This window comes from Afifella marina DSM 2698 (genome assembly GCF_900102695.1).
Taxonomy (GTDB): domain Bacteria; phylum Pseudomonadota; class Alphaproteobacteria; order Rhizobiales; family Afifellaceae; genus Afifella; species Afifella marina.
Window position 1 is genome coordinate 57,672 of sequence record NZ_FMVW01000008.1, and the last position, 110,613, is coordinate 168,284.

The following is a 110,613-nucleotide window of genomic DNA, read 5'->3' on the forward strand; positions in this document are numbered from 1 at the left end:
TCGCGTCGCTCTATTTCGGCCAATCCAATGACGTGTATTTCAAGGTCGGGCTGCTGACGACCATCGGCCTCGCGGCGAAGAACGCCATTCTGATCGTCGAATTCGCGCTGGAGTGGCAGAAACAGGGCAAAGACCTGGTGGAAGCGACACTCGAAGCGTGTCGGCAGAGATTGCGGCCGATCCTGATGACGTCGCTCGCCTTCATCCTCGGCGTTCTGCCGCTCGCCATTGCCGATGGCGCCGGGTCCGGCAGTCAGAATGCCGTCGGCATCGGCGTCATGGGCGGCATGATCGCTTCGACGACCCTGGGCGTGTTTTTTGCACCTCTCTTATTCGTTGCGGTGCGTCGTCTGTTCTCCAAGCGACGCAATTCGCAGGCTTCCTCAGCCGACACCATCCCCGCCCCAGCTTCACAGGCTTAGGCGGACAAGAAAGACCGATCGCCAGGCATGACAAAGATGATCGCTCACCCCATCGCGACACGGACTTCGTACCGTCGAGGCAGACGTACCACCGCGGCCATGCTTCTGACCCTGCCGTGGCTCGCCGGCTGCATGGTGGGGCCGGACTATCAGAAGCCTCTGATGGCACTCCCCGCCAGCTGGAGCCAAAACGGCGCCACGCAACCGAATCGCCCGCCGGAACTTGCGCAATGGTGGAGCCGTCTCAACGATCCTTTGCTCGATTCCCTCATCGACGAAGCCGTCGCAGGCAATCTCGATGTCGCCTCGGCGAAGGCGCGGATCCGCGAGGCGCGGGCAAGCTACCGCCAGAGCACCGGCGCGCTCCTCCCCTCCACCGATGGATCCGGCTCCAGCCAACGTTCCAAAAGCGGAGGCGCAAGCACGGGGGGCTCGAACACAGCATGGGGCTATAAGGCCGGCTTCGATGCGACCTGGGAGCTCGATCTCTTCGGCGGCAATCGCCGTACGGCGGAAGCCGCCCGCTACGGCGTCGACGTCGCAGAAGAAGACCTGCGCAACACGCTTTTGACATTGATCGGCGATGTCGCATCCAACTACGTCAATCTGCGCGGCTACCAGGCACGAATCGCGCTTGCCCAGCGCACTGCATCGTCGCAGCGCGAGACCGCGGACATCACCCGCAACAAGTTCGAAGCGGGCGCGGCTTCCTCCCTTGATGTGGCCAATGCCACGGGTCAGGCGGCCAGCACGGAGGCGACGATTCCATCGCTGCGCACCTCCTACGCCGAAGCGCTGCACCGGCTCGGCGTCTTGACCGGTCAGGCACCGAGCGCACTTGAGACCAGGCTCAAGAAGAGCAAGCCTATTCCGCGGCCGAAGCTGCCGATCCCGACAGGCATTCCGGCGGAAATTCTGAACACGCGCCCCGATGTGCGCATGGCTGAACGGCAGCTCGCCCAATACACGGCGCGAGTCGGGGCGGCCGAGGCCGATCGATTCCCGAGCGTCAGTCTCCTCGGCAACATCGCCACGTCTGGCGCTCAGATCGGCGATCTTGCAGATCATTCCTCGATCGCCTGGTCGTTCGGTCCCAGCCTCAGTGTTCCGCTTTTCCATGGCGGCCAGCTTGCCGCTGCGGCGGATGTCGCACGGGCTCAGCGTGACCAGTATTTCATTGCGTACAAATCGTCCGTGCTCAACGCGCTGGAGGAAGTTGAAAACGCCATCGTCGGGCTCTCCCAGGAACGCATCCGCTACGGCAAGCTTGCCACATCCACACAGGCATACCGGCAGGCGGCCGACCTTGCCCGAACGCTCTATAAGAGCGGTTCATCGAGCTTCCTCGACGTGCTCGACGCGGAGCGCTCTCTTTACTCCGCCGAGGATGCGTTGCTCGCGAGCCGCGTGGAAATCACGCAGGATTATATCGCCCTGCAAAAGGCGCTGGGTGGCGGCTGGGACGGACGGGTGCGGATCGACGAGCCAGAGATCGTCGACCGGCCGAAGACCAGGCCGGTCGTCTTCGTGCAGCATTAGAGCACAAAGATCAGCAACGTGATGGCGGCCCGCAAGCGCAAGCGCTCCAAGCTCATCTGGCTCCTTGTCGCCCTCCTCCTGATCGGTGGAGCGGGCTACTGGGTGAAGGACAATTATTTCACCGAAGAGCCGCCTGAGATCATGACGTCGCCGGTCACCCGCGGCGACATCGAGAAGACGGTCCTCGCCACGGGCATTCTCAAGCCGGCGAAACTGGTCGCCGTGGGCGCGCAGGTTTCGGGCCGCGTCACATCTCTCGACGTCGGCGTGGGCGACAGCGTCAAGGAAGGCGATCTCATCGCAGAGATCGATTCCGAAACGCAGGAGAACGATCTGCGCACCGCAGAGGCGTCGCTTGCCAACGTTCGCGCTCAAAAGGAGGAGAAGCAGGCGACGCTCGTTCAGGCCGAGCAGGCTCTCGCGCGGCAGACGCGCATGATCAACCAGAATGCGGTTTCCCGTGCCGATTACGAAGAAGCGGAAGCAACCGTAAAAGTGACCAAAGCGCAGATCTCTGCGCTCGACGCCCAGATCGCCGAGGCAGAGGTGGCCGTCGAAACGGCGAAGGTCGACCTCGGCTATACGAAAATCACCGCTCCGATGGACGGGACGGTGCTTTGGGTGGTGACGCAGGAGGGCCAGACGGTGAATGCCATCCAGTCGGCCCCGACGATCGTCATTCTCGGACAGCTCGACACGATGACCGTGCGCGCGGAAATCTCCGAAGTCGATGTCGTAGACGTCAAACCCGGCCAGCCCGTCTATTTCACTGTGCTCGGAAATCCCGACCGTCGCTACGAATCGACCCTCTCGTTCATCGAGCCCGCACCGGAATCGATCACCAGCGACAGCATGGTGGCCTCATCGTCCTCGAGCTCGAGTTCCGCCTCCGAGAAGGCGATCTATTACAACGGCATCTTCGAGGTGCCGAACCAGGATCGCGAACTGCGCACCTACATGACGGCGGAAGTCCACATCGTGCTCGGCCAAGCCCATGATGTCTTGACCTTGCCTTCGGCCGCACTCGGCAGCAAAGACGCCGACGGGAAATACTCCGTCAATGTGCTGGAGCCAGACGGCAACGTCGCCGAGCGCAAGGTGGAGATCGGCCTCAACGACAAAATCCGGGCGGAGGTTGTCTCCGGTCTTTCGGAAGGCGATCGTGTCGTCATGGGTCAGCCGGGCAGCTCCGAAAGCGGTCGACGGCGCGGGCGCCGGGGACCGATGGGGTTCTAGGCGTTGGCCACACCTCTCATCACGCTCGAAAAGCTCCGTCGGGAATTCCCCGCGGGAGAGGACACGATCGCCGTCCTCAAGGATATCGACCTCACGATCGACGCCGGAGAAATGGTTGCGATCGTCGGCGCATCCGGCTCCGGAAAATCGACGCTGATGAATATTCTCGGCTGTCTCGACCGTGCGACATCCGGAAGTTACAGGATTTCCGCGCAGGAGACGTCGGCGCTCGAACCCGACCAGCTCGCAGCGCTTCGGCGCGAGCATTTCGGCTTCATCTTCCAGCGCTATCATCTGCTTTCGGAACTGACGGCCCTCGGTAACGTCGAAATCCCGGCGATCTACGCCGGTCAGCCGCCGGCAGATCGCGAAGAGCGGGCCGAAGAGCTTTTGGCGCGGCTTGGCATGGCGGACCGGCTGGAGCACCGGCCCGGCCAGCTCTCAGGAGGCCAGCAGCAGCGCGTCTCCATCGCCCGCGCGCTGATGAACGGCGCGCAGGTGATCCTCGCCGACGAGCCGACCGGAGCCCTCGATAAGCATTCCGGCGAAGAGGTCCTGAAAATCCTCGAAGAGCTCAACCGTGAAGGCAAGACCGTCATTCTGGTGACGCACGACATGAACGTCGCGGCGCGCGCCGAGCGGATCATCGAAATCAGCGATGGCGAGATCATTTCCGACACCCGCAGCACGAAGGCGGACGGACAGAAGATTGCCGGAGAGATCGCTCAGGACCAGCGGCGCGGGCGTGTGCGCGCCGCGGTCGACCGTTTCGGTGAAGCGTTTCGGATGGCCCTCCTCTCCATGCGCGCGCACAAGCTCAGAACCTTCCTGACGATGCTCGGCATCATTATCGGCATCGCGTCCGTCGTCTGTGTCGTGGCGCTCGGCGCAGGATCGCGGCAGCAGGTCCTCTCCCAGATCTCCAGCCTCGGCACCAACACGCTGGAGGTCTTTCCCGGCAAGGACTTCGGCGACGTGCGCTCGGGCAAGATCACGACGCTCGTCGTCTCCGACGCGGATGCCCTCGCCGGCCAACCCTATGTGGCTGCTGTCACGCCGACGGTCTCCACAAGCGCCAACGTGCGCTTCGGCTCGACAGAAGCGAGCGCGCTCGTCAACGGCGTCGGCGCTCAGTATTTCGAGGCCCGGGGCACGACGCTCGCCGCCGGCAGCTTCTTCAATCAGGAGAGCGTGAGGCGGCTGGAGAAGGACGTCGTCATCGACGACAATACGCGGCAATCCCTCTTCGCTGACTTCGACGGCAGTCCTGTCGGCCAGGTCATCCTGGTCGGCAAGGTGCCCTGTCGCATCGTCGGGGTTGCAGGCGCTCAACAAAGCGGTTTCGGCGCCAGCAGCAACCTCAACCTCTATCTGCCTTATACGACGGTGCAGGCGCGTTTCCTGGGCGACCAGTCGCTCAGGAGCATCACAGTGCGCGTCGCCGACGATACGTCCACCGATACCGCCGAACAGGCCGTGACGGAGCTCCTCACCCGGCGTCACGGATCGAAGGATTTCTTCATTCTCAATACGGACGACATCCGTCAGACGATCACCGCCACGACGGAGACCTTGACCGTCCTGATCGCCTCCATCGCCCTCATTTCGCTGATCGTGGGCGGCATCGGCGTCATGAACATCATGCTCGTTTCAGTGTCTGAGCGCATCAACGAGATCGGCGTACGTATGGCTGTCGGTGCCCGCCAGAGTGACATCCTGCAGCAATTCCTGATCGAGGGCGTGCTCGTCTGCCTGATCGGCGGCGTGCTCGGCATCGCCTTGGCGCTCGGCTTCGGCGCCCTTTTCGATGCGCTCGGATCGAGCTTCAAGCTCATCTACTCGCCCGTCTCGATCGTCGCGGCGTTTCTCTGCTCAAGCCTCATCGGCATCGTCTTCGGCTATCTGCCGGCACGCAATGCCTCCAGGCTCGATCCGGTCGCCGCACTCGCCCGGGATTGACGCCGACCACGGCAAACCGCGCCGGCGACAATCAGAAGCAAGATCCAATTACGCCGCAAAGGCCGGGTCGAGGACCGTCCGCAGAACCTTCTTGTCCAAAGATTCGTAGCCGAAATAGTTGATGATGTCGTAGAGCTCGGCCCGGCTCTGCATGTCCTTCACCGTGCCGGCCGCGGTGCCCGTGGTCTTCAGTTCGGTGAAGAATTTCTCCATCGCATGCGCACAGATGCGCAGGCTCGAAACCGGCCAGATCGCCATCGCATAGCCCATCTCGGAAAACTCCCCGGCCGACGTCTGCGGCGTGCGGCCGAACTCCGTCATATTGGCAAGGAGCGGCACCTTGATGGCCGAAGCGAACTGGCGGAACTGTTCTTCGCCTTCGAGCGCCTCGGGGAAAATCGCATCGGCACCCGCCTCGATATAAAGGCGTGCACGCTCGATCGCGGCCTCGACGCCTTCGCTTGCGGCCGCGTCGGTGCGGGCAATGATCTTGAGGTCGCGCCGCGCGCGGGCGGCGGCGGCCACCTTCTGCGCCATATCCTCGGCGGAAACGAGCTGCTTGCCGTTCAGATGGCCGCATTTCTTCGGCATCACCTGGTCTTCGAGCTGGACGGCCGCCACACCCACATCCTCAAGCTCGCGAATGAGGCGCATGGCGTTCAAAGCCTCACCATAGCCCGTGTCGCCGTCGACGATGAGGGGAAGCCTCGTCACGCGGATGATTGCACGCGCCCGCCCAACAAGCTCTTCCATGGTGAGGAGGCCGAGATCCGGCAGGCCGAGAGACGCTGTAAGGGCCGCGCCGGACAGATACAGCGCTTCGAAACCCGCCTTGCGTGCGACAAGCGCGGCCATCGGGTCATGGGCACCCGCAATCTGCAGGAATTCGCCGGAGGCCCATTTTTCGGCAAGCGATGCGCCAAGGCCGCGCGGAAGCGGCTCTTCCAACCATACGGGTTTGTTCGGTGTCTCGTTCATGGGCACTCCTTGATTGTTGTCCGCTTGGGGAATTCACGATGGGTTGGGGATGCAGACCGCGCCTTCCATGAGGCGGCGCTGAGTCCGAAGGACGTGTGCGGCTTCGATAACCGGGGCGCCGGCATTGTCGCCGTTCACTTTCACGCCGACGGTCACGATGCCGCTCGGCGTGCCGAGCCGAAGCCGGCTCACATCTGTCTCCGGCTCGAGCAGCGACCGCACGACGCTGCCCTCGACCGCGGCCGCACTCGCCAAAGCGAGCGAGCAGGTGATGGGAACGGCACGGTGCGGCTGACCGGCGGAAATCATACGCACGAGAATGTCGAAGTCGCCGGGCGCGAGAGCGGAACCAGACAGATCGGCGAAGGCGGCCGGAGCGGCGACGAAGCCGATCTTCGGAATGGCGATGGTCTTTGCCGCCTCGTCGACATTTGACGCAATGCCCATGGCAACGGATGCCTGCCGGCGAAGATGCTCGATCTCCTCCAGCCCATCGCCCGCCGCATCGAGGGCGTCCGGCATGATCGTCGGGTCGATGCCGAGCGCCATCGCGGGAAGGAAACAAGTCGGGATCGCCGCATCGATGAGGCTCGCTTCGACCACACGGCCGTCGCGCTTGGTAAGTCGGGTGAGCGCCTTGCCCGCTGGCAGAAGGCCGTTGCCGCGCGTCCCGGCAGGATGCAGGAATTCCAGGCGCACCGGCGCCCCGCTCCCGGCCACGCCGGGCAAAACGGCATCGCCCTCGACCGCTGCCTCACCGCCGGCCATCCGGAAGACGGAGCGAATGATCTTGCCGGTGTTGGTGTTGTGAATTGAGACCGTCGCTTCGCCATCACGCGGCGCGGACACCATCTTCTCGTCGGCAGCAAAAGGGCCGACGGCGGAGCTCATATTGCCGCAATTGCCGCTGAAATCGACCTCATCGGTTTTCACCGAAACCTGGGCGAACGTGTAGTCGACATCCGCATCGGTGCGCGACGAAGGGCCGATGACGCAAATCTTGCTCAGGGAAGAAATGCCACCGCCGAGGCCATCGAGCTGCCTCCCGTTCGGATCGGGGCTGCCGAGCATCTTGCGAAAAAGCGACGGCCACAATGCGCGGTCCTGAGGCAGATCCTGCTCCTTCAACATGATCGCCTTCGAGGTGCCGCCGCGCATGAATACCGCCGGAATGCGCTGCTGGGTCATCGTTCCTCCTCTTGAGAGAGTTCACCGGCAAGTGAGGTCCAGCTCGCGCGGATGTGTCGGCGCATCAAAAGTCCGGCGAGTTCGCCGTCGCCGGCCGCGATCGCTTCCTGGATTCGCTCGTGTTCGATCAGCGCCTCGCGGCCCCGACCCTGCACGCGGCCATGGCGGCGACGCAGAAGGGAAAGCTGCGGATAAAGCTCCGAATCGAGAAGCCGCAGGATGAGCGGATTTCCTGAAAGCCTTGCGATGACGATGTGAAAATCCGCATCGCCACCGCTTTGGAAGTAAGCGCCCACCGGATGGGCGGCGATCTCGCCTGCGTGCTGCTTCAAAAGCGCACCGAGATCCCGTGCCTCCTCCGGCGTCGCCCTGAGTGCCGCAAGCCTCGCGGCTTCAGCCTCCAGCGCTTCACGCAGCTCATAAAGGACACGGGCGTCAGCGAGAGAGAGTTCGCGCACGCGCGCGCCGACATTGGGAGTGAAACTGACGAGCCCGGCATCTGCCAGAAGCCGCAGCGCCTCGCGGACCGGCCCGCGGCTCACCTCGAAGCGACGCGCCAGAGCCACTTCGCCAAGGCGCTCTCCAGGAACCAGACGTCCGGCCAGGATATCGGCCCGCAGGCGTTCGAGAATGGCGGCAGAGGAATCGCCGTGCCTGACTGAAATTGTCGACAATCTTCCTCCCCCAACACTAGCGGCGTTTTCTGCCCAATGACGAGACAGATTCAATTTACGGCCACAAACCTCTGTTTTGCCTCACTTAGAAGAATAGTTCGCCTCTGACAAGCGCCCCCTGTCGACCCGGACAGCACGGTCACCTTTCCCATATTGTTGACATTCTCGTCAGGCGGTGCAAATTCCGCGAAGACAACAAAAGCGGGAGGACGATTATGAAACTCACCAGACGCTCCGCATTGGCCGGCCTCGTCGCCGGCATGACTTTGCTCGGAACATCGATCTCGGCACAGGCGCAGGACGACTGGCCGAACCAGCAGATCACCTTCGTGGTGGCGCTCGGACCGGGCGGCTCGGCCGACCGCACCGCACGCATGCTGGCGCAGAAGATGCAAGATGAACTCGGCGTGCCGATCCGCGTGGTCAACCAGAAGGGTGGTGGCGGCCATGTGGGCCACACCTACTTCCTCAACATGCCCGACGATGGCAGCTTCTTCCTGGCGACCTCGATCCACCCCTACATCAGCAACGCCATCCTGCAGAAAGACGCCGACTACACGCTCGACGACTTCGCCTTCATCAACGGCCAGTGGACGGATATCGATCTCTTCGCGCTCAACAAGGATCTCCCCTACAAGACGCTCGACGAGTTCGCCGCCGCCATCAAGGAAGAGCCGGGCAAGCATTCGATCAGCGTCGTTCCCGGTTCCACGGGCTACATCAACGCGCTCCTGATGCTCGAAGGCTACGGCCTGTCGGAGGATGACGTGAACATCGTCACCTACGAATCGGGTTCAGCAGCCCGGACCGCCGCAGCCGGCGGGCAGGTCGACATGACGGTGCTCGGCGCCGACGGTTCGCTGTCGATCGCGGAATATATCCGCCCCCTCGCCGTTGCCTCCGAGAAGCGCCTGCCGGATTGGGACGCGCCGACCTTGAACGAAGCGCTCTCGGACGAAGGCGTGACCGTGCCGCCGCTCGTCGGCTCGATGCGCGGCCTCGCGGCCCATGCGACCTTCAAGGAAAAATACCCGGAGCGCTTTCAGCGCATGACGGATGCCTACGAGGCGGCTCTTGAAGACCCGGAATTCGTCGAAAGCCTCAAGAAGCAGGGCATCGGCGCGGAATGGCTCGGCCCGGAAAAGACCACCGAGATCATCAAGTCCAACTTCGAGATCCTGAAGCGTTTTAACGACGTAGCGGGCTAACCTCCCGCCTGGAGAGGGCTTTTGCCCTCTCCCCCACCCTTCCGGCAAAAATCTTTCCCGAGGTCTGTCGCAGATCATGCCGCTGCGTATCGCGCCCACTCATCTCGTCTTTCTGGTCCTCGGATCGATCACCGCGATCTATCTCAACTGGAGCGCCATTTCCGCATCGACGAGGCTTTACAATCTCATCGTCGTGGTGCCCGTCGGGATCGCTCTCCTGGTGCTTGCCGCACTCATTCTCGGCAAGAGCCTGCTGCGGCCCCACGATCCGGAAAGACTGGAAAAGACACCGCTCCGCGAGACCCTCGGAGATGTCGTACTGCTTGCCTGTTTCGGTGTCTTCTGCGTGGCGCTGACCAAGGTCGGCTTCGATCTCGCCACGTTCTTCTTCGTGTGGATCGGGGTGCATCTCAGCGGTGAAAAGCGCCTGTGGGCGCCCCCGCTCTATGCGGCCGTCTTCACAGCGCTCCTGGTGGAAAGCTTCGGCTCGCTCTTCCCCTTCCCCATGCCTCTGGCGGTCCTTTCATGATCGACGGCCTCGCACTTTCCCAGTCGCTCGACCTCCTTTTCAGCGGTTACGGCCCCTGGCTCTATGTGTTGCCAGGCCTTCTCATCGGCCTTGTCTTCGGCGCCATCCCCGGCCTGCAGATCTCCATGGCGATGGCCGTGTTCCTGCCCCTCACCTGGAACATGGATTTCCTCCAGGCGATGCTGTTCCTGACGTCGATCTTCACCGGCGGCGCCTATGGTGGCGGCGTCACCGCGATCTTGATGAACATCCCCGGTTCATCGTCGAGTGTCGCGACCGCCTTCGACGGCTATCCGATGGCGCGGCAGGGCCGGCATAACGAAGCGCTGGGTCTCGGTCTGGGCGCCTCCGTCGTCGGCGCTTTTGTGGGCTATGTCCTGCTGTTTCTCCTGATCGAGCCGCTGACCGTCGTTGTGTTGAAGCTCGGTCCGCTTGAAATGGTGATGGTGGTGTTCTGGGGTCTCACCCTCATCGCCACGCTCAACGACAGCACCATGGCGAAGGGCCTTTATGCGGGCCTTCTCGGTCTGCTTCTGAGCCAGATCGGCATGTCGACGACCGGCACGATGCGCACGACCATCGGCAATCCCTACCTCATCGACGGCATCCCGGTCGTCCCGGCGATGATCGGTATGTTCGCCGCCTCCGAGCTTCTCCGGCTGCGCGGCAATTCCTACCTCGTCGACGCCAAGGGCCTGCGCACGATTTCGCTCTCGGCGCTCCTCAAAGGCTTCCTCAAGACGTTTCGCTATCCGAAGACCTTGATCCGCGGCAGCCTGATCGGCGCCCTGATCGGGGCGGTGCCGGGCGTCGGCTCTTCGGTCGCAAACCTCGTCGCCTATGGCGAAGTGCGGCGCAGCTCCGATCATCCGGAAAAATTCGGCAAGGGCGAGCCTGAGGGCGTCGTCGCGGCCGAATCATCGAACTCATCCTCCGAAGGCGGATCGATGACGGCGCTTCTGGCGCTTGGCGTGCCGGGCGGTGCTGCAACGGCCGTCCTTCTTGCGGCCTTCTCCTTCCACAATCTCGTGGGCGGCCCGTCCTTCATCCGCGACAACCGGGACGTCGTCTACTCCATCATCATCGGCAATATGGGCCAGGTAATCCTGCTTGCGATCGTCGGCATCCTGTCGCTGCGCGTGCTCGGAATGGTGGTGCGCGTGCCGCTCAGCTATCTCGTGCCCTCCGTTCTCGCCTTGTGCGCCTGGGGCGGGTTCGGTATCACCGGCACCGTCGCCGGTCCCGTGACGGTCGCCGTCTTTGCCGGGCTCGGCTGGATGATGCGCCGGCATTCCTATCCCGTCGCAGCGACGGTCATCGGCCTGCTCCTTGGCCGCATGACAGAGGGTGAGATGGTGCGTACATTGCAGATCTCGGGCGGCAACCCGCTCGCCTATCTCGCCGAGCGGCCGATCGCGATCTTGTTCCTCATCCTGCTTCTGCTTTCCGCGGTGGTGCTACCCCTGTGGCGCCGTCATCGCGAAAATCGGCAAAGCGCGGAGGAAGCGACCGCAGGCTCGTCTTGAGCCAGAAGATATCCGGCCGAGCATCAACCCTTCTCATCGGTCTTGCCACACTCGCCGCCGGCCTCACCGGCGGCCTCACCTTCACGGCGCTGTCGATCCCACTGCCATGGGTGCTCGGGAGTTTTTCGGCAACCGGTCTCCTGTCGCTTTTCGGCGTCCGGCTCGCCCTGCCGGGTTCCTGGCGTGGCTACGCCATGGTCATCGTGGGCACGATGCTGGGCGCCGGCTTCGATCCAGAAACGGTGAAGGCGATCCCCGGCTGGTGGCCGAGCCTCGTGATCATGATCTTGTTGTCGATCGCGTTCTTCTTCTTCGCCTTTCTGGTTCTGCGGACATGGGCGAAGATGACGCCCGCAACCGCCTTTCTGGCGGCCATGCCGGGCGGTCTGTCGGTCGTCAGCGTCATTGCCGAAACCTATGGAGCGGATCCCCGCCGGGTCGTGCTCTGCCACTCCGCCAGGCTCGTCGCCCTTCTGGTGACGATGCCGATCCTCATCCACCTTCTCGGCGATTACGATCTCGCCGGAGCCTCACGCCCGGGCAGCCTGCCACCAATCGACGGGCCGCCCCTCGATCTTCTGCTGCTTCTCGGCTGTGCGATCGCCGGCTATTTCCTCGGACGGGTGATGAAAGTGCCTTCGGGCCTCCTGCTCATCCCGCTCATCCTGTCTGCGTTCGTCCACAGCCTCGGCGTCGTCGAGGCGCATGTGCCGGTGCAGATCTCGATCGTCGCCCAGATCATTATCGGCGCGAATGTCGGCGTCCGCTTCGTCGGCTATCGGCTTCGAGACATTTTGAGCGACGGCTGGATGTCGGCGATCATCGGCCTGGTGCTGTCCTTCAGCACCTTCCTCGCCGCACTTGCCGCCTCGGAAGTCACCGGGATCGATGCGGCGCCGCTGCTTCTCTCGTTCCTACCGGGCGGAGCCCCGGAGATGGGGGTGGTCGCGGTCGCCCTTCACATCGCGCCGGCGATGGTGGCCTGTCATCATCTCGTCCGTGTCGCAATCATGGTGGCGCTGATCCCGCTCGGTCTCAAACACCTCGCAAAACCCGGCAAGTCTGACTGAGGCGCTCAGGAGGCCGTCTTCTGGCGGCCGATCCGTTCCGCACTTTCCTTCAAGGCCACCAGCACCGTCTCGCGGCGCGCGTCATCAAAGCGCGTGATCAACCCGGAGATGGCGAGCGCGCCGCGCAAATTGCCGTCGGGACTGAAGACCGGGACGGCAATTGCAGCGATATCGGAATCGCGTTCGCCCAAAGAGATCGCATGCCCCACCCGGCGGATCTCTCTGTAGCGCGGATCCTCCTCGGTCCAGGCAAGAAGAAGATGGGACGCCGCCCCCGCCGTCAACGGCATGCGTGCGCCCTCCACGATGTGATGGCGGATCGCCCGGTCCGGCTCATGACGGTAGAGGCAGACACGGCTATCGCCATCGCGGACATAGAAGGATGCCGTCTCACCGATCGTCTCGGCCAGGCGGCGCAGCTCCGGGCGGATGAGGTCTGCGGCGGTGAAATTCTGCCGGTAGCGTGCCCCAAGCCGCCACACCGTCGCGCCGAGCCGATAGCGACCATCAGGCTGGCGCACGATGTAGCCGTAACGCTCCAGCGACACGCAGAGCCGCAGGATCGTGCTCTTGTAGAAGCCCGTGCGGCGGGCGAGCTCCGCCAATGTGAGCGTCAACTCTCCCTCATCGAAGCAGGCCAGGATGCGGAAGGCGCGCTCGACCGCCTCCACGCCACGCTGGCCTGCATCGTCAGAAACACCGTTTTCAGCCGCCACCGCGATTGTCTTCCCCACTTGCCGCTATACAATCGTTCTGCTACGTTGAATATACGTTCTACCTAACAGAACGCAAGAACAATGAAGAACGATCCGGAGGACAACGGCCCGACTTGCGGAATTGATTCCGCACGTTCCGCTATCCCTCTGATCGAAAAGGAGACGCCATGCTCCGGCCCCTCGCCGGTATCCGCATTCTCGACCTGACGAACGTCCTCGCAGGCCCTTTCTGCTGCCATCAGCTCGTGCATTTCGGTGCGGAGGTGATCAAGGTCGAGGCGACGGGGCGCGGTGACCTTGCGCGCCAACTCGGGGCCGATCCCGAGCTCAATGCCCGCAACATGGGCATCTCTTTTCTGGCGCAGAACGCCGGCAAGAAGTCTGTCACGGTCAACCTCAAGGACGAGCGCGGCAAAGCCATTTTCCGCCGCCTGGTGGAAAGCGCAGATGTGCTCGTCGAGAACTTTCGCCCCGGCGTGATGGAGCGGCTGGGCGTCGGCTACGAGGCGCTGAAGGACGTCAACCCACAGCTTATCTACTGCGCCATCTCCGGCTTCGGGCAAAGCGGCCCCTGGATCGGACGCCCCGCCTACGACCAGATCATCCAAGGCGCGTCCGGCGTCATGTCGATCACCGGCGACAATGATTCAGGCCCGTTGCGCGTCGGCTACCCGATCGCCGACACGATCGGCGGATTGACCGCAGCCTTTGCAATCGCCGCGGCCCTCAATGCCGAAGAGCGCGGCGCGTTTCTCGATGTTTCCATGCTCGAAGCGACGATCGCCACCATGGGCTGGGTCGTCTCGAATTATCTGATCGGCGGCGTCGAGCCTTCGCCGAAGGGCAACGAGAACATGACGTCTGCCCCCTCCGGCTCGTTCCAGGCGCAGGATGGGCTCCTCAACATCGCGGCCAACAAGGACGAGCAGTGGCAGCTCCTGGCGCACCATCTTGGACGCGGGGACCTGCTTCAGGATCCGGATTTCGCCACCCGTGAGAAGCGCAAGGAGAACCGCGTCCGTCTCAAGGCTGAGCTCGAAACGGCACTGACACGACGCCCCGCGCGCGACTGGGTGCGCGAATTGAACGAGATCGGCGTCCCGGCGGGTGCCGTGATGAGCGTGCCGGACATCCTGGCGCATCCGCAGATCGCCGAAAGAGGAATGCTCGGGACTTTCCAGAACGTCCCAGGCGTCGGCCGCGACATCACCGTCATCCGCACCGGTATCAAAATGAGCGGCGAGGCGCCGAGCGTCGACGCGCCCCCGCCGCAACTCGGCGAGCACAACCAGGAAGTCTATGGCGCTCTCGGCCTGCCGGCGAGCGAGATCGAGACGCTTCAGAAGGAAGGTGCGATATGAGCGACGTGTCCGATTGGTGGCGCACCTCCATCATCGAGATGGAGCCGGGCAAGATCAGTTTCCGCGGCTACCCGGTCCAGGACCTCATCGGCCAGGTGAGTTTTCCCGAGATGATCTGGCTCATGACCCGCGGCGAACTGCCGGGCCATGACGAGGCGGCCCTATTTGAGGCGGCATTGGTGGCGGCCGTCGATCATGGGCCGCAAGCTCCTTCGATCGCGGCGGCTCGCATGGCCGTCACCTGTGGCCTGCCCTTGAATGGCGCCATGGCGTCCGCGGTCAATTTCCTCGACGACGTGCATGGCGGCGCAGGCGAACAGGCCGTAGAGCTCTATCATCAGATCGACGACGCCGGCGGGCCGGAGAAGACGGCGGAAATCCTCGATCGCTGGCAGGCGGAACGCAGCCGTTTCGTGCCCGGCTTCGGCCACCGCTTTCACAAGCCGGTCGATCCCCGCGCGCCCCGCCTTCTTGGGCTTGTCGACGAGGCAGCCGCGGCCGGGACCGTTTCCGGACGCTTTGCGAAGATCGGTCGTGCAATTGAAAAAACACTGACGGAGGCGAAGAGCAAGCCGGTCCCGATGAACATCGATGGGGCAACCGCCGTCATCTATGCCGAGCTTGGCTTTCCCGCGCCACTTGCCAGAGGCCTGTTCTGCCTGTCACGTTCCGTCGGCATTCTCTCCCACGCCTGGGAGCAGATGTGTCAGGGCGGCCGCAATAAGGGCCCGACACCACCAGCCTATCGCTGGACCTTCGACGGAATGGCTCCGCGCGAAGTGCCGGCTTCCTATCGCAGCCAGAAGCTGCGTCAGAATGGTCAAATCAGGGAGGATTCATGACCATGTCATTGCGTCGTTTGCTTGTACTTGCTCTGCCGCTGGCCTTCGCCACGGCCACGCTGAGCGACCGGGCGTCGGCCTTCGAGCCGTCGTCGACCGAATGCATCGCCCCCGCCAATCCCGGCGGCGGTTGGGACTTCACCTGCCGTCAGGTCGGCAAGACCATGCAGGATCTGGGCTTCATCCCGGGTACGATGAAGGTCACCAATCTCGCCGGCGGATCGGGCGGCGTCGCCTTCGCCGAAGTCGTCAACAAGCGCAATGACGACAACAACCTCATCGTCGCAGCCTCCTCGGCAACCTCGAGTCGCCTCGCCCAGGGCGCCTATCCCGGCGGCGACATGGGCCAGGTCCGCTGGCTCGCCTCCGTCGGCGCCGATTACGGCATCATCGCGGTTGCCAAGGATTCGAAGTTCAATACGCTTCCCGAACTGTTCGACGCCATCAAGGCCGATCCTTCCTCGATCGCCGTCTCCGGCGGCTCGGCCGTCGGCGGGTGGGATCATCTGAAAGTCCTGATCGCAGCCAAGCGCGCCGGCATCGATAAGCTGCGTCAGATCAAATACGTCGCGTTCGAGGGCGGCGGCGAAGCGGTGACCCAGCTTCTCGCCGGCTCCGTTCAGGCCTTCTCCGGCGACGCATCGGAAGCGAAGGGTTTTGTCGATTCCGGCGACATCAAAGTCCTCGCCGTCCTCGCTCCGGAACGCCTGCCCGGCGATTTCTCGAAATTCCCGACCGCCAAGGAACAGGGCATCGATGCCGTCGGCGCCAATTGGCGTGGCTTCTATGCCCCGGGCGGCATGTCGGACGAAGCCTATGATTGGTGGGTCGAAACCATCGGCAAGACCTACAAATCCGACGAATGGAAGAAGACCATGGCCTCCAACGGCCTTGCCCCGCTGGATCTTCAAGGCGAAGACTTCGAGAAATTCGTGGCTGAATCCGTCGCGGAGATCAAAGAGCTCTCCCAAGAAATCGGCATCATCAAGTGACATCGCGAAGGGCCGCGCCGGACCTCGGCGCGGCCCTCCTCGATAACGGGGAGAGCTTATGAGCGATCGGATACTCGGCGTGATCGGCGTTGCGCTTGCCGCGTTCTATATCTGGCAGGCGACGCTCATCCAGGAAAGCTTCATGTCCGATCCGGTCGGACCCAAGACGTTTCCGATCATCATCGGCGTCATTCTCGGACTTTCCTCCATCTATTTCATCATCAAGCCCGATCCCGAACCGCAATGGGCGAGCTTCGGGCGCACGATGGAAGTGCTGTTCGCCGCCGCGGTGCTCTTCGGTTACGCCTATGCGCTGCCGATCGGCGGCTTTGTCCTGACGACCGCCATCACCGCAATGTTCCTGTCCTGGCGTCTCGGCGCGGGGCCTGTGCAAGCGGCAATCGCAGGTGCCACCATTTCGGTCGGCATCTACGTCCTTTTCGGCCTCGTCCTCGGCTTGTCGCTCGCGCGCGGCCCCTGGGGCTTTTGAGAAAGCGGAGGATTTTACGATGGACGCACTCTCCTCCCTTGCCGACGGTTTTGCCGTCGCTCTCACCTTTCAGAACCTGCTCCTGGCGCTCCTCGGCTGCTTTCTCGGCACGATCTTCGGCGCTCTGCCAGGATTGGGGCCCTCGAACGGCGTCGCCATTCTCATTCCGCTCGCCTTCACGCTCGGCCTGCCCGCAACGCCGGCTCTGATCCTTCTGACCAGCGTCTATTACGGCGCCATGTATGGCGGGCGCATCTCGTCGATCCTGCTCAACATTCCGGGTGACGAGCCGGCGCTGATGACGACGCTCGACGGCTATCCGATGGCCCAGCAGGGCAAGGCCGGCGAGGCGCTCGCACTTTCCGGCATCGCCTCCTTCGTCGGCTCGTTCTTCGCGACCTGGGGGCTCGTCTTCCTCGCCCCACAGCTCGTCAAGGTCGCCCTCCTCTTTGGCCCGGCGGAGTACTTCGCCCTCTTCACCCTAGCCTTTGCCACGCTCGGAGGGATCGCCAGCCGCAATCAGGCGAAGGCCGCCTTCTCCGCAGCCCTCGGTGTCGGCATCGCCATGATCGGCGTCGATGCCCAGACGGGCGTGCCACGCTTCGCTTTCGGCGAGGTGCATCTTTACGACGGCATCGATTTTCTGGTCGCGATCGTCGGCCTGTTCGCCGTCTCTGAGGTGTTCATCTTCCTGGAACACCGCGGCGAAGAAGCTCATGCAGAGGGCGCGAGCAAGCTCGTCAATCGCGTCACCGCGCCGCTTTCGATGCTCCGTAAGACCGCAGGCACGATGGGCCGCTCGACCGTTCTCGGCTTCCTCGCCGGCGTTCTGCCCGGGGCCGGCGCATCGCTCGGCTCGTTCATTGCCTATTCGGTGGAAAAGCGCGTCTCCGACCGCAAGGGCACCTTCGGCAAGGGCGACCCTCGCGGCGTTGCGGCGCCAGAAGCCGGCAACAACGCCGCCGCCGGTGGCGCCCTCGTGCCGATGCTGGCGCTCGGCGTTCCGGGCTCGGGCACGACGGCCGTGCTTCTCGCCATGCTGCTCGCCCTCAACATCACGCCGGGGCCGCTTCTCTTTCAGTCCAATCCGGATGTCGTGTGGGGCCTGATCGCAGCACTGTTCATCGGCAACATCATCCTGCTGATCATGAACATCCCGCTCGTCTCTCTGTTCGTGCGGGTTCTCCTCGTGCCGCCGAAATACCTCATGCCGGCGGTCGCGATGATCGCGTTCGTCGGCGTCTACGGCATTTCCGGCTCGACCTTCGACCTCGTCGTCATGGTTCTCTTCGGGCTCAGCGGCTGGTTGTTGCGCAAGCTCGACGTGCCGCTGGTGCCGGTGATCCTCGGCGTCCTCCTCGGAGGGCAGATGGAGGTCAACCTCCGCCGCGAGCTGACGATCTCCAACGGCGACTGGTCGGCGCTCGTCGATTCGTGGCTGTCGATCACGCTATGGGGGCTCGCGATCGTCGGCTTCATCCTGCCGATTATCGTCGGCTCGTTCTTCCGCACCAATGTCGGCAAGGGTCGTTCGCGCGAAAGCGACGATCCGGATTGATCGGTGATTTCTGCGCGGCAGAGGCTCGTTTCGCGCAGCCCTGCCCCGCCTGACGGCGACTTGCCCGGGCTTTTTCGACACGCCACCTGAAAAAGGGGAGCGGACAATCGCTCCCGTCTTTAGCTCGTCACGGGGAAGCCGTCGTCATGTCTCAAGGAACGCCGCGACCACATGAGTTCAAGCTCGCCAGCGTGCCGGCCTTCTGGCCGGTCGCGATGGCGTCCGCTCTCGTCGAGGATGAAGCGGAGCTTTATGCCCGCAACGTCAAATTCATCGAGGAAGAAATCAAGATCCATCACGAGCTGCGGCCGCAGCTTGCGACGGAGAATCGGGTCCGCCTCGAGCTTCGGACCATGCATCTGCGCGATTACGGACGCGAAGAAGGGCGCCCGACGCTCGTCGTCGCCCCGTATGCCGGGCATAGCGCCATGATCGCCGACTATCACAAGGGCCAAAGCCTCGTCCAAACACTGCTGGACGGCGGCATCGCCCATGTCGCCCTAACGGACTGGACCTCGGCGACCCCCGACATGCGCGACTTCGAGGTCGACAATTATCTGGAAGAGCTGCTCGTTGCGATCGACGATCTCGGCGGCTCCGTCGATCTCGTCGGGCTCTGTCAGGGTGGATGGGCATCGGCCATGATCGCGGCGCGCTTTCCAGAGAAGGTCAACAGCCTCGTTCTTGCAGGCGCGCCGATCGACACGGATGCCGGCGACGGCCCCATCAAACGCATGGTGCAGGCCTCTCCTCTCTCCTTCTACCGCGAACTCGTGGAACTCGGCGGCGGCCTGATGCTCGGCCGCTTCATGCTGCGCGGCTGGAAGAACATGCATCCCGCCGAGCATTACATCGACGAGCACATCGAGCTTTACGAGCACATCGACGACCCGGCCTATCTCGCCAAACGCGAGACCTTCGAGAGCTGGTATGAAAACCCGATCGACCTGCCGGGACGTTGGTATCTTCAGGTGATCAAAGAGATCTTCAAGGAGAACCGCTTCGCCAAGGGCACCTTCGTCGGCCTCGGGCGGCCGCTCAAGCTGAGCGATATCAGCTGCCCGGTCTATCTCCTTGCCGGCGCCGCCGACGACATCACCACACCGGAGCAGGTGCTGGAGGCCGATCGTCTCCTTGGAACACCTGAGGACGCGATCGTGAAGGAGACGGTGCCGGGCGGCCATATCGGGCTTTTCATGAGCGCGCGCACGCTCTCGCAAACCTGGCCGAAGATTGCGAGCTGGATCCTTCGCGCCTCCGACAGGTCATCCGCCACCTGACCACGCCCATTCGCCAGGACGGCAGGACCTCCCCGCCGCCTATTTCAACGCCTCGACGAGCACGTTCGACAGGCCCGGAAAGGCGGCGATGAGGATGAGGCCGATGAGACTCGTGATCAAAAACGGCACGGCGCCGCGCGCGATCTTCTCCAGCGGCAGCGACGTCATATTGGCTGCCACATAGAGATTGATGCCAACGGGCGGCGTGAAGAGCCCGATTGCCAGATTGACCATCACCAGGACGCCGAACCAGACCGGATCCCAGCCGAGCTCACGCATGACCGGCAGGAAGATCGGCAGCGTGATGAACATGATGGTGATCGCATCCATGAACATCCCCGCAATCAGGAGGATGAGCATGATGACGATGAGAATGACCCATTGCTGGTCGCTCAGACCGAGAAGCACGGTCGAGTATTTGCCGATGAGATCATCGACCGTCACCACCCAGCCGAAGAGGCTCGCATAGGCCACGACGAGCATGACGACGGCCGAGGATGCCGCAGCTGCGGACAATGCCTCGTAGAGCGTCGCAAAGCTCAAGGTGCGGTAGACGAGGCCGCCGACGAAGAGCGCATAGACGGTCGCCACGATCGCCGCTTCGGTCGGCGTGAAGATGCCGGAATAGATGCCACCCAGAATGACGAGCGGTGTCATCAACCCCCAGAAGGAATGCAGGAAGGAGCGCCACAGCCGTCGGCCGTACGGAAGCTCCGAAAACGCCTGCGGCATCAGGCGCTCCAGGCTCGGCGGCATCTCGTTCACATCCACTTTCGGCACGAAAGGCAGAGCGACGAGCATCAAGAGCCCCATGACGAGGCCCGGGATGATCGCTGCCGTGAAGAGGTCCGAAATCGAGGTTTCGGCAATGACGCCGTAGATGACGAGACCGATCGAGGGGGGAATGACGATGGAAAGTCCCGCACCGGCACAGACGAGGCCGGCCGCAAAAGCTCTCGGATAGCCATCCTCGGCCATGCCGCGCACGATCAGCGGGCCGATTGCGGCAACCGATGCCGGCCCGGAGCCCGAGACCGCGCCCCAGAACAGGCAGACGACGGTTCCGACAAGGCCCATGCCGCCCGGCAGGCCGCCCACGAGGATGCGGAAAAAGGCGATCATACGCTCGGCAATGCCGAGGGAGCCCATCAAGGTGCCGGCGAGGATGAAGAACGGAATCGCCAGCAAGGAGAATTTGGCGATCCCGCTTGCGATGAGATCGCCCGCCATATCGAGACCGAAGCCGATCGCCCACATCGCATAAACGGCGGAGAGCCCGAGAGCGAACGCGACCGGCACCCGCAGGAACAAGAGCACGAAGAAGATGATCACCATCTGCGTGCCGGCATCGAGGTCAAACATCGGCGACGACCTCTTGGGTGTCGCCGCGCCAGCGCTCAAATGCGTGCTGGATGTAGCGGATGATGACGAGAGCGAAACCGAAAGGCAGGGCGACGCTGTAATACCATGCAGGGATCTGCAGCGCGTAGGAGCGCACGCCGCTCTCAAACTGGTTCGCGAAAAGCTGCCAGGTGAACCATGCCGACATGGCAAGAAGAGCGACGGAAAGAGCGCTCGACAGAACGAGGATGACCCGCCGAACGGGCCTCGGCACGGCATCGTAGAGAATGGTCACGGCAAGGTGCTCGCCGTTGCGTGCCGCGATGGCTGCGCCGAAAACCGTCAGAAGCAGGAAACCGTTGGTGAGGAGTTCTTCCGTCGATGCGAGTGAATAGCTGGTCAGATAGCGCACGACCACATTGGCGAAGCCGAGCGCCGTCATCGCAAGAAGGATCACGGCGCAGACGATCTTCTCCGCTTCGCGCAACAGGAACGACACGAAACCTCCTCGAAGGCGCGTCGTGCAGGCGGGCGCCAAAGCCCCGCCTGCACGACCGTTTGGCTCAGTTGGACTGAACGATGGTGTCCTTGAAGCTCTTCACGAGATCCTCGCCCACCTTCTTCGACCAGGTGTCGAAGGCCGGCTTGGTCGCTTCGCGGAAAGCGTCGATCTCTTCGGCGTTCGGCTCGTAGACGTCCATGCCCTGCTCGCGCAGGAATTCGACGCCCTTGGCCGTGCCTTCACGGCTGATTTCCTTCTGGTACTCCATCGCCTCTTCGGCGGCCTTCTTCACCGTGGTCTTGGTCTCATCATCCCACGAATCCCACAGCTTCTCGCTGACGCCGAGGAAAAGCGGGTCGTAGGAATAGTGCCAGGTGGTCAGATATTTCTGCACCTCATAGACGCGCTGCGGGATGATGACGGCGCCGATCGGGTTTTCCTGGCCATCGACCACACCCTGCTGCAGAGCCGGAAACGTCTCCGACCATTGCATCTGCTGCGGATTGGCGCCGAGCGCCTGCATCACGTCGATGTACATCGGGCCCGAGACGCGCATCTTGAGGCCCTGCATGTCCGCCGGCGTCTTGATCGGGCGGACATTGTTGGTCACCTCGCGAAAACCATTCTCGCCCCAGGCGAGCGCGATGATGCCGTGCTCTTTCAAAATCTCTTCGATCTTCTGCCCCGGCTCGCCGCTCGTCGTGGCGTCCACCTCGTCGTAATCCGAATAGAGATATGGCAGCGAGAAAACCGCGAGCTCCGGCACGAGCGGCGTGACGTTGATCGCCGAGGTCAGCATGAAGTCGATCGAGCCGCGGCTCACCATCTCCGTCTGCTTCATCTGGTCGCCACCGGCGAGCTGCGCATTCGGGAAGATGCGGACCTCCATCTTGCCGTCGGTCGCTTCACCCAGAAGCTCGTTGAACTTCTCGGCGCCCTTCTGCCAGGTCGTCGTATTGCTGGTATTTTGCGACAAACGATAGGTTTCGGCCGAAGCCGGACCTGCCATCGCGGCAAGCGTGGCGGAAAACAGCGCGATTGCGCCAAGTTGCGAAATTTTCATCTTCTTCCTCCCGGTTTCGTCCCACCAACACGAACGATTTTTCGGCAAAGCGCTCTTTGGTGATCGAAAAATCCATCTGAGGCCGCGCACAATACGGATGAGCGAGCCGCACGCAATGCCGTAAACGCCTCACCCTTTGCGCGAAAGGCTGCGTCGAGGCGAACGTCGCGCCCCGCGCGACCTGGGCAGGCGGGTTTCAGAATTCGTCCGAAATGATGGGAGGGAAGAGGGTTTGGTGGGTCCGGCAGGACTCGAACCTGCAACCAAGCGGTTATGAGCCGCCGGCTCTAACCAATTGAGCTACGGACCCAGACAGGCGTCAGGTACGCGATTGGCCGGCACCGGGCAAGTCGGCGCAAAGCAGCAGCCCCAAAAAGAGCCGCATTCGGCAGGCATGCGCACGGGCCATCGATTCACGCACCCGGAGAACCGACATGCCGACCAAACGCCTTCTTGCCCCCGCGCTTGCCCTTTCGCTCGCCGCATTCGCAGCACCGGCACTCGCACAGAATGGGCCGGACCGCCCGCAAATCAACGTCTCAGGAAACGGCGAGGCGTTCGGAACGCCGGACATGGCGGTCGTCACGCTCGGCGTCTCGGAACAGGCGAAGAGCGCGCAGGAGGCACTGCGCGCCAATTCAGAGGCGATGACGAAGGTCACCCAGGCGCTCAAAGACCAGGGCATCGCCAACCGCGATCTGCAGACCTCCGGCTTCTCCATCCAGCCGGTCTACGAGCAGCCGCGGCCGGGAGAGACCTCCGAGCGCAAGATCGTCGGCTACCGCGTCGACAACCTCCTCACCGTTCGCATCCGCGATCTTGAAAGCGCCGGCGCGACGCTCGACAAGGTCGTGGAGCTCGGCTCCAACCGCATCCAGAATCTGTCGTTCACCATCGACGACCCTAAGCCGCTTGAAGAAGAGGCGCGCAAGAAGGCGGTCGAGGACGCGCGTGCCCGCGCCGAGCAGCTCGCCGAGGCGGCCGGAATCACCCTCGGGCCGATCCAGTCGATCTCCGAACAGAGCTATGGCCGCCCGCAGCCGAAGATGATGGCGATGGCGCGCGCGCAAATGGACGAGGCAGCGGTGCCGCTGGAAGGCGGCGAAGTCTCCGTCGAGGTTCAGGTCAACATGGTCTGGGGGATCGAGGAGTAATCGGCGCGTCCGATATCTGAGCACGTGCGACTGCAACGAGAAAGCCCGGCACGATGGCCGGGCTTTTTTGTTGTCTCTGGCCTTGGAGGCTCAGCTATCCAGGAAGCTCCGGAGCTTTCGGGAGCGGCTCGGATGCTTCAGTTTGCGGAGCGCTTTCGCCTCGATCTGGCGGATACGCTCGCGGGTCACCGAAAACTGCTGGCCGACCTCTTCGAGCGTGTGGTCGGTGTTCATGCCGATGCCGAAGCGCATGCGGAGAACGCGTTCTTCGCGGGCCGTGAGCGAGGCGAGGACGCGCGTCGTCGTCTCGCGCAGGTTCGACTGAATGGCCGCGTCGATCGGCAGGATCGCGTTTTTGTCCTCGATGAAATCGCCGAGATGAGAATCTTCCTCGTCGCCGATCGGCGTTTCGAGGCTGATCGGCTCCTTGGCGATCTTCAGGACCTTTCGGACCTTTTCGAGCGGCATCTGCAGCTTTTCGGCCAGCTCCTCCGGGGTCGGCTCGCGGCCGATCTCGTGCAGCATCTGGCGCGAGGTGCGGACGATCTTGTTGATCGTCTCGATCATGTGCACCGGGATGCGGATCGTGCGTGCCTGATCGGCGATCGAGCGGGTGATCGCCTGGCGGATCCACCAGGTCGCGTAGGTGGAGAACTTGTAGCCGCGGCGGTACTCGAACTTATCGACCGCCTTCATCAGGCCGATATTGCCTTCCTGAATCAGATCAAGGAATTGAAGGCCGCGGTTCGTGTACTTCTTGGCGATCGAGATGACGAGCCGGAGGTTCGCCTCCACCATCTCCTTCTTCGCCTGCCGGGCTTCACGTTCGCCCTTCTGCACCTTGTGCACGATGTTGCGGTACTCGGAGATTTCGAGTCCGGTTCTCGCCGCAAGCTCTTGAATTTCCGTACGAATATCGTGGATCTGGTCCTTGCCGTTGGCGACGAAATCGCGCCAGCCCGGCGAGGTCAGACGCGCCACACGGCGGATCCAGTGCGGGTCGTGCTCGTTGCCGCGATAATGCGACAGGAATTCCATGCGGTCGACGCCATAGCCTTCGGCAAGGCGCATCAGCCTGGTGTCGAGTGAAACGAGGCGTTTGTTGATGTCGTAGAGCTGCTCGACCAGGGCGTCGATGCGGCCCTGGTTCAGCGACAGCGACTTCACCTCGGCAACGATCTCGTCACGCAGCTTCTTGTAGCGGCGCTCCTGCGGCGGGGTCAGCGCCCGGCTCTGCATGTCGTTTTCGACAAGCGTGTCGTGCAGTTTCCTGAGGCGCTTGTAATTGTCGGCGATGGTATCGAAGGTCGCGAGCACCTGCGGCTTGATCTCCGCCTCCATGGCGGCAAGCGACAGATTGTTCTCGTAATCGTCCTCGTCCTCGTCGCTCTCTTCGCCGCCTTCGGTGGCTTCACCGGCCTCGGCTTCCGCCCCGCCTGCGGCCTGGCCCTGCGCGGGATCCGGCGCCTTGGCGTCGGGCCCAGCATAAGTCGCTTCGAGATCAATGATGTCGCGCAGCAGCGTATCGCCGTTGTTGATCTCATCGCGCCAGATGATGATGGCCTGAAAGGTCAGCGGGCTTTCGCAAAGGCCTGCGATCATCGCCTCACGGCCGGCCTCGATGCGCTTGGCGATCGCGATCTCGCCTTCGCGCGACAGAAGCTCCACCGCCCCCATCTCGCGCAGATACATGCGCACGGGATCATCGGTGCGATCGGACGGCTCGCGCTTGGTCGTCTTCTTCGTGACGGCGGTCGAACCGGCTTCCACGAGATCGCGGCCTTCCGTTTCTTCCTCTTCTTCCGCCTGCGGCTCGCTCTCCTCCGCCTCGTCGGCTTCCACCACGTTGATGCCCATATCGGAGAGCATCGACATGGTGTCCTCGATCTGCTCGGAGGTCACCTCTTCCGAAGGAAGGACGGAGTTGAGCTGATCGACAGTGACATAGCCGCGCTTCTTCGCCTCCTTGATCATGCGCTTTACAGCGGCATCGGAGAGATCAAGAAGCGGGCCATCGCTATGCTGGCCGTCGCGCGTCTCGTCTTTGGTTTCGGTCGTCTGGGGCTGGTTCGCTGTCGTCATTGATCCGTCGTCTCAGCGGTGCGATGGTCAATCGCCCGTGCTATCGCTGTCGAGGTTGCGTTCCAAACTAAGGGCTGCACCGTAAAGCGCCACTTAACCATGGCCCGCTTTATCGGCAATTTGTTTTTCTCGAACGCTCGACCGCTCGAACAAACTTGGTCCGCCTTAACGGCGAGCCTTGAAGGGATGAAGGAGAACGGTTTCCGTCTGCTCGTCTTCAAAGGCACGATGGCGGAGCCGCAGATCTTCCTCTTGTATATCCTTCAACCGGGTTAAACTGGCCTCAATCGTCTCGTTAGCAAGATCACGTGCTGCCTCCCGGCGTTCGTTAGATAGAGTTGTGGTGCGCAGACGCAAGAGGGCCGCATCGTCCCAAATGGCTGCGGCTTTAAGAGAATCTCCGCCCGGCCCCAGATCGGCAAGGCCTGAGGTGGCCAGCTTGCGGCCGATTGTCTCCACCAGCGCCGAATGCCCTTTTGTCTTCAAGCGGTCAAGGAGTGCGCCCGCGCTCAGCTCGGGCTCTTCAGACAAAGCCAAAGCAATGGTGCCGGCAAGGTCAGAAAGCGCCGCATCCGTGAAAGGAATGCGGCCGAGCATTTCGAGCCGCTCTTCGGCAAGCTGAGGATGAGCCAAAAACGTGCCGACCAGGATCGCATCGGAAAGGCCGATCGCCGCCCCCGTCCGTCCACCGCCTCGCACTAGCGCCGTCGACAACAAACTGGTGGAGGCTTCGCCGAGCGTCTCAGGGGGCATGAAGCGCCCGCCCCTGCCGCCGCCCTGCCGCCTTCCTCCGCCAAAATTCTGGCGGGGCGTGCGGCCCTGCTTCGCGCCTCCGCCGCGGCTGCGGCGACGCTCAAACAGACGGTCGCGATAAAGCTGCTCGTAATTGCGGCGGACATCCGCATCCGCGATCTGAGCCACCGCGTCCTTGAGTGCCTTTTCCGCTCCGGCGAGACGTTCCGGCGTATCGAGCGGACCGCGCTCCATCTCCCGACGCCAGAGCATGTCGGCAAGCGGGCTCGCCTGATCGAGAAGGGAAGCGAAAGCATCCGACCCCGACGCCCGGATGAGATCGTCCGGGTCCTGCCCTTCCGGCAGGAGCGCAAACAACAAGCTGCGTCCGGGCTTCAGATGCGGCAAGGCAAGATCGATCGCCCGCGCGGCCGCCTTGACACCGGCCTGATCGCCGTCGAAGCACAGGATGGGCTCTTCGGCCATCTGCCAGAGAAGCTGTAGCTGTTCTTCCGTCAAAGCGGTGCCGAGCGGAGCCACGGCGGCTTCAAAGCCCGCCGCCACCAGCGCCATCACGTCGATATAGCCTTCGACGGCGATCACCTTCTGCCCCTTGGCGCTCGCCGCTCGCGCCATCTTGCCGTTGAAGAGCACGCGGCTCTTCGAGAAGAGCGGCGTCTCCGGCGAATTCAGATATTTGGCCTGAGCGTCCGGCGACAGGGCCCGGCCGCCGAAGGCGATGACGCGGCCCCTAAAATCGAGGATCGGGAAGATGATGCGATCGCGGAAGCGATCGTAGCTCACCGGAATGTCGTCGCCGGCGATGACGAGACCAGCCTCCGCCATCTCCTCCGGTTTCACGCCCGCCTCGGCGAGATGATTTTTCAGCGCGTTGCGCGAGGACGGCGCAAATCCGAGACGGAAGCGCTTCTGAATGTCCTGCCCGAGGCCGCGATCACGCAGGTAGGCACGCGCCCGGGCGCCATCGGGCCCTGCAAGATTTTTCTCGAAATAGGCGGCCGCCTTTTCCATCACCTCGACGAGCCCACCGCGGCGGGCCTGACGCGCCTCTTCGCGCGGGTCGGGGTCGGGCAGCTTCAGACCGGCATCGGCGGCAAGCTGCTCGACCGCCTCCGGGAACGTCATCCCGTCGAGCTCGACCAGAAAGGTGAAATGGTCGCCAGACACGCCGCAGCCGAAGCAATGATAGCGACCCCGGCGATTGTCGGCGTGGAAAGACGGCGTCTTCTCGCCGTGGAACGGACAGCAAGCCCAGTAATCGCCACGAGACGGCAGCGACTTGCGCTTGTCCCATGACACGCGCCGGCCGACGACGTCGGAGATCGGGATCCGGCTTCGGATCGCGTCGAGAAAAGATGGCGGGAAACGCATCCTGCCCTCTTAGCACAGCGACGGGAAACGCGGCAGAACAAATGGCATAAGCGCCGCGCCCTCCCCGCTACTCACAGCTTGCGCCGGCGCCGCGGGCGTCAGGCCTACATCTTCTCTTTGATGCCGGTACGGATCAGCCACCAATTCACCGGATAAGCCGTCATGAAGCCGAAGATCATCGCAATCTGCATCATGAACCAGAACTCGACGCTCGTCACTTCGAGCTTCACGCCGAGGAGATGCGCGAAGATGTAGAAATGGGCGATGGCCATGAAGCCATACATGCCGACCTGCCAGGCCGTGAGCGAGAGCGCATCGGCTTTGACCGCCTGGATGAGACCCTGCGCCGGAGACAGGTTCCGCATCGGCTTGATGGTGAAATACTGGAAGGCCACGCCGAAGCCGAAGGCGAGGATATAATCGAGGATCCAGACAGCGAAGATCTTCTCGGAAAAGATCGTCTGCCAGCCGAACCAGACGGCAACAGTCGGAAACAGAAAGGCGATCCATTCCGCGCAGATGTCGCCGAGGGTGCAACCGGATCCACAATGGCTGGTGCCCTTGCCGACCATCACGGGAAATGGCGTCAAACGCTGGCTCGGCGGCGTCTCGTTCGCCTGCATCGCGGTGTGCATCTTCTCATGCGTCGCGAGCCGCCCGTAGGTGAAATAGGCCCAGAGCGCGATGAGCGAGGCAAAGAGGGCGAGAGCCGGCCAGACGATGTTCATGATCCACATATGCTGTGGATGGCGGCTCTCATCGACGGCGATAATGAGCGCGCAGACGAAACCGAGAAGCAAAGACGCAATCGCAAGAACATGGAGCCAGGCTGGAACCATTGTCACATCCCAATCGTGTTGCTGGAGTATCGGCCTTTCCAACAACCGATCGGCGGACGAGTTCCGCCAGGAATCCGCACTTCACTCGCGCGTCAGGCCCGTTTTGAGAGCGAGGCCTTCACGTGCCAAAATTCGGCGCGCAAAGGCCCCGAAGAGCGCTCTCAGGAGCTCAGAATATCCTTCACGACGGAGCTCGCCCGGGCGAAGTCCATGCGCCCGGAATACCGTTCCTTGAGCGTGCCCATGCATTTGCCCATGTCTCGAAGACCTTGGGCGCCCACATCGCCGACCACATCGTGGCAGGCGCTTTTGAGCTCGTCTTCGTCCATCTGACGCGGCAGAAACGAACGGATGACTTCGATTTCCTTGCGTTCCTGCTCGGCGAGGTCGAGGCGGGCATTCTCCTCGTAGATCTTGGAGGATTCCTCACGCTGACGGATCATCTTGGTCAAGATCGACATGATCTCGTCGTTGGAGACGCCGTCCTTGCCTTTCGTCCTCGCCTCGATGTCGCGGTCCTTGATGGCCGCGTTGATCAACCGCAGCGTGGTCATGCGCACGCGGTCCTGTTTCTTCATGGCCTCTTTCAGGCCTTCGCTGATCTGATCGCGGATTCGATCAACCATGGGTGACCCCTTCGATGCGTCGTCAGACGCCTCAGATAAAATGAGAAGTGAAGTCTCGGCGGTCGGCTTGGATCTCATGTGGGTCTCAACCATTCCTCGCGTTGACGCGACATGATCCGCCCACTAGGTATCGCGCGCTGCCCCAGCGCGCCATAGAGGCCGTCGATATAGACACTCGCAGCGGGGACGCAAGAGAGCGCGAGCTCCACCTGTTGATGCTGACCGTCGGATCCGTTCATGACCGCCACTTCCTGGCCCGAAAGCAAACCCACCGCATGCCTCGTTCTCGCCGATGGCACCGTCATCGAAGGCGAAGGATTGGGAGCAACGGGCAAGTCTTCCGGCGAAGTTTGCTTCAATACCGCGATGACCGGTTATCAAGAGATTTTGACCGATCCCTCCTATGCGGGGCAGATCATCACATTCACGTTCCCGCATATCGGTAATGTGGGCACCAACGACGAAGACGTCGAGACGGTGAACATGGCGCGTAATTCCGGGGTTGCCGGCTGCGTCTTGCGGGCGCCGATCACCGCTCCGTCCAACTGGCGTGCGGCCAAAAACCTCGATGCGTGGCTAAAGGCGCGCGGCATCCCCGGCATCGCGGACGTCGACACCCGCGCGCTCACCAATCGCATCCGCGAGCATGGCATGGCGAACGCCGTCATCGTCCACGATCCGGCCGGCAATTTCGATTACGAAGCGCTGAAAGCGGAAGCGGCCGCAATGCCTGCGATGGACGGGCAGGATCTTGTCCCGGGCGTCACCTCCGCGCAGCGCTACGACTGGCACGAAACAAGCTGGAAGCCCAGCCAAGGCTATGGACATCGCGAGGACGGCGAGTGCCATGTCGTGGTCGTCGATTACGGCATCAAGCGGAACATCCTGCGCCTCCTGACCGAAGAGGGCTGCAAGGTCACCGTTCTGCCGGCGACGGCGACGGCGGAAGATATTCTCTCCCTCAATCCGGACGGCGTTTTCCTCTCCAACGGTCCGGGCGATCCGGCGGCGACGGGTAGCTACGCAGTTCCGGCGATTCGCAGCGTCATCGACAGCGGAACACCGACATTCGGCATCTGCCTCGGCCATCAGATGATGGGACTGGCGCTCGGCGGGAAGACGGCCAAGATGCATCAGGGCCATCACGGCGCCAACCATCCGGTCAAAGACAAGACCACGGGCAAAGTGGAAATCGTGTCGATGAACCACGGCTTCGCAATCGATCGCGACAGCCTGCCGCCCGAAGTTGAAGAGACGCATGTCTCGCTGTTCGACGGCTCCAATGCCGGCCTGCGTCTGAAGGACAAGCCGGTCTTCTCGGTCCAATACCACCCCGAAGCCTCGCCTGGCCCCCAGGACAGCCACTATCTTTTCCAGCGCTTCATGAATCTCATTCGCGAAAACCTCAAAGCGCGGACGGACAAGACGCCAGCGTAAGCCGCCGGCCACTGGGGGACCAGCTTTTCCGAAGCTGGTCTCAGCTTGGGGTGGCTTCTGAGCGCCTGCGGTTGTTCACAAAGAGGAAGCGCAGCATTTTGCCTGAGAACCAGGCGAAACCGCCGATGAGAGAAAGTCCGGCGAAAGCCCAAACAGCGCCCGCTGCCGTCACCGGGACGGCCGGCTCGTAGATCTGCCAGGCGCCTTGGACGATTTGCTGGTCCGGGTTCCTCAAGACGATCACCGGCCGCATCAGGGGCTCTGCCAGCTCCAGCTCTGCCTGCTGACGGCTAAGTGTCGAGAAGCGTGAGAGAAGACGCTTCATAGACAGCCCGCGATCCTTGAGAAACGCTTCGGGCGACTGAGCGTAAAGCGACACCGCCTCGTCGCGGTCGAGGCCGTTGCGGCGGACGTCCTCATCGAACTCCGCCACCACCTGCCGCATTTCATCGACCGCGCCACCCAGGCGCTGCCGATATTGCTGGGCGAATTCCGGTGCCTGCGAGCCCGCAAGCCCTCCGGCCAGCGCGAGGCCGAGCACGGCGGTGCGGCCCGCAACGCTCATCCTTCCGCCTCAAAGCGTGGAAACGCTGAACGTATCGCAGGCATCGAGATGTCCCGATTGATAGCCCTGGCGGAACCAGCGTCGCCGCTCATCCGATGAGCCATGATTGAAAGCCTCAGGCACGACGTAGCCTTGAGTGCGCTTCTGAATCATATCGTCGCCGATTTGGGTCGCTGCGTTCAGCGCCTCGTCGAGATCGCCCTCCTCCAGCAATCCCTTGTCGCGCGTCCGGTTCGCCCAGATGCCAGCATAGCAATCTGCCTGAAGCTCAACCCGAACGGACAGAGCGTTGCCCGCACGCTCGCTCATGCCCTGACGCATCTCGTTCACTTTCGAGAGAACGCCCGTCAGGTTCTGCACATGATGGCCGACCTCATGCGCGATCACATAGGCCTGCGCGAAATCGCCGGGAGCGCGAAAGCGTCGCTTGAGCTCTTCGAAGAACGACAAATCGAGATAGAGCTTTTGGTCACCCGGACAATAAAAGGGTCCAGCCGCCCTGCCCGACAGGCCGCAAGCGGAGCGAACGGAGCCGTTGAAGAGAACGAGAGTGGGTTCGGGATAGTCCGCCCCCGCCTCGCGAAAAATGCCACCCCAAACGTCTTCGGTTTCGGCCAGCACTGTCGCGACGAAATCATCCGCTTCCGTTCGGGTGGAGGCGATCTCCCCTGAGGGAGAGCGCTGTTCGCTCGCGATCTGTCCCGGGCCGGTCTCCACCTCGCGGAGGAGTTCCATCGGATTGATGCCGAAGACGAAGAAAAGGATTGCGGCCACGATCAGAAAGCCGATGCCACCGCCGGCGCGTCCGATCGGCAGCGAGCTTCGCCCGCCGGTTCGATATTCGATATTGCTCGACTGACGCCGACCCCGCCACCGCATCCCGTACTCCGTCCGTTGCTGCGACGGGAAAAGAAACGGAGATGGCCGGGGGTTCCCTCGCCTGAAAGCAAAAACGCGGCCAGGGGAGCCGCGTTTTTGTTCATCACACTTCTTTACAGCGTAATCGCCGTGAGAAACCTCAGCTGAACCAATGGCCTACACGTTTGAACAAACGAGCCATTCCACAGTTGAGAGTCGCGTAGCGATGCATATCCACGCGATCGTAACCCAGGCGAGCCCGCTGCAGGACGATGTCATTCAACATCTCTGAGCCCTCCTCTAACAGGTTGCGTATGGCGACATGTTAGCCGCCAAAAGGAGCACTATTTGCGCCTTCATCGTGAATATGTGCACATTGTGCGCATTTGTCAAACAAGAAATGCACTTTTTGCGCCTTCACGATTTCGCTATAGGCCGCAGTGTAAAAAGCCCCTAAATTCGGTCAGCTGAAAGGGACCTTGCCTTGGGCGTTTCCACGATGACACCCGACCAGTTCAAAGCCTGGCGAAAAAAGCTCGGAATGAAACAGAAAGAGGCAGCCGATCGGTTGGGCCTCAAAAAACGTATGATTCAGTATTATGAGACCGGCGAACGCGACGGCAAGAAGGTCAAGATCCCGAAATCGGTTCGCCTCGCCTGCTATGCGCTTTCGGTCGGGATTTGCGACTATGATGGCGAGACGGCCTCCTACGAAGACGGTCTAGACACCATCGACGAGACGAATTCCGAATCTGAGCCTTCCGCAGTCGCCGAGATCAACTGAGCGTCTTTATCTCGGTCGCCCCGGTTCGGCTCTGAGCTCTCCGAAGCTGCAGGTCCACAGCCCCCGAGGCGGTGGCTTTGCCTCTTGCGCGAATTCCTCTATAAGCGCGCAACTTTCCAACCACCCGGAACCGGCAGGGCCGAACGGCCCGCCTACCAGCACGCCCCCATGCCGAAACGCACCGACATCTCTTCCATTCTGGTTATTGGGGCCGGGCCGATCGTGATCGGCCAGGCCTGCGAATTCGATTATTCCGGCACGCAAGCCTTGAAGGCTCTGAAGGCCGAGGGATATCGGGTCATCCTCGTCAATTCCAATCCGGCCACCATCATGACCGATCCGGATTTGGCTGACGCCACCTACATCGAACCGATCACGCCCGACGTCGTCACCAAGATCATCGAAAAGGAGCGGCCCGACGCGCTCCTTCCAACGATGGGCGGACAGACGGCGCTCAATTGCGCCTTGTCCGTGGCCAAGGCCGGCGTGCTCGATCGCTATGGCGTCACGATGATCGGCGCGCGCGCCGAAGTCATCGACAAGGCCGAGGACCGAGAGCTCTTCCGTGAAGCGATGACGAAGATCGGCCTCGACACGCCGACGTCGCGTCTTGCCCATTCCCTTCCCGAAGCCCTTGCCGCGCTCGAAGAGATCGGCCTGCCGGCGATCATCCGTCCCTCCTTCACGCTCGGCGGCACCGGCGGCGGCATCGCCTACAATCGCGAAGAGTTTCTCGAGATCGCCGAACGCGGCATCGACGCCTCGCCGACCAACGAAATCCTGATCGAAGAATCGGTGCTCGGCTGGAAGGAGTACGAGATGGAGGTCGTCCGCGACAAAGCGGACAACTGCATCATCATCTGCTCGATCGAGAATATCGATCCGATGGGCGTGCATACCGGCGATTCCATCACCGTTGCGCCCGCCCTCACCCTCACCGACAAAGAATACCAGGTGATGCGGGACGCGTCGCTCGCGGTGCTTCGCGAGATCGGTGTGGAGACCGGTGGCTCGAACGTACAGTTCGCCATCAATCCGGCCGACGGACGCATGGTCGTCATCGAGATGAATCCGCGCGTGTCGCGTTCGTCAGCTCTCGCCTCCAAGGCGACAGGCTTTCCGATCGCGAAGGTCGCGGCACGCCTTGCCGTCGGCTATACACTCGACGAGCTCGAGAACGAGATCACCGGCGGAGCGATGCCGGCCTCTTTCGAGCCGACGATCGATTACGTCGTGACCAAAATCCCGCGTTTCGCTTTCGAGAAATTCCCGGGAGCGGAACCCTCTTTGACCACGTCGATGAAGTCCGTCGGCGAGGTGATGGCGATTGGGCGCTCGTTCAGCGAATCCCTTCAAAAGGCTCTGCGGGGCCTCGAGACCGGGCTCGACGGGCTGGACGAGGTCACGATTCCGGGCCTCGGCGAAGGCGACGACAAGAACGCCATTCGCGCCGCCCTTGCCCGTCCCACTCCCGACCGGCTGTTGAAGGTGGCACAGGCGCTGCGTCTCGGCACATCGTGCGAAGAGATTTACGAAGCTTGCGCCATCGATCCCTGGTTCCTGCGCGAGCTTGAAGGGCTCATCGGCTGGGAGGAACGCATCCGTGCCAACGGCGTGCCGGAGGACAAGGTTGTCTTGCACCGGCTGAAGAGCCTCGGCTTTTCGGATGCCCGCCTCGCCAAACTCGCCGGCACCGACGAGGAAAGCGTGCGCGCGCTGCGCAACCGTCTCGGCGTCAGACCGGTCTTCAAGCGCATCGACACATGTGCGGCCGAGTTTGCTGCCGCCACGGCCTATATGTACTCGACCTATGAACGCCCCTTCCGCTCGGGCGGCGAGGCCGAGGACGAGGCGCGTCCGAGCGACAGGGAAAAGATCGTCATTCTGGGCGGCGGGCCGAACCGGATCGGTCAGGGCATCGAATTCGACTATTGCTGCTGTCATGCCGCCTTCGCGCTCGCCGATGCGGGCTATGAGACGATCATGATCAACTGCAATCCGGAGACGGTCTCCACCGACTACGACACCTCCGACCGGCTCTATTTCGAGCCGTTGACGGCCGAAGACGTGCTGGAGATCCTGAGGGTCGAGCAGAGCGCCGGAACGCTGAAGGGCGTGATCGTGCAATTTGGCGGCCAGACGCCGCTGAAGCTCGCACAGCCGCTCGAAGAGGCGGGCATTCCGATCCTCGGCACCTCGCCCGATGCGATCGACCTTGCCGAAGATCGCGACCGTTTCCAGCAGGTTCTCGGGAAGCTCGGCCTCAAACAGCCGCGCAACGGCATCGCCCATTCGGCGCAAGAAGCCTTCGCGATCGCTGAGAAGATCGGCTATCCCGTGGTCATCCGGCCGTCTTACGTGCTCGGCGGGCGGGCGATGGAGATCGTGCGCGATACCGCGCAGCTCGAGCGCTACATCAACGAGGCGGTCGTCGTCTCCGGCAAGTCGCCGGTGCTGATCGATTCCTATCTCGCCGATGCGATCGAGGTCGATGTCGACGCGCTTTGTGACGGCACCGATGTCGTCGTCTGCGGCATCATGGAGCATATCGAGGAAGCCGGCATCCATTCGGGCGATTCCGCCTGCTCGCTGCCGCCCCATTCTCTGTCCAAGGAGATCATCGAGGAGCTCGGACGTCAGACGGCGGCGCTCGCCAAGGGCCTTTCCGTCGGCGGGCTCATGAACGTGCAATACGCGGTCAAGGGCGACGACATCTTCGTTCTGGAGGTCAACCCGCGCGCCTCCCGCACCGTGCCGTTCGTGGCGAAGGCGGTCGGGCGACCGATCGCGAAGCTCGCCGCGCGGATCATGGCCGGCGAAAAGCTGAAGGATCTGGAGGCGACGCCGCTCGTCCACAAGCATGTGGCCGTGAAGGAGGCCGTCTTTCCCTTCGCCCGTTTCCCCGGCGTCGACACGGTGCTTGGACCGGAGATGCGCTCGACCGGCGAAGTCATGGGTCTCGACTACGATTTTGCCGTGGCCTTCGCCAAGAGCCAGCTCGCGGGTGGCGTGCAGCTTCCCACCGGCGGCACGGCTTTCGTGTCGGTGCGAGACGGAGACAAGCCGCGTGTGATGGACACGATGCGCCAGCTTGCATCCCTCGGCTTCACGATCATCGCGACGACCGGCACACAGCGCTTTCTGGAAGAACACGGGATCGCCTGCGCCAAGGTAAACAAGGTACTTGAAGGCCGGCCACATATCGTCGATGCTATCAAGAATGGCGAGGTGCAGCTGGTCTTCAACACCACGGAAGGCGCTCAGGCCCTCGCCGACAGCCGGTCGCTGAGACGAGCCGCGCTTCTGCACAAAGTGCCTTATTTTACCACTTTGGCGGGAGCACGTGCTGCGGCACAGGGCATTGAAGCCCTTCTCAGCGGACAGCTTGAAGTCAGGCCGCTGCAATCCTACTTCGACGCGGCCTAAGTTAGTTTCGTCAAGCAGGGTGTTCCCCTCATCGGTGGAGCACCCGCTTTTTTGTTGCCCCCAGCCCAAAAACGAGGCGTCGTGGAGGAGAAGATGGAAAAGATTCCGATGACCGCTGCCGGCCATGCGCAACTGGAATCGGAGCTCAAACGACTCACCTCCGAGGAAAGGCCGCGCATCATTCAGGCGATTTCTGAAGCTCGCGCGCATGGCGACCTCTCGGAGAACGCGGAATATCATGCCGCCAAGGAGCAACAGAGCCTGAACGAAGGTCGCATCGCCGAGCTCGAAGACAAGCTGTCGCGCGCCGACATTATCGACGTGTCGAAGCTGACCGGCTCGACGGTGAAATTCGGCGCCAAAGTGAAGCTCGTCGACGAGGACACCGACGAGGAAAAGACCTGGCAGATCGTCGGGGACATGGAAGCCGATGTACGTCTCGGCCGCATTTCGATCTCTTCGCCGATTGCCCGCGCGCTGATCGGCAAGAGCGTCGGCGATTCCGTCGAGGTTGCGGCTCCGGGCGGTGCCCACAGCTATGAGATCCTCGAGATCGCTTACGGCTGAGCCCTTCAGAAGGGCTTTCTGACGAAAGAGCGCGCCGGCTCCGTCTTGCAGCCTATGGCGCGCTCCTGCTAACTGGCCCGCCTGACCTTAAGGCGGGCATTGCCATGATCGATCTTTACACCTGGACCACACCGAACGGCCGCAAGGTCTCCATCGCTCTCGAGGAGATGGGACTCGCCTACGAGGTCTATCCCATCGACATCATGGCGGACGAGCAATTCAGGCCGCAATTCCTCAAGATCAGCCCGAACAACAAGATCCCCGCGATCGTGGATCACGAGGGCGGCCAGGCGCTCATGGAGTCCGGCGCAATCCTCCTCTACCTCGCGGAGAAGACCGGCAAATTCATGCCGACCGATGACGCCGGTCGCTGGCGGGCGATGGAATGGCTGATGTGGCAGATGGGCGGTTTCGGCCCCATGCTCGGTCAGGCGCATCATTTCTTGAAGTTCAATCCCGGCAAGGCTCCCTACGCGGAAGAGCGTTACGCCAAGGAGGCGGCGCGCCTTTACAAGGTGCTCGATACGCAGCTCGCAGAGCACGATTATCTCGCCGGGGAATATTCGATCGCGGACATGGCCGCCTGGCCGTGGGCATCACGTTTCGAGTGGCAGGGGGTCGATCTCGGCGATTTCCCGCATGTGCGCGATTGGTATCTGCGCATTGCCGACCGACCCGCCGTCCAACGGGGCTACGACGTGCCGAAGAAGGACCAGGGCATCCCCATGCCTTGATGGATATCGGCGCCCCGACGCTTAGGCGCAGCCAAGCATCCCGCTCCGCGCCCGCAGGCGCGAAGCCCTATTTGTTCGTGTGCGGCTACTGCGTACGGCCGCCCCCTTGCCTCACATCCACGTCCGATGCGCCCATTTCATGGGCGGCCTCCATCAATTTGGCGGCCGCACTGGCGCAGGCATCCGCACTCTCTTTCGGTGAGCACGTCACGCGGATCGTCGTGTCACCCTGACGCAGCCTGAAGCTGGTGCCGCGGGCCATGCCATGCCCGTGATGGCCGTGCCGTTTCATGCCGTGCCGGCCAGGCCCCATCGCTGCCGGGCCGGGACCCCACTGCCCCCAACCGCCGGGTCCGGGTCGCTGCATCGGCGTCTGGCCCGCCCAGTCACCCTGATAGCCGGGACCCCCGCCATACCAGCCGCCTCCGGGCCCGTTTCCAGGCGCCATCATGCAATTGCCGGGACCCCAACCGCCATAGCCGGATCCGCCCCAGCCAGAGCCGTAACGTTGCCTCGGTTGGTTCTGCGACGACGACGCTGTGTCATCCTCCATCTCCGATTGCCCGTCCTGATCGGACATCATGTCCATATCCGGATCGGCCTCCATGCCCTCATCAGGGTCCTGACCAGGATTTTGCGCACTCATATCGGGCGGCGAAGATGGCTCATCAGCCCCCGTCTGGGCGTAGGCCAGTGTGGACATGCTAAGAGCGAGAGCGGTGCTCGCGGCAAGAAGTCTGCGCATTCGTATCTCCCATTGACGTGCCCCTCTCGTCGAGAATACCCGCGCCACTGAATTCGTTGCGTGAACTTCAAGAAACCTTCGGCGAGCCTGCTTCGAACCGACGCGTGATAGATCTGGAACCTATAGGGTCAAGGCGATCGACCGCTCAGGCGGGGCGCCAGTCGATCGTCACGTGCCCCGCCTCCCCCGCGACGCGCGCCAGCCAGCCGCGGATACCCGGAAACAGCTTGAGGTCGAAGCCACCCTTGTCTTCCGCATCGTGCGTGTACGCGTAGAGGGCGATGTCGGCGATAGAGAACGCCGGACCGGCAAGCCAGTCGTGGGCCACGAGCCGCTGTTCCATCACTCCCAGGGCTTCGTTGCCCTTTTCAAGCAGCTCCCTCAGCCTCTCGGGCGTCGCCTGGGCGCGGCGCGTTTCGTAGACGTGCAGTGCGCGACGCACGGCGATCGCAGGTTCGTGGGAGTATTGTTCGAAGAACATCCATTCATAGCACTTGGCTCGTTCGTAGGCATCGATCGGCAGAAAACGAGAACCTTCAGCGAAGTGCAGGAGAATTGCCCCCGATTCGGCGAGAGCACGCCCGTCATCCAGGACCACGACCGGCGCCTTGCCGATCGGATTGATCGCCAGGAAGTCGCCCTTGTGGGTCTCCCCGGTCGTCGTATCGACATCGACGATCCGAAATGGCAGGCCGAGATGCGCAAATAGCAATCGCACCTTATAGGAATTGCCAGAATCCTGCATGGAATAGAGGGTTAGCATCGTCGCTCTTCCGTTGGTATCGGCGCCCATACTTTTCGGCCTGCCGTTCTTACGGCAAGCGAATTGGATTGAAGGTTCGCCTCAATCCCGCTGAGGTCGAGCAAGATCCGCCGGCAAAGCGCGTCTGCCATTGTGCGTTCGACGCGCTTGCGCCTTGCGCCTCTCGCCCCATGGGCCTAGGTTTCGCGCCCGTTGCTAACTCCCTTCAGTCGGATTTCAAACTCATGGCCTTCCTTGCCGACAACCTCGCTCGTGTTCAGCCCTCCCAGACCATCGCCGTCGCCGAGAAGGCGCGTGAACTGAAGGCGCAGGGACGAGACGTGATCAGCCTCAGTGCGGGCGAACCCGATTTCGACACGCCCGACAACATCAAGGAAGCCGCGATCGCCGCCATCAAGCGTGGCGAGACGAAATACACGCCGGTTCCGGGCATCATGGAACTGCGCACGGCGATCGCCGAGAAGTTCAAGCGCGAGAACGGTCTCACCTACAAACCGACGCAGACCATCGTCGGGACCGGTGGAAAGCAGATTCTTTACAACGCGCTGGCGGCGACCCTTAACCCGGGCGACGAGGTCCTCATTCCGGCACCTTATTGGGTGAGCTATCCGGATATGGTTCTTCTCAACGGTGGCGAGCCGCGCTTCGTCGACACGACCCTTGAAAACAAGTTCAAGCTGACGCCGGAAGCCCTTGAGGGCGCGCTCACGCCGAAGACCAAATGGCTGATCTTCAACTCGCCCTCCAACCCTTCCGGCGCGGCCTACACCGAAGCCGAATTGAAGGCGCTTGCGGCGGTTTTGATGAAGCATCCGCATGTGTGGATCATGTCGGACGACATGTACGAACACCTTCTCTACATCGACGAGCCGTTCTCCACGCTCGCCGCGGCAGAGCCCGAACTCTATTCGCGCACGCTGACGATGAACGGCGTGTCGAAGGCCTATGCGATGACCGGCTGGCGCATCGGCTATGCCGGCGGCCCGGACGAGCTCATCAAGGCGATGACCAAAATCCAGAGCCAGCAGACCTCCGGCACCTGCTCCATCGCGCAATGGGCGGCGGTCGAGGCGCTGACGGGACCTCAGGATTTCGTGGAGACTTCGCGCAAGGCCTTCCAGAAGCGGCGCGATCTGGTCGTGTCTATGCTCAACCAGAGTGCCCTTCTCGAGTGCCCGGAGCCGGAAGGCGCGTTCTACGTCTATCCGTCCTGCGCGGCGGCGATCGGCAAGAAGGCGCCTTCAGGCAAAACCATCGAGAACGATCAGGATTTCGTCACCGAGCTTCTCGAAGCGGAGGGGGTCGCGGTCGTTCATGGCGGAGCCTTCGGTCTCGGCCCCAACTTCCGGATCTCCTATGCGACGTCGACGGAAGCGCTCGAGGCGGCGTGCGAACGCATCCAGCGTTTCTGCAACACGCTGAGCTGAGGCCTCACCGCGGTCCGGGGCAGCGATGCTCCGGATTGCAGAGATGGAGAGCCAGCAAGGCTGACGCATCTCGAAGACCGAGACGCCAAGAAAAAGGGGCGGCCCGCGCAAGCGAGCCGCCCCAATTTTTGTCGCTTTGCCGTTCGTGGGCGAAAAGCGTCCTCTCAAGAACGCCGGCGCACCTCCGCCGACTTGCTCAGGCCTCGTCGTCGAGCAGCTGCAGGTTGACCGCCTGCGGGCCGCGCCCGCGACGATCCTGCTGCGTCTCGAACGAGATCCTTGTGCCTTCCGCAAGCTGCGGCAGGCCGGAGCGCTCGATCGCCGAGATATGCACGAAGACGTCCTTGCTGCCGTCCTCCGGCGAGATGAAGCCGAAGCCACGATCCGCGTTGAAGAACTTCAGCGTGCCGTTCTGACGCGGGCCGACTTCTGCCGGCTGACGATCCTGGAAGCCGCCGCCGCCACCACCGCCGCTGCGGAAGCCGCCACCGCCTCCGCCACTGCGGAAGCCGCCGCCACCACCGCCGCCGCGATAGCCGCCGCCTTCGCCACCACCGCGATAGCCGCCACCTTCACCGCCACCGCGGTAGCCGCCGCCTTCACCGCCGCCGCGGTAGCCGCCGCCTTCGCCCCCACCGCGATAACCGCCACCGCGGTTGGGACCGCCGCGATAGCCTCCGCCACCGCCGCCGCCACCGCGATAGCCACCTTCATTGTCTCTGCCGAAGCCCCCGTCTCCCCGATCGCCATAACCGGGGGTGGGAGCATCGCTACCGAAATCGCTGCCGAATTCGCGCGCACCACCACGACGGGGCCGGCGGGACCGATCACGGTCCGGGCGCTCACCAAAGTCGTCGTCGTCGTGCCCGCCGCGACCGCCATTGTTCATCATCTCATCTCGTCCTTCGATAGAAAAAAGTCGCCGGCTGGAGCGTCACCAGCCGACGCGGGCAAGCGCGCGGTCTTTACTTGGGAATACATGGAAAGCCGGGATCGGTCCGCTGGCCCTCGACCATAAAGGGGGCGCCTCATGCAAACCCCCGCGTATGATCATGCCGTTATGCGGGCAAATCTGCAAGTCCCTAATGGGCCGAGCCTTTGTGCGGCCCAAATATGCTCTTCATTTGAGGACTTCGACTTGAACCTTTGCCGTGCCGCGCCCTTTGAAGCCGAGCTTGTGGGCGGCAGCGCGCGTGACGTCGATGATGCGCCCTTTGATGAAGGGACCGCGGTCATTGATGCGTACGACGGCGGCCCGGCCGTTGCGCAGATTGGTGACCTTCACCTTGGTGCCAAAGGGCAGCGTGCGGTGCGCCGCGGTCATTGCATTCGGATTGCACCGTTCGCCGGAAGCCGTGCGCGAGGTCAGGGCATACCAGGAGGCGTGGCCGGTCTGAGCATTGGCGCTTTGGGGCTGGGTTACGAGGACGCAGCTGGCCGCAAGGACCGCCGCGGCGAGGAACTTCGCCGAGTGGAGCATTCTTCTCTTCCCATGAAATCAACTTTGCCGTTGCCGCTTTCACCGGTGAAAAGGGGCCAGAAATGGGCAAGACCTGGGGCATTTCTTGGGGCGCGGCGGGAAGAGCTGCCAATGTGACCGTGATGTCACTCGGATCGCGCAGAAAAGCAAAAGGCCGCTCCCGAGAAGCGGCCTTTCCTATGTGTTGCTCAAGAAGAACAATGCGTCACTGGCAAAGCTGACGCGGGCCATTATAGGGCTGATAAGTACCACTATTGGCATCGAAGGAGCGATACTTCGAGCTGCAATAGGCATACCATTCCGGCGTCCAAGGAGCGGGCCGGGAGTCGTAAACGACCAGCGGATTGCGTGCCGGAACCGCATAGACGGGCGCCGGCTCGACATAGACGGGCGGCGGAGCCGCGTAGACCGGTGCCGGCTCGACGTAGACGGGGGCAGCGCGCGGCGCGGTCAGCGCCGATCCGAGAAGAGTCCCCGCGGCCAGACCGACAACACCGGCAGCAACCGCCGCACCGGCGTCATCGCGGTCGCGGCGATGATGGTGGCGGTGCCCATAATAGCCGCGCGGACGCTCCCAGCCACGGTCACCATAATATCCCCTGTGGCCATCCCAGTGGCGCGACTCCCATGAGCCGGCCTGCGCGCCAGCCGGCAGGGTAAGAGCAGTCAGTGCCACAGCCAGAGCCGCGGCAGTCGTCTTGAGAGCAGTGGGTCTGAAGAAAGACATCGTCGTTTCCTTGCCAATAAGCCCCGCCGGAAGATCATCTCCGGCTTCTTGATGAGATTGGTAGGACTTCCAGGCTGAACGATGGCTGAACGAACGCGCCTCGTTGCCATCACGCTCGCGAGGCCGTTAGAGACTTCGGCAAAACCGGAGGTCGACAGCGACACCCTGATGACCTCAAACGATGTCGCGCGGCTTGGCGGCGCATGGGCGCGCAACATGCCTTGAGCGCATCATGGCCGAGATACAAGAAACCTGGGAGGACCGCGATGGTGAGCCGGATCTTGCTTCCGATCGACCTCGACCACATCGCCAGCTGGAAGAAATCCGTGACGACGGCGATCGAGCTCACGCGTCTTTATGATGCCGAACTCGTGGTTTTGAGCGTGTTTCCGCAGATGGAAGCCGACTTTTCGCAGTTCCCGACACATCACCTCCCCGCCGTAGAGGTGTTTCGGCGCGAGTATCTTCCCGAAGATATCCGAAGCCGCGCCATCTACCGCTCGGGAACAGTGGCCCGCGGCATCCGTGCGGCCATCAATCAGGAACAGATCGATCTCGTCGTGATGGCGTCGCACAACCCCAATCTCGGCGACTATGTCATGGGCTCAAACGCGGCCAATGTGGTCCTGCACAGCCCGTGCTCGGTGCTGGTGGTGCGTTAAACAAAAAAACCGCCGGGCATGCCGGCGGTTCGATTGTCAAATCTGGCTCGGAGCAGTCACACCCCAGAGCGGAAGCATTCAAGCAAGCTGGAGATTGACCGCCTGCGGGCCGCGGCCCCTGGGATCCTGCTGCAGCTCGAAGCTGACGCGATTGCCCTCGACAAGACCCGGAAGTCCCGAGCGCTCAACGGCCGAGATGTGGACGAAAACGTCCTTGCTGCCATCTTCCGGAGCGATAAAGCCGAAGCCGCGCGTGGAATCGAAGAACTTAACGGTGCCGGTCTGGCTCATGGGATAAACCCTTTCCCTTTGTAGTCGGATTCATCGAGGTCGGCTCATCGCCGCACCCGAATTTCGAAACAGTCGGGAAAGACATCACCTACCGGTCGGGTACAAAACCGCGCGGCGCAGACTTAACCGGTCGTCGGGGCGCGCCCATCCAACATTTACGCGCCCATGCGCGTTATGACGGGAAACGCCAAAGATAACAAGGCGCCGCCTCAGCGCCTTCGTCACAGCGCCGGCTTTCTTACGATCCCGAGCCTCGCACGCAGCACGCGCGGCACGTCGTATTCGCGCATCAGCCGCTCCGTACCAGGCAGACCGAGCGCTTCACGCTGCACGACGAGCGCCCACAAGGCCTGGGCCGCCTCGTCCAACGCCCGCGCGCGAGCCTCTTCGATGCTGCCGTCTTCGATATCGCGGGCGGAGCCGCCGGCTTTCGCCGCATCTTCAAGGCGACGCCAGGCTGCGAGCGCCTCTTCAAAGCGCGAGGCGATACGGGAGAGGCTTGCAGCCCTCTCCGCCATCATCTCGTGCTCAAGGGCGTCGTAGGGCGAAGACTGCTTGCTCGGAGCAAGGATGCGCGGCGGACGGATGCTCATGTCCCATCAGCTAGGACGAGCCGCCTTTGCGGACAAGACCGACGTTGAGGCCCGCTGAGGCTGGCAGCGACGCCAAGGCCCTCCCCGTCCTTTCAGATGCCACCGCCTGCGTTGCGGCACATTTAGCGCCGCGTTTGACGGTCCTCGGGCAGGAATTGCGTGTGCTCTTTGTCGCGCTTTTGCCGTTCCTGCATCAATTCTTCGTAGGCGCGACGCTCCTCGGCCGAGAGCTGAACGCGCTTCACCGGCGCCTTCTTTCGTCGGTCCTTGGCCTTTTTGTAGAGCTGCGGCTCTGTGGACATGTGCCTCGTCTCCATCTGCCGGACCTCGCTAGATAACCACATCGCCGGCAAATGACGAGACGCTTTCCCGATTCGGCGGTCGCGGAGGCGAACCAACCGCCTATGCCAACCCGGATGGGTCCCATCCGAGCCGCGTCCTTGTCTTCGGACCTGTTCTGCGCCGGCATGCCTCACCTCCTCGTCCTGGAGGGGCGACCCTTCCCTGCCTTCAACGCGGAAGCAACCCGAAAAAAACGCTGGTCGAGAAAGCCCTGGTGGAGCTGACGGCAGGTGCGCGTCAGAAGGTCGCCATATCCCCGCGATCAGTTCTCTTCGCGGTACTGATATTTGGCCCGGCACCTGGCGCGCTGCTGCGCCGTGAGACTTCCGGCACAGCCCGGCGGCGCGAAAATGCGCTGGTTCTCCAGCTGGCGCTGGCGAAGACGCGGCTGATCATAGGGATTGTTGATCGGGTCTGGAGCCTTCAGCTTCGGCACTTCGACGCGCGGGATCCGCGGCCGATCGGGGTTGCCGAAGCTCTGCGCAGTCGCAACGGAGGGGATCGCGGCAAACGCGAGAAGACCGGCGAGTGCCAATCCCGAAAGGGACCGGCCTGAACTCCGGATCGGACGTCGAGCGGACCTGAACATGTCATTCATGTGGGGCAGCTCTCGGCCATTCACAAGCTGACATTCGTACTTTGCGGTTCGGCCTTAATTCCGTCTTCCGACGCAGCTAGCGGCCCGCCTGCCGCAGATGTCAGGAAGGAACCGACATGGATACGATGCCGACGCGCCGCAGCTTCACGGCCCTCATGGCCGCGATGGCCGGCAGCGCGTTTTTGCCCGCCCCGCTTTTCGCACAGACCGCAGACGATAAGGCTCCGCAGGACGAGCTGATGCGCACGCTCTCCGAGGTGGAGCAGCGCCTGAATGCGCGTCTCGGCGCCTATGTCCTCGACATCGAGACGGGTCGCGAATGGGCCCAGCGCGCGGACGAGCGTTTCCCCATGTGCAGCACCTTCAAGCTGCTCGCCTGCGGCGCCGTGCTGGCGAAGGTCGATATGGGCGAGGAAGATCTCGAGCGTCGCATCATCTTCGAGGAAAAGGACCTCGTGACCTATTCCCCCGTCACCAAAGAGCATGTCGGTGGTGAAGGGATGACGCTTGCGGATCTCTGCGTCGCGGCAATGACGCAAAGCGACAACACGGCCGGTAATCTGATCCTCGACAGCCTCGGCGGCCCGCCCGCGATCACCTCTTTCGCCCGCTCCATCGGCGACCAGGTGACCCGCCTCGACCGCAGGGAAACAGAGCTCAACGAGGCAACGCCCGGAGATCCGCGGGACACGACCAGCCCGCGCGCCATGGGCCGTGACGCACAGACGCTCCTTGTCAAAGGCAGTCTCTCAGACCGATCCCGCCTGTACCTCAAGAGATGGATGTGCACCAACAAGACGGGCGACGAGAAGCTGCGGGCCGGTCTTCCCGGGGACTTCCTCGTCGGTGACAAGACGGGCGGCGGCGGCAACGGCACGATGAACGACGTGGCGGTCATCTGGCCGAGCGGACGCAAACCCATCATCGCCTCCATCTACCTGACGGAAAGCGGCGCCTCGTTCGATGAGCGCAATGCCGGTTTTGCCGAGATCGGCAAGGCGATCGCGGCCGTGATCAAGGCCTGAGTGTCGTTAACGACCCGGCCGCCCGGTTTTTCTCGGGCGGCGCTGGCGCGCGCGCTCGTCTTCGGGTTCTTCGTATGATCCCTTGCCGATGTTCTCGCGCCGCAACGGCTTGACATCCTCGCCCTCCGGGGCGCGCAAGGGAGCCGCACCGCCGAGCGGTTTTTCCGTCCGTCCGACCGTCATCTCGTCGAGCGTGTTCTTGCGCACGCGCGAGCCGCCCGACTTGGCCGCATCTTTCCGGCTCTGCCGGGTGTTTTCGATGCCGGTGTTGCGGGCAAGCGGGTCGTCCATGACCGCAAGTTCGGTTGCTTCCAGCCGCTTGATCTCGTCGCGCATCCGAGCCGCCTCTTCGAATTCCAGATTCGACGCGGCCTCCAGCATGCGCTTTTCGAGGTCCTCAATGTGGGCGCGCAGATTGTGCCCCATGAGCGCGCCTTCATCCTCGGCGTGTCCGGCTCCGCGGCCGCCGCCGGAGACGCCGACGCGGACATGATCGCGCTCGTAGACGGAATCGAGGATATCGGCGATGCGCGCCTTCACCGATTCCGGCGTAATATTGTTCTCGACATTGTAGGCGATCTGCTTTTCACGCCGGCGCTCGGTTTCCGCGATCGCCCGTTCCATCGATCCGGTCATACCGTCCGCGTATAGGATCACCCGACCATCGACATTCCGGGCAGCGCGGCCGATCGTCTGCACCAGCGACGTTTCGGAGCGCAAGAAACCCTCCTTGTCGGCATCCAGAATCGCGACGAGACCGCATTCGGGGATGTCCAGTCCCTCGCGCAGCAGGTTGATGCCGACAAGAACATCGAAGGCGCCAAGCCGCAGGTCGCGGATAATCTCGATGCGCTCGATCGTATCGATATCGGAATGCATGTAGCGCACGCGCACGCCGTGTTCGTGGAGATATTCCGTCAGATCCTCGGCCATGCGTTTGGTCAGCACCGTGACGAGGGCGCGATACCCGCCGGCAGCCGTCTCCTTCACCGCGCCCAGGAGATCGTCGACCTGGCTGGAGGCTGGACGGATTTCCACCGGTGGATCGATCAAGCCGGTCGGACGAATGACCTGCTCGGTGAAAACACCGCCGGTCTCGTTGAGCTCCCAGTTGCCCGGCGTCGCCGACACGCACACACTCTGCGGGCGCATGGCGTCCCACTCCTCAAAGCGGAGCGGCCGATTGTCCATGCAGGACGGCAGCCTGAAACCGTATTCGGCGAGCGTCGCCTTGCGACGGAAGTCGCCGCGATACATGCCGCCGATCTGCGGAATGGTGACATGGCTCTCGTCGACAAAGACGAGCGCGTTGTCGGGCAGGTATTCGAACAGGGTCGGCGGCGGCTCTCCGGGCTTGCGCCCCGTCAAATAGCGCGAATAGTTCTCGATGCCGGCACAGGAGCCTGTCGCCTCGATCATCTCCAGATCGAAGCGCGTGCGCTGTTCCAGGCGCTGCGCTTCGAGAAGTCGCCCCGCCTTTTCCAGTTCGTCGAGCCGCCATTTGAGCTCTGCCCGAATGCCCTTCACCGCCTGCTGCAGAGTCGGTTTAGGCGTCACATAGTGCGAGTTCGCATAGACCTTTACGGACCGAAGCTCACCCGATTTCTGACCTGTGAGCGGATCGAATTCCGAAATCGCCTCGATCTCGTCGCCGAACAGCGAGACCCGCCAGCCACGATCTTCCAAGTGGGCCGGGAAAATCTCGATCGTGTCGCCACGCACCCGGAACGTGCCACGGATGAAATTGGCGTCCGAGCGTTTGTATTGCAGGGCCACGAGATCGGCCATGAGCTGGCGCTGATCGAGTCGATCGCCCACCTCCAGGCCAAAGGTCATGGCCGTGTAGGTTTCCACCGAGCCGATACCGTAGATGCAGGAGACGGAAGCGACGATCACGACGTCGTCACGTTCGAGCAGCGCGCGCGTCGCCGAGTGGCGCATGCGGTCGATCTGCTCGTTAATGGAGGATTCCTTCTCGATATAGGTGTCGGTGCGCGGGACATAGGCTTCCGGCTGATAATAGTCGTAGTAGGAAACGAAATACTCGACCGCATTCTCCGGGAAGAACGATTTGAACTCGCCGTAGAGCTGCGCTGCCAGGGTCTTGTTGGGCGCCAGAATGAGCGCGGGGCGCTGCGTCTCCTCGATCACCTTCGCCATGGTGAAGGTCTTGCCCGAGCCCGTCACGCCGAGCAGAACCTGGGTCGCCTCCCCCGCCTCTTTGATCCCCGCAACGAGTTCCGAGATCGCCTGGGGCTGATCTCCGCGCGGCTCGAATTCGGAGGTGATCTTGAGGGGGACACCGCCCTCGGATTTTTCCGGCCGCGGGGGTCGATGCGGGACCCAGGTGCCGTCGCGAAACTCCGGACGGCCTTTCTCGATAAGAGAAGACAGCGCTTCGACGGTCGCCGTTACGGCGGAGCCCGGCAAGTTCTCCGCATCTTCCAGATTTACATCGAAGCCTGCGGCCGGGCTCATGCCCGCACCCGCGCGCTCCTTGGCGGAGCTGCGCCCGCCCATCGAGGTTCCCCTCGAAGTCTTCAAAGGCTTGTCGGCGGCTTTCTTGCCGGCACCGGGCTTTTTGCCCTTGCCCGCGGCGCCACGGCCCGATTTCGCCGGCGCTTGCGTCTCGTCGGCCTTGAGGGGGATCGACTGGTCCGTCTCCCAACCGGAGTTCTTTCCGGGCCCAAGCTTCGACTTTCCGTCACGAGATTTTCTTTCCGGCGCCGGATCTGCCTCCGGTTTTTCCGGAACGGCGATGGAGCGATCATAGGCGAGGCCGCCGCGATCCTTCGGCTGGGGCGGCCGAACGCGCGTGCTGCGCCCTTCCGCCTCGGCCTCGCGCGCGATCTCTTCCGCCCACGAGGTGATCGAGCCGGCAAACGCCTTTTCGATCGGCACTCCTTCCAGCGAGGGCTGTGCGGCCTCGCCGAACCCCTCGCCGTCGCCTTCCGGCTGATCGTACGTGGTTTCGGAGGCCGGTTTAGCGGCCTTGCCGCCTCGCCCGGGAGATGTGCGCCTGTCTGCTGCCATGTTCTCTATATGGACCAGCCTTGCGGGCGCGAAAAGGCCTGAGAGGTAGCTTTCGCCTGCCGACGAGGGCGGCAGCTTCACCCGCCACAGCCTCTCGCAACCTGCTCGTGTTACATGCCCGCAGAACGTGATTCTTCATTTCGCCACAAGAGCTTCTATCCTGGAACGAAAGCAATTCGAATTTGGGGGAACGTCCGGGGGTCTTCCTACTGGCTCACCTGACCTGGAGTTTGGAGACTTGCGGATCACTCTCGGCGTCGGCCGCGTCCGACCGCAAATCATGGCGCTCGGAATTTTGCCCTTCCTCGGCCTGCACGCATTCGCTTCACCGGCCGAGGCGGATCAACGAGACTGGCTGATCGTCAATCGTTCACCGCTCGCCGACGGCGCGGCCATCTACACATTGGGCGCCCAGAGCGCCGGTGATTTGGACGGTCGCTTCGGGGTCGACATTGGCACGACCGGCAGTGGCTCGCACGGTGTCGACACACGCGTGTGGCAATGGGGGAACCGCCCGACGGATGTGGCATGGTACAGCCTCGCCCTGCCCGGCCCCTTCCCGAATTACGACTGGACGTGGGACAAGGCCTGGATCGAAGGCAATGTGATCCCCGAAGAGAACAGCTACCGAATCGCGGCGCGTATCGGGCGCCAGGAATCCTTCGGCAACCTCGTCGAAGCGTCGCTGCAGCTGAGTTACGCTTTGTCCGGCTCCGGCATCGGGTCCAACGCCGAGCAGACGATGGCGACCGCACCCTATCTGCGGCTCAACATCCTCCCGACCGACACCGCCCTCACGGCGCAGTCCTACGTGTCGGATACCGATTTCATCTGGCACAGCTCTCTCGAAGCCCAACAGCAGCTGATCAAAGGCATGTCGCTCGTGGGGGCGGTTTCCGACATCGGGCTCGACAGCCAGAATGCCAGCCTTCGCCTGCAACTCTATCGAAGATGGTGACGCCGAATCGGCGCCTCGTCTAGGCGTTGCCGAATCGCCCTATCGCAGGACGATGATCGTCACCGGCCGACCGACCTCGATATTGATCACGGCATCGTCGCCGATGTCGCTCCGGCGGCTGAAACCGAGCGCCGTCAGCGCGTCGCCACGGAGCCAGCCATGTCTCGCACTGCCAGAGCGTGGCCGTACGAGACACCATCCCTCCGCCTGCGCACAGCCGTTGACGACGACTTCGGAGCCCCTCGACACATCGCCGAGCACCTCAGACGCATCATTGGGGAGAGCTCGGATGACCGCATCATGGCGCAAAGCAGCATCTGCCGCGAGCGCGGACGATGACAGGCCCGATAGACCCAGCACGATCAGAGAGACGGTCAGGCGGATATGTGCGAGGCGCGGCACGGGCATCCCGGTAAGGATTGATTCACCATGGCGCCACGGTGCCGTTTCCGCGATGGCTCTGCAAGAGCCGCGCTTCTCCCGGTATCTCGCTTCAGCTCAAAAAGAGCCGCAAGGTGAACGCGCCGCCTTCACGCGGCAGACGGTTAGAGATCCAGCGCGTCGAGACCGGCATCGATATGGTCCGCCAGAAGCGGCATGCCCAGGAGATACTTGGAGGTCTTGCCCTGGGCGCGGCTTCTCGCTTCGGAGCGCGCCTCATCCCAATCGTCGGCGCCGTAATCACCGCGCCCGATCCATACGATCGCGACCAGATCCGCCGCTTCGTCGATATTCAGATCGTCGATGAGCTCACGAAGCTCTTGCTCGGTCTGGTCGTCGGTCTCTTCTTCAGCGAGCGCGTCGTGATGATGCGATTCGTGCATTCCCTCGGCATCGAGATCGATTTCATGATCCCGGCCGTCCTCGTAGCCCGCCTCCAAATCAGCACTGAGCGTGCGGGCCTTGTCGGCAAAGAGGCGGAGGGTCGAAGGATCGAGAGAAAGATCGACAGCCATTGTTCCGTGTTCTGCTTGTGTGCCGGCCTTCAAAAAAGCCTAACACGAGTGTTACGTCTTGTAGCGGAACGCGTTGTCACGTGGCCTGCGCCGGCAACCGTTCCCTCCCAGGAAGGCACTAGCCTGAAACAAAAAAAAAGACGAGCCCCGGTGTTTGATATCCAGGACTCGTCGAAAGAGTTTGGAGCCGGTCAACGACCGGCCGTCCAAGAGGGGAACAGCTGCTCTCTGCGGCCACAGGGAAGTGCCCGAAGAGCTCGTCAGCTCCCGCTTTATCGTCCGACAATCGGCCGATCACAATGAAAGAGTGTGCATGCCAGCCATGCATGTGCCCGAAACATAGGCACTGACTGCCTTCCAAGAGGGCAAAACGGGGCCAAAGACGTCGTCGTGACCGCGCCCGAAGGCGCACTTGGCGCGCCGGCTTCCCGCATGCTACCGGTTCCCGCGCTTCAACTTCTCGCCGGCCTTCGTCAAATCATGGTTCCGCATCCCGCAAATCCGCCCAAGCCCCGCTGTTGGGTGTTGACGACCGGCGAGGCCGGCATGCGCAGCCAGGCCCTCGGATTGGCCGAACGCTTGGGCGTGCCGTTCGAGGAGAAGACCATCAGGCTCCGGCAGCCCTGGTCGTGGCTTCCGGGACATTTGTGCCCCGCGGCGCTGACCGGCCTCGATCCCTCGCGCGACCTTCTCACGCCGCCCTGGCCGGATCTCCTCATCAGCTGCGGGCGCCGTTCCACCGCCGCCTCGATCGCGATCCACAGTGCTTCGGAAGGCACCACGCGGACGGTGCACATTCAAAATCCGCTGACGCCTGTGCACCATTTCGACCTCGTCGTTTCGATGCGCCACGACCACCTTGCCGGCGAGAACGTCGTCAATGTCGACACGGCACTGCATCGTGTGACGCGCGAAAAACTCGACGAGGCCGCAGCTCAATGGGGGCCCCGCCTCCGCGGTTCGGAAAACAGCCTCATCGGCGTCGTTCTGGGTGGCCCGACACGTCATTACTGGATGAGCGAGGCCTTCCTCGCACGCCTCAAGGCGATCATCCGCGGCGTGCACGAAGTCACCGGAGCGCGTGTCGTGGTGACGCCCTCGCGGCGAACCGAAGACCGGGTCAAGCAAGCTCTCGCCGGGGAGTTTCAGGCCGAGCCCTGGTACTGGCAGTGGAACGGAAGCGGCGACAATCCATATTTCGGGCTTCTCGCGCTGGCCGATCGCCTGATCGTGACCGCCGATTCCGTCTCGATGGTGTCTGAAGCCGTCGCGAGCGGGCATCCGGTCAATCTTCTGCCTCTCAATGGGCGCTCGCGCCGTCACGATGAATTCGCTTCCAATCTCGACGCCCGCGGTCTCGTATCTCTGACCGGACCCGACGGGGTCGATCTGGAGTTCCAGGGCGCCGGCGCCGTCGATGCCACCGCTTATGCAGCCGAAGTCGTCCGAGAGCGCCTTTTGAGCTGACATTCATACGCTCCGGCAGGAGCGCATGAACATCGAAAAGCACCGAAAACAGCGCCTGGGTTGCACCAGGCGCACCAAACAACCCGCCTTCGGCCGAAACCTGGTGACGGAAGGGCATGCTCGGCTTGCCCTTTGTGAACTTGCCGCCTATCTGGACAGACCAACCTGCGATGGGTGCGACCATGTCAACGGCCAACCACGCCAAGCTCTTGATCATCGGGTCAGGTCCCGCCGGCTATACGGCAGCCGTCTACGCGGCGCGAGCTCTTCTCGAGCCGGTCCTGATTGCCGGAATGGAGCCTGGCGGACAGCTCACAATCACCACCGAGGTGGAGAACTATCCAGGCTTTGCGGAGCCGATCCAAGGCCCATGGCTGATGGAGCAGATGCGCAGTCAGGCGGAGAATGTCGGCACCCGCATCGTCAGCGATATCGTCGTCTCGGCCGAGCTCACCACGCGTCCCTTTCGACTGACCCTCGACAGCGGCGATGTCTGGACGGCGGATGCGGTCGTCATCGCCACGGGCGCGCAGGCGCGCTGGCTCGGCCTGCCGTCGGAGGAGCGCTTCAAGGGCTTCGGCGTGTCGGCCTGTGCCACCTGCGACGGCTTCTTCTACAAGGATAAGGACGTTCTCGTCGTCGGTGGCGGCAATACCGCCGTCGAGGAAGCGCTCTATCTGTCCCACCTCGCCCGCCACGTGACACTCGTGCACCGTCGCGATGCGCTCCGCGCCGAGCGGATCCTGCAGGACCGTCTCCTCACACGGGACAATGTCAGTGTGATGTGGGATTGCGCCATCGAAGAAGTGCTGGGCCAGGGCGGCTTTCCACCGTCGGTGACCGGGGCGAAGCTCCGCAACGTTCGGACCGGCGCGATCTCGGAAGTCGCGGTCGACGGCGTCTTCATTGCCATTGGTCACGCGCCGGCCGTGTCTCTTTTCAAAGACCAGCTTCGCCTGAAGCCGAACGGCTATCTGTGGACCGCGCCGGATTCGACGGCGACGGATATCCCCGGGGTTTTCGCGGCGGGTGACGTGACCGACGACGTTTTCCGGCAGGCGGTGACCGCCGCCGGCCAGGGCTGCATGGCAGCTTTGGAGGCGGAGAAATACCTCTTCGCGCTGGAAGCACAGCAGGAGGCGGCCGAGTAGGCCAACTGTCTCGACGCGCAACGTTCAAGACCTCAGGGGCGCAGGGATCCTGAAGGGGGTGTGATGGATTGGGATAAGCTGCGGATCTTCCACGCGGCGGCAGAAGCCGGGTCGTTTACCCATGCCGGCGATTCGCTCAACATGAGCCAGTCGGCCGTCAGCCGACAGGTGAGCGCACTGGAATCAGAGCTCGGGGTTCCCCTCTTCCACCGCCACGCCCGCGGCCTCATTCTGACGGAGCAGGGCGAACTTCTCGTGCGTACGGCACGCGAAGTACTGGTGAAGCTCGAACAGACGCGCGCCGAACTGGCGGATTCCAAGGGGCAGCCGTCGGGCGCTCTCAAGGTCACGACCACCGTCGGGCTCGGCTCCAGCTGGCTCGCTTCGCGTCTCAACGAATTCATCGACCTCTACCCACAGATCAATCTGCAGGTCGTGCTCGACGATGATGAACTCGACCTCTCGATGCGCGAAGCTGATGTCGCGATCCGACTGCGGGCGCCCACGCAACCGGACCTCATTCAGCGCAAGCTCTTCACGGTGCACTTCCACGTTTACGCCTCGCCGGATTATCTCCAGCGTTTCGGACAGCCGAAGAGTGTGGCCGAGCTCGATGAGCACCGCATCATCGTCTATGGCGAGAATGCCCCGGCCTATCTCCGGGACATGAATTTGCTGATGAGCAGCGGTCGCGAGAACGGCGAGCCCCGCACTCCGATCATGGCAATCAACAATGTCGTCGCGATCCGGCGTGCCATCGAAAAGGGGCTCGGCATCGCCATGCTTCCCGACTACCTCGTCAACGAACAATCGCCGCTGGTAGCCATTCTGCCGGAAGCGGAAGTGCCGGCCTTCGACACCTATTTCGTTTACGCGGAAGAGCTCAGGAACTCCGCCCGCGTCCAGGTTTTCCGGGATTTTCTCATCGCCATGGCACGCCGCTGGCATTATTGAGGCGCGCGCCGCATCCCCAATGACCATGGCCTGAGGCCTTCTTCGCAGCGTCTTGACGCATCGTTCTCTTCAAATGCGAAAAGCGCGGCCTTTCGGCCGCGCCAGTCGAACATAGCTTCCTGAGGCTATGCCGCCTCTTTCGAGGCCGCTTTCAGGATGTCGTCGGAAAGTCGCCCATGCACTTCGGCCAGATGATCGAAGTTTGAGGTGAAAGTGCCGACGCCCTGTGTGGCCGAACGCAACTCAATGATGAGATCGGCAATCTCGGCTTCCGGAATGAGCGCCGAGATCACATCCCAGCCATCCCAATCCGGTTTGCCGTCAAAGCCGAGAAGCTGACCGCGCCGCCCTGAGACGATGGCGTTCACCTTCGGCGTCGCATCACTCGGCACGGTGATCTCAACCTTCAGGACGGGCTCCAGGATGACCGGCTGACATTGCGGCAGCCCTTCACGCATGGCGAGGAGTGCCGCCATCTTGAATGCCTGCTCGGAGGAATCGACCGAGTGATAGGAACCGTCGGTGAGAGTGACGCTGACGTCCACGACCGGAAATCCACCAAGCGGGCCGCTTTCCAGCGCTTCTCTTGCGCCCGCCTCGACCGCGGAGAAATATTGGCGCGGGACCACGCCGCCGGATATCGTCTCATTGAAGACGAAGCCGGAACCGCGCGGCAGCGGCTTGATGTCGATCACGATGTCGCCGAACTGACCATGCCCGCCGGACTGCTTCTTATGGCGGCCACGCTGCGTCACCGAACCCTTGATGGTCTCGCGGTAGGGTACGGTCGCAACGGCGGTCTCGATCGACAGGCCGTTCTTGCTCGCGAGCCGTTCAAGGGCGACGCGCAGATGCATCTCCCCCTGCCCGCTCACGACCGTCTCGCCCGTTTCCTGACGGTGCTCGACGACAAGAGAGGGATCTTCGTCGACGAGCTTGGCAAGGGCGGCGGAGAGTTTCACGTCATCCTTGCGCTCGCTCGGCCGCACGACCTTGTGCAGGACCGGCTGCGGGGGCGTCGGCACGGCGATCGTGGGGATAGCCGCCCCTTTGGCCGACAGCGTATCGCCGGTCACAGCCCCGTCGAGCTTGCCGAGAGCGACGGTGTCGCCGGCTTTGGCGGTCCCACGCTTTGTCGTCTTCTGTCCGAGGAGATCGTAGATCCCCGAAACTTTGCCCGCAGGACCGGCGGCATTGTCGAGTTCGGCGGCATCTTCCACCGACCCGGCAAGGACCCGGCTCAAGGAAAGCTTGCCGCCGTGACTGGTGTGAATGGTCTTCATCACCTGCACGAGGGGCCCGGTTGCGTCTTCAAGATCGAGACGGGCGCGGGTGTCGGTGACGTCGGGAGCCTCGTGGCGCAGCGCTTTCAAGAGGCGCATGATGCCGTTGCCATTCGCCGCCGAGCCGAGGAAGACGGGAACAATCTCGCTGGCGCGCATCTCTTTGACGAGATCGGCAAAAACCTCGTCGCGCGGTGGCTGAATGTCTTCCAGAAGCTGTTCCATCAGCGCGTCGTCATGATCGGCGAGCGATTCCAGCATGGAGAAGCGCGCTTCTTCGCTCTCCATGCGCTCCATCTCCGCCATGTCGATGACTTCGCTCGGCGCGTGTTCGCGGTAGAGGAAGGCCCGATCGAGCGCGAGATCGACGAAACCGACCGCAATGCCGTCTTTCCAGATCGGCAGCTGACGCAAGACGAGCGGCACGGAGGAGACCGGCTGCAGCAGTTCAAGCGCGTCACGTACGCCGCCCGAGGCGCGGTCGATCTTGTTGAAGAACAAGAGCCGCGGCACGTTGCGCTCTTCCAGATGCTTCATCACCACCTGGAGCGCAGGAATTTTCTTGTCGTCCGGCTCGGCGACCACGATCGCCGCGTCGACACAGGCGAGGACCGGGTCGGATTCGTAAGCGAACTCAACGGAGCCCGGGCAGTCGATGAAACAATAGGTTTCATCCATGAAGGTGGTCGTGGCCGTGTTGACCTCGACGCTCATGGCGTGCTCGCGCGCTTCCGGCGAGGCATCACCGACGGTGTTCCCGGAGGCCACCGCCCCCACTTTGGGGATCGCGCCGGTTCGGAAAAGGATCTCTTCAAAGAGGCTGGTCTTACCGCTCGCGAAGGGGCCAACGATGGCGATGCATCGAGGCCCCTCGCGCCTCGCACCTCCTGCGTCTCTGCCGCTCATTTCGCCGCTCCTTTCCCTGACATTGAAAACTTCATCACAACCGATTTCTAGCGCGTTGCGCGTAGGTTACGGTAGCCACAGATCGTCTCAGCGGACGCGGCTTTTTGCAAGTCTGCAACACGTCCGAGCTATTCTTCCTCGCATGCTTGATTCGCGGGGCTCGCCCGCGCATGGTCACGCAAAAGCGGAGGACGGAATGCGCATGAATAGGCTGTTTTTGGGTCTTGGAGCCGTCCTCGGGGCATGTCTCGCGCAGCCGCAGGCCTACGCCGCCGATCTCGCACGCGGCTACAATGCCGGGGTTTATGCCGCGGCACCCGCACAGCCGACGAGCTGCAATGAGCAGGGCGTTCTCAACCGGATCGTGGAACGCTTCGCCTGGGCGGAGAAAAACACCTGGCATCGCGGCCTCTTGATCGACAGCGTCGTCGAACCTCGCCTGCGTTACACGGCTGGAATGGCCCCGGGCCGGATCATGAACGACCGTTGCGAGGCGCGTGCCCTCATGAGCGACGGAACCGTGCGGCCGGTCTATTACATCGTGCAAGAGAATATGGGCTTTGCCTCGCTCGGTCGCGGCATCGATTTCTGCGTCCTCGGCCTCGATCCCTGGCGAGTCTATGACGCCGATTGCAGGACGATGCGGTAAGTCACGTCTGCGGCCGACCGTTGCGGTGGCATCTGCTTATCTGACATCCAACCCCGGGCCGATGCGGCCGCTGGAGGTGGTGTATGCGCGGCCTCAGCCTTCTCACCCTCCCCTTTTTCGTCTTTTCTCCCGCGCTCGCGCAGGAAACGAACAGCTTTCGCGATTGGTCCGTGACGTGTTCTTCGGACGCCGGGTGCAGCGCCCAGGTGAACGGGCCCTCCACGCAATTCGCCCTCGATCGGAGTGAGGGCGCCGCCGGCTGGTACATTCGCTTCGACTTCTCCGACCCGCTCCCCGACCCCGACCGTCCCCTGACCCTCATGATCGACGGCGACAAGACTGTGCTGCAGGCTCAATCCGGGTGGAGTTTTACGGGCGAGGCCGGACGGAGTTTCGTCCGGGGCAACGACAGCCTGCGGGCCGCTTTGTTAAGCGCCCTGCAGGGCGGAACGCAGCTCGTCGTGGAGTACATCGACGTCACCGGAGAGCCGCGCCGTCAGCTTTTCTCTCTCGCCGGCCTCACCGCCTCCTTGTTGTGGGCGGAGGAACAGATGGGCATCGTGGGGGAGAAGCGCCTCGCGTCCGCCCCCGACCAGGACGCGGTGGACGCACAGCGGGCGTCGGATATCGAAACCTTGTCGATCGAAGCCTCCGCCATCCCGGCCGTCGTTCTCGAGCGACATCAGCAATCCAGCGCTTGCGAAGCGCTCGACAGCGAGCTGATGCGGGATATCCCGCCACTCATCTCGCGGGTCAGCGACACGGCCATCGTCTATGCCATTCCCTGCGTCGTGGCGGCCTACAATGTCACCTACCGGATCTATCTGCGCGAGACCGGAGAGATCGGCGGACTTCAGACACTCTATTTCCCGCAATGGTCGGAGACCTATGGTTGGAGCGGGACCGATCTCTTATTCAATGTCGCGCTTGACGGCGACCACCTTTCAGCGACCGCGCTTGGACGCGGCGTCGGCGATTGCGGGACGCAAGCCGATTTCACCTTCCTGGATTATGCCTTCCGGCTCGACCGCTATGCGGCCGAAGAGGAATGCCGGGGCCGTTTGCCGGCCGACTGGCCCGTCATCTACGAGCACGGCAAACAGCCACAAAAAAGCCCGACCTGAGGCCGGGCTCGCATCCCTTTGCGCGTCGTCCGTGCGGGGCGCATGCGCCCCGCGTTCAAGAGGTCCTAGAACTTGTAGCCAACGCGGGCGCGGACCGAATGCGTATCGAGATCGACCGCCGTCGGTGCCGTAAGGCTGAACGTCTTGTCCTCGTAATCCGTGTAGCGGTACTCGACACCCGCGGTCAGATTGTTGGTGATCGCGGCTTCGGCACCGGCGCCGAGCGTCCAACCAACGCGCGTGTCGCTGTCGCTCACGCCACCGGACTTCGCCTTGACGTCGCTGAGCGCAACACCACCCGTCGTGTAGAGAAGGAAGCGATCCAGCGCGATGCCGGCGCGACCACGCAACGAGCCGCTCCAATTCTGCTCGACGGAGATGCCGTTGTCGTCGCCATCGAGACCAGAGGCGAGCGCATCCGCCTCCACGCCGACCACAAACTGATCGAACTGGCGCTGATAGCCGGCATAAATCCCACCATCGACGCCGTCGACATCGACGTTGCCGCCGCTCGTATCGCTCTCGCCGGTGGAATAGCCGAGCATGGCACCGAGATAAAAACCGGACCAATCATTCGGACCGGTTGTGGTGACCATCGGAGGCTCAGAGGTATAGGTTTCGGGCGCCGGCAGATCGGCAGCCAGCGCAGACGATGCCACCAGACCGAAAGCAGCAGCGAGAACCAGTGGTGTGCGCACAATAACCTCCACTTCTCCGACAACCCTAACGCCCGAGGCCGGAAGACGTTCCAATGAAATCTTACAGCCGGCGTTGGTTCGGAGCTAGCCTTAGATTGTGATAACCGGCGGTCGAAAAAAGGGTGAAACCTGAACAATTCCGTGATCAAGAGTTAACGTGTCTCAGCTGCCACACCGACGCCGGTGATTCCCTGCAATAGAGCCTCTTCCACCTCAATCTGTGACAATTCGCACAAGCCGCAAGTGACCGTTCCTCTCTCCATTTTCATCATCACCCGCAACGAGGCCGACCGCCTCGGCGAGACGCTCGCGGCCGTCCGCGGCCTGACCGACGACATCGTCGTCGTCGATTCCGGCTCCACCGACGGCACGCAGGAGCTGGCGAGGCGCCTGGGCGCCCGCGTCGTGCATCACGACTGGCAGGGTTTCGGCCCCCAGAAGCGTTTCGCAGAAGAGCAATGCCGCTACGATTGGCTTCTCAACCTCGACGCCGACGAGGTTCCTCAGCCGGAAGTCGTCGGCGGCATCAGCGCCTTGTTCGCCGATGGCGAACCTCCGCTCAGCCTTTATCGCATCCGCATCGTCACGATTTATCCGCGCCATCACCATCCGCGGCTTTTTGCGGACTTCGTCAGCCCGGTTCGCCTCTACGACAGGCGCGTTGCGCGATATTCGCCGAGCCTGACCGACGATCGCGTCGTCGACCATGGTCTGCCGTCGGGCCTCGTGCCGGGGGCCGTGTGGCATTTCTCGTTCCGCTCGTTCGCGCATATTCGCGCCAAGCTCGATGGCTATTCCGATCTCCAGACGATCGAAAAGGCCGGGCGACGATCGCCCCTCGTTTTGAGGCTCAGGCTTCTCACCGAGTACCCGATGCAATTCGCTAAGTACTTCATTTTCCGTCGTCATTGGACGGGTGGAGTGCTGGGGGCGCGCTATGCGCATGAAATTGCGGCGGCGAAACAACGCCGTATTCGGCGCTTCCTGGAGGCTCGTCAGAAGCTTTCCTCGACCTGACGGCCGCCGCGTCGCGCACGACAACGGGGCTGTTGACCGGCGAATACCCGCCTATATGGGTCGCTGCAGCCCAACGGATCGGATCCCGCCGCCCATGTCGAGCCTCCTCACCCTCATCGCCGGCCTCATCTTCCTCATGATCGCCGCCGACATCCTGGTGAGAGGCAGTGTCTCTTTGGCTGAGCGGTTCCGCATACCGCCCCTCGTCGTCGGCCTCACCATCATCGCACTCGGCACCTCGGCCCCGGAATTGGTGGTGTCTTTGAAGGCCGGTTTTGCCGGGTCGGGCGGCATTGCCATCGGCAATGTGGTGGGCTCCAACATCGCCAACATCCTCTTGTGTCTCGGTCTTCCTTCCCTGATCTTCGCGACGGCCGTGAACGCGACCGGGCTCAAGCGGAATTTTTCCGTCATGGTCGCAGCCACCGTTCTCCTCATCGCATCGTGCTGGGACGGGACTTTGAGCCGGCTCGACGGCGGAATTCTCCTTCTTTGCTTTATCGCCTTCTTCGTCGCCCAGATCCTCGTGACCCGCGATTCCCGGCGCCAGCAGGAGGAGATCGAAGAGCTCCGCACCAACCTTTCGCCAGTCCTCGCCGCACTGATGGCCATCGGCGGCCTCGTCGTTCTGCCTTTCGCGGCGGACTTCGTCGTCGAGGGAGCCATCGGGCTCGCGGAGATGCTGGGCCTTTCGGAGACTGTCATCGGCGTCACGGTGGTCGCCGTCGGCACCTCGCTGCCGGAACTCGCCGCCGGGGTCATGTCCGCCTGGCGCGGTCATTCCGACATGACCCTCGGCAACGCCATCGGCTCCAACATCTTCAATATCCTCTTCATCCTCGGCGTTACCGCAAGTGCCGTACCTTTGGTCGTGCCGCCCGACTTCCTGCACTATGAATTCTGGGCGATGGTTGCGGCCGCGCTCGTCCTGGTCCCGTTCCTTGGCATGCGTTGGCCGATCGGCCGCCTGGGCGGGTTCATCCTCGTTCTCTTTTACGGTGGCCTCATCTGGGGTGCCGTCGCCCTTCCAGGCGCCTGAGCCATGTCCGCTCTTCCGTCTTCAGATCCAGCGCAGCGCACCGCACTCGTCACTGGCGGCGGACGACGCATCGGCCGCGCAATCGCGGAAGATCTGGCGCTGCGCGGATGGCGGGTCGCCATTCACTGCAACACCTCCAAGAACGAGGCGGAGGAGGTGGCTCAGGGCATTCGCGATGCCGGCGGAGAGGCAGCCGTGTTCGCGGCGGATCTCGTCGACATCGAGGCTGTGGAAGGGCTCCTTCCTAGCGTCACCGGCGCCCTCGGGCCGGTCACGCTCCTCGTCAACAATGCCTCCGTCTTTTGGGATGACGCGGCAGAGAGCTTGAACGCGGAGATCTGGGACAAACAGCTCGCGATCAATCTGCGAGCGCCCATCTTCCTCACGCGCGATTTCGCCAGGCTCTTGCCGCAGGGCGTCGAAGGCCTCGTCGTCAACATCGTCGACCAACGGGTTTTGAAGCCGGACGCCGAATTCGTCTCCTATACGATTTCCAAATCCGCGCTGTGGACGGCGACGCAGACGCTTGCCCAGGCGCTCGCCCCAGATGTCCGAGTGAACGCGATCGGCCCCGGGCCCACTTTGCCCAATCCGCATGATGGCGAGGCGGGGTTCGAGCGCGAAATCGCACAGGAAACGCTTCTCGGGCGTTCCGTGGACCTCGCCGATTTCGGCCGTACCATCCGCTATTTGTGGCAGACGCGCTCTTTGACGGGCCAGTTCATTGCCCTGGACAGCGGACAGCATCTCACGTGAACAGCCGCCCTCCCCGCGGCAACAGGAGAACTCGATGGACATAGCGATGATTGGGCTCGGCCGCATGGGCGCCGGCCTCTCCCGACGCCTGATGGCATCCGGTCACACACCCTTCGTCTTCGACCGCAACCAAAGTGCGATTGATGCGCTCGCCAGCGAGGGCGCGCGGCCGCTCGCGGATCTGAAGGACGTCACCCAACTCACGCCACCCCGCGCGGTCTGGGTCATGCTCCCGCATGGCGAGGCGACCGAAAGCACGATCCGCGCCCTCGCCGACATCCTCTCCCCCGGCGACTGCATCATCGACGGCGGAAATTCCTATTATAAGGACGACGTGGCACGGCGCGCCTTTTTGGAGCCGAAGGACATCGCCTATCTCGACGTCGGTGTGTCCGGAGGCATCTGGGGAGAACGCGAAGGCTTCTGCATGATGATCGGCGGTCCAAACGAAGAAGTTTCGCGCCTCGATCCGATCTTCGCGGCCCTCGCACCCGGCATCGGCGACCTTCCGGAGACACCTGGCCGAGACGGGCGCGATCCGCGGCCTGCCCAGGGTTACATGCATTGCGGTCCGGCTGGCTCCGGCCATTTCGTCAAGATGATCCACAACGGCATCGAATACGGGCTGATGCAGGCTTACGCGGAAGGTTTCGATATTCTGCGCAATGCCGGCACAGCGGCACGCCCGGAAGACGAACGGTTCGATCTCGATTGTGCAGACATTGCCGAGGTGTGGCGCCGGGGTTCGGTGATCCGCTCATGGCTCCTTGATCTTTCGGCCTCGGCACTCGCCAAGGATCAGGCGCTCGAATCATTCCGTGGACATGTCGCCGATTCCGGCGAGGCCCGCTGGACATTGGAGGCGGCCGTCGAGGAAGAGGTTTCGGCTGCCACCATCGCGTCAGCCCTTTTCGCGCGCTACCGTTCCAGACGCGAAAGCACTTTTTCCGACAAGCTGCTTTCGGCGCTCCGCGCTGAGTTCGGTGGCCATATCGAGGGCGGGAGCAAGAGCGAAAGAGCGTGAGGCAGGTGCGCAAACGCGGACTAGCGCCTATCTTGGACGACATATGAGTGAGAACATCAGCAACGATCGGAAGGACGGCGTCGCGCAGCCAGTGGACACGGAAAACTCCGTCGCCTCTGAAGACGTCGCCACGGCCTCCGACGCACCTCGTACGCCTGCGGCAGAGCCGGTTTCCGGCATAGCGTTTGAGGAATTGCCGCCCGCCGAGCCCGGTGCGGACGTCATTGCGGCTGCCGTCAAAACCCTGCCCAACGCGCCCGGCGTCTACCGCATGATCAACGAGCACGGTCAGGTGCTCTATGTCGGCAAAGCGCGCAGCCTCAAGAAGCGCGTCGTCTCGTACACGCGGCTCGGCGGCCAGAACAACCGCATCGCCCGCATGATCCGCGCCACGGCGGCGATGGATTTCGTGCGCACCCGCACGGAAACCGAGGCGCTTCTCCTGGAAGCGAATCTCATCAAGCGTTTGCGGCCGCGCTTCAACGTTCTCCTGCGGGACGACAAGTCGTTCCCTTACATCCTGATCACCGGCGATCATGAGGCGCCGATGATCGTCAAGCACCGCGGGGCGCGCAAACGCGCGGGCGACTATTATGGGCCTTTTGCCTCGGCCGGCGCGGTCGGGCGCACGATCAATGCCTTGCAGAAGGCGTTTCTCATTCGCTCCTGCTCCGATTCCGTCTACGAGAGCAGAACCCGTCCCTGCCTCCTTTATCAAATCAAGCGCTGTTCGGCCCCCTGCACCGGGGAGATCTCGGTCGAGGATTATGCGAAGCTCGTCGAGGAGGCCCGCGCCTTCCTGTCCGGCCGAAGTCAGGCCGTGCGCACGGAGCTCGCCCAGGAAATGGAGGCCGCCTCGTCTCGCTTCGATTTCGAGCAGGCGGCAGTTTACCGCGACCGGCTGGCGGCGCTGTCGCATGTCCAGTCCCACCAGGGCGTCAACCCGCAGAGCGTCGAAGAGGCCGATGTCTTCGCCATCCATCAGGAGGGCGGCATGGCCTGCGTGCAGGTGTTCTTCTTCCGCACCGGGCAGAATTGGGGCAATCGCGCCTATTTTCCCAAAGCCGATAAGACGATGGATGCGGCTCAGATTCTGCAGGCTTTTCTGGCGCAGTTCTATGACGACAAGCCGGTCCCGAAACTCGTTCTCGCCTCCGAAGAGTTCGAGGAACGCACGCTGCTTACCGAGGCGCTCAGCGAACGCGCGGGGCATCGCATCCAGGTCCATGTTCCGCAGCGAGGAGAGAAACGTGAGCTCGTCGAGCATGCGCTCACAAATGCGCGCGAAGCGTTGGGACGGCGGCTGGCGGAAACCTCCAGCCAGGCTCGCCTGCTGCAGGGGCTCGGAGAGGCGTTTGGCCTCCCCTCTCCTCCGAGGCGCGTCGAGGTCTACGACAACAGCCACATCCAGGGCACGAATGCCGTCGGCGGGATGATCGTCGCCGGACCCGAGGGCTTTTCCAAACCGCATTATCGCAAGTTCAACATCCGCTCCGAAGAGATCACACCCGGCGACGATTTCGGCATGATGCGCGAGGTTCTCACTCGCCGCTTTTCACGGCTTCTCAAGGAGGCCGGTCCGCGCAATCCGGAAGAGCAAACGACCGAGGATGGCAGCGAAGCACAGAGCGACGCGATACCCGCCTGGCCGGATCTCATCGTCATCGACGGCGGCAAGGGGCAGCTTTCCGCCACTCTAACCGTTCTCAAAGAGCTCGGGATCGAAGATCAACCGGTGGTCAGCATCGCCAAGGGCCGCGACCGCGAAGCGGGGCGCGAGACCTTTTTCATGGCGGGGAAAGCGCCCTTTATGCTCCCCCACCGTGACCCAGTGCTCTATTTTATTCAGCGTCTGCGCGACGAGGCGCACCGTTTTGCCATCGGTTCGCACCGTGCCCGCCGAAAAAAGGCCATGACCGCCAATCCTCTCGACGAGATTTCGGGGATCGGCCCTTCGCGGAAACGTGCGCTTCTTCGGCATTTCGGCACGGCTCGCGCCGTCAGCCGCGCCGGCGTGGAAGACCTGATGGATGTGGAGGGAATCTCCGAGCAGATGGCGGAAATCATTTACGACCATTTCCACGAACACGGCGGCTGAGACAAAATGGCACCGGTCTTGGCTAACAATCAGCGTGACAATTACAAAAGTTTTGTCAGGCACTGCTATTGAGACCGTTGACACTGCGAGCGGGCAAGGAACAAGCTGAGGCATGACCATGGAAGCACAGAACGCGGCCCGCACCCCGCACATCCAGGCTTTCACGATACCGAACGTCCTGACCTACGGTCGGATCGCGGCGGCACCGCTGCTTGGTGCCTTCTTCATCCCCGAGATCGGTCCCTGGATCGCCTTCGTCATTTTCGTGGCGGCATCCGTCACCGACTATTTCGACGGCTATCTCGCTCGGATCTGGGAACAGCAATCGGCCCTCGGCCGAATGCTCGACCCGATCGCCGACAAGCTTCTCGTCGCCGTGGCGATCCTTATTCTGGTGGCGGACGGAATGCTCGCCGGCTGGACGATCTGGGCGGCAATCAACATCCTGATGCGCGAAATCCTCGTCTCCGGACTGCGCGAGTTCCTGGCGGAATTGCGCGTGAGCGTGCCAGTCACGAAGCTCGCGAAATGGAAGACGACGATGCAGCTCTTCGCGATCGCCGCGCTTTTGATCGCGCCGGCAATCCAGGGCGCCAAGAGCGGCATCATCATCGATCTCGGCCTCGCCTTCTTCTGGCTTGCGGCGATCGTGACGCTCTACACTGGCTATGATTATTTCCGCGCCGGCTTGAAGCATCTGGTGGACGAATGAGCCTCGAACTGCGTTATTTCGCGTGGGTGCGTGAGCGCATCGGAAGCCCCGGAGAGAGCCTCGACGTGCCTGGCGAAGTCACGACCGTCGGCGATTTGATCAGCTGGCTCGCCAACAAGGATGAAGGCTATGCGGCTGCGTTCGCGGAGCCGGACATCATCCGCGCCGCGATAGATCACGAGCATGTGGAGCATGACGCGGCGCTCGCAGGCGCCAAAGAGGTGGCTTTCTTCCCGCCCATGACCGGCGGCTGAATCCACCATTCTTGCAGTCACCGCACGATCTGCGTCAGCACGGCGAGGCTGAGAAAGTGATTCATGTCCTGCACAATTAGAATCCGGATCCAGCCGCAACCCTTTGATGCCGAAGAAGAAAGTAAGCAGCTGACCGAGGGGCGCAGTGATGTCGGCGCGCTCGTCACCTTCACCGGCTATTGCCGCGATGAAGGCGGCACGCTCGCCGCGCTCACGCTGGAGCACTATCCCGGCATGGCGGAGGCCGAGATCGGCCGCATCGCCGAAGAAGCCGCCGCGCGATGGCCTTTGAGCGGGCTCACAGCCATCCATCGTCATGGCCGCATCGTGCCCGGCGAACCGATCGTCCTCGTGGCTGCCGCCTCGAGCCATCGCCAGGCCGCGTTCGAGGCCGCGTCCTTCATGATGGATTATCTCAAAACCCGCGCGCCCTTCTGGAAGAAGGAAGAACGCGTCGGCGATCGTGACGGCGATTGGGTGCGGGCGAAGGCCACGGACGACGCTGCAGCCGGGCGCTGGCAGAAGCCCTGAGGCCTCTGACCGGGGCGAGATGCGGCTCTCGCCCCTCCGCAGACAGCAAAAAGGGCGCCGCAGCGCCCTTTTCAAATTCACCAGATGGCCGCGGGCGTCAGCCTGCGGCAGCCACTTTCTGAGGCGCCGAAACCGGCGTCACGGCGGCGATATAATCCTCAAACATCGTCTTCGAGATCTCGCCCGGCGTGAAGTGATACGGTCCGATCTCAGCGACCGGCGTCACCTCTGCGGCCGTCCCGGTGATGAAGCACTCGGAAAAACCGTCGAGCTCTTCGGGCATGATCGCCCGCACGTTGACCTCGATACCCCGCGCTTCTGCGAGCTCGATGACCGTCTGGCGGGTGAGACCATTGAGGAAGCAATCAGGCTCCGGCGTATGCAGCACACCATCCTTCACGAAGAAGATGTTGGCGCCCGTGCATTCGGCGACACGTCCGCGCCAATCAAGCATCATGGCATCGGCATAGCCCTTGCTCTCCGCGGCATGCTTGGAGATCGTGCAGATCATATAAAGCCCGGCGGCTTTGGCGTGGACCGGCGCGGTGCGCGGATCCGGCCGGCAATAGCTCGCGATATCGAGGCGGATGCCTTTCAGCCGCTCTTCCGGATCGAAATAAGACGGCCACTGCCAGGCGGCGATCGCCACGTTGATCCGGTTCTTCTGAGCGGAAACACCCATCATTTCGCTGCCGCGCCAGGCAAAGGGCCGCAGATATGCGTCGGTGAAGTTGTTCACCCGCAGAACTTCGGCCTTCGCCGACTCGATTTCCTCCACCGAGTAAGGCAGCTTGAAATCCAAGGTGTTGGCAGACGCGTGAAGGCGCTGCGTGTGCTGGAGGCTCTTGAAAACTACCCCTCCATAGGCGCGCTCACCCTCGAATACGCAGCTGCCGTAGTGAAGACCATGCGTCAGCACATGAATCTTTGCATCTGCCCAGTCGACGAACTCGCCATTGAGCCAGATTTTGCCTTGCATTTGATCGAAGGGAACGCCTGCCATTGATTTCTCCTACCCTTGAGCTTGCATTGCTTTCGGCGGCGCATCTTGTAAGGTTTGCGGCAAGAGCGCGCTCTTTTGGACCGTCTCTCCTGCCCAGCAACCATACACAAACGGCTTGACCTTCGTAGTCAACGACGGAAAATATGTCAACATGGCTGACGTAATTACGCCCTCACGCGAACGGATCGCGCCGATTTTTCCCAAAGAGCGCTATGACGACCTAATGTCTTTGCTCTTTTTTGCATATCGAGATTTTATTTCCGATCCGGACGCGATCCTCGCGCGCTATGAGTTCGGCCGTGCGCATCACCGGGTGCTGCATTTCGTGACGTGCCACCCTGGTATGCGCGTGGCGGACCTCTTGGACATGCTGAAGATCACCAAGCAGAGCCTCGGCCGGGTTCTGAAGCAACTCATCACGGGTGGGTACATCGAACAGCAGCCTGGCGAGACGGATCGGCGGGAAAGGCTGCTCTTCGCCACCTCAGAAGGCGAGGCGCTCGCCGCCCGTCTGCGCGAACCACAATCTCGCCGAATCGAGAGGGCATTGGCTCGTCTTGAGCCTGATGCACGCGACACCATCGCAGACTTTCTGCTCAACATGGTCAATGAAGCGGAACAGGGCGACGTGGCGCGACGGGTGTTTGAGGAAAGAACCAGCGCATGACCCTCGCCGAACAGGCGGTGCCGGCAGAGCTGCCGGACGATGCTCCCCATCTCCTCGTCATCGATGACGACAACCGCATCCGCTCCCTGCTCTCACGTTTTTTGAGGAATGGCGGTTACCGCGTGACCGTCGCCGCATCGGCGGAAGAGGCGCGACGCCATCTCTCAGCCATGACCTTTGATCTCCTCATCGTCGATGTGATGATGCCCGGCGAAAACGGCATGGATCTGGTGGCAAGCCTGCGCAAAACCGACGACGTGCCGATCCTGATGCTGACGGCGCGGTCGGAGGCAGAAAGCCGCGTGCGGGGTCTCGAGCTCGGCGCCGACGATTATCTCGCCAAGCCCTTCGAGCCGCGCGAGCTTCTTCTGCGCATCAGCAACATCTTGAAACGCGGGAGCCCGCCTCCCGTGCGCGAAATCGAATTCGTGCGCTTTGGTCCCTTCACATTCCATCTCGAGCGCGGAGAGCTGAAGCGCGGGCTGGAGCCGATCCGTCTCACCGACCGCGAGCGCGAATTGCTCACAGCCTTCTCCAGCCGCCCGGGCGAAACCGTGCCTCGCCATGAGCTTTTGTCCAGCTCCGATGCGAGCGGCGAGCGCACCGTCGACGTGCAGGTCAACCGATTGCGGCGCAAGATCGAAGCCGATCCTTCAAATCCGGTGCATCTGCAGACGGTTCGCGGCATCGGCTACCGGTTGATGGTCGACTGATATCTGATGTCGCGAGCGCCGTTCCTTAGACGTGCAGTCTCGGCCGTCTTCCCTGATCGGGGCACGCCTGCGCGCCTCAATCGCCAGGGCCTGCGTCGCTCACTCAGACGTTGGCGCCGCCGGCTCAAACGCATCCGGCCGTTCGGCGGGCTCGGCGACCGGCTCATGGGGCGCATGCCGAAGGGGCTCTTCGCCCGCTCCATTCTGATCGTCGTCACCCCGATCGTCATTCTCCAGGCGATCGTTGCCTATGTCTTCATGGAGCGGCACTGGCAGCTCGTGACCGAGCGCCTGTCGCAATCGCTCACCGGCGACATCGCCGCTCTCATCGCGGTCATCGAACGCTATCCCCACGAGCCCGGCTATCTCGACGTCACACGGCTCGCGGCCGATACGTTTCAGCTCACCGTCTCTATCTTGCCGCCGGATCCCCTGCCGCCGCCCGTTCCAAAGCCCTTCTTCTCCCTTCTCGACCACACCTTGTCCGAGCAGATCACTCAGGTGATCGGCCGCCCGTTCTGGATCGACACCGTCGGCAATTCCGATCTCGTCGAGATCCGCATTCGGCTCGACGATGTGGTCCTGCGCGTCTTTGCGCCGCGTCGCCGCGCCTATGCCTCCAATTCGCACATCTTCCTCGTCTGGATGAGCGGCAGCGCCCTCATCCTGCTGGCGATCGCACTGTTGTTTCTGCGCAATCAGATCAAGCCGATCGTCGCCCTCGCCTATGCGGCCGAGAGTTTTGGCAAAGGCCGCAACGTGGAGAACTTCAAGCCCCGGGGAGCCCGGGAGGTCCGGCAGGCGAGCCAGGCATTCCTCGACATGCGCGAGCGCATCGAACGGCAGATCGAGCAACGCACCACGATGCTGTCGGGCGTGAGCCATGACCTCAGAACCATTCTGACGCGGTTCCGCCTGGAGCTCGCTCTCCTGCCGGAGGGCGAAGAAAGCCAGGCGATGCAGAATGACGTCGAAGAGATGAGCCGTATGCTGGAGGATTATCTGGCCTTCGCCAAGGGTGACGCGGGCGAAGAAACGGAGGCCGTGGTGCTGCCCGATCTCCTCGAAACCCTTGCCGACCACGCGCGGCGAAGCGGCGACGCGGTGGTGCTGAACTTCTCGGGCGAACCGGAGATCCATGTACGCCCGACAGCTCTCGCGCGTTGCATCTCAAACCTTCTCACGAACGCAGCAAAATTCGCCGATCGCGTCGAGATCAGCGCCACCCATCGCGACGGGATCCTGGAAATCACCATCGATGACGATGGGCCGGGCATACCCGACGAGGATAAGGAAGCGGTGTTTCGCCCGTTCTACAGGCTGGATGATGCCCGCAATGTCGATGTCGGGGGAACGGGGCTTGGACTTGCCATCGCGCGCGACATTGCCCGCAGCCATGGCGGCGACATTGCCCTGGAAGACAGCAGGCTCGGCGGATTGAGAGCGGTGGTGACTATTCCGGCGTAGCGGCCATCAGAAAAGCCGCCCACCGACGGGCACCTCGAGATTGGGCTCGATCAGCACGACCTCTCCATCGGCATCGGGAACGCCGAGCGTCAGAACCTCGGAGCGCATTGGACCGATTTGGCGCGGAGGAAAATTCACGACGGCAAGAACTTGCCGTCCGACCAGTTCGCCCGGTTCATAATGTTTGGTGATCTGCGCGGAGGATTTCTTCTGCCCGATCTCCTCGCCGAAATCGATGAGAAGCCTGTAAGCGGGTTTGCGCGCTTCCGGAAACGGGGCAGCCTCGACGATGCGACCGACACGGATATCGACTTTCAGAAAATCATCGAAGGCGATCGTCTCGCAAACAGGATCGCTCATCGTCACGCGGCTCCGCTGGCCTGGGAGCCCTCGGACGGTGCCGCCTCTTCAGGCGCCGGCGCGCTTCGCGGCGCTGTGTGGCGGCGGCCTCCGGGCGGTCGCGGCAGGAAACGCGCCAGCCGATCGAGACGCATCACCGCCCGCTCGCCCTTGCGGAGTTCGCGATCGAGCGCCGACATCGTGCGCGCAAGACCCGGGTCATCGTCGGTCAGCCATGTGCGCATCACCCGACTCCACAGGAAAGCCAGTCCCTGCGCCCGAACCAGTCCTCCCGGTCCGCCAGACGAAATACCGGCCGCCGTCATCATCCAAGCCATCGACGTGACAAGGTGCCGGTTCAGCTCTGCGGCCAGAAGCGGGTCGCGCCTCGCCGAATGGGCAAGGCCCGAAACGGCATGCTTATGGGTCCCCAAAGCTTCAAAGCGCGAGAACAGCACATCGAAGAGCCGTTCGCGGCGGCTTTCGAACGCCATGTCCGGATCGAGATTGGAAAGGACGGCGCGGTCGGTTCGCCGAGAAAAATCCCCGAGGATGTCGCCCCGACCGTCATAGGTTTCGCGCAATTGCTGCAAGGTCACACCCGCCGCGTCGGCGATATCGGCGAGCGTCACGTCATCCCAGTCGCGCTCGGCCACGAGGTCGAGCAACGCGTCGATGATCTTGTCGCGGGTTTTGGCAGTGGCCATCGTGGTCAATTCCCTTCTGCCCTCAAATATGGCGTGGCGCTCTTGTAGATAGAGGCCGCAATGACGGGGCAAGACCCTGCCACAATGCCGCAGGCTTCGCTCAGCCGAGCTCGATCGAACGCCGTTTGGCGGCAGCGACGGCCTCGCGCATCAAATCGACGAGACCATGCTCGGCCATCAACACATCGAGGGCCGCCTGGGTGGTACCACCCGGAGACGTCACGTTCCGGCGCAGTTCCTCCGCAGCCAGCGGACTTCCAGCGAGAAGCGCTCCGCCGCCGACCACCGTCTGCCGCGCAAGCTGCATGGAAAGCTCCGCCGGCAATCCGGCGGCTTCGCCGGCGGCGGCCATCGCCTCGACGAGATGGAAGACGTAAGCCGGGCCTGACCCCGACACCGCCGTCACCGCATCGATCAGCCCTTCATCGTCGATCCAGGCAATCTCTCCGGTCGGGCGCATCAGGGCATCGACCAGAGCGCGGTCCTGCTCGCTCACCGCATCGTTGCCCACCGCCACGGCCATGCCTGCTCCGACCTGAGCCGGGGTATTGGGCATAATCCGGACGATGCGCGATGAGGCCTCAAACCCTTTCGCCAATCGGCCGAGACCGATGCCGGCGGCGACCGAGATGATCAATGTCTCTTTGCCTGCGTAGAGCGCGGCCTCCGGCAGGACGTTGTCCATCTGCTGCGGCTTGACGGCAAGGACCAGGACACGCGGTGCTCGGTCGACTTCCTCGGCTCCGTTCGAAATGGCCACGCCGCGGGCGCCGAGCTCCTGCGCCCTCTCCGGCGAAAGCCCAGGATCGCGGACGATCGTCCGTTCCGGCCGAAGCCCGGCGGAAAGCCACGCCTCCAGCATGGCGCCCCCCATCCGTCCGGCTCCGATCAGGAGAACAGGCCCAGTCTCGGAAAGAGGCGCTTCGACGGTCATCGTCTATGCCTCTCCGAGCGTCTCGAAAAGAACCGAACCCAGAGCCTCCTCGGGAGACTTTCCGGCCCAGATGACGAACTGGAAGGCCTGGTAGTAGCGCTCACAGGCTTCAACAGCCGCGGAAAGAATTCCCTCAAGCTGACCGGTGTTGACCTCGGCCCCGTCGGAAAGAAGCAATGCGCTTCGATACATGATGACGCCTTCGGCCTGCCAGAGATCGAAATGGCCGATCCACAATTGCTCGTTCACCAGCGCCAGAAGACGCATGATTTCCGTCTTGCGGCGCTCACTGACACGAAAATCGAAGGCGGCAGCAAGATGCATCGCCTCCAGTTCTTCCATCCATGACAGAGAAATATTGTAGTCGCAGAAGCTGCCGGCGATCGAAACGGTAATTTCGTCCTCGCCGGACCGGTCAAAACTCCAATCGTGATAGGTGGCGATCTGCTCCACCAGGTCGACAAGATTTCCGGCGGCAGCGGTCTGAAAATCGAGCAGGCTCATAATTGGCCCTCGCATCTTGGGAGGTTGCAAGGCATCGGAAAGTGATGGGACGCGATGAGAATCAGCAGCTCCTTCAGTTCTTTAGCCTTAGGTGTGGGCGTGTCGATTTGATGACGCCACGAATCTCTTCTGTTTCCAAGTATAGGAACGAAGGCGTGCCGCAAAACCCGCAGCTCGGTCGGAGACGGCTTTTCCACGACCGATCGCCCGACGCCGAACCCGACGTCGGGGGCCGTTATCGCGCGGACGGGAAATGTCAGTCGGCGAGAGGCCCTTCCTCGTCGGCCGCAAGCCGTGCTTCGTCGCCGGCAAGCCGCGCTTCGAGAGCAGCGACACGCTGCTGCAAGGCCTCGTTCTCTGCGCGCGCCTTCAAAGCCATGTCACGAACGGTTTCGAACTCCTCGCGCTGGATGAGATCGAGCTCGGACATGATCCGCTCAAGCTGAGAGCGCATCGCCGTTTCGGCTTCGCGCCGCACCCCCTGGGCTACCCCCGTCGCATCCGTCATCAGCTTGGCGAATTCGTCCATGAGGCGATTGGAGGTCTGCGTCATCGGGATCCCTTTCCGGCATTGTTTGGCACTGACGCCAGGCGTTCCTTCGGTGGCGCTGCGGCATACAGAGGGTGAGATATAGGAGCTCAATGCCCTGCCGCAAGCGGAGAGACAAGGGCGTGGGGTCGCGGGAGAGCACGTGCGGTGGCGGCACCCCGCGCCCGGTTGACCCGCAGCGCCATTCTGGGCAAGGGTCCGGCGCGCTTTAAACAGAAGCATCGTGAACTCCCGTGGCCCTGCCGTTTCCGAAGATCGATCCCGTTGCCGTGGAGATCGGCCCCCTCGCCGTGCGCTGGTACGGTCTCGCCTACTTTGTCGGCATCCTTCTCGGCTGGTGGTACGCGAGGCGGCAGACGAATAATCCCCGCCTCTGGCAGGGAGACCGAGCGCCTCTCACGGTCGCAGATCTCGACGATTTCGTCTTATGGATCACCGTAGGCATCATTTTCGGTGGGCGGCTCGGATATGCCCTCTTCTACCAGCCAGACCACTTCTTGAACGAGCCGCTCGCCTTCTTTCGGCTATGGGAAGGAGGAATGTCGTTCCACGGCGGTCTGATCGGCACGATCGTGGCCATGATGGCGTTCTCCTGGAAACGCGGCCTTCCATTGATGTCGCTTTTCGACGTCGTATCGACCGCCGTCCCCTTCGGCCTCTTTTTCGGCCGGATCGCCAATTTCATCAACGGCGAGCTCTTCGGGCGCCCGACGGACGTTCCCTGGGCAATGGTGTTTCCGGGCGGCGGCGGCGTTCCAAGACATCCGAGCCAGCTTTACGAAGCGGCTCTTGAGGGTATCCTGCTGTTCCTCATTCTGCGGCTCCTGACGCATCATTTCAGGAGTTTGCGCTATCCCGGGCTGACGAGCGGCGTTTTCCTCATCTTTTACGGAGCGTTCCGCATCTTCGTCGAGTTTTTCCGCCAGCCTGACCCGCAGCTCGGTTTCATCGCGGCCTTTCTTACAATGGGCATGATCTTGTCGCTTCCCATGATCCTGATCGGTGCCGGCGCCGTCATCTATGCGTTGCGGCGCGGCCCGCGAACGCCGGAGGTTCGGGTGTGACGGGGACACTTTCAGATGCGCTGAAAGACATCATCCGCACCAACGGACCGATGACGCTTGCAAGCTGGATGGGCCATTGCCTCGGCCATCCCGAACACGGCTATTACGTCACTCGCGACCCGTTCGGCGCGAGCGGGGATTTCATCACGGCCCCCGAAGTGAGCCAGATGTTCGGAGAGATCATCGGGGCCTGGGTCATCGATCTGTGGCAACAGGCGGGCTGCCCGCAGCCCATCAATCTCGTCGAGCTCGGGCCCGGCCGCGGCACCTTGATGAGCGACATTCTGCGGGTCGTGCGTCTCAAACCGAACTTCTGCAGCGCGCTATCCGTGCATCTCGTGGAGACGAGCCCCGTCCTTGCCAAGGCGCAGGAAACGGCACTCGCCTCCTTCGCCGGCCGCAAAGAATGGCATGAAAGCCTCCAGACGCTGCCGCAGGGTCCGCTTTTTGTCGTCGCCAACGAGTTTTTCGATGCGCTGCCGATCCGTCAGTTCGTCTTCAGGCGGGGGAGCTGGGAGGAGCGCATGCTCGGCCTCGATGCCGAAGGAGAGCTCACTTTCGGCTTCGGACCCGGGCGCCCGGAAAATGTCCCGTTCGAGCCGCAGGAAGGCGATGTCTGGGAAGAGCGGCCTGCAGCGGCTCCGATTGTGGCCGAGTTGGCGGAGCGCTTTGCAAGCGACGGCGGCGGCGCCCTCATCATCGACTACGGACATGGCGAGGCGGGTTTCGGAGACACGCTTCAGGCGGTCGCCCGGCACGAATTCGCCGATCCGCTGAAGAGGCCTGGCGAAGTTGATCTGACGGCCCACGTCGATTTTTCGGCGCTGTCCGATGCGGCCTTCGCGGCCGGCGCCGATGTCTATGGCCCCATGCACCAGGGTGAGTTTCTTTTGCATCTCGGGCTCGTCGAGCGTGCCGGACGACTCGGATTCGGGCGCAGCGAAGAGGAGCAGGAGGCGCTTCGAAACGAGGTGACCCGCCTCGCCGGCCCTGAGGAAATGGGGGAGCTCTTCAAAGTTCTGGCCATCGTCAAGCCGGGGCTCGTACCGGCACCCTTTGCCGCCTCGTAGATTTCAGATGGGCGCGCGGACAGCCTCTGGCGGTCTCCCGCAACACGACCATCCGTTTCGGCGCAGACACGCCTCATCCCGACAGGAAGGACAGATGATGCCGCTCTCTCGCTCTTTTCGCTCATTGCTCGCAGCAGGGCTCATCGCTGCCGGCGGAAGCGCTTTCGCTCAGGGCGCAGGACCGATCGAGGTCGGCGATCTCACGATCAGCCATGCGTGGACGCGGGCGACGCCTCCAGGCGCACCGTCGGCCGGCGGCTATCTCACGATCTCCAATGCGGGTTCTGAATCAGATCGTCTCGTCTCCGTCTCCGCTCCCTTCGCGAAGGAAAGCGTCGTCCATTCCATGAGCATGCAGGACGGCGTCATGAAAATGCGGGCGATGAGCGAGGGCCTCGAGATTCAGCCGGGTGAGAGCGTGACGCTGGAGCCCGGCGGAAACCACGTGATGTTCATGGGCCTCAGGTCTGCCTTGACCGAGGGAAAGTCGGTTCCGGCGACCCTCACTTTCGCACGAGCAGGAAAAGTGGAGATCTCTTTGCCGACGGCCAGGATCGGAGCCACGCAGCCTCCTGAAGCCTCGAAGTAAGGCCCGGGAAACGCTGCGACCATGCATTTCCAGCAAATCCTGTTGGGCGCCTGTGCCTTGCTCATCGCGGCTTCCGCGGGGCCCGCGAAAGCGCTTGCCCAGCAGCCGGGTGAAGCCTCGGGCGGCACCGTGCGCGTTCATTCAGGCTTCGCACGGGCAACGGCGGGACAGGCCTTGGATACCGCCGCCTACCTCGTCATCACCAACACCGGCCTGCAGCCGGAGCGCCTTCTTTATGTGGAAACGCCTTCTGCCGATCGGGGCGAGCTGCGGCAGACGAGCTTCAATGAAGACGGCGCCATCGAGACACGCCGGCTCAGAAGCATCAGCATTCCGCCCGGCCGCACGATCAGGCTCAAGCCGGGCGGCGAACATGTCGTCTTGTGCGGACTTGCAAAGCCTCTCGCAAAAAACCAACGAATCCCGGTCACGCTCACTTTCGCCAAAGCGGGCCGCATCGACATCTCGTTGCCCGTTGCCACAGCCGGCGCAAGACAACCGCCGAGCTGAAGACGATGGGGGAAACGATCATGGGTCGACAGCCTATTATTTCATTGTGGGCGATGCTCCCGCGTGATCCGATCTCGACCAGCCATTCAACGACCTTGAGAGAAGAATGTCTCTGACACCGATCCAGGCTGATGCCCTCGCCTTCCCCAATATCCGTCACGCCTTCTTCACGCGGGAGGGCGGTGTCTCGGAAGGCATCTATGCGAGCCTCAATACCGGGCTCGGCTCCGCAGATGACCGTCTGCATATCCTGGAGAATCGCGCCCGGGCCTGCCGTCATCTGGAGGTCGCGCCGGAGCAACTGGCCACACCCCATCAGATCCACAGCAGCGACGCGACGGTGGTCCACGAGGTCTGGGCGCCCGGCGAGGGTCCGCGTTGCGATGCGCTGGTGACAGACCGGCGCGGCGTCCTCCTCGGCATCGGCACCGCCGATTGCGGCCCGGTTCTTTTTGCCGATGCGAAGGCCGGCGTGATCGGCGCGGCGCATGCCGGCTGGAAAGGCGCATTTTCCGGCGTACTCGAAGCCACCATCGACGCAATGGCACAACTCGGCGCCGAGCAATCCTCGATCGTCGCCGTTCTGGGCCCGACGATCTCCGCCAAAAACTACGAGGTCGGTGCGGATTTTGTGGACCGCTTTCTCTCCGCGGATGGAGAGAACGAGAGATTCTTCTCCGCATCGGAGCGGGCTGGCCATTCGATGTTCGATCTTCCCGCTTATATTTTGAAGCGCCTGCGGGAGGCGGGCATCGAAGCTCACACCCTCGATCTTTGCACCTATGCGGATGAAGACCGCTTCTTTTCCTATCGTCGCACGACCCATCGCGGCGAAAAGGATTATGGACGCCTGCTCTCAGCAATTGTCCTGGCATAGGCCGAAAGCACGAGGTGCGTCTGTCTGCCATGCATAGACGCAGGGGACAGGCGGCGTTAGCTGGTGGACGTCGGCACGGTCAGCCGGTATGAGGCCCTTCTGAAAAGGCTTGATTATGCGACTGTCTCCGCTGCTGGCGTTTCTCGCGCTCATCCCTCTGGCGGCTTGCAACCCCGCCCTCAACACGGGCGGGCCAGGTGCTTCCGTGTCCAGTTCAAGCAAGGTCACGACAGACGCACGGATTGCCTTCGCACCCTTGACCGGGCCGCCCCAGAAAATCGCAGACGCGCTTGCCGTCGAAGTGGCACGTGGCGCGACGAGCCGGGGAATCGCGCTCGCCAACTTTCAGGATGCGACCGCCAATTACACGATGAAGGGTTATCTTTCGGCGGTCGCGGAAGACGACGGGACACTCGTCGTCTATGTCTGGGACGTGCTGTCGCCCGATTTGAAGCGCGTGCATCGGATTGCCGGAAAGATCATGATTGAACGCAAGGCGAGCGATCCATGGTCCGCCGTCGACGACAAGACGCTCGCGCTCGTCACTCAGGAAACACTCGACAAACTGACATCCTGGCTTGCGTCCGGTTGATCGACGCACACAGTTCGCTATACGCCAGCCTTGCCGCCGTGCAGGGCGACCCCGCCGAAAGGCGCTTCCTTTGCAGCTCGCCACTCCGGAGAGCCGCCTGAATGCTTGAGAGGGCTTCCAGCCGATGAAAATCGTCGCCGGCAATTCCAACCGGAGTCTTGCGCAGCAGATCAGTTCCTATCTCGATGTGGAACTGGCGAAATGTGCCGTAAGACGGTTCGCCGACCAAGAGATCTTCGTTGAGATCCAGGAAAACGTGCGCGGCGAAGACGTCTTCGCGATCCAGTCGACGAGCTTTCCCGCCAATGACAACCTGATGGAGCTGTTGATCATCATCGACGCGCTCCGACGGGCTTCGGCGCGGCGCATTACGGCGGTGATCCCCTATTACGGCTATGCCCGCCAGGACCGGAAGCCGGCGGCACGCACGCCGATCTCCGCCAAGCTCGTCGCAAATCTCATCACCGAAGCAGGTGCGGACCGCGTCCTCACCCTCGACCTGCACGCCGGTCAGATCCAGGGCTTCTTCGACATCCCGACGGACAATCTCTATGCGGCGCCTGTGTTCACGCGCGACGTGAAAGAGCATTACGAGCTCGGCAATGTCATGGTCGTGTCGCCCGACGTCGGCGGTGTGGTCCGCGCACGCGCCATCGCAAAACGCATCGATGCGCCGCTCGCCATCGTCGACAAACGCCGTGAGCGTCCGGGCGAATCGGAAGTGATGAACATCATCGGCGAAGTGGCCGGCCGCGACTGCCTTCTCGTCGACGACATCGTCGATTCCGGCGGCACGCTGTGCAATGCGGCCGACGCGCTGCTCGCCAAGGGCGCAACCTCCGTCACCGCCTATATCACCCACGGCGTGCTTTCGGGCGGAGCCGTCGCCCGCATCACGGCTTCGCGGTTGAAAGAGCTCGTCATCACCGATTCCATCGAGCCGACGGCGGCCGTCACCAGCGCGCACAATGTCCGCGTGGTTTCGATCGCGGCCCTCCTCGGCGAGGCGATTTCGCGCACGGCGCTGGAAAAATCGGTCTCCAGTCTCTTCGACTAAGGCCCTGTCTTCCCAATAGCGATCAGATTTGCGAGCGCGGTTCTTCTGCCGCAAAGGTCCTTCGTGTCTTGAAGCCGTCATAAGGCGTGCGAGATACGCCCCTCAACGGAATTGAGGGGGAACGACATGCACGCGCCAGACGCCGGGGAGCAAGTAACCGAAGGCTCGGCTTTCGAAGTCTTCAAGGTCTTCCTGGTGCGCGGTCTCACCTCTTTCGGCGGACCTGTCGCACATCTCGGCTATTATCACGAAGCCTTCGTCAAAAAGCGCGGCTGGCTGAGCGACGCGGCTTATGCCGATTTGATTGCGCTTTGCCAGTTTCTCCCCGGCCCGGCTTCCAGCCAGGTCGGTATGGCAATCGGCCTGATGCGCGCGGGCTATCTCGGCATGCTGGCCGCCTTTGTCGGCTTCACGCTGCCCTCAGCCCTCCTCATGTACGGCTTCGCGGAAGCTTTCGCCTTTCTCTCACCGCTCATCGGATCCGGCTGGATCGACGGCCTCAAAGCCGCCGCGGTTGCCGTGGTGGCTCTTGCCCTCCTCGGCATGGCAAAAAAGCTGACGCCAGACCTCCGTCGCCTTGCCATGGCGGCCGGGGCCGCCGCGCTCGTTCTTGTCGCGCACACGCCGTGGACGCAGCTTGGCGCCATTTTTATTGGCGCAATCGTCGGGCTCTTGGTCATCCCGAACAAAGCAGTCGAGGCGCGGGAAACCGAAGCCGCAATCGACACGAAAGTGGGACGGCGCCTCGGCGCTGCGGCTTTCGGCATCTTCGTCCTCCTCCTTCTCGCGGCTTTCATGCTGCGTGGAAGCCCCACCGGCATTGGGCTTGCGGCCCATTTTTATCACGCGGGCGCCCTCGTCTTCGGCGGCGGCCACGTCGTCCTGCCTCTTCTGGAAAACGAGATCGTCTCACCGGGCCTTGTCTCTCGCGACGCATTCCTCGCCGGGTATGGTGCCGCCCAGGCGCTGCCTGGACCGCTGTTTGCCTTCTCGACCTATCTTGGGTCGCTCGCGCAAACGCCTCTCGCCGGGGCCGTCGGTGGCCTCGTCGCCCTGTTGGCGATTTTCCTCCCGGGCGCGCTTCTCGTGGTCGCAGCACTTCCCTTCTGGCGCGAACTTCAACACGCACCGGGCGCACGCCGCGCTCTGGCCGGCGTGAACGCAGCCGTGGTCGGCATCCTCGCCGCCGCGCTTTACGATCCGGTCTTCACGGCCGGGGTGAACTCGCTCGACAGCTTTGCGATCGCCGCAAGCGCCTTTCTGGCCCTTCTTGTGCCGCGTGTGCCAGCATGGGCCGTGGTGATCGCGGCAGCCGGCGTGGGGGCCGTCATTCTCTGACCTCTCTGCACGGTCCCGCCTCCGCATTGCCTTTTACGCAGGTCTCGCCTATAAGCGCACCCACGTGCCGGCACCCTTGGAGGCCGGGCGTACGAGGAGCCGCGCCATGCGGCTCTTTCTCTTCTTAAACCTAGGAGTGCACCAATGAGCCACACTTACGAGCTCACAGCTGAGGTGCGCGAACGGAGCGGCAAGGGGGCCGCACGTGCCGTGCGCCGCGAGGGTAAAGTCCCAGCCGTCATTTACGGCGACAAGAAGCCCGCCACACCGATCGCGCTGAACTACAAAGAACTGAATTTGAAGCTGCATGCCGGCGGCTTTCTCACCACCGTCGCAACCATCAACGTTGATGGCGACAAGGTGCGCGTGATCCCGAAGGATTATCAGCTCGATCCCGTTCGCGGCTTCCTGATGCATGTCGACTTTCTGCGCGTTTCGCGCGGCACGACGCTGACCCTGGAACTGCCGGTGCACTTCATCAACGAGGAAGAAGCTCCGGGCCTCACCCGCGGCGGCGTCCTCAATGTCGTGCGCCACACCGTCGAGGTGCATGTGCCGGCCGATCAGATTCCGGAAAATCTGGTGGCCGATCTCGCCGGCCTCGAAATCGGCGACAGCGTCCACATCTCCAACATCGCTCTGCCTGAGGGCGTGACCCCGACCATCACCGACCGCGACTTCACCGTCGCAACGATCGCCGCTCCGGCGTCGCTCGTCAGCGAAGAGAGTGAAGAAGAGGCCGAGGGTGAAGAGCCCGAGGTCGAAGGCGAAGGTGACGAGGAAGAGGAGACGGAGGAGTAATCCTCCCTCTCTCGACCAACGGAGGTCGGACGATGCTGTTGATCGTCGGTCTCGGCAATCCTGGTCGCCGGTACGCTCATCATCGGCACAATATCGGCTTCATGGCGGTGGACGAAATCCACCGCCATCATCGTTTCTCGAACTGGCGCGCGCGTTTCCAGGGGGAAGCCGCAGAGGGCCAGATCGGCGACGAGAAGGTCGTTATCGTCAAACCCGCGACCTTTATGAACGAATCCGGCCGCTCGGCCGGAGACGCCATGCGCTTCTACAAGCTGAAGCCAGAAGACGTGCTCGTCATCCACGATGATTTGGACCTGGCGCCGGGCAAGCTTCGTCTCAAGACGGGCGGCGGCCATGGCGGTCACAACGGTCTAAGATCACTCGACGCGCATATCGGGAAATCCTACCGCCGCATGCGCATCGGGATCGGCCATCCGGGCGCCAAGGAATTGGTCAACGCCCATGTCCTCCACGATTTCGCCAAAGAAGACGAAGCGTGGCGCGAGCCGCTCTTGTGCGCGATTGCGGAAAATGTCGGTCTTCTGGCAGAGGGCGATGAAGCCAATTTCATGAACCGCGTGCATCTGGCGAGCAACGGCTCGGCGCAACGTCCCGCCGAGGGGGCACCTCCGTCTCCGGCCCCAGCCAGTTTGCGCGCCTCGGGAGAAAACCGGTCTGGACCGCTTGCCGATGGGCTCAAAAGGCTCTTCCGGCGCGATTCCTGACCGCACCCTCCCCTTCACACCAACTTTCGAACAGGCATCGCCATGGGTTTCAAATGCGGCATCGTCGGCCTGCCCAATGTCGGCAAGTCCACCTTGTTCAACGCGCTCACCAAGACGGCCGCGGCACAAGCAGCGAATTATCCATTCTGCACGATCGAACCGAACACCGGCGAAGTCGCGGTCCCTGATCCGCGTCTCAAGCGCATCGCAGAGATCACGAAATCCGCCCAGACGGTGCCGACCCGCCTCACCTTCGTCGACATCGCCGGCCTCGTGCGCGGAGCCTCCAAGGGCGAAGGCCTCGGCAACCAGTTTCTCGCCAATATCCGCGAGGTCGATGCCATCGCGCATGTCCTGCGCTGCTTCGAAGACGGCGACGTCACCCATGTGGAAGGCCGCATCGATCCGGTCGCGGACGCAGAGACGGTCGAGACCGAGCTCATGCTCGCCGATCTTGAAAGCCTCGAACGCCGTGTCGTGGCCATGCGCAAGAAGGCGACGGCCAAAGACAAGGAAGCGCTCGCCTTTCTGCCGGTGATGGAAAAAGCGCTCGCGGCCCTTCAGGAAGGCCGCATGGTGCGCACGATCCGCGCCGAACTCTCCGACGAGGATCGGGCGATCCTGCGCACGCTCGGACTTTTGACCTCCAAGCCCGTTCTCTACGTCTGCAATGTGGCGGAAGACGAAGCGGCTACGGGCAACGCCCATTCCGCTCGCGTCGCGGAACGTGCCGCGGCCGAAGGGGCCGCCTGCGTCGTCATCTCTGCCTCGATCGAGGCAGAAATCGCCCAGCTCGATTCGGAAGAGCAGGCCGATTATCTCGCCGATCTCGGCCTTGAGGAACCGGGCCTCGATCGGCTTATCCGCGCCGGCTACGAGCTTCTGGATCTGATCACCTTCTTCACGGCCGGCCCGAAAGAAGCGCGCGCCTGGACGATCCGGCGCGGCTCGCGAGCCCCGCAGGCCGCAGGCACGATCCACTCCGACTTCGAACGCGGCTTCATTCGCGCGCAGACCATCAAATACGATGATTTCATCGAGCTCGGTGGCGAGACGGCCGCCAAGGAGGCGGGTCGTGCACGCGACGAAGGCAAGGAATATGTCGTGGAAGACGGCGACGTCCTTCTCTTCAAGTTCAACGCCTGAATTTCTGGGCCTCAGCTCGTGGGCTTACACTCTCTGGCCTCGACTTCTGGGCCTGAACTCCTCGACAGGGATTTTTGCCGACCCTAAGAATGGGGCATGTTGCATTTCGAGGATTTTCATCCCGGCCTTGAGCTGCCCCTTGCGCCCTATGCCGTGAGCCGCGAGGCGATCATTGCCTTTGCGGCGGAGTTCGACCCTCAGCCGTTCCATCTCGACGAAGCCGCCGCGGCGTCAAGCATGCTTGGCGGCCTCGCCGCATCGGGCTGGCACAGCTCGGCGATGTTCATGCGCATGATGTACGATGGCTGGCTGAAAGAGGCCGCCTCGATGGGCTCGTCCGGCATCGAGGAGGCTCGCTGGCTCAAGCCGGTACGGCCCGGCGACCGACTCACGGGCGTCTCGCTCGTCCTTGAAAAGCGAACTTCCGCAAGCCGTCCACATCTCGGCGTCGTCCGTTTCGAACATCGCGTTGCCAACGAGAACGGTCAGCTCGTCCTGACGATGACAAACCCGATCGCCTTCCGGCTCCGCGAGGCGGCGACATGAAAACGTTCGAAGCGATCCAGATCGGCGAGCGTATCGAACTCGGCTCATATCATTTCTCGAGCGAGGAGATCGTCCGTTTCGCAGAGGCCTTCGACCCGCAGGATTTCCATCTCAGCGAAGAAGCTGCGCAAAACGGGCCCTTCGGACGGCTCGCCGCCTCCGGATGGCACACGGCGGCGATCTTCATGAAACTCTGGATCGCCTATGCCAAAGAAGAGGCAGAGCGGGGCGGCGACTTCGATCCGCGCAATGCCGGCCCCTCCCCTGGCTTCGAAGCCCTCAAATGGGTGAAGCCGGTTTTTGCGGGTGACACGCTGACCTATACGACCGAAATCATCGACAAGAAGGAGAGTGCTTCACGTCCCGAATGGGGCCTCGTCATCATGCGCAACGAGGCCCACAAGCAGGACGGAGAACTCGCCTACACCTTTATCGGGAAGGTCTTTGTGAGGCGTGAGAAGCCCGCAGACGGGCAATAGACCTCAGGCGCCTGGAGAGGATCCCAGATGCTCGCCCTCAGTCGCCAGCGAAGCTGACAAGCGTGCGAACGGGCACGCCAAGCTTCTCCAACTTGGCCGCACCGCCGAGATCCGGCAGATCGATGACGAAGACCGCGGCGATCACATCGGCGCCGATCTGCTGCATCAGGCGGATCGCAGCATCGGCTGAACCGCCGGTCGCGATGAGATCGTCGACGAGGATCACCTTTTCCTGCGGACGAATCGCATCCTTGTGGATCTCCATTTCATCCAGCCCATATTCGAGGCTGTAGGCGATCCGCACGGTATCGTATGGCAGCTTGCCCTTTTTGCGGATCGGCACGAAGCCGGCGGACAGCTGGTGCGCCACAGCGCCACCCAGGATGAAGCCGCGGGCCTCGATGCCGGCGACCTTGTCGATCTTGGAGCCGGCCCAGGGCTGAACCAGTTCATCGACCGCACGCCGGAAGGCGCGCGCATCCCCCAAAAGGGTGGTGATGTCGCGAAACGCGATTCCCGGCTTCGGATAATCCGGAATTGTCCGGATGGTGCTCTCGAGCGTGTCGATCAGGCTGTTCATCCCTCGCTCCAGCTGCCTCAGCATGCGTCCGCTTTTGTGCGGCCAGCCAGTGGCTTAACACCGGAGAGACGCGACGGCCAGATGGGCATCTTGCCGCCGGACAATGGCTGCCGTGCAGTCCACGGAAATGACCTCAGAGACCGAAGCATGGGTCTTCCGCCGGCCCAAAAGAAATGGCCGCGGACAAGCCGCGGCCATCGAAAATTCTGATCCGAGTGCGCGGAGATCAGTGCTCCACGTTCGCCCAGACCTTGCGCTTCACGTAATAGACGAGACCGCAGAAGACGAGCAGAAAGGCGATCACGGTGAAGCCCATCGACTTGCGCGCCTCCATGTGCGGCTCGGCCGCCCACATCAGGAACGCAGCCACGTCGCGGGAATACTGATCCACCGTCTGCGGGACGTCGTTGTTGGGATCATCGTCCTGGTTCTGCGCATACTCGACCAGGTCCTCGAACAAGGGGGGCGGCATCGCCAGGGCGGCAGCGTACATGTAATGCGGGTTGTAGTACTGCCCCGGGAGCACCGTCACGCCTTCAGGCGCCTCGTCCTCATAGCCCGTCAGAAGCGCGTGGATGTAATCCGGGCCGCCCTCCTGATAGGTGGTGAAGATATCGATCAGGAACTGAGGGAAGCCGCGTTCCACACCGCGCGCCTTGGCCAGCACGGACATATCCGGCGGGACAGCGCCGCCGTTGGCGTAGCGGGCCGCTTCGTCGTTCGGGAACGGAGCCGGGAAATAGTCCGACGGCCGGCCCGGCCGCTCAAACATCTCACCCGTGTCGTCCGGACCGTCCTGGATCTGATATTCGGCCGCGAGCGCTTCCACCTCCTCTTCGGAGAAGTGGGGGCCGCCCTCCCAGCCGAGAGCACGGAACGGCACCAGCTTCATCGAGTGGCAGGCCGAGCAGACTTCCCGGTAGACCTGGAAGCCGCGCTGCAGCTGCTGCTGATCGAATTTGCCGAACGGCCCGGCGAAGCTCCACTCCATCTCTTCCGGCTCTTCGAGCGGGAAATGAGGGAGTGCCGTTTCTTCGGGTTTGGCCTCCGGGGACTCCGGAGCCGCCGGAGCGTCTTGCTGGGCTGCCGCCACGGACAGTCCGGCCAGAACGAGAACACCAGCTGCCGAAAGACGCGTTATGGATTTAAGCATTGTCGTCATGATTTTTGTCGCAGTTCCGTCTCGCATCAGCCGCGTCGTTCCGGGGAGGCCGCCGCTTCGGCCGGCGTTCCGCCACCCCCGCTCTTATGCTTGGAAAGCACAGCCTCGGTGATGGAAGTCGGGCGAGGCCTCGGCTTCTCGATGTACCCCAGCAGCGGGAAGATGATGAGGAAGTGGACGAAATAGTATGCCGTCAGCAGCTGCGTAGCGAGCACGTACCAGCCTTCCGGCGGCTTGGCGCCGAAGTAGCCGAGGCAGATGACGTTGACCACGAAGATCCAGAAGAAGATGCGATAGAGCGGGCGATACGCCGCCGACTGCACCTTCGACCTGTCCAGCCATGGCAGGAAGAACAGAACGATGATCGAAGCGAACATCGCGATCACGCCGCCGAGCTTGGACGGGATGGCCCGCAGGATCGCGTAGAACGGCAGGAAGTACCATTCCGGCACGATGTGCGGAGGCGTCACCAGCGGGTTGGCCAGCGTGTAATTGTCCGGATGGCCGAGATAGTTCGGCAGGTAGAACAAGAACCACGCGAAGAACAGCGCGAAGGCGACCATCGCCACCGCGTCCTTCATGGTCGCGTGCGGCGTGAACGGCACCACGTCGCTGCGCGACTTCGGCTCGACGCCCGTCGGGTTGGTCTGGCCGGTCACATGGAACGCCCAGACGTGGAGAATGACCACGCCGACGATCATGAACGGCAGCAGATAATGCAGCGAGAAGAACCGGTTCAGCGTCGGATTGCCGACCGCGAAACCGCCCCACAGCCAGTGGGTGATGCCTTCGCCGACCAGCGGAATGGCCGAGAACAGGTTGGTGATGACGGTGGCGCCCCAGAAGCTCATCTGACCCCAAGGAAGCACGTAACCCATGAAGGCCGTCGCCATCATCAAGAGGAAGAGGATGACGCCCAGGATCCACTGAATTTCGCGCGGTGCCTTGTAGGAACCGTAATAAAGGCCGCGGAACATGTGGATGTAGACCGCGATGAAGAACATCGACGATCCGTTGGCGTGCATGTAGCGCAACAGCCAGCCGTAGTTCACGTCGCGCATGATCTGCTCGACGGAATTGAAGGCGATCGCGGAATTGGCGGCATAGTGCATCGCCAGCACGACGCCGGTGAGGATCTGAACCACGAGTACGAGGCTCAGGATCGCGCCAAAGGCATAGGAATAGTTGAGGTTCCGCGGGATCGGATAGGCGATAAAGGAATCGTACATGAGCCGCGGGAGCGGCATGCGCGAATCGATCCAGCGTTCAATGCCGGTGCGCGGTTGGTATTCGGATGTACCCTGCATTCTCGTTCTCCGCCGCTCAGCCGATCGTGATTGTGTTGTCGTCGCTGAAGGCCGTGGTGGGGATCAACATGTTCTCCGGCGCCGGCCCGTGACGAATACGCCCGGCCGTGTCGTAGACCGAGCCGTGGCAGGGGCAGAACCAGCCGTTGTAATCACCCGCCTCGCCCATCGGCACGCAGCCGAGATGGGTGCAGATGCCGACCATCACGAGAAACTCTTCACGACCCGGTGCGGCGCGATTTTCATCGGTCGCCGGCGCGTTGCTATCGAGATTGTCGTTGCGTGCGATCGGATCCTTAAGGTCCGAGAGAGGCGTATTCTTCGCCGCTTCCACCTCTTCAGGGGTGCGGTAACGGATGAACACGGGCTTGCCGCGCCACATCACCGTGATCGACTGCCCCGCCTCCATGGCGGAGATGTCGACATCGATCGAAGCAAGCGCCAAGGCGGAGGCATCCGGATTCATCTGATCGATGAACGGCCATGCCAACCCAGCTACGGCCACGACCGCGGCAGCGCCCGTGGCGATGACGAAAAAGTCTCGTCTCGACGGTTCACTGCTGTGCGGATCTGGCGCAGCGGCGGAATCAGGAACGGTAGTCGGATATGTATTAGCGGACACGAATTCTACCCTCGCAGGTCGGACGGCCATTTGCGACTGGAAGAGCGCGAAGACGCGACAGCCAGCCGACTCCGCTTGCTCCACGCAGCTCCCAGCGAAGACCAAGCGCGCGGCCTCTTAGCGCCCCTGGTTTCATTTGTCACCCTTGCCCAAGGCTTGTCCAGTGACGCTTAGACGAACACGCCACAATGTCGCGCCCCATCCTCCACTTTGCGTCAAGCAACGTCGAGGCTGATCTCGCGCGGCGCCAAGAAACCACCGGACTGGCGTTCCCATAGCTTTGCGTAGACACCGTTTTTTTGGAGCAATGTCTGGTGTGTGCCGGTTTCGACAATCTGCCCACGATCAAGGACGACAAGACGATCCATAGCAGCAATCGTCGACAAACGGTGGGCGATGGCGATGACCGTCTTGCCTTGCATCAACCGCTCAAGATTTTCCTGAATCGCGGCCTCCGCCTCCGAATCGAGCGCGGAGGTGGCTTCATCGAGAACCAGGATCGGAGCATCCTTGAGCAGGACCCGCGCGATGGCGATCCGCTGGCGCTGACCGCCCGACAGCTTCACGCCGCGCTCACCGACGAGAGCGTCGTAGCCCGAACGACCACGATGATCGGAAAGATTGTCGATGAACTCGGCCGCTTCGGCGGCCCGCGCCGCCTCTTCGTACTGATCTTCATCTGCATCCGGCCGCCCGTAGACGATGTTGTCTCGAACTGAGCGATGCAAAAGAGCCGTGTCCTGCGTGACGACACCGATAGCGGCCCGCAACGAGGCCTGCGTCACCTCTGAAATATCCTGCCCGTCGATGAGGATGCGCCCGCCTTCGAGATCGTAAAAGCGCAGGAGAAGGCTCACCAAAGTCGATTTGCCGGCCCCCGACACGCCTACTAGGCCTAAGCGTTCGCCAGGGCGCACATGCAACGACAGATCTTCGATCACGCCGCCGCCGCGGCCGTAATGAAAGCGAATGTGCTCGAAGCTGATTTCACCACCGCTGACGACGAGATCGCTGGCGTCCGGCTTGTCGAGCACCTCGTGGGGCCGGGAGATCGTCTCCAGCCCGTCCTGGACGATCCCGATATGCCTGAACAATGCAGACAGCTGGAACATCACCCAGCCGGCCATCGTCGACAGCCTCGTGGCGAGCGCAAGGCCGGTGGCAATGGCACCGACGGTGATGGCGTTCGCCTGCCAGAGCCAGAGCGAGGTCACGGCAATCGAAACGACAAGACCCGCATTGAGGACGGTGAGGACCGCGCGGATCGTCGTCACCTGACGCGTCAAGATCCGCAAGCGCTCCACGAAACTGCCGATCGCCTGGCGAACGAAGCTCTCCTCCGTCTCGGCTTCGGCAAAAAGCTTTACGGTTTGGATGTTCGTATAGCTGTCGACGATGCGGCCATTGACGATGGAGCGCTGGTTGGAAACGCGCTTTGCCGCCCCGCGCAGCCGCGGGATCGTCACGTAAGCGAGGAGGACATAGCCGCCGAGCCAGACGATGACGGGCAGCATCAGACGAAGATCTGCCTGCCCCAGAAGGACGAGAGCGGTGATCGCGAAGACCAGTACGGTCCAAAGCGTCTCCGCCAGGCCGGTGACGAAATCCGCAAGCGAGATCCCCGTCTGCATGACCTTGTTGGCGATGCGTCCGGCGAAATCGTTGGCGAAGAAGGAAACACTCTGGCGCAGAACATGCCGGTAGCTCTGCCATCGCACCAGATTGGCGAAATTCGGCGCCACGCTCTGCTCGCTCAGCAGACTGTTGGCGATGACGAAGGCGGGTCGCAGGACGAGCACCACGAACGCCATCCCGAGCAAGGTCAGGCCATGGTCGGACCAGAACGTCTCCCGGTTGGCGCTGCCGATCATATCGACGAGCCGGCCGATAAAGGAAAAAACCACGGCATCGGTCACGGCGGAACCGAGCCCCGTCGCCAGCAGCGCGGCCAGCGGCCAACCCATCTGGCGCGCGTAATGCCAGATGAAGGCCATCGTCGTTGCAGGAGGTTGGGCGGGTTCAGGCCTGAGGGGATCGATCAGGCGCTCGAAGAAACGAAACATGGATGCCTATATGGCGCGGCTTTGCGATGGCGAGAAGACGTGCTTCTTCTTGCCACGCTTCGCCTTCCGTCTGCAGAGCCCCTCCGCAAACCCCTAGCCGGACAGCCATGATCGATATCGCGCTCTTCCAACCCGACATTCCGCAGAATGCCGGGGCAATCCTTCGGCTCGGCGCGTGTTTCGGCGCGACCGTCCACATCATCCATCCCGCCGGCTTCGTCCTCTCCGACAGAAACCTGAAGCGCGCGGGGATGGATTACGTGGAACTCGCAGCCCTTCGCGAGCACGACGATTTCGCGGCTTTCGAGATGTGGAGGCGAGAAGCCGGCCGGCGTCTCGTCGCGTTGACGACACATGGACGCGAGAGCCTGCCGGATTTCGCGTTCACTGCCGACGACATCCTGCTTCTCGGACGGGAATCGGCAGGACTGCCGAGCGATGTCCGCGGCCGGGTCGATCGGCTGCTGCGCCTCCCGATCCGGCCTGCGACGCGCTCGCTCAACGTCGCCAATGCGGCCTCGATCGCGCTGTTTGAAGCGCTGAGGCAGACCGGCGGCCTTCCCTCTTCCACTTAGGTTTCAGGCGTGCGCCGGTCTGACGCTAAAGATGAAGTCAGTCGGCTGTCGGCAGTCGGCGCATGGTGAACTCGATGTCGCCATTGTCCAGCTCGCGCCAGCTCTCAACCTCGCTCTGATAGGCTTCGCGCGGAAAGCGCTGCAGGAATTCGCGGGCGCGTTCTCGCGCCCGCGGCCTCGGCAGAACGAAGGTCTCGCGCCGCCAGATATCGAGACCTTCGGCTGCCGATCCTCTTGCACTGCGTCTATGCGAGAAGTCGCCGTTCATCGCGCCAATCTCCGGTGCGCCGATATCCGGCCGCGCCCGAGCGCAATATAGCGCAGCACGAAGCCTTCAGCGAATCGCCGTGCTCTGCGAATCGCACGCAACGCAGGAGCCGTTCACACGCTGTCAGACCCTGGATGCGCGATATCCCGCAGAGCAAGGCCCATGGCGATCCACGCCGAGCCGATCACGATCAGATCGACGGCAAGGAAGATGCCAAGGGCCCAAAGGCTCGAAGCAGGCCAGCCGATCAGGATGACGACGCCGATGAGAATGGTGAGAAGGCCGGAAGCGAGGACATATCCCCACCGCCTCTGCGGGCGCATCGAGAATGCGAGAAAGGTGCGCACGCCGCCGGCGAAGATCAGCACCATGCCAAGAAGCCAGGTCAGGATCACCGCGGCGAACAATGGCGCCACGAAAATCATCGCAGCGGCAACGACATAGAGCGCGCCAATCAGGATCCATAGGAAGAAGCGCGACCAGCGTCGCGACTGGATGCCATGGGCCACCTCGGCAAAGCCTGAGAGCAGCATCATGAAGCCGATCAAGTAGACGCTGGCAACGGTCGCCGTCACGATAGCGATCAGGCCCAAAAACCCGCCGATCAGTGCGATCGCGCCGAAGGCTACGAGCCAGCCCCAGCGTTCGGCCAGCGTTTCCTGCATTTCGCGGCCTCTCGGGTCGCGGCCGCCAAAATCGCTTTCATACATGGCAATCTCCATATCTTCGCGTTGCCAGAAGGAACTCAAGCCACGCAGTTCGGTTGCCGCGATCAAAGCCATGCTTTAAGCGCGAGACAATGAGCCGCAACATGCACCTTTACCGGCCGGATCTCGACGCTCTCAGCGTACCGGACGACATCGATGCCAAAAAGGCAGAAGCCCGCGCCTGGTTCGAGGCCCTTCGCGACACGATTTGCAGTCGGCTGGAGGCCCTGGAAGATGCCGTGCCGGAGGACGCCGCCGGCGAGGCACCTGCCGGCCGCTTCGAGCGCACGCCGTGGGATCGGAGCGACCATTCCGGTGCGGCCGGAGGTGGCGGTGTCATGTCGGTGATGCACGGACGCGTCTTCGAAAAGGCCGGCGTCCATTGCTCGACCGTCTTCGGGGAATTCGCGCCAGAGTTTCGCGGGCAGATCCCCGGCGCCGACGAAGATCCGCGTTTCTGGGCCTCCGGCATTTCTTTGATCGTGCATCCGCGCAACCCGCATGTGCCGGCCGCACATATGAACACGCGCATGGTGGTGACAAGCCGCCAATGGTTCGGCGGCGGAGCCGATCTGACGCCGGTCCTTGACGAACGGCGGAGCCAGGACGATCCGGACAGCCGCGATTTTCATGCCGCAATGGAAGTCGCCTGCCGAAGCCACACGGAAGTCGATTATCCGCGTCTCAAGACGTGGTGCGACGATTACTTTTACCTTCCCCACCGCGACGAGGCGCGCGGCATCGGCGGCATCTTCTTCGACTATTTGAATTCCGGCAGCGGCAGCGAGGTCGGCTGGAAAGCCGATTTCCATTTCGTGCAAAAAGTGGGTCAGGCCTTCGCCGACATCTATCCGAAGCTCGTGGAACGCAACTTTGCGACACCCTGGAGCGAGACCGAGCGCGAGGAGCAGCTCGTTCGCAGGGGACGCTATGTCGAATTCAATCTGCTCTACGACCGGGGCACGATTTTCGGGCTCAAGACGGGAGGCAACGTCGCCTCCATCCTGTCGTCGATGCCACCCAAGGTTCGTTGGCCGTAAGGCCTCCTCATGCGGCTTTCAGGGGATGTCCTCTGCCTCGGGCGGCCTGCGTTTGATGACGAGATGCGACTATAGGCACGTCTTGCGGCATTGAATCCGCCAAACGATCGCTCACATTGAAGAGTGCGTCGGCAGCAAGTCCGGCGCCATCAAGGCAAGGAGGAAGCCATGAAAACGATCACCTGTGGGGAACTCGTTCCCGGCTGCACCTACAAGGCCCGCGCGGAAACGGAAGCGGAGCTTCTGCAGAAGGTTTCCGAGCATGTGCGCACCGCCCATCCTGGGATGGAGATGACGCCGAAGATGGTGGAAAAGGTCAAAGCCAAGGTGCACGAGGAATAGTCGTCCTCGCACGACGACCTTCTCGATTGATGCCTCTGAGAGGCCCGGCACCGCACGAGCGAATGCGGTGCCGCTATGCCGTCATTGCCGGCGAGCCAAGGCCAGAAGCTCTTCGCGACTGATCGCGAAATCAACCTCGAGCCAACGTTCTTCCAGCTCGTTCAGAAGTTTGCCGAGTTCCGGGCCGGGTTGATAACCTGCGGCAAGGAGATCCTTGCCGGTCAGCGGAAATGTCGGCCGCTCATAATCGCGCACGAAGGCGAGCTGGCGCTTGCGAGCCGCGACCGCCCTTTCGTCGTCCTTCTCCATATCGCGAGCCAGTGCCAAAAACAGTCGGTCCGTGAGAGCGCGGCGGCCCGAAGAATACGCCCGGCGTGCCAGCAACGCGTCGGAAAGCTCGCTCTCCGGCTCGGGCGTCTCAGCCCAGGAGACCAGGCGCTCCGTTTCCTTTCGCGCCAGACGCAGACGGCTTGCCAGCTGATCGATGCGCGAGCGGTGTGGTGGGATGATCGCCATAAGCCTCAAGAGCGGATCGGGCGGGATTTCCTCGGCACGTTCGGCGGCAACCACCCGCTCGATCGCATCGATGCCCCAATTTTCCGGAAGAGCCTTGTCGAGCGTTCCGGTGATGCGCATCCAGCGTAGGGCGCGCGAAGGGTCTGGCGCGGCGAGCAGCCTTTTCAATTCCGACCAGACACGCTCCGCCGAGAGCACGGCAATACCGGCCTTCAGCCGAGAAGACGCTTTCAGCCCTTCGGCATCGGGCCGCCCATCCCCATACCAGGCGAAAAAGCGAAAGAACCGAAGAATGCGTAGATAATCCTCGCGGATGCGCTCTTCGGGATCGCCGACAAAGCGGATATTGCGTGCGGCGAGATCTGGGTAGCCGCCAAGAGGGTCGAAGACGTGGCCGCTCGCGTCGCAGTAAAGCGCGTTCAGCGTAAAATCGCGTCGGCCTGCATCTTCGGCCCAATCGTCCGTGAAGCGCACGACTGCATGGCGGCCGTCGGTTTCCACATCCGCCCGCAGCGTCGTCACTTCGAAAGGGTGACCTTCGGCGATCACCGTCACCGTGCCGTGCTCGATGCCGGTCGGCACGCTTTTCAGCCCCGCATCTTCCGCCGCCGCCACGACGTCTTCGGGCAGCAAAATTGTCGCCATGTCGATGTCGCCGACGGGCTCCCCCAGAAGTGCATTGCGCACGGCGCCCCCGACGATGCGCGTCGCCCCCTCCTCGCTTTTCAAGGCGTGCATCACCCGCTTCAACGCCGGCGCCTCGAGAAAGGGATGGCCGGCAAGGCTCGGCAGTTTCAAATCTTCTCTCCATAAAGCTCTTCGGCGAGCATCCTGATGATGCCGGCCGTCACGCCCCAGATGTATCGGTCCTGCCAGGGCATCTCGAAAAAGTTGCGCGCACGGCCTTGCCAGATGCGGCTCTTCTTACGGTGGTTGCTTGAATCCATCAAAAAGGCGAGCGGCGTCTCGAATGCGGCCGCCACCTCATGCGGATTGAGGCTGAGCGGCATACCCGGCCTCACGACCGCCAAGACCGGGGCAATGCGAAATCCTGACGCCGTGAGATAATCCGGCGCGCGCAGAACCACTTCGACGGCCGAACGCGGCAGACCGATCTCTTCTTCGGTCTCGCGCAGTGCCGCTTCCTCGGCGGTCTCCCCGGGATCGATCTTGCCGCCCGGAAAGGCGACCTGTCCGGCATGGCTGCTCAAGCGCTCGGTGCGCTGGGTCAGAATCACCCTCGCTTCACCCGGGTAATCGACGACGGGAACGAGAACCGCCGCATCGCGCCGCTTCATCGCCGCGAACATGGTGGCAAGCTCGGGATTGATGCTATGGTCGCCATATTCGCGCGGGGCATGGGCCTCCGTCGTGAAAGCGTTTTCGGCGCGGCGGCGAAATTCGTCCGCCGTATAAGGAATCGTTTCCTTCAAAGAGATCATCCTGCGCCGTCTTCGGAGATGTCCGGCAGAGAGAAGAACGTCCCCGCCGATATAAGGCCAAGAGCGCCTTTTCGCTCCTGCGCCAGGTCGACGAGGTCGTGCGTGAGGGCACGCGTCAGAAGCGCCTCCAGGCCCGCCCGCACGGTCACATAGGGTTTCACACCAAGCGTCTGCGGCTCGATTGCGAATCGGATGGGATGCTCGGCATCCGCCGTGACGACGTCGTCGACATTGGTTCGGAAGGTGAGCCTTCGCTCATCCGCCTCTCCGTCCACAGCCATTTCGACGGCGAGAAAGGGCGCATCATCGACATGGATGCCGACCTTCTCCACGGGTGTCACCAGCACATACTCCCCGTCCGGCTCGCGTCTCATCACCGAGGCGAAAAGACGAACGAGCGCCGGCCGCGTAATCGGTGTGCCCATATAGAACCAGGTTCCATCCGCAGCGATGCGCATGTCGATGACCCCACAATGGGGCGGATCCCACTTCTCCACCGGGCGCGCGGGGGCTCCTTCGCCGGCGCGGCGCATGAGCTCGGCGAGGCCCGGCGGCAGTTCACCTTTCTTTGTTCCTCTTTCCATCGCCCCGTTCCGGTCCATCTCTTAATCTGTAAAGGCTGAGATCTCTTCGCCCCCGGCATGACACAATCGGCCATGAAAACGAAGGTGTGGGGCAGATGCGGCAACCGGCAACCACGGATCAGGCCTAATGAGTGCAATGACGCAGCCAGAAACCAATTCGGACGACATCGTCCGCGAGGCGGAAAAGACCGTCGACCTGCTCGGTCAGGTGCGCGAGGCGATCGGCCGGGTGATCTATGGTCAGGACGTCGTGGTCGAGCGGGCCCTCATCACGCTTTTGTCCGGCGGACATGGCGTCCTTGTCGGCGTGCCAGGCCTTGCCAAGACCAAGCTCGTGGAAACGCTTGGCACCGTTCTCGGGCTGCATGCCCGCCGCATTCAGTTCACGCCGGATCTGATGCCCTCCGATATTCTCGGCGCGGAAGTTCTGGAAGAAAGCGGCGACGGACGACGCGCCTTCCGTTTCATCCAAGGACCGATCTTCGCTCAGCTTCTCATGGCCGACGAAATCAACCGCGCCAGCCCGCGAACGCAATCGGCGCTGCTCCAGGCCATGCAGGAGCAGCATGTGACGATTGCGGGGCAACGCCACGACCTGCCGCAGCCTTTCCATGTGCTCGCGACGCAGAACCCGCTGGAGCAGGAAGGCACCTACCCCCTGCCCGAGGCCCAGCTCGACCGATTCTTGATGCAGATCGATATCCTCTATCCCGATCTTCAATCGGAAAGGCGGATGCTGCTCGAGACGACCGGCGCCCACAATGCGGTGACGGAGACCGTCCTCGACGCCGAGCAATTGATGGCGATCCAATCGCTGGTGCGCCGCATGCCGGTCGGCGACGGCATCATTGATACGATCCTGAAACTGGTGCGCTCCGTGCGCCCCGATGAAGCACAGCCGGAAATGGCCGACCGCATCGCCTGGGGGCCGGGCCCGCGCGCTAGTCAGGCGTTGATGGTGACGGTTCGCGCTCGCGCCCTTCTCGACGGCCGCCTTGCGCCCTCGCTCGACGACGTCGAAGCACTGGCTCTGCCGATCCTGCAGCACCGGATGGCCGTCACCTTCGCAGCGCGCGCCGATGGCATGAGCGTCCAGGACATCATTCGTCGGGCCATCGAGCAGGCCCTCTGACGCCGATGGCAGCCGGCGCTCCCTCTCATCACACCGGATCGGTCGCCGACGCGCGAAGCCTCGCCGCACGCCTGCCCGACCTTCTGGTCGCTGCGCATCGCGTGGCCGCCAATGCGATGTTCGGATCGCATGGCAGGCGCAGGCCGGGAACCGGCGAGACGTTCTGGCAATACCGCTCCTATCAGCCCGGCGAACCGGCGAAGCGTATCGACTGGCGACGATCCGCGCGCGACCATCACCTTTTCGTCCGCGAACGCGAATGGGAGGCCGTACAGACGGTCTGGCTGTGGCCCGACCTTTCGCCCTCCATGCGCTTTCGCTCGCGGCTTGCGACACAGGAAAAGGCCGAGCGCGCGCTTATCCTGGTTCTGGCGCTTGCCGAGCTTCTGGGGCGTGGGGGCGAACGTGTCGGGATCCCGGGGCTTGTTCCCGCCCGACCCGGACGCGACCTGCCGGAGCGCTTTGCCGAAGCGTTTCTGCGTGGCGACCTTGCCGAAGACTGGCCGACAACGGCGCCGATCAAGCCCCTTTCCGACGTCGTCATCGTCAGCGATTTTCTCACCGATCCTGAGACGATCCACGATCGTTTCCGTCACGCAGGGGAGAAAACGGCCCGTTTGCACCTTTTGCAAATTCTCGATCCGGCCGAAGAGACTTTTCCCTATGGCGGTCGCCTTGAATTCGAAGATCCGGAGACCGGCGGCACCTGGCTCGCCGAGCGGGCCGATCTTCTCAAGGAGGGCTACCGCGCCAGGCTTCTCGCGCATCGCGACGAGATCGCCCGCCTCGCACAACGAGCCGGCTTTTCCTTCAGCGTGCACCATACGGACCGTCCCGCCTCGGAAGGGCTTCTCGTTCTGCAATCGAGCCTTGCCGGCCCGAGCGAACGGCGCTTGAGCGCATGATCGCCAATTTCGCGTTTCTCTCGCCCTGGATGCTTGCGGCTTTCGCCGCACTGCCGCTCTTGTGGTTCATCCTGCGCCTCACGCCGCCTCGGCCGACGCGGGAGATCTTTCCTCCGACCCGCATCCTCTTCGGCATCCAGGAAGAGCAGCGAACGCCGCGGCGGACCCCCTGGTGGCTGACCGCGCTTCGGCTTTTGCTTGCTGCCCTCGTCATCCTGGCTCTCGCGAGGCCTGCGCTGCAGCCCTCCGCCAATCTCGCAGAAACGCGGCAAGGCCCGCTCCTCATCGTCCTCGACAATGGCTGGGACAGCGCGCCGGACTTTGCGACGCGCCGCGACGTCGCCGCCAGGCTGATCGACGAGGCCGGACGGGACGACCGCCCGGTCGCCATCGCGGCAAGTGCCGGCGAGGCCAACGCCAATCTCGCGCCAACCTCCTCTAGCGAGGCGACGAGACGTCTCGCCGCGATCGAGCCCGAACCCTTCCCCGCCAACCGCCAGGCGCTTGCGGACAGGCTCGCCCAGCTCTTCCCGGCCGGCTCCGCGGAAGTCGTGTGGATCGGCTCGGTTCTCGACGGCGGTGATGGCGGCAGCTTCGCGGCCGCGCTTCAGAACATCGATGCGGACCCGCTCCTCATTACGGCCCCCACCGCGCTCTCCGTCCTGCGTCCGCCCCGCAATGCCGCAGACCGCGCCGACGTGCGCGTGAGCCGCATCGGGCCGGCGGCAGGGATCACACTCGCCGGCTTCGACAGCGAGGGGCGCCGTCTCGTCGATACCCAGACGAACCTTGCAGCCAACACCGATACGGACGTGGAAATTCAGCTTCCGACCGAGATGCGCAACGAGATCGCGCGGTTTGAAATCGTCGGCGCGGAGAGCGCGGGTGCCGTGCAACTCCTCGACGGACGCTGGCGCCGCAAATCCGTCGGCCTGATCGCCGGAGAAGCGGGCGATGCCGCGCAACCGCTTCTTGCCCCCCTCACCTATGTGGAGCGGGCTCTGTCGCCTTATACGGACATCAAAGAGCAAAGCGGAGAAACCTCGCCCCAGGCGATCGACAAGCTTCTGACTGCGGGCGTCTCCGTGCTCGTCCTCACCCAGACAGGCAATCTGCCGCCGGAGACCGTCGACAAGCTGCGCCGGTGGATTGCGGCCGGCGGAACGCTGCTGCGCTTCGCGAGCCCGAATATCGGCGCGAGCGATCCTGAGCTTCTGCCTGTTGAACTTCGCGAAGGCGAGCGCGCACTCGGCGGTTCGCTTTCCTGGGAAGAACCACAGGCGATCGGGCGGCTTTCGCCGGAAAGCCCCTTCCGGGCCATCGAAATCCCGGCCGATGTGCGCATCCGTCGCCAGATCTTGGCGGAGCCGCGCTCGCTGCCGCAGGCCGAGACCTGGGCGGAGCTTTCCGACGGCACGCCCCTCATCACGGCCGTCACACGCGGTCAGGGCCGCATCATCCTCTTCCATGTGACCGCAGATCCCCGCTGGTCGAACCTGCCGATCTCCGGCGCCTTCGTCGACATGCTGCGTGCGATCGTCGATACGGCCAAGCCTGCCGTCCGCCTGCAGCCGGAGAATGCGGCTTCCGGGGACGCCGTACCGACGCCCGCACGCGCACCTTCGCGCAGTTCGCCCTGGAAACCCGCCTCGGTGCTTGACGGCTACGGACGCCTGCGCCCGCCGGGATCAAAGGCCGCTCTCGTCGCGGACATCGATGCGGCAGCCGCAAGCGCCATCACGCCCCCGGGCCTCTACGAGCGCGGCGGCGATATTCGCGCCCTGAATACGGTGACGGACGAAACGGACCTGACCCCTCTCGATCCCAGCGCCATCGGCTGGTCGGGGCGGGTCGGCTCGCTCGCGCCCGAACGGGCAAAACCTCTGTGGCCGTGGATCCTCGCCATTGCCGCGCTTCTTGCCGCGCTCGACGGTCTCGCGGTCCTAGCGCTTTCGGGCCGCCTCGTCCCGAGACGAGCGGTCACCGCCGGCTTGGTGCTGGCCGCTCTGGTCGTAATCGTTTCGCCGAACAAGGTCTCTGCGCAGGAAGTCTCAGTCGAGGAGGCGCTGGCGGGCACCCTCGAAACCAGGCTCGCCTACGTCATCACCGGCGACACGCTCGTGGACGAAACCAGCAAGGCGGGGCTCAGAGGCCTGACCGAATACCTCGCTGGACGGACCGCGCTTGAACCCGGGCAGCCGGTTGGGCTCGATCTCGCGAATGACGAACTCTCCTTTTATGCGCTCATCTACTGGCCGATGACTGCGGGACAGACGCCGCCCTCTCCGGAGGTGATGGCGAAGGTCGATGCCTATATGCAGAACGGCGGCACGATCCTCTTCGATACGCGCGACGCCGGCAATCCGATGCCGAATTCGGCGCTCAGCGCCACGCCAGAGACGCAGGCCTTGCGGCAGATCCTCTCCGAGATCGACGTACCCGCCTTGCAGCCGGTGCCGCCCGATCACGTTCTGACCAAGGCTTTCTATCTCCTCATCACGTTTCCCGGCCGTTGGGACCAGTCACAGCTCTGGGTGGAAGCGATCGCCGACCAGCCGGACGATACCGGACGACCGGCCCGCGGCGGCGATGGCGTCTCGCCGATCCTGATCACCGGCAACGACTTCGCCGCAGCCTGGGCGATTTCAGCCGACAACAGCTTTCTCTACCCGACCGTTCCCGGCGACCAGCGGCAGCGTGAAATGGCGTTTCGCGCCGGCGTCAACATCGTCATGTACACCCTGACGGGGAATTACAAAGCCGATCAGGTCCACATTCCGGCGCTCTTGGAGCGCCTCGGCCAATGAACAATTTCGTCTTTCATCTCGAGCCCCTGCTCCCCTGGTGGCTCATTGGCGGGCTTGGCGGCCTTCTTCTCGTCGTCGCTCTCTACGTCTTGTTTCGCCGTCTGTCGGGCGCCTGGTTGCGGCTTCTTGCCGGCGCACTTCTCGTCTTCGCTCTCACAAACCCAGTCCTTGAGAGAGAGGAACGCGAGCCCCTGCCGTCTGTCGTGGCCGTCGTGGTCGACGACAGCGGCAGCCAGGGGATCGGCGATCGGCGTGCGCAGACCGAGCGGGCCGTCGCACAGCTCAAAGAGCGCATCGGCTCACTTTCGGGCTTCGAAGTGCGCGAAGTCCATGTCGGCGACGCCTCCGACGACAGCGGCACGGCGCTTTTCGGGGCGCTTTCCAAGGCGGTCGACGACGTGCCACCCGATCGCCTCGGCGGCGCGATCATGGTGACCGACGGTATCGTCCACGACACCCCCTCATCTCCCGAAAGCCTCGGTTTCAACGCTCCCGTCCACGCGCTCATCACGGGCGAGGAAGACGAATACGACCGGCGCATCGTGCTTGAACGGGCACCGCGTTTTGCCATCCTGGGCGAAGATCAGACCATCACCTACCGTGTCATCGATCCGCGGCTTTCTCCTGGAAGTCTTGTGCGCGTGACGCTTCGCATCGATGGGCGCGAGGTCGCGACCGACATGGCGGTGGTCGGTGAAGATCAGGTCATCGACCTTCCGATCGAGCACGCCGGACGCACCATCGTGGAACTCGAGGTCGAACCGGCGGAAGGCGAACTCACTACGGACAACAATGTGGCCGTCGCCGATATCGACGTGGTACGCGAGCATTTGCGCGTGCTTCTCGTCTCCGGCGAGCCCCATGCCGGCGAGCGCACCTGGCGCAATGTCCTGAAGTCAGACGCGGCCGTCGATCTCGTCCACTTCACCATCCTACGCCCGCCGGAAAAGCAGGACGGGACGCCCATCCACGAATTGTCGTTGATTGCGTTTCCGACACGCGAGCTCTTTGCGGAGAAGATCGACGAATTCGATCTCATCATCTTCGACCGCTATCAGCGGCGCGGCGTCCTGCCGATCCTCTACTTCGACAACATCGCCCGGTATGTGCGCGATGGCGGGGCGGTGCTGATTGCGGCCGGGCCTGATTACGCGTCAACGGCGAGCCTTTATTCCACGCCCCTCGGCGGCATTTTGCCGGCGGCCCCGACCGGCAATGTGACAGAGGCGCCTTACCGGGCGGAGATCACCGAGCTCGGACGCAAGCATCCCGTCACCCGTGACCTGCCCGGCGGGGATACCTCGCCGCCAAGCTGGAGCCGCTGGTTCCGCCTCATCGATACGGACGTGACGGCCGGCGATGTCGCCCTCAAAGGCGAGGACGGCAAACCGCTTCTGGTTCTCGCACATGAGAACGAAGGGCGCATCGCCATGCTTCTCTCCGATCAGGCCTGGCTGTGGGCGCGAGGCTTCGAGGGCGGCGGCCCGCACGGTGCACTCCTCAGACGGATCGTGCATTGGCTGATGGGCGAGCCGGAGCTTGAAGAAGAAGCGCTGACGGCACGCGCGGACGGCAACAGCCTGGTCGTAGAGCGACAGACGCTCGGTTCCGAGAAACCCGAGATCACGGCGACGGGGCCGGACGACAAGACCAAACCGATCCCGATGAGCGAGGCAGAACCCGGTCTTTGGCGGGGGCGCATCGATAACGCCTCTCTTGGCCTCTACAAGGTCAGCGATGGCAAAATGAGTGCACTGGCCCATATCGGCGTGGCAGATCCCGTGGAATTTCGGGAGGTCGTCAGCACCCCGGACAAGCTCGCCCCGATCGCCGAAGCGACGGGCGGCGGTGTCGTGCGCCTTGCCTCCAACAATGGCAGCATCCCCCGCATTGCCGCCGTCTCTCGGCGCGCCAGTGCGGCAGGTTCCGGCTGGATCGGTCTCAAGCGCAGTGATGCAACGATCCTGAAAAGCGTCGACCGCCTGCCCCTCTTCAGCGGCTTGATGGGCCTTGCCCTTCTCCTCGGCGTCTTTGCCTCCTTGTGGTGGCGCGAGGGACGCTAAAGAAAAAATCTGGCTCAGATCGTCGCGGTTTGGCTGTTCGGCGTTGGCCGATCTGCATTGAGTCCTAAGTTCGGTTTTGCCTCACCCCCTACCGCCATCCCGAATTTTCACACGAAAGGAATATTGCGATGAAAGGGTCAGACGTTTCCCTGAAGCATCTCCAGCGCGCTCTCACGATGGAGTTGACCACCGTCAACACCTACATCCTCCAGGAGCGCAAGCTGGACGATTGGGGCGTCGATCGCCTTGCAAAGCGTATGCGTGAAGAGATCGACGAAGAGCGCGAGCACGCCAATCTCTTCCTTACCCGCCTCCTCTTCCTGGAGGGCAAGCCGGACGTCCATACGCTCGACAAGATCGATCAGCCGAAGGACATCGCCCATATCTTCAAGACCCAAGCGGCGATGGAGCAAGAGGCGATCGACTATTACAGCAAGGCTGCGCAGGAATGTCAGGAAGCTGGCGATATCGGCAGCTTCAACCTGTTCATGACAATTCTCGGCGACGAAGAGGAGCATGTCGGCTTCGTCGAAGAGCAGCAGGATCTGATGGAGATGCTGGGCACGCAGCTCTACCTCGCGCGTCAGATCTCCTCGGTCGCCGCGGAAGAAGAAGACGACTGATCGCTCTCGATCATTCTTGAGAGTTTTCAACGATCGCCCGTCCGCAGATTTGCGGGCGGGCTTTTGCTTGCTGCCGCGTGCGGCACGTCACGGCCGCCCCACGACCATGCCCTCTAAAGAGGCCGCGACCCCTTCCTCCAGCTCCGCGACCAGGAGGCGCCTCGGATCGCACGGTCCCGGCATCTTCACCCGCCCCTGAGGCAGAGGTGAAAAGCCGAGCGGTCCATAATAGGGCGGATCGCCGACCAGGAGCACATACCGGATACCGAGGGCGCGAGCCTCCGCCAAGGCGTGGCGCACAAGGGCCTTGCCGTAACCGCGGCTCTTCAAAGGCGGATCGACCACGAGCGGACCGAGAAGCCTGCCTTCGTGCGAACCGATGACGATTGGCGTCAACCGGACAGACGCGGCGAGCTCTCCATCGAGATCGATGATGAATGAAAGGTCCGGGTCGTGCGGCGCTTGCTCGCGCACACGAAAGGCGGCGCGCGCATAGGCGCCCGGCCCGAAGGCGTTTGAAACAAGGCTTGAGATGGCAGGGTCGTCGTCCGGCGCTTCCGGCCGGATCAAAATATCGGACATGGGCTCAGCTGGCTTTCGAAGGAAGATGGCCGCGGCTCATCGCGCAGCATGAAACCGCCGCTCCCTGAGCGGCGGAACGAGCCTCATCGGAGGCGCAGAATCTTCGATGTCCGATACATGGGCGCGCCCTCTATCACACGCCTCGCAGCCTTTCAACGAGTTCTCGCAATGGGCTGCTGCGGGCAAGGCGACGTTATTCGCGCGTCAAAGACAGCGAACCTCCGGTCCCGCCGTCCAACCGGGCCAGTCAAAATCTGCGCCTTCCGGCTTCTCATGCAAACACAGCCACCGAAAGGCGCCGGTCAGGACAACTAAGCTCTTTGTCTTCCCCGCCCCGCACCACATGTTTGGGCAGCGCCGATGGCCAAACACGTCTGGTCGATCCGGCCGAGCTTCTTTAAGACGCAGAGATGCCCCATAGCGGGGAACGGGAGAAATTCATGGGTTTGTTGGTCGACGGCGTCTGGCAGGACCAGTGGTACGACACCGAGAAGACCGGCGGAAAGTTCGAGCGCGAAGCTTCGATCTTCCGCAATTGGGTGACACCCGATGGCGAAGCCGGTCCCTCAGGCAAAGGCGGCTTCAAGGCCGAGCCCGGCCGCTATCATCTTTATGTCTCGCTCGCCTGTCCTTGGGCGCACCGCACGCTGATCTTCCGCCGCCTCAAAGGGCTGACTGAGATGATCGGTGTGTCGATCGTCAGCCCGCTCATGCTTTCCGAAGGCTGGATCTTCGACGACGAGCACACCGATCACCTCTACGGCCTGAGACGGCTTTACGAGGTCTATCTGAAGGCGAAGTCCGACTATTCCGGGCGCGTCACCGTTCCGGTCCTGTGGGACAAGGAACAGGAGACAATCGTCTCCAACGAATCCGCGGAGATCATCCGCATGTTCAACTCCGCCTTCGACGGTGTCGGGGCACGCGCCGATCTCGATTTCTATCCGAAAAGCGAGCGCGCGGCGATCGACGAGATCAATGCTCAAGTCTACGAGACCGTCAACAACGGCGTCTACAAGGCAGGCTTTGCGACCAAACAGGCCGTTTACGAAGAAAACTACAAAGCCCTCTTCAACACGCTTGATGAGATCGACCAGCGCCTCGACGACCAACGCTTCCTCGTCGGCGATCGCCTGACAGAAGCCGATTGGCGGCTTTTCACGACGCTGGTGCGCTTCGACGCCGTCTATCACGGCCACTTCAAGTGCAATAAGCGCCGCATTTCGGACTATTCAAACCTGTCGGGATATTTGCGTGATCTCTACCAGATCCACGGCGTCAAAGAGACGGTCAACTTCACGCATATCAAGCGGCACTATTATTACAGCCACGCCAATATCAATCCGACCCGCATCGTGCCGCTCGGACCGCTCTTGGTGCTCGATTCCCCGCACAATCGGGACCGGTTTCCCGGCGAGGGAATCCCCAAAGACTGACGCGATTCTCCGCATTACTGGCTCACCAATCTTGCGCAGGCGCCACGGCGCCTGCCATTTCGGCGAGGCGCGCACGGGTGGCTGGCGTCGTTCCCTCCGGCAGATCCTCCAGCGGAAATGTGCCGATGTCTGCGATCTCCGCACCCCTTGGGTCTATTCCGAGATTTTTCCAGCTGCGGCAGATGTAGAGCGCGACATGGTCGTTCGGATGCGCGCGAGCATTGCGGTACATCCCGAAAAGCTCCGCGGGCCCATCGAGCTCCGCTCCCGCCTCCTCCCGCACTTCCCGCGTCAAAGCCTCAAGCAGCGTTTCACCCGATTCGACGCCGCCGCCCGGCAGATACCAGCCTGGCAAATAGGTGTGGCGTACGAGGAGAATTTGAGCATCGGTAATCAAGGCCGCCCGCACTCCGAGCGTCATCCCGCGAGAGACGCGCCCATAAGCGAGCAGAACGTGCTGGCCAAACCGCTGCATCGCATTCAGCCGAGGCCTATGTCGCTCGCTCATCTTCGCCTCCCTTCGTGGTCGCAGAACACCTTTCCGGCGACGGCAAAGCTTCCGCCCGTTGCACAGCCCCCCAGAGCGCGATAGGCGAAATCATGTTCCGCCTCGCGCACATCTCCGACGTGCATCTGCCGGCCCTGCCGCAGCCTCGTCTTCGCGAACTCGCCTCCAAGCGCATCATCGGCTACGTCAACTGGCGGCAGAACCGCAAGCAGGCGATGACGGAAGGCAGTCTCGACCTTCTCACGACCGACATCGTCGATGCCGATCCCGACCATATCGTGGTCACCGGCGATCTCACCAATCTCGCACTTCGGCAGGAATTCGAGAACGCGCGGCTGTGGCTGCAGGCGCTTGGGCCGCCGACGAAGGTGACGGCCATTCCGGGCAATCATGACGCCTATGTGCCGCGCGCGCATCATCGCTACCGCGCCCTGTGGGCGCCGTGGATGCGCGGCGACATCGACGAAACGGAGGACGCAGAACATATCGACCGGGCGATCTTTCCGTTCATGCGGCGCAAGGGCAATGTCGCCATCATCGGCCTGTCCTCGGCGGTCGCCTCGGCGCCGTTCATGGCGACGGGGCGCCTTGGCCGCAGACAGACGGCACGGCTCGAAACTTTGCTGCAGGAAGCTTGGGACGAAAGGCTTTTCCGCGTCATCCTCGTGCACCATCCGCCCAAGCTGATCGATCCAGGCCGCGCGCTTCGGCGACTGACGGACGGGTACAGGCTGCGCCGCGCAGTCGAGCGGTTTGGTGCCGAGCTCGTCCTCCACGGCCATGATCACATCCGCGCTGTGACGGCCATTCGCGGGCCGCGCGGCACGGTTCCCGTCATCGGCGTGCCAGCCGGCAGCAGCGGCCCCTCCGACGGACCGAAGTCGGGCGGCTACGCCTTACATGAGGTGGAGGAGAGCCCCGATTGCTGGCACCTCACGGTCATTCACCGCTGCCTCGATGAAAGCGGCGGCGTGAAGGAGGCCATGCGGGTCCAGTTCGACATCAAGCGACCGTAACCCAGGCATAAACGAGAAGCGCTGAGGCGCCGACGACGATGCCGATGATGAAGGCGAGAAAAACCCAAAACCCGGACAGGCGGGAGCGCGCGTGATTCTGGATCTGCCGTGCATCTGCAAGCCTTCGGTGACGCGCCGTCTCCACATCGTCGGCTGCAAGCGCGCGTTCGCGCTCGACGATGCGTTCCGCCAGATGCGTGGTGACACGGTCCGCCATCTTCCCCGCATCATTCGCCTCGGCGAGAACGATGCGCCCGTTCAGCGTGTCTTGGAGAAAACGAAAGGTGCGCTTGTCGCGCCCCATCATCACGAAGCTCGTCGCATCGACCCAATAGCGCGGCGGATCACCGGGCAGAATCGACAGCAAGAAGCGATCGCGGTCGCGCTCGGGGAGTTCTTCGGCAACGCCGGCCATCTCTTCAGCGAGAAGCTCAAGGCGTGCACGTTCCGTCTCTCTGAGATCGACGATTCCATCCATCCGGTCCGATTCGCGAATCCGCGCCTCACGAATGCGTTCCTGCAGCTTCCGAACGGTCGCCCCGGTCGCTGGCACCGTGTTCATCCTCGTTTCCCTTTCGCGGACTGTGAGCGGAGGCTACCAGAAAGCCTCCGCGGCGGCAGGCACCGACACACAGTCTCCACTGCTATCTATGGTTAAAGAAAGGCAAATGGAATGGCGTCGACGACGAGAAGCAGCGATCGTGTTAAAGTGGCAGCAAGAGCGGCCGGCATCGATATCTCCGTCGAGCACATGCCGGACACGACCCGCACCGCCGAGGACGCGGCAAAAGCCTGCGGCACAAGCGTCGCGCAGATCGTGAAGTCCTTGATCTTCAGGAAAGCAGAAAGCGGCGAAGCGGTGCTTCTCCTCGTCTCAGGCAAAAACCGCGTCAACGAAGAGAAGATGGCAGAAAGGCTCGGCGAAGCACTTCAGCGCGTCGATGCGCGCACCGTGCGCGAGCTGACGGGGTTCGCAATCGGCGGCGTCGCGCCCCTCGGCTCAACCTCTCCGCTCGCCACCTATATCGATGAGGATCTTCTGACCTTCGATTCCGTCTGGGCGGCAGCGGGTGCGCCGAACGCCGTCTTCGAAGTCGCGCCTCACAAACTCAAGGACGCAACCGGCGCAGAAGCCATTCGCGTCGGCTGACTCCCTGGCAGGCCTCCTTACCTGAGAGTTTACCAGAGCAGGCTAAGGAAACCTCCCGCCCGAAACCGGAACGATAGATCAAACCCCTCATTGTCCGTAATTCGATCGGCTGCGCCGCAGACGAACGAAAATCTCCGCCGCGTAGCAAGTTCGCTTCTTGTGGACTTGCTGCCACCATAGAGGAATTTACGGAATGCCGGAATCACAGATCATCTTTCCACTCGCGCTGGTGACTCTCCTAGCAGTCTTTGTCTTTGCGATTGTCCAGAGCTGGCGGACCAAAAAAGCAAGCGATCGCCGTGAAGGTTCCGTTATCGGCGCCGATCACAAAGACGACATTTCGGCCAAGAGGCAGAGCAAAGGTTTCGATACGCCCGAGAACGTCGAAAAGGGGCGTTCGCACTAAATAAGGTGAGCCGCGTTGGCGGCTCACTTCCGGGCACCTAGCGCGCCCCTTATTGCGCCTTCTCTTGCACCAACTCGCCCGGCTCTACCGACTGAAAATACGCAGACACAGCCTTCATCTCCTCATCCGTCAAGGCATGGGAGAGCTCGTCCATCGGATTGTAATCCCCGACATTGCCGCGATCGTTCTTCGCGAAGAGCTTCAATTGGTTCTCCGTATAGGTCGCATATTGGCCGCTCAGATTGGGGAAGACGCGAGACGTGAACTGCGTCTGTTCATGGCAGGAGAGGCAGGCGGCGACATTTCGGGACGGCACGCCGTCCTGGGCGATCTGGCGTCCCTTTTCGACGAGCGCCGGATCGAGCTTGTCCGCCCCCGGAGCGCGAACATCCGGCTGCGAGGCATAGTACTTTGCGAGAGCCTCGATCTGCGGCTGCGACAATTGCGTGGCGACCGGGCGCATGAAGCCACTGTGGCGCTCGCCACTCGCATAGGCTTCGAGGGATTTCTTCAGATATTGCTCGTTCTGCATGGAGAGGTTCGGAAATGCGCCGATGCCACGTCCCGTCCCATCTTCACCGTGACAGCGACCGCACATCGGAAGCAGCGTGTCCTGCATGGCGAATTCCAAAAAGCCGCTGGCTGGCGTGCTGGAGCGATACTCGGCCCGCTTGGCCGCCGGCGAGCGCGTATCCGGGAAATGATCGCCGAACTCGACGTCGAGCTTTTTCGTGATCGACCGCCCCTGCCCGTAAGCGAGATCGCGGTAGGTGGCGTAATCCATTTCCGGCAACTTGCGCAGGAAGGCGGCCATCGACCATGCTTCATCCTCGCGATCGGCGTCGGTCCAGGCGGGCATCGCCGTGTACTTGACACCGTGCAGAACGATCCAGGCGAGCTCCTTGTTGCTCAGCTGATCGACAGACTCGACCAGGTACTGCGGACGCGGACGCATCTTCAGCACGACCGCGTTCTGACCGAGTTCGGGAGCGCCGTGGCACGAGACGCAGACATGGCCGTAATGCGCAGCACCTTGCGCGACCCGCCAGTCGGCATCGAAATCGTCGGGCTCCTTCAGATCACCCGCATGAAAGGCCACCGCCCGCTTCATGCCGTAATGGAGGATATTCGCCCATCCCTCCGGATGAGGGATCGATGCGGCAAGGTTGATAATGCCCGAGACGAGCACGACGACGGCAACAACGGCGACCGCGACGACGGCCGTGCCAAGCGGACCAATCCATAAGGACAGTCGGTCAGGAAAGAACTTGTTCATGGTGGGAAGAGCAGCACCCGGAGGTTAGCGATAGCGTTTAAACTAGAGCTCAAACGCGCTCTGTCCCGCCCCGTTCCGGGGTTTTGGCCACTTTTTAGCCGCCAAAAGGCACAATTGCGACGCGGAGGCTCAGCCTCATGGGCTCGAACGCTTCACCAACTAAGCAGCCCGTCTGCCCCGCGCTAGCGGCTGTTCTCCGAGATAAGTCTCGACGCAGCAGACGGAATTTCCCACGGGAGCATGTGTCCGGAATCCGCAAAGAGGTGCACGCCGATCACTCCCGGCAGCCCGCGCGCCTGTGACGCGGGCAAAATCCGATCTTGTTCTCCCCACAAGAGCTTCAGAGGGCAAGGAAGAGCGGCGATCGCCTCAAGCGGCAGCGTCTTCTGGGCTCCGCCCGCGTGCAACGTCTCGGAAATCGCCGTAAGCGCCTCGCCCGCGCCTGGTGCCTCGCGCTCGGCTGCGAGCCCGAGGATCAAGTCTTCGGGCAGCTCGGCACGAAAGCCGACGAATTCCTCCAGCACCCGGCGCATCTCCTCAGGGCCGCGGGCCGCCGCATAATGGGTCAAAGCACGGTGGTTCACCGCCGGACCAAATCCGCCCGGAGCAAGAAGCGTCAAGGACCGCGTCTTTTCCGGCTCCTTCAGCGCGATGAGCGCAGCCGCCGCACCCCCCATCGAATGGCCGACGAGATGGAAGCCGTCTGGCGCGCGTTCGGCCAGGTCCGCCCGCACGGCGCGGGCCGCAGTCACGGCATGGCCGAGCTCAGGATAGCCAAGCGACGCCGCATGGCCTGGAAGGTCGTAAAGAAGGATCGCTCTCTCACGTCCCAATTCGGCACAGACGTCATCCCACGTCCGGTGCGAGCCGCCAAAACCATGCAAGAGAAC

General features: G+C 62.7%; 115 protein-coding genes and 1 tRNA gene (2 of these 116 running past the window's edge). 66 read left to right on the forward strand and 50 right to left on the reverse strand.

The window, feature by feature from the left end; translation table 11 throughout:
- The 4 genes from BLP76_RS14895 to BLP76_RS14910 all read left to right on the forward strand — a co-directional run.
- Positions 1-422 carry the 3' end of an efflux RND transporter permease subunit gene (locus BLP76_RS14895; protein ID WP_092815044.1) on the forward strand. 2,728 nt of this gene lie to the left of the window's left edge, so 422 of the gene's 3,150 nt are visible here — the last part of the coding sequence; its start codon lies beyond the left edge, outside the window; the stop codon is at positions 420-422.
- 99 nt (positions 423-521) lie between these two features.
- On the forward strand, positions 522-1,961 hold the full coding sequence (locus tag BLP76_RS14900; protein WP_244514606.1) for an efflux transporter outer membrane subunit: 1,440 nt from the start codon (positions 522-524) through the stop codon (positions 1,959-1,961).
- Positions 1,962-1,982: 21 nt separating this feature from the next.
- Positions 1,983-3,197 carry an efflux RND transporter periplasmic adaptor subunit gene (locus BLP76_RS14905; protein WP_092815047.1) on the forward strand — a complete coding sequence of 405 codons (1,215 nt, stop codon included), beginning with the start codon at positions 1,983-1,985 and terminating at the stop codon, positions 3,195-3,197.
- A gap of 3 nt (positions 3,198-3,200) precedes the next feature.
- Positions 3,201-5,156 carry a MacB family efflux pump subunit gene (locus tag BLP76_RS14910; protein ID WP_092815050.1) on the forward strand — a complete coding sequence of 652 codons (1,956 nt, stop codon included), beginning with the start codon at positions 3,201-3,203 and terminating at the stop codon, positions 5,154-5,156.
- Positions 5,157-5,204: 48 nt separating this feature from the next.
- Here the strand turns inward: BLP76_RS14910 and prpB are convergent, their stop codons facing one another.
- From prpB to BLP76_RS14925, 3 genes are read right to left on the reverse strand one after another with little or no spacing between them, the layout of a single operon-like run.
- The gene (gene prpB, locus BLP76_RS14915; RefSeq protein WP_092815053.1) at positions 5,205-6,134 is read right to left on the reverse strand and encodes a methylisocitrate lyase; all 930 of its coding nucleotides are present in this window, start codon (positions 6,132-6,134) and stop codon (positions 5,205-5,207) included.
- Between the two features lie 33 nt (positions 6,135-6,167).
- Positions 6,168-7,322 carry a PrpF domain-containing protein gene (locus BLP76_RS14920; protein WP_092815056.1) on the reverse strand — a complete coding sequence of 385 codons (1,155 nt, stop codon included), beginning with the start codon at positions 7,320-7,322 and terminating at the stop codon, positions 6,168-6,170.
- The gene (locus BLP76_RS14925) at positions 7,319-7,996 is read right to left on the reverse strand and encodes a GntR family transcriptional regulator (RefSeq protein ID WP_207145384.1); all 678 of its coding nucleotides are present in this window, start codon (positions 7,994-7,996) and stop codon (positions 7,319-7,321) included. The genes BLP76_RS14920 and BLP76_RS14925 overlap by 4 nt, the downstream gene beginning before the upstream one ends.
- Before the next feature lie 215 nt (positions 7,997-8,211).
- Between BLP76_RS14925 and BLP76_RS14930 the strand changes: the two genes are divergently transcribed.
- The 4 genes from BLP76_RS14930 to BLP76_RS14945 all read left to right on the forward strand — a co-directional run bounded on the left by BLP76_RS14930 (position 8,212) and on the right by BLP76_RS14945 (position 12,329).
- Positions 8,212-9,204, forward strand: a complete 993-nt coding sequence (locus BLP76_RS14930) for a Bug family tripartite tricarboxylate transporter substrate binding protein (RefSeq protein ID WP_092815060.1) — start codon at positions 8,212-8,214, stop codon at positions 9,202-9,204.
- 76 nt (positions 9,205-9,280) lie between these two features.
- On the forward strand, positions 9,281-9,733 hold the full coding sequence (locus BLP76_RS14935; RefSeq protein WP_092815063.1) for a tripartite tricarboxylate transporter TctB family protein: 453 nt from the start codon (positions 9,281-9,283) through the stop codon (positions 9,731-9,733).
- Positions 9,730-11,259: a tripartite tricarboxylate transporter permease gene (locus BLP76_RS14940; protein WP_092815066.1), complete on the forward strand. Its 1,530-nt coding sequence runs from the start codon at positions 9,730-9,732 to the stop codon at positions 11,257-11,259. The genes BLP76_RS14935 and BLP76_RS14940 overlap by 4 nt, the downstream gene beginning before the upstream one ends.
- On the forward strand, positions 11,256-12,329 hold the full coding sequence (locus tag BLP76_RS14945; RefSeq protein WP_207145383.1) for an AbrB family transcriptional regulator: 1,074 nt from the start codon (positions 11,256-11,258) through the stop codon (positions 12,327-12,329). Before BLP76_RS14940 ends, BLP76_RS14945 begins: the two co-directional genes overlap by 4 nt.
- A 5-nt stretch (positions 12,330-12,334) precedes the next feature.
- Here the strand turns inward: BLP76_RS14945 and BLP76_RS14950 are convergent, their stop codons facing one another.
- Positions 12,335-13,045, reverse strand: a complete 711-nt coding sequence (locus BLP76_RS14950; protein WP_170130519.1) for an IclR family transcriptional regulator — start codon at positions 13,043-13,045, stop codon at positions 12,335-12,337.
- Between the two features lie 167 nt (positions 13,046-13,212).
- On the opposite strand from BLP76_RS14950, the gene BLP76_RS14955 reads away from it, so the two are divergent.
- From BLP76_RS14955 to BLP76_RS14980, 6 genes are all read left to right on the forward strand, one after another.
- Complete coding sequence (locus BLP76_RS14955; RefSeq protein ID WP_092815071.1) at positions 13,213-14,406, forward strand: CaiB/BaiF CoA transferase family protein; 1,194 nt, start codon at positions 13,213-13,215, stop codon at positions 14,404-14,406.
- Entirely contained in the window at positions 14,403-15,248 is an 846-nt protein-coding gene (locus tag BLP76_RS14960; RefSeq protein WP_092815074.1) for a citryl-CoA lyase, read from the forward strand. Before BLP76_RS14955 ends, BLP76_RS14960 begins: the two co-directional genes overlap by 4 nt.
- A complete protein-coding gene (locus BLP76_RS14965; protein ID WP_171904415.1) occupies positions 15,245-16,240 on the forward strand; it encodes a Bug family tripartite tricarboxylate transporter substrate binding protein in 996 nt (331 codons plus the stop codon). The genes BLP76_RS14960 and BLP76_RS14965 overlap by 4 nt, the downstream gene beginning before the upstream one ends.
- 58 nt (positions 16,241-16,298) lie before the next feature.
- Complete coding sequence (locus BLP76_RS14970; RefSeq protein WP_092815077.1) at positions 16,299-16,730, forward strand: tripartite tricarboxylate transporter TctB family protein; 432 nt, start codon at positions 16,299-16,301, stop codon at positions 16,728-16,730.
- 19 nt (positions 16,731-16,749) lie between these two features.
- Complete coding sequence (locus BLP76_RS14975) at positions 16,750-18,288, forward strand: tripartite tricarboxylate transporter permease (protein WP_092815081.1); 1,539 nt, start codon at positions 16,750-16,752, stop codon at positions 18,286-18,288.
- Between the two features lie 146 nt (positions 18,289-18,434).
- Complete coding sequence (locus tag BLP76_RS14980; RefSeq protein WP_092815084.1) at positions 18,435-19,568, forward strand: alpha/beta fold hydrolase; 1,134 nt, start codon at positions 18,435-18,437, stop codon at positions 19,566-19,568.
- Positions 19,569-19,607: 39 nt separating this feature from the next.
- On the opposite strand, the gene BLP76_RS14985 is transcribed toward BLP76_RS14980, so the two are convergent.
- The 4 genes from BLP76_RS14985 to BLP76_RS15000 all read right to left on the reverse strand — a co-directional run bounded on the left by BLP76_RS14985 (position 19,608) and on the right by BLP76_RS15000 (position 22,784).
- A complete protein-coding gene (locus BLP76_RS14985) occupies positions 19,608-20,930 on the reverse strand; it encodes a TRAP transporter large permease (protein WP_092815087.1) in 1,323 nt (440 codons plus the stop codon).
- Complete coding sequence (locus tag BLP76_RS14990) at positions 20,923-21,408, reverse strand: TRAP transporter small permease (RefSeq protein WP_092815090.1); 486 nt, start codon at positions 21,406-21,408, stop codon at positions 20,923-20,925. The genes BLP76_RS14985 and BLP76_RS14990 overlap by 8 nt, the downstream gene beginning before the upstream one ends.
- A gap of 64 nt (positions 21,409-21,472) precedes the next feature.
- Complete coding sequence (locus BLP76_RS14995; RefSeq protein ID WP_092815093.1) at positions 21,473-22,474, reverse strand: DctP family TRAP transporter solute-binding subunit; 1,002 nt, start codon at positions 22,472-22,474, stop codon at positions 21,473-21,475.
- Positions 22,475-22,707: 233 nt separating this feature from the next.
- A tRNA-Ile gene (locus BLP76_RS15000) sits at positions 22,708-22,784 on the reverse strand.
- A 124-nt stretch (positions 22,785-22,908) separates the two neighbouring features.
- Between BLP76_RS15000 and BLP76_RS15005 the strand changes: the two genes are divergently transcribed.
- Positions 22,909-23,628 (forward strand): SIMPL domain-containing protein, encoded by a 720-nt coding sequence (locus BLP76_RS15005; RefSeq protein WP_092815096.1) that lies wholly within the window; start codon positions 22,909-22,911, stop codon positions 23,626-23,628.
- Between the two features lie 90 nt (positions 23,629-23,718).
- Here BLP76_RS15005 and rpoD read toward each other — a convergent pair whose 3' ends face one another.
- From rpoD to BLP76_RS18835, 5 genes are all read right to left on the reverse strand, one after another.
- Positions 23,719-25,710 (reverse strand): RNA polymerase sigma factor RpoD, encoded by a 1,992-nt coding sequence (rpoD, locus tag BLP76_RS15010; RefSeq protein ID WP_092815099.1) that lies wholly within the window; start codon positions 25,708-25,710, stop codon positions 23,719-23,721.
- A 165-nt stretch (positions 25,711-25,875) separates the two neighbouring features.
- Positions 25,876-27,834, reverse strand: a complete 1,959-nt coding sequence (gene dnaG, locus BLP76_RS15015) for a DNA primase (protein ID WP_092815102.1) — start codon at positions 27,832-27,834, stop codon at positions 25,876-25,878.
- Positions 27,835-27,938: 104 nt separating this feature from the next.
- A complete protein-coding gene (locus tag BLP76_RS15020; RefSeq protein WP_092815105.1) occupies positions 27,939-28,673 on the reverse strand; it encodes a DUF4396 domain-containing protein in 735 nt (244 codons plus the stop codon).
- Between the two features lie 161 nt (positions 28,674-28,834).
- On the reverse strand, positions 28,835-29,299 hold the full coding sequence (locus BLP76_RS15025; protein WP_092815108.1) for a GatB/YqeY domain-containing protein: 465 nt from the start codon (positions 29,297-29,299) through the stop codon (positions 28,835-28,837).
- A gap of 74 nt (positions 29,300-29,373) precedes the next feature.
- Entirely contained in the window at positions 29,374-29,538 is a 165-nt protein-coding gene (locus BLP76_RS18835; protein WP_170130518.1) for a hypothetical protein, read from the reverse strand.
- Here BLP76_RS18835 and carA point away from each other — a divergent pair.
- A complete protein-coding gene (gene carA, locus BLP76_RS15030; protein WP_092815111.1) occupies positions 29,537-30,736 on the forward strand; it encodes a glutamine-hydrolyzing carbamoyl-phosphate synthase small subunit in 1,200 nt (399 codons plus the stop codon). The genes BLP76_RS18835 and carA overlap by 2 nt on opposite strands.
- 40 nt (positions 30,737-30,776) lie before the next feature.
- Here the strand turns inward: carA and BLP76_RS15035 are convergent, their stop codons facing one another.
- Both BLP76_RS15035 and ypfJ read right to left on the reverse strand, forming a co-directional pair.
- Entirely contained in the window at positions 30,777-31,301 is a 525-nt protein-coding gene (locus BLP76_RS15035; protein ID WP_092815114.1) for a DUF2937 family protein, read from the reverse strand.
- A gap of 9 nt (positions 31,302-31,310) precedes the next feature.
- A complete protein-coding gene (ypfJ, locus tag BLP76_RS15040; protein WP_092815117.1) occupies positions 31,311-32,180 on the reverse strand; it encodes a KPN_02809 family neutral zinc metallopeptidase in 870 nt (289 codons plus the stop codon).
- 478 nt (positions 32,181-32,658) lie between these two features.
- Between ypfJ and BLP76_RS15045 the strand changes: the two genes are divergently transcribed.
- The 4 genes from BLP76_RS15045 to BLP76_RS15060 all read left to right on the forward strand — a co-directional run bounded on the left by BLP76_RS15045 (position 32,659) and on the right by BLP76_RS15060 (position 37,670).
- Positions 32,659-32,943, forward strand: coding sequence for a helix-turn-helix domain-containing protein (locus BLP76_RS15045; protein WP_092815386.1), 285 nt, complete (start codon positions 32,659-32,661; stop codon positions 32,941-32,943).
- A 168-nt stretch (positions 32,944-33,111) separates the two neighbouring features.
- Positions 33,112-36,369 (forward strand): carbamoyl-phosphate synthase large subunit, encoded by a 3,258-nt coding sequence (carB, locus tag BLP76_RS15050; RefSeq protein WP_092815120.1) that lies wholly within the window; start codon positions 33,112-33,114, stop codon positions 36,367-36,369.
- Positions 36,370-36,462: 93 nt separating this feature from the next.
- Positions 36,463-36,936, forward strand: coding sequence for a transcription elongation factor GreA (gene greA, locus BLP76_RS15055; RefSeq protein WP_092815389.1), 474 nt, complete (start codon positions 36,463-36,465; stop codon positions 36,934-36,936).
- Positions 36,937-37,040: 104 nt separating this feature from the next.
- Positions 37,041-37,670: a glutathione S-transferase family protein gene (locus tag BLP76_RS15060; protein WP_092815123.1), complete on the forward strand. Its 630-nt coding sequence runs from the start codon at positions 37,041-37,043 to the stop codon at positions 37,668-37,670.
- A gap of 85 nt (positions 37,671-37,755) precedes the next feature.
- On the opposite strand, the gene BLP76_RS15065 is transcribed toward BLP76_RS15060, so the two are convergent.
- On the reverse strand, positions 37,756-38,415 hold the full coding sequence (locus BLP76_RS15065; RefSeq protein WP_092815126.1) for a hypothetical protein: 660 nt from the start codon (positions 38,413-38,415) through the stop codon (positions 37,756-37,758).
- 145 nt (positions 38,416-38,560) lie between these two features.
- Positions 38,561-39,178, reverse strand: coding sequence for a glutathione S-transferase family protein (locus BLP76_RS15070; protein WP_092815392.1), 618 nt, complete (start codon positions 39,176-39,178; stop codon positions 38,561-38,563).
- Positions 39,179-39,402: 224 nt separating this feature from the next.
- Here BLP76_RS15070 and BLP76_RS15075 point away from each other — a divergent pair, with 224 nt between their 5' ends.
- On the forward strand, positions 39,403-40,605 hold the full coding sequence (locus BLP76_RS15075; protein ID WP_092815129.1) for a pyridoxal phosphate-dependent aminotransferase: 1,203 nt from the start codon (positions 39,403-39,405) through the stop codon (positions 40,603-40,605).
- Positions 40,606-40,801: 196 nt separating this feature from the next.
- Here the strand turns inward: BLP76_RS15075 and BLP76_RS19185 are convergent, their stop codons facing one another.
- From BLP76_RS19185 to BLP76_RS15090, 3 genes are all read right to left on the reverse strand, one after another.
- Positions 40,802-41,497, reverse strand: a complete 696-nt coding sequence (locus BLP76_RS19185; RefSeq protein ID WP_338081422.1) for a cold-shock protein — start codon at positions 41,495-41,497, stop codon at positions 40,802-40,804.
- A 228-nt stretch (positions 41,498-41,725) separates the two neighbouring features.
- Positions 41,726-42,085 carry a septal ring lytic transglycosylase RlpA family protein gene (locus BLP76_RS15085; RefSeq protein WP_092815132.1) on the reverse strand — a complete coding sequence of 120 codons (360 nt, stop codon included), beginning with the start codon at positions 42,083-42,085 and terminating at the stop codon, positions 41,726-41,728.
- 205 nt (positions 42,086-42,290) lie between these two features.
- Positions 42,291-42,812: a BA14K family protein gene (locus BLP76_RS15090; protein ID WP_092815135.1), complete on the reverse strand. Its 522-nt coding sequence runs from the start codon at positions 42,810-42,812 to the stop codon at positions 42,291-42,293.
- An 81-nt stretch (positions 42,813-42,893) separates the two neighbouring features.
- Between BLP76_RS15090 and BLP76_RS18840 the strand changes: the two genes are divergently transcribed.
- Together BLP76_RS18840 and BLP76_RS15095 are read left to right on the forward strand one after the other, a co-directional pair.
- Entirely contained in the window at positions 42,894-43,037 is a 144-nt protein-coding gene (locus BLP76_RS18840; RefSeq protein WP_170130517.1) for a hypothetical protein, read from the forward strand.
- Between the two features lie 41 nt (positions 43,038-43,078).
- Entirely contained in the window at positions 43,079-43,474 is a 396-nt protein-coding gene (locus BLP76_RS15095; RefSeq protein ID WP_170130516.1) for a universal stress protein, read from the forward strand.
- Between the two features lie 78 nt (positions 43,475-43,552).
- On the opposite strand, the gene BLP76_RS15100 is transcribed toward BLP76_RS15095, so the two are convergent.
- The 4 genes from BLP76_RS15100 to BLP76_RS15115 all read right to left on the reverse strand — a co-directional run bounded on the left by BLP76_RS15100 (position 43,553) and on the right by BLP76_RS15115 (position 45,298).
- Positions 43,553-43,765: a cold-shock protein gene (locus tag BLP76_RS15100; RefSeq protein WP_092815141.1), complete on the reverse strand. Its 213-nt coding sequence runs from the start codon at positions 43,763-43,765 to the stop codon at positions 43,553-43,555.
- Positions 43,766-43,986: 221 nt separating this feature from the next.
- On the reverse strand, positions 43,987-44,358 hold the full coding sequence (locus BLP76_RS15105; protein WP_092815144.1) for a DUF6665 family protein: 372 nt from the start codon (positions 44,356-44,358) through the stop codon (positions 43,987-43,989).
- A 122-nt stretch (positions 44,359-44,480) separates the two neighbouring features.
- Positions 44,481-44,660, reverse strand: a complete 180-nt coding sequence (locus BLP76_RS15110; protein WP_092815147.1) for a hypothetical protein — start codon at positions 44,658-44,660, stop codon at positions 44,481-44,483.
- A 302-nt stretch (positions 44,661-44,962) separates the two neighbouring features.
- The gene (locus tag BLP76_RS15115; RefSeq protein WP_139163757.1) at positions 44,963-45,298 is read right to left on the reverse strand and encodes a hypothetical protein; all 336 of its coding nucleotides are present in this window, start codon (positions 45,296-45,298) and stop codon (positions 44,963-44,965) included.
- 116 nt (positions 45,299-45,414) lie between these two features.
- Between BLP76_RS15115 and bla the strand changes: the two genes are divergently transcribed.
- Positions 45,415-46,323: a class A beta-lactamase gene (gene bla / locus BLP76_RS15120; protein ID WP_092815154.1), complete on the forward strand. Its 909-nt coding sequence runs from the start codon at positions 45,415-45,417 to the stop codon at positions 46,321-46,323.
- Between the two features lie 6 nt (positions 46,324-46,329).
- Here the strand turns inward: bla and uvrB are convergent, their stop codons facing one another.
- The gene (gene uvrB / locus BLP76_RS15125; RefSeq protein WP_170130515.1) at positions 46,330-49,356 is read right to left on the reverse strand and encodes an excinuclease ABC subunit UvrB; all 3,027 of its coding nucleotides are present in this window, start codon (positions 49,354-49,356) and stop codon (positions 46,330-46,332) included.
- 238 nt (positions 49,357-49,594) lie between these two features.
- Here uvrB and BLP76_RS15130 point away from each other — a divergent pair, with 238 nt between their 5' ends.
- Positions 49,595-50,314, forward strand: coding sequence for a hypothetical protein (locus BLP76_RS15130; protein ID WP_092815157.1), 720 nt, complete (start codon positions 49,595-49,597; stop codon positions 50,312-50,314).
- 39 nt (positions 50,315-50,353) lie between these two features.
- Here the strand turns inward: BLP76_RS15130 and BLP76_RS15135 are convergent, their stop codons facing one another.
- Positions 50,354-50,716 (reverse strand): SH3 domain-containing protein, encoded by a 363-nt coding sequence (locus tag BLP76_RS15135; RefSeq protein WP_139163758.1) that lies wholly within the window; start codon positions 50,714-50,716, stop codon positions 50,354-50,356.
- 143 nt (positions 50,717-50,859) lie between these two features.
- Positions 50,860-51,270, reverse strand: a complete 411-nt coding sequence (locus tag BLP76_RS15140; RefSeq protein WP_092815163.1) for a DUF3775 domain-containing protein — start codon at positions 51,268-51,270, stop codon at positions 50,860-50,862.
- A gap of 546 nt (positions 51,271-51,816) precedes the next feature.
- Between BLP76_RS15140 and BLP76_RS15145 the strand changes: the two genes are divergently transcribed.
- The 3 genes from BLP76_RS15145 to BLP76_RS15155 all read left to right on the forward strand — a co-directional run bounded on the left by BLP76_RS15145 (position 51,817) and on the right by BLP76_RS15155 (position 54,842).
- Positions 51,817-52,737 (forward strand): mitochondrial fission ELM1 family protein, encoded by a 921-nt coding sequence (locus BLP76_RS15145; protein ID WP_170130514.1) that lies wholly within the window; start codon positions 51,817-51,819, stop codon positions 52,735-52,737.
- A 182-nt stretch (positions 52,738-52,919) separates the two neighbouring features.
- Positions 52,920-53,888 carry a thioredoxin-disulfide reductase gene (trxB, locus tag BLP76_RS15150; protein ID WP_092815401.1) on the forward strand — a complete coding sequence of 323 codons (969 nt, stop codon included), beginning with the start codon at positions 52,920-52,922 and terminating at the stop codon, positions 53,886-53,888.
- A gap of 63 nt (positions 53,889-53,951) precedes the next feature.
- Positions 53,952-54,842 carry a LysR family transcriptional regulator gene (locus tag BLP76_RS15155; RefSeq protein WP_092815169.1) on the forward strand — a complete coding sequence of 297 codons (891 nt, stop codon included), beginning with the start codon at positions 53,952-53,954 and terminating at the stop codon, positions 54,840-54,842.
- 125 nt (positions 54,843-54,967) lie between these two features.
- Here BLP76_RS15155 and BLP76_RS15160 read toward each other — a convergent pair whose 3' ends face one another.
- Positions 54,968-57,031, reverse strand: a complete 2,064-nt coding sequence (locus BLP76_RS15160; protein WP_092815172.1) for an elongation factor G — start codon at positions 57,029-57,031, stop codon at positions 54,968-54,970.
- Positions 57,032-57,227: 196 nt separating this feature from the next.
- Between BLP76_RS15160 and BLP76_RS15165 the strand changes: the two genes are divergently transcribed.
- Positions 57,228-57,680, forward strand: a complete 453-nt coding sequence (locus tag BLP76_RS15165) for a hypothetical protein (RefSeq protein ID WP_092815175.1) — start codon at positions 57,228-57,230, stop codon at positions 57,678-57,680.
- A gap of 83 nt (positions 57,681-57,763) precedes the next feature.
- A complete protein-coding gene (locus BLP76_RS15170; protein ID WP_092815178.1) occupies positions 57,764-58,804 on the forward strand; it encodes a DUF1176 domain-containing protein in 1,041 nt (346 codons plus the stop codon).
- A gap of 65 nt (positions 58,805-58,869) precedes the next feature.
- Here BLP76_RS15170 and BLP76_RS15175 read toward each other — a convergent pair whose 3' ends face one another.
- Complete coding sequence (locus BLP76_RS15175; RefSeq protein ID WP_092815181.1) at positions 58,870-59,502, reverse strand: outer membrane protein; 633 nt, start codon at positions 59,500-59,502, stop codon at positions 58,870-58,872.
- A 243-nt stretch (positions 59,503-59,745) separates the two neighbouring features.
- Between BLP76_RS15175 and BLP76_RS15180 the strand changes: the two genes are divergently transcribed.
- The 8 genes from BLP76_RS15180 (at position 59,746) to BLP76_RS15215 (ending at position 66,933) form a co-directional block, all read left to right on the forward strand.
- Positions 59,746-60,519 (forward strand): glycosyltransferase family 2 protein, encoded by a 774-nt coding sequence (locus tag BLP76_RS15180; RefSeq protein WP_200170579.1) that lies wholly within the window; start codon positions 59,746-59,748, stop codon positions 60,517-60,519.
- A gap of 94 nt (positions 60,520-60,613) precedes the next feature.
- Complete coding sequence (locus BLP76_RS15185) at positions 60,614-61,558, forward strand: calcium/sodium antiporter (RefSeq protein ID WP_170130512.1); 945 nt, start codon at positions 60,614-60,616, stop codon at positions 61,556-61,558.
- 3 nt (positions 61,559-61,561) lie between these two features.
- Complete coding sequence (locus BLP76_RS15190) at positions 61,562-62,314, forward strand: SDR family oxidoreductase (protein ID WP_092815187.1); 753 nt, start codon at positions 61,562-61,564, stop codon at positions 62,312-62,314.
- A 34-nt stretch (positions 62,315-62,348) separates the two neighbouring features.
- Entirely contained in the window at positions 62,349-63,338 is a 990-nt protein-coding gene (gnd, locus tag BLP76_RS15195; RefSeq protein ID WP_092815190.1) for a phosphogluconate dehydrogenase (NAD(+)-dependent, decarboxylating), read from the forward strand.
- Between the two features lie 43 nt (positions 63,339-63,381).
- Entirely contained in the window at positions 63,382-65,436 is a 2,055-nt protein-coding gene (gene uvrC, locus BLP76_RS15200) for an excinuclease ABC subunit UvrC (protein ID WP_092815193.1), read from the forward strand.
- A gap of 112 nt (positions 65,437-65,548) precedes the next feature.
- The gene (gene pgsA / locus BLP76_RS15205; protein ID WP_244514609.1) at positions 65,549-66,148 is read left to right on the forward strand and encodes a CDP-diacylglycerol--glycerol-3-phosphate 3-phosphatidyltransferase; all 600 of its coding nucleotides are present in this window, start codon (positions 65,549-65,551) and stop codon (positions 66,146-66,148) included.
- The gene (moaD, locus tag BLP76_RS15210) at positions 66,145-66,402 is read left to right on the forward strand and encodes a molybdopterin converting factor subunit 1 (protein WP_092815196.1); all 258 of its coding nucleotides are present in this window, start codon (positions 66,145-66,147) and stop codon (positions 66,400-66,402) included. Before pgsA ends, moaD begins: the two co-directional genes overlap by 4 nt.
- A gap of 63 nt (positions 66,403-66,465) precedes the next feature.
- Positions 66,466-66,933, forward strand: a complete 468-nt coding sequence (locus tag BLP76_RS15215) for a molybdenum cofactor biosynthesis protein MoaE (protein WP_092815199.1) — start codon at positions 66,466-66,468, stop codon at positions 66,931-66,933.
- A gap of 97 nt (positions 66,934-67,030) precedes the next feature.
- Here the strand turns inward: BLP76_RS15215 and BLP76_RS15220 are convergent, their stop codons facing one another.
- A complete protein-coding gene (locus BLP76_RS15220; RefSeq protein ID WP_092815202.1) occupies positions 67,031-67,936 on the reverse strand; it encodes a branched-chain amino acid aminotransferase in 906 nt (301 codons plus the stop codon).
- A gap of 115 nt (positions 67,937-68,051) precedes the next feature.
- Between BLP76_RS15220 and BLP76_RS15225 the strand changes: the two genes are divergently transcribed.
- The 3 genes from BLP76_RS15225 (at position 68,052) to BLP76_RS15235 (ending at position 70,783) form a co-directional block, all read left to right on the forward strand.
- Complete coding sequence (locus BLP76_RS15225; RefSeq protein ID WP_244514610.1) at positions 68,052-68,603, forward strand: MarR family winged helix-turn-helix transcriptional regulator; 552 nt, start codon at positions 68,052-68,054, stop codon at positions 68,601-68,603.
- Positions 68,600-69,316 carry a response regulator gene (locus tag BLP76_RS15230; protein ID WP_092815208.1) on the forward strand — a complete coding sequence of 239 codons (717 nt, stop codon included), beginning with the start codon at positions 68,600-68,602 and terminating at the stop codon, positions 69,314-69,316. The genes BLP76_RS15225 and BLP76_RS15230 overlap by 4 nt, the downstream gene beginning before the upstream one ends.
- Positions 69,317-69,406: 90 nt before the next feature.
- Positions 69,407-70,783, forward strand: a complete 1,377-nt coding sequence (locus BLP76_RS15235) for an ATP-binding protein (RefSeq protein ID WP_420867628.1) — start codon at positions 69,407-69,409, stop codon at positions 70,781-70,783.
- A 6-nt stretch (positions 70,784-70,789) separates the two neighbouring features.
- On the opposite strand, the gene BLP76_RS15240 is transcribed toward BLP76_RS15235, so the two are convergent.
- The 5 genes from BLP76_RS15240 to BLP76_RS15260 form a co-directional block, all read right to left on the reverse strand.
- Positions 70,790-71,143 carry a tRNA-binding protein gene (locus tag BLP76_RS15240; RefSeq protein ID WP_092815211.1) on the reverse strand — a complete coding sequence of 118 codons (354 nt, stop codon included), beginning with the start codon at positions 71,141-71,143 and terminating at the stop codon, positions 70,790-70,792.
- A gap of 2 nt (positions 71,144-71,145) precedes the next feature.
- Positions 71,146-71,829 carry a TetR family transcriptional regulator gene (locus tag BLP76_RS15245; protein ID WP_092815214.1) on the reverse strand — a complete coding sequence of 228 codons (684 nt, stop codon included), beginning with the start codon at positions 71,827-71,829 and terminating at the stop codon, positions 71,146-71,148.
- 100 nt (positions 71,830-71,929) lie between these two features.
- A complete protein-coding gene (gene proC / locus BLP76_RS15250; protein WP_092815217.1) occupies positions 71,930-72,763 on the reverse strand; it encodes a pyrroline-5-carboxylate reductase in 834 nt (277 codons plus the stop codon).
- A gap of 3 nt (positions 72,764-72,766) precedes the next feature.
- Positions 72,767-73,267 carry a type III secretion system chaperone family protein gene (locus BLP76_RS15255; RefSeq protein WP_092815220.1) on the reverse strand — a complete coding sequence of 167 codons (501 nt, stop codon included), beginning with the start codon at positions 73,265-73,267 and terminating at the stop codon, positions 72,767-72,769.
- 256 nt (positions 73,268-73,523) lie between these two features.
- Entirely contained in the window at positions 73,524-73,820 is a 297-nt protein-coding gene (locus BLP76_RS15260; RefSeq protein WP_092815223.1) for an accessory factor UbiK family protein, read from the reverse strand.
- 230 nt (positions 73,821-74,050) lie between these two features.
- Here BLP76_RS15260 and lgt point away from each other — a divergent pair, with 230 nt between their 5' ends.
- The 13 genes from lgt (at position 74,051) to BLP76_RS15325 (ending at position 84,611) form a co-directional block, all read left to right on the forward strand.
- Entirely contained in the window at positions 74,051-74,881 is an 831-nt protein-coding gene (gene lgt, locus BLP76_RS15265; RefSeq protein WP_244514611.1) for a prolipoprotein diacylglyceryl transferase, read from the forward strand.
- Positions 74,878-75,951 (forward strand): class I SAM-dependent methyltransferase, encoded by a 1,074-nt coding sequence (locus BLP76_RS15270; RefSeq protein ID WP_200170578.1) that lies wholly within the window; start codon positions 74,878-74,880, stop codon positions 75,949-75,951. Before lgt ends, BLP76_RS15270 begins: the two co-directional genes overlap by 4 nt.
- 94 nt (positions 75,952-76,045) lie before the next feature.
- Positions 76,046-76,540, forward strand: coding sequence for a copper chaperone PCu(A)C (locus BLP76_RS15275; RefSeq protein WP_244514612.1), 495 nt, complete (start codon positions 76,046-76,048; stop codon positions 76,538-76,540).
- 21 nt (positions 76,541-76,561) lie between these two features.
- Positions 76,562-77,050 (forward strand): copper chaperone PCu(A)C, encoded by a 489-nt coding sequence (locus tag BLP76_RS15280; protein WP_092815226.1) that lies wholly within the window; start codon positions 76,562-76,564, stop codon positions 77,048-77,050.
- 106 nt (positions 77,051-77,156) lie between these two features.
- Positions 77,157-77,927, forward strand: coding sequence for a peptidoglycan editing factor PgeF (pgeF, locus tag BLP76_RS15285; RefSeq protein WP_092815229.1), 771 nt, complete (start codon positions 77,157-77,159; stop codon positions 77,925-77,927).
- 205 nt (positions 77,928-78,132) lie between these two features.
- Positions 78,133-78,519 (forward strand): hypothetical protein, encoded by a 387-nt coding sequence (locus tag BLP76_RS15290; RefSeq protein ID WP_139163759.1) that lies wholly within the window; start codon positions 78,133-78,135, stop codon positions 78,517-78,519.
- A 124-nt stretch (positions 78,520-78,643) separates the two neighbouring features.
- Positions 78,644-79,576 (forward strand): ribose-phosphate pyrophosphokinase, encoded by a 933-nt coding sequence (locus BLP76_RS15295; protein ID WP_092815235.1) that lies wholly within the window; start codon positions 78,644-78,646, stop codon positions 79,574-79,576.
- Between the two features lie 126 nt (positions 79,577-79,702).
- A complete protein-coding gene (gene chrA, locus BLP76_RS15300) occupies positions 79,703-80,914 on the forward strand; it encodes a chromate efflux transporter (RefSeq protein ID WP_092815238.1) in 1,212 nt (403 codons plus the stop codon).
- A gap of 144 nt (positions 80,915-81,058) precedes the next feature.
- Positions 81,059-81,715 carry a 50S ribosomal protein L25/general stress protein Ctc gene (locus BLP76_RS15305; RefSeq protein ID WP_092815241.1) on the forward strand — a complete coding sequence of 219 codons (657 nt, stop codon included), beginning with the start codon at positions 81,059-81,061 and terminating at the stop codon, positions 81,713-81,715.
- Positions 81,716-81,747: 32 nt separating this feature from the next.
- Complete coding sequence (gene pth / locus BLP76_RS15310; protein ID WP_092815244.1) at positions 81,748-82,440, forward strand: aminoacyl-tRNA hydrolase; 693 nt, start codon at positions 81,748-81,750, stop codon at positions 82,438-82,440.
- Positions 82,441-82,482: 42 nt separating this feature from the next.
- A complete protein-coding gene (gene ychF, locus BLP76_RS15315; protein ID WP_092815247.1) occupies positions 82,483-83,586 on the forward strand; it encodes a redox-regulated ATPase YchF in 1,104 nt (367 codons plus the stop codon).
- 96 nt (positions 83,587-83,682) lie between these two features.
- Positions 83,683-84,132, forward strand: coding sequence for a MaoC family dehydratase (locus BLP76_RS15320; RefSeq protein WP_092815250.1), 450 nt, complete (start codon positions 83,683-83,685; stop codon positions 84,130-84,132).
- Positions 84,129-84,611, forward strand: a complete 483-nt coding sequence (locus tag BLP76_RS15325) for a MaoC family dehydratase (RefSeq protein WP_092815253.1) — start codon at positions 84,129-84,131, stop codon at positions 84,609-84,611. The genes BLP76_RS15320 and BLP76_RS15325 overlap by 4 nt, the downstream gene beginning before the upstream one ends.
- 37 nt (positions 84,612-84,648) lie before the next feature.
- Here the strand turns inward: BLP76_RS15325 and BLP76_RS15330 are convergent, their stop codons facing one another.
- The 5 genes from BLP76_RS15330 to BLP76_RS15350 form a co-directional block, all read right to left on the reverse strand.
- Entirely contained in the window at positions 84,649-85,191 is a 543-nt protein-coding gene (locus BLP76_RS15330; protein WP_092815257.1) for an adenine phosphoribosyltransferase, read from the reverse strand.
- A gap of 226 nt (positions 85,192-85,417) precedes the next feature.
- The gene (locus tag BLP76_RS15335) at positions 85,418-86,344 is read right to left on the reverse strand and encodes a cytochrome c1 (RefSeq protein ID WP_092815422.1); all 927 of its coding nucleotides are present in this window, start codon (positions 86,342-86,344) and stop codon (positions 85,418-85,420) included.
- Positions 86,345-86,379: 35 nt separating this feature from the next.
- Positions 86,380-87,660, reverse strand: a complete 1,281-nt coding sequence (locus BLP76_RS15340; protein ID WP_092815260.1) for a cytochrome b — start codon at positions 87,658-87,660, stop codon at positions 86,380-86,382.
- Positions 87,661-87,676: 16 nt separating this feature from the next.
- Positions 87,677-88,282: a ubiquinol-cytochrome c reductase iron-sulfur subunit gene (gene petA / locus BLP76_RS15345; RefSeq protein WP_280139949.1), complete on the reverse strand. Its 606-nt coding sequence runs from the start codon at positions 88,280-88,282 to the stop codon at positions 87,677-87,679.
- 215 nt (positions 88,283-88,497) lie between these two features.
- Positions 88,498-90,345: an ABC transporter ATP-binding protein gene (locus BLP76_RS15350; RefSeq protein WP_092815263.1), complete on the reverse strand. Its 1,848-nt coding sequence runs from the start codon at positions 90,343-90,345 to the stop codon at positions 88,498-88,500.
- 107 nt (positions 90,346-90,452) lie between these two features.
- On the opposite strand from BLP76_RS15350, the gene BLP76_RS15355 reads away from it, so the two are divergent.
- Entirely contained in the window at positions 90,453-90,920 is a 468-nt protein-coding gene (locus BLP76_RS15355) for a tRNA (cytidine(34)-2'-O)-methyltransferase (protein ID WP_092815266.1), read from the forward strand.
- 37 nt (positions 90,921-90,957) lie between these two features.
- Here the strand turns inward: BLP76_RS15355 and BLP76_RS15360 are convergent, their stop codons facing one another.
- Positions 90,958-91,188 carry a hypothetical protein gene (locus tag BLP76_RS15360; protein WP_092815269.1) on the reverse strand — a complete coding sequence of 77 codons (231 nt, stop codon included), beginning with the start codon at positions 91,186-91,188 and terminating at the stop codon, positions 90,958-90,960.
- A gap of 113 nt (positions 91,189-91,301) precedes the next feature.
- On the reverse strand, positions 91,302-91,898 hold the full coding sequence (locus tag BLP76_RS15365; RefSeq protein ID WP_244514613.1) for an HdeD family acid-resistance protein: 597 nt from the start codon (positions 91,896-91,898) through the stop codon (positions 91,302-91,304).
- An 89-nt stretch (positions 91,899-91,987) separates the two neighbouring features.
- Here BLP76_RS15365 and hemF point away from each other — a divergent pair, with 89 nt between their 5' ends.
- Positions 91,988-92,935 carry an oxygen-dependent coproporphyrinogen oxidase gene (hemF, locus tag BLP76_RS15370; protein WP_244514614.1) on the forward strand — a complete coding sequence of 316 codons (948 nt, stop codon included), beginning with the start codon at positions 91,988-91,990 and terminating at the stop codon, positions 92,933-92,935.
- Positions 92,936-93,103: 168 nt separating this feature from the next.
- On the forward strand, positions 93,104-93,277 hold the full coding sequence (locus BLP76_RS15375) for a DUF1059 domain-containing protein (protein WP_092815272.1): 174 nt from the start codon (positions 93,104-93,106) through the stop codon (positions 93,275-93,277).
- An 81-nt stretch (positions 93,278-93,358) separates the two neighbouring features.
- Here the strand turns inward: BLP76_RS15375 and BLP76_RS15380 are convergent, their stop codons facing one another.
- Genes BLP76_RS15380 through BLP76_RS15390 form a run of 3 tightly spaced genes read right to left on the reverse strand, consistent with a single transcriptional unit; the run spans position 93,359 to position 95,819 of the window.
- Positions 93,359-94,591, reverse strand: a complete 1,233-nt coding sequence (locus tag BLP76_RS15380; protein ID WP_244514615.1) for a CCA tRNA nucleotidyltransferase — start codon at positions 94,589-94,591, stop codon at positions 93,359-93,361.
- Complete coding sequence (locus BLP76_RS15385; protein ID WP_092815275.1) at positions 94,588-95,235, reverse strand: NUDIX hydrolase; 648 nt, start codon at positions 95,233-95,235, stop codon at positions 94,588-94,590. The genes BLP76_RS15380 and BLP76_RS15385 overlap by 4 nt, the downstream gene beginning before the upstream one ends.
- Positions 95,232-95,819: a DUF1285 domain-containing protein gene (locus BLP76_RS15390; protein WP_171904416.1), complete on the reverse strand. Its 588-nt coding sequence runs from the start codon at positions 95,817-95,819 to the stop codon at positions 95,232-95,234. Before BLP76_RS15390 ends, BLP76_RS15385 begins: the two co-directional genes overlap by 4 nt.
- 127 nt (positions 95,820-95,946) lie before the next feature.
- On the opposite strand from BLP76_RS15390, the gene BLP76_RS15395 reads away from it, so the two are divergent.
- From BLP76_RS15395 to BLP76_RS15415, 5 genes are all read left to right on the forward strand, one after another.
- Positions 95,947-96,951, forward strand: coding sequence for an AAA family ATPase (locus BLP76_RS15395; protein ID WP_092815281.1), 1,005 nt, complete (start codon positions 95,947-95,949; stop codon positions 96,949-96,951).
- A gap of 5 nt (positions 96,952-96,956) precedes the next feature.
- On the forward strand, positions 96,957-97,856 hold the full coding sequence (locus BLP76_RS15400; protein ID WP_092815284.1) for a DUF58 domain-containing protein: 900 nt from the start codon (positions 96,957-96,959) through the stop codon (positions 97,854-97,856).
- Entirely contained in the window at positions 97,853-100,663 is a 2,811-nt protein-coding gene (locus BLP76_RS15405) for a DUF4159 domain-containing protein (RefSeq protein ID WP_092815287.1), read from the forward strand. The genes BLP76_RS15400 and BLP76_RS15405 overlap by 4 nt, the downstream gene beginning before the upstream one ends.
- Complete coding sequence (locus BLP76_RS15410; RefSeq protein WP_092815290.1) at positions 100,660-102,726, forward strand: hypothetical protein; 2,067 nt, start codon at positions 100,660-100,662, stop codon at positions 102,724-102,726. The genes BLP76_RS15405 and BLP76_RS15410 overlap by 4 nt, the downstream gene beginning before the upstream one ends.
- A gap of 128 nt (positions 102,727-102,854) precedes the next feature.
- Complete coding sequence (locus BLP76_RS15415) at positions 102,855-103,349, forward strand: bacterioferritin (protein WP_092815293.1); 495 nt, start codon at positions 102,855-102,857, stop codon at positions 103,347-103,349.
- 87 nt (positions 103,350-103,436) lie between these two features.
- On the opposite strand, the gene BLP76_RS15420 is transcribed toward BLP76_RS15415, so the two are convergent.
- On the reverse strand, positions 103,437-103,931 hold the full coding sequence (locus tag BLP76_RS15420) for a GNAT family N-acetyltransferase (protein ID WP_092815296.1): 495 nt from the start codon (positions 103,929-103,931) through the stop codon (positions 103,437-103,439).
- Positions 103,932-104,371: 440 nt separating this feature from the next.
- On the opposite strand from BLP76_RS15420, the gene BLP76_RS15425 reads away from it, so the two are divergent.
- Positions 104,372-105,367 (forward strand): glutathione S-transferase family protein, encoded by a 996-nt coding sequence (locus tag BLP76_RS15425; RefSeq protein ID WP_092815299.1) that lies wholly within the window; start codon positions 104,372-104,374, stop codon positions 105,365-105,367.
- Between the two features lie 22 nt (positions 105,368-105,389).
- Here the strand turns inward: BLP76_RS15425 and BLP76_RS15430 are convergent, their stop codons facing one another.
- Positions 105,390-105,875, reverse strand: coding sequence for an NUDIX domain-containing protein (locus BLP76_RS15430; protein ID WP_420867627.1), 486 nt, complete (start codon positions 105,873-105,875; stop codon positions 105,390-105,392).
- Positions 105,876-105,967: 92 nt separating this feature from the next.
- On the opposite strand from BLP76_RS15430, the gene BLP76_RS15435 reads away from it, so the two are divergent.
- On the forward strand, positions 105,968-106,891 hold the full coding sequence (locus BLP76_RS15435) for a metallophosphoesterase family protein (protein ID WP_092815302.1): 924 nt from the start codon (positions 105,968-105,970) through the stop codon (positions 106,889-106,891).
- Here BLP76_RS15435 and BLP76_RS15440 read toward each other — a convergent pair.
- Positions 106,878-107,453: a hypothetical protein gene (locus BLP76_RS15440; RefSeq protein ID WP_092815305.1), complete on the reverse strand. Its 576-nt coding sequence runs from the start codon at positions 107,451-107,453 to the stop codon at positions 106,878-106,880. The genes BLP76_RS15435 and BLP76_RS15440 overlap by 14 nt on opposite strands.
- Positions 107,454-107,600: 147 nt before the next feature.
- Between BLP76_RS15440 and BLP76_RS15445 the strand changes: the two genes are divergently transcribed.
- Positions 107,601-108,041 carry a YbaK/EbsC family protein gene (locus tag BLP76_RS15445; RefSeq protein WP_244514616.1) on the forward strand — a complete coding sequence of 147 codons (441 nt, stop codon included), beginning with the start codon at positions 107,601-107,603 and terminating at the stop codon, positions 108,039-108,041.
- A 193-nt stretch (positions 108,042-108,234) separates the two neighbouring features.
- The gene (locus tag BLP76_RS15450; protein WP_092815311.1) at positions 108,235-108,447 is read left to right on the forward strand and encodes a hypothetical protein; all 213 of its coding nucleotides are present in this window, start codon (positions 108,235-108,237) and stop codon (positions 108,445-108,447) included.
- A 49-nt stretch (positions 108,448-108,496) separates the two neighbouring features.
- On the opposite strand, the gene BLP76_RS15455 is transcribed toward BLP76_RS15450, so the two are convergent.
- Positions 108,497-109,723 (reverse strand): c-type cytochrome, encoded by a 1,227-nt coding sequence (locus tag BLP76_RS15455; RefSeq protein WP_092815314.1) that lies wholly within the window; start codon positions 109,721-109,723, stop codon positions 108,497-108,499.
- 182 nt (positions 109,724-109,905) lie between these two features.
- Positions 109,906-110,613, reverse strand: partial view of an alpha/beta fold hydrolase gene (locus BLP76_RS15460; RefSeq protein WP_092815317.1) — the 3' portion only. The gene runs 51 nt beyond the window's last position; 708 of the gene's 759 nt are visible here — the last part of the coding sequence; its start codon lies beyond the right edge, outside the window — the gene reads right to left on this strand; its stop codon occupies positions 109,906-109,908.

What these genes read in the sequence shown, in the direction of transcription:
- BLP76_RS14900 (WP_244514606.1), top strand. Translation starts at nt 522, where the DNA reads ATGCTTCTGACCCTGCCGTGGCTCGCCGGCTGCATGGTGGGGCCGGAC.
- BLP76_RS14905 (WP_092815047.1), top strand. Translation starts at nt 1,983, where the DNA reads ATGGCGGCCCGCAAGCGCAAGCGCTCCAAGCTCATCTGGCTCCTTGTC.
- prpB (WP_092815053.1), bottom strand. Translation starts at nt 6,134, where the DNA reads ATGAACGAGACACCGAACAAACCCGTATGGTTGGAAGAGCCGCTTCCG.
- BLP76_RS14920 (WP_092815056.1), bottom strand. Translation starts at nt 7,322, where the DNA reads ATGACCCAGCAGCGCATTCCGGCGGTATTCATGCGCGGCGGCACCTCG.
- BLP76_RS14930 (WP_092815060.1), top strand. Translation starts at nt 8,212, where the DNA reads ATGAAACTCACCAGACGCTCCGCATTGGCCGGCCTCGTCGCCGGCATG.
- BLP76_RS14935 (WP_092815063.1), top strand. Translation starts at nt 9,281, where the DNA reads ATGCCGCTGCGTATCGCGCCCACTCATCTCGTCTTTCTGGTCCTCGGA.
- BLP76_RS14940 (WP_092815066.1), top strand. Translation starts at nt 9,730, where the DNA reads ATGATCGACGGCCTCGCACTTTCCCAGTCGCTCGACCTCCTTTTCAGC.
- BLP76_RS14955 (WP_092815071.1), top strand. Translation starts at nt 13,213, where the DNA reads ATGCTCCGGCCCCTCGCCGGTATCCGCATTCTCGACCTGACGAACGTC.
- BLP76_RS14960 (WP_092815074.1), top strand. Translation starts at nt 14,403, where the DNA reads ATGAGCGACGTGTCCGATTGGTGGCGCACCTCCATCATCGAGATGGAG.
- BLP76_RS14965 (WP_171904415.1), top strand. Translation starts at nt 15,245, where the DNA reads ATGACCATGTCATTGCGTCGTTTGCTTGTACTTGCTCTGCCGCTGGCC.
- BLP76_RS14970 (WP_092815077.1), top strand. Translation starts at nt 16,299, where the DNA reads ATGAGCGATCGGATACTCGGCGTGATCGGCGTTGCGCTTGCCGCGTTC.
- BLP76_RS14975 (WP_092815081.1), top strand. Translation starts at nt 16,750, where the DNA reads ATGGACGCACTCTCCTCCCTTGCCGACGGTTTTGCCGTCGCTCTCACC.
- BLP76_RS14980 (WP_092815084.1), top strand. Translation starts at nt 18,435, where the DNA reads ATGTCTCAAGGAACGCCGCGACCACATGAGTTCAAGCTCGCCAGCGTG.
- BLP76_RS14985 (WP_092815087.1), bottom strand. Translation starts at nt 20,930, where the DNA reads ATGTTTGACCTCGATGCCGGCACGCAGATGGTGATCATCTTCTTCGTG.
- BLP76_RS14995 (WP_092815093.1), bottom strand. Translation starts at nt 22,474, where the DNA reads ATGAAAATTTCGCAACTTGGCGCAATCGCGCTGTTTTCCGCCACGCTT.
- BLP76_RS15005 (WP_092815096.1), top strand. Translation starts at nt 22,909, where the DNA reads ATGCCGACCAAACGCCTTCTTGCCCCCGCGCTTGCCCTTTCGCTCGCC.
- rpoD (WP_092815099.1), bottom strand. Translation starts at nt 25,710, where the DNA reads ATGACGACAGCGAACCAGCCCCAGACGACCGAAACCAAAGACGAGACG.
- dnaG (WP_092815102.1), bottom strand. Translation starts at nt 27,834, where the DNA reads ATGCGTTTCCCGCCATCTTTTCTCGACGCGATCCGAAGCCGGATCCCG.
- BLP76_RS15020 (WP_092815105.1), bottom strand. Translation starts at nt 28,673, where the DNA reads ATGGTTCCAGCCTGGCTCCATGTTCTTGCGATTGCGTCTTTGCTTCTC.
- BLP76_RS15025 (WP_092815108.1), bottom strand. Translation starts at nt 29,299, where the DNA reads ATGGTTGATCGAATCCGCGATCAGATCAGCGAAGGCCTGAAAGAGGCC.
- carA (WP_092815111.1), top strand. Translation starts at nt 29,537, where the DNA reads ATGACCGCCACTTCCTGGCCCGAAAGCAAACCCACCGCATGCCTCGTT.
- BLP76_RS18835 (WP_170130518.1), bottom strand. Translation starts at nt 29,538, where the DNA reads ATGAACGGATCCGACGGTCAGCATCAACAGGTGGAGCTCGCGCTCTCT.
- BLP76_RS15035 (WP_092815114.1), bottom strand. Translation starts at nt 31,301, where the DNA reads ATGAGCGTTGCGGGCCGCACCGCCGTGCTCGGCCTCGCGCTGGCCGGA.
- ypfJ (WP_092815117.1), bottom strand. Translation starts at nt 32,180, where the DNA reads ATGCGGTGGCGGGGTCGGCGTCAGTCGAGCAATATCGAATATCGAACC.
- BLP76_RS15045 (WP_092815386.1), top strand. Translation starts at nt 32,659, where the DNA reads ATGACACCCGACCAGTTCAAAGCCTGGCGAAAAAAGCTCGGAATGAAA.
- carB (WP_092815120.1), top strand. Translation starts at nt 33,112, where the DNA reads ATGCCGAAACGCACCGACATCTCTTCCATTCTGGTTATTGGGGCCGGG.
- greA (WP_092815389.1), top strand. Translation starts at nt 36,463, where the DNA reads ATGGAAAAGATTCCGATGACCGCTGCCGGCCATGCGCAACTGGAATCG.
- BLP76_RS15060 (WP_092815123.1), top strand. Translation starts at nt 37,041, where the DNA reads ATGATCGATCTTTACACCTGGACCACACCGAACGGCCGCAAGGTCTCC.
- BLP76_RS15065 (WP_092815126.1), bottom strand. Translation starts at nt 38,415, where the DNA reads ATGCGCAGACTTCTTGCCGCGAGCACCGCTCTCGCTCTTAGCATGTCC.
- BLP76_RS15070 (WP_092815392.1), bottom strand. Translation starts at nt 39,178, where the DNA reads ATGCTAACCCTCTATTCCATGCAGGATTCTGGCAATTCCTATAAGGTG.
- BLP76_RS15075 (WP_092815129.1), top strand. Translation starts at nt 39,403, where the DNA reads ATGGCCTTCCTTGCCGACAACCTCGCTCGTGTTCAGCCCTCCCAGACC.
- BLP76_RS19185 (WP_338081422.1), bottom strand. Translation starts at nt 41,497, where the DNA reads ATGATGAACAATGGCGGTCGCGGCGGGCACGACGACGACGACTTTGGT.
- BLP76_RS15085 (WP_092815132.1), bottom strand. Translation starts at nt 42,085, where the DNA reads ATGCTCCACTCGGCGAAGTTCCTCGCCGCGGCGGTCCTTGCGGCCAGC.
- BLP76_RS15090 (WP_092815135.1), bottom strand. Translation starts at nt 42,812, where the DNA reads ATGTCTTTCTTCAGACCCACTGCTCTCAAGACGACTGCCGCGGCTCTG.
- BLP76_RS18840 (WP_170130517.1), top strand. Translation starts at nt 42,894, where the DNA reads ATGGCTGAACGAACGCGCCTCGTTGCCATCACGCTCGCGAGGCCGTTA.
- BLP76_RS15095 (WP_170130516.1), top strand. Translation starts at nt 43,079, where the DNA reads ATGGTGAGCCGGATCTTGCTTCCGATCGACCTCGACCACATCGCCAGC.
- BLP76_RS15100 (WP_092815141.1), bottom strand. Translation starts at nt 43,765, where the DNA reads ATGAGCCAGACCGGCACCGTTAAGTTCTTCGATTCCACGCGCGGCTTC.
- BLP76_RS15105 (WP_092815144.1), bottom strand. Translation starts at nt 44,358, where the DNA reads ATGAGCATCCGTCCGCCGCGCATCCTTGCTCCGAGCAAGCAGTCTTCG.
- BLP76_RS15110 (WP_092815147.1), bottom strand. Translation starts at nt 44,660, where the DNA reads ATGTCCACAGAGCCGCAGCTCTACAAAAAGGCCAAGGACCGACGAAAG.
- BLP76_RS15115 (WP_139163757.1), bottom strand. Translation starts at nt 45,298, where the DNA reads ATGAATGACATGTTCAGGTCCGCTCGACGTCCGATCCGGAGTTCAGGC.
- bla (WP_092815154.1), top strand. Translation starts at nt 45,415, where the DNA reads ATGGATACGATGCCGACGCGCCGCAGCTTCACGGCCCTCATGGCCGCG.
- uvrB (WP_170130515.1), bottom strand. Translation starts at nt 49,356, where the DNA reads ATGGCAGCAGACAGGCGCACATCTCCCGGGCGAGGCGGCAAGGCCGCT.
- BLP76_RS15140 (WP_092815163.1), bottom strand. Translation starts at nt 51,270, where the DNA reads ATGGCTGTCGATCTTTCTCTCGATCCTTCGACCCTCCGCCTCTTTGCC.
- BLP76_RS15145 (WP_170130514.1), top strand. Translation starts at nt 51,817, where the DNA reads ATGCGCAGCCAGGCCCTCGGATTGGCCGAACGCTTGGGCGTGCCGTTC.
- trxB (WP_092815401.1), top strand. Translation starts at nt 52,920, where the DNA reads ATGTCAACGGCCAACCACGCCAAGCTCTTGATCATCGGGTCAGGTCCC.
- BLP76_RS15155 (WP_092815169.1), top strand. Translation starts at nt 53,952, where the DNA reads ATGGATTGGGATAAGCTGCGGATCTTCCACGCGGCGGCAGAAGCCGGG.
- BLP76_RS15160 (WP_092815172.1), bottom strand. Translation starts at nt 57,031, where the DNA reads ATGAGCGGCAGAGACGCAGGAGGTGCGAGGCGCGAGGGGCCTCGATGC.
- BLP76_RS15165 (WP_092815175.1), top strand. Translation starts at nt 57,228, where the DNA reads ATGCGCATGAATAGGCTGTTTTTGGGTCTTGGAGCCGTCCTCGGGGCA.
- BLP76_RS15170 (WP_092815178.1), top strand. Translation starts at nt 57,764, where the DNA reads ATGCGCGGCCTCAGCCTTCTCACCCTCCCCTTTTTCGTCTTTTCTCCC.
- BLP76_RS15185 (WP_170130512.1), top strand. Translation starts at nt 60,614, where the DNA reads ATGTCGAGCCTCCTCACCCTCATCGCCGGCCTCATCTTCCTCATGATC.
- BLP76_RS15190 (WP_092815187.1), top strand. Translation starts at nt 61,562, where the DNA reads ATGTCCGCTCTTCCGTCTTCAGATCCAGCGCAGCGCACCGCACTCGTC.
- gnd (WP_092815190.1), top strand. Translation starts at nt 62,349, where the DNA reads ATGGACATAGCGATGATTGGGCTCGGCCGCATGGGCGCCGGCCTCTCC.
- uvrC (WP_092815193.1), top strand. Translation starts at nt 63,382, where the DNA reads ATGAGTGAGAACATCAGCAACGATCGGAAGGACGGCGTCGCGCAGCCA.
- pgsA (WP_244514609.1), top strand. Translation starts at nt 65,549, where the DNA reads ATGACCATGGAAGCACAGAACGCGGCCCGCACCCCGCACATCCAGGCT.
- moaD (WP_092815196.1), top strand. Translation starts at nt 66,145, where the DNA reads ATGAGCCTCGAACTGCGTTATTTCGCGTGGGTGCGTGAGCGCATCGGA.
- BLP76_RS15215 (WP_092815199.1), top strand. Translation starts at nt 66,466, where the DNA reads ATGTCCTGCACAATTAGAATCCGGATCCAGCCGCAACCCTTTGATGCC.
- BLP76_RS15220 (WP_092815202.1), bottom strand. Translation starts at nt 67,936, where the DNA reads ATGGCAGGCGTTCCCTTCGATCAAATGCAAGGCAAAATCTGGCTCAAT.
- BLP76_RS15230 (WP_092815208.1), top strand. Translation starts at nt 68,600, where the DNA reads ATGACCCTCGCCGAACAGGCGGTGCCGGCAGAGCTGCCGGACGATGCT.
- BLP76_RS15240 (WP_092815211.1), bottom strand. Translation starts at nt 71,143, where the DNA reads ATGAGCGATCCTGTTTGCGAGACGATCGCCTTCGATGATTTTCTGAAA.
- BLP76_RS15245 (WP_092815214.1), bottom strand. Translation starts at nt 71,829, where the DNA reads ATGGCCACTGCCAAAACCCGCGACAAGATCATCGACGCGTTGCTCGAC.
- proC (WP_092815217.1), bottom strand. Translation starts at nt 72,763, where the DNA reads ATGACCGTCGAAGCGCCTCTTTCCGAGACTGGGCCTGTTCTCCTGATC.
- BLP76_RS15255 (WP_092815220.1), bottom strand. Translation starts at nt 73,267, where the DNA reads ATGAGCCTGCTCGATTTTCAGACCGCTGCCGCCGGAAATCTTGTCGAC.
- BLP76_RS15260 (WP_092815223.1), bottom strand. Translation starts at nt 73,820, where the DNA reads ATGACGCAGACCTCCAATCGCCTCATGGACGAATTCGCCAAGCTGATG.
- BLP76_RS15275 (WP_244514612.1), top strand. Translation starts at nt 76,046, where the DNA reads ATGATGCCGCTCTCTCGCTCTTTTCGCTCATTGCTCGCAGCAGGGCTC.
- BLP76_RS15280 (WP_092815226.1), top strand. Translation starts at nt 76,562, where the DNA reads ATGCATTTCCAGCAAATCCTGTTGGGCGCCTGTGCCTTGCTCATCGCG.
- pgeF (WP_092815229.1), top strand. Translation starts at nt 77,157, where the DNA reads ATGTCTCTGACACCGATCCAGGCTGATGCCCTCGCCTTCCCCAATATC.
- BLP76_RS15295 (WP_092815235.1), top strand. Translation starts at nt 78,644, where the DNA reads ATGAAAATCGTCGCCGGCAATTCCAACCGGAGTCTTGCGCAGCAGATC.
- chrA (WP_092815238.1), top strand. Translation starts at nt 79,703, where the DNA reads ATGCACGCGCCAGACGCCGGGGAGCAAGTAACCGAAGGCTCGGCTTTC.
- BLP76_RS15305 (WP_092815241.1), top strand. Translation starts at nt 81,059, where the DNA reads ATGAGCCACACTTACGAGCTCACAGCTGAGGTGCGCGAACGGAGCGGC.
- pth (WP_092815244.1), top strand. Translation starts at nt 81,748, where the DNA reads ATGCTGTTGATCGTCGGTCTCGGCAATCCTGGTCGCCGGTACGCTCAT.
- ychF (WP_092815247.1), top strand. Translation starts at nt 82,483, where the DNA reads ATGGGTTTCAAATGCGGCATCGTCGGCCTGCCCAATGTCGGCAAGTCC.
- BLP76_RS15320 (WP_092815250.1), top strand. Translation starts at nt 83,683, where the DNA reads ATGTTGCATTTCGAGGATTTTCATCCCGGCCTTGAGCTGCCCCTTGCG.
- BLP76_RS15325 (WP_092815253.1), top strand. Translation starts at nt 84,129, where the DNA reads ATGAAAACGTTCGAAGCGATCCAGATCGGCGAGCGTATCGAACTCGGC.
- BLP76_RS15330 (WP_092815257.1), bottom strand. Translation starts at nt 85,191, where the DNA reads ATGAACAGCCTGATCGACACGCTCGAGAGCACCATCCGGACAATTCCG.
- BLP76_RS15335 (WP_092815422.1), bottom strand. Translation starts at nt 86,344, where the DNA reads ATGCTTAAATCCATAACGCGTCTTTCGGCAGCTGGTGTTCTCGTTCTG.
- BLP76_RS15340 (WP_092815260.1), bottom strand. Translation starts at nt 87,660, where the DNA reads ATGCAGGGTACATCCGAATACCAACCGCGCACCGGCATTGAACGCTGG.
- BLP76_RS15350 (WP_092815263.1), bottom strand. Translation starts at nt 90,345, where the DNA reads ATGTTTCGTTTCTTCGAGCGCCTGATCGATCCCCTCAGGCCTGAACCC.
- BLP76_RS15355 (WP_092815266.1), top strand. Translation starts at nt 90,453, where the DNA reads ATGATCGATATCGCGCTCTTCCAACCCGACATTCCGCAGAATGCCGGG.
- BLP76_RS15360 (WP_092815269.1), bottom strand. Translation starts at nt 91,188, where the DNA reads ATGAACGGCGACTTCTCGCATAGACGCAGTGCAAGAGGATCGGCAGCC.
- BLP76_RS15365 (WP_244514613.1), bottom strand. Translation starts at nt 91,898, where the DNA reads ATGTATGAAAGCGATTTTGGCGGCCGCGACCCGAGAGGCCGCGAAATG.
- hemF (WP_244514614.1), top strand. Translation starts at nt 91,988, where the DNA reads ATGAGCCGCAACATGCACCTTTACCGGCCGGATCTCGACGCTCTCAGC.
- BLP76_RS15375 (WP_092815272.1), top strand. Translation starts at nt 93,104, where the DNA reads ATGAAAACGATCACCTGTGGGGAACTCGTTCCCGGCTGCACCTACAAG.
- BLP76_RS15385 (WP_092815275.1), bottom strand. Translation starts at nt 95,235, where the DNA reads ATGATCTCTTTGAAGGAAACGATTCCTTATACGGCGGACGAATTTCGC.
- BLP76_RS15390 (WP_171904416.1), bottom strand. Translation starts at nt 95,819, where the DNA reads ATGGAAAGAGGAACAAAGAAAGGTGAACTGCCGCCGGGCCTCGCCGAG.
- BLP76_RS15395 (WP_092815281.1), top strand. Translation starts at nt 95,947, where the DNA reads ATGAGTGCAATGACGCAGCCAGAAACCAATTCGGACGACATCGTCCGC.
- BLP76_RS15400 (WP_092815284.1), top strand. Translation starts at nt 96,957, where the DNA reads ATGGCAGCCGGCGCTCCCTCTCATCACACCGGATCGGTCGCCGACGCG.
- BLP76_RS15405 (WP_092815287.1), top strand. Translation starts at nt 97,853, where the DNA reads ATGATCGCCAATTTCGCGTTTCTCTCGCCCTGGATGCTTGCGGCTTTC.
- BLP76_RS15410 (WP_092815290.1), top strand. Translation starts at nt 100,660, where the DNA reads ATGAACAATTTCGTCTTTCATCTCGAGCCCCTGCTCCCCTGGTGGCTC.
- BLP76_RS15415 (WP_092815293.1), top strand. Translation starts at nt 102,855, where the DNA reads ATGAAAGGGTCAGACGTTTCCCTGAAGCATCTCCAGCGCGCTCTCACG.
- BLP76_RS15420 (WP_092815296.1), bottom strand. Translation starts at nt 103,931, where the DNA reads ATGTCCGATATTTTGATCCGGCCGGAAGCGCCGGACGACGACCCTGCC.
- BLP76_RS15425 (WP_092815299.1), top strand. Translation starts at nt 104,372, where the DNA reads ATGGGTTTGTTGGTCGACGGCGTCTGGCAGGACCAGTGGTACGACACC.
- BLP76_RS15430 (WP_420867627.1), bottom strand. Translation starts at nt 105,875, where the DNA reads ATGAGCGAGCGACATAGGCCTCGGCTGAATGCGATGCAGCGGTTTGGC.
- BLP76_RS15435 (WP_092815302.1), top strand. Translation starts at nt 105,968, where the DNA reads ATGTTCCGCCTCGCGCACATCTCCGACGTGCATCTGCCGGCCCTGCCG.
- BLP76_RS15440 (WP_092815305.1), bottom strand. Translation starts at nt 107,453, where the DNA reads ATGAACACGGTGCCAGCGACCGGGGCGACCGTTCGGAAGCTGCAGGAA.
- BLP76_RS15450 (WP_092815311.1), top strand. Translation starts at nt 108,235, where the DNA reads ATGCCGGAATCACAGATCATCTTTCCACTCGCGCTGGTGACTCTCCTA.
- BLP76_RS15455 (WP_092815314.1), bottom strand. Translation starts at nt 109,723, where the DNA reads ATGAACAAGTTCTTTCCTGACCGACTGTCCTTATGGATTGGTCCGCTT.